We start from the raw sequence: 115,343 nt of genomic DNA on the forward strand, positions 1-115,343 counted from the left end.
GGATGCGGTGTTTGTGGCCAATGACCACATGGCCTTCGCGGTCATGGATGTGATCCGCCACGATCTGGGCCTGCGTGTGCCCGAGGACGTGTCTGTAGTAGGCTATGACGACGTTCCCCCCGCCGCTTGGCGGGGCTATGATTTAACCACCATGCGCCAGCGCGCAAATTCCATGGTGGAAGAAACCGTGGATGTGCTGATGGAGCACATTCAATCCCCAGAAACAGCTTGCCCCCGCCGTGTCGCCATCGATGGCCCTTTGGTGGTGCGCAGCTCAGCCCGAATTCCTGAGGGCTGGAACACGAATAAGAGTGTCACATGAAGGGTTTTGATCCGAAATTCAAAGACTTCCCGGATTACATCATCGGGATCACAAAGGAGATCTGGGAAGACCGTGGTCTCGCGACTCTGCATGAATATTATGCCAAAGACATCGTGGTGCGCATGCCGGGATCCGTTTCCACAGGCAACCAAGGGGTTATTGGTGCAACTGCACAGACGCTTTCCGAGTTTCCAGATCGTACGCTGTTTGGCGAGGATGTAATCTGGTCCGGAACGCCGGAAGCGGGCATGCTAAGTTCTCACCGAATTCTGTCTACGGCAACCCACCTTGGCGATGGGGCCTTTGGGAAGGCCACCGGCAAGCCCCTGCGCTATCGCATCTTGGCTGATTGCCATGCCATCGATAACGCCATCAATGATGAGTGGCTGATCCGTGACAACAGTGCGGTCGTACGCCAGATGGGTTGGGATCCGGTTGACTTTACCCGCGATCAAATCGCCCGCGAAGGTGGGCCTGATGCCTGCGTGATACCTTTGACGCCTGCCAATGACATTGAAGGGCCTTACAAGGGTAGGGGTAATGACAATGAGTGGGGTGAGCGCTACGCCGACATTCTGACCCGCATGATGTCAGCCGATTTCGCCGTTGTTCCGCAGGAATACGACCGGGCAGTGCAGGGTGAATATCCGGGTGGTGAGACAGGTCACAGTTGGGGCGCAGTAGACCGCTTCTGGATGGGGCTGCGTGCTTCCTTCCCGAACGCAATTTTCAAGATCGAGCATCAGATCGGCCGCGACGATCCAATGATGCCACCCCGTGCCGCGATCCGTTGGAGCCTGACCGGCAAACATGACGGCTGGGGTATCTTTGGCGCGCCGACAGGCAAAGACGTTTACGTACTGGGCATCAGTCACGCGGAGTTCGGTGCCTTGATTTCAGGTGAGCCCAAAATTCGCCGAGAATACACACTGTTTGACGAGGTAGCCATCTGGAAGCAAATCCTGCTGCAAACCGGAGACCTTTGATGGGCGTTGCCCTGACATATCAAACCCTGATCAAAGGGGTGCATGAAACCCACGCCACGCGGCGGTTCCATATGTTCCGCCAAAGCCTGCGCGCAAGACGGTTGAACCTGCGTCCCCCGGGATGAGCGTGGCCCTTGTTTAAGGAAACGCGCAACCATCTGAAATTCATTAGGAATACTGAAATGTCCAAATCATCCATCCAAAGCCGCATCGTTCGTTATGGCGAGCTGAAGCCTTGCAAAACCGCCTTCATCGACGCCCATACTCCGGGTAGCGATCAGAAAGAAAACTTCACCATTATTGGTGGTGGTGTCTCCGAAAGCCCGGATCAACACGTTCATATCACCGACAAGATCGGCTTTAATATCGGGGCCGCGGGGCAGCCACCAAAGTGCCGTAACTCATTGCACTCCCACACAACCGCTGAAGTCTTTTTTGTCGCCAAAGGACGCTGGCGCTTCTTTTGGGGGCGGTATGGAACCGCGGGTGAGTTTATCGCCGAAGAAGGTGATATCTTCAACATCCCGACCGGCATTTTCCGCGGCTTTGAAAACGTCGGTCAGGACTACGGGATGATCATGTCGATGCTGGGTGGTGACGATGCTGGCGGCGGCGTGACTTGGGCTCCGCAGGTCATCCAGGACGCGCAGGATCATGGCCTGATGCTGGGCGACAATGGCGTGCTTTATGACAGCAAAAAGGGTGAAGAACTGCCGCATAACGTGCGCCCGATGCCTTTGCTGACCGAAGAGCAAATGCGGGACTATCCAGAGGTGCCGGTCGAGGACGTCATCGGCAAATACGTTGCCCGCTATTGGGATCTGATGGCGCTTTCGTCCCAAAAACCAGCCATTGTGATTGGCGAAAGCGGTGTGATCAAAGACAAACCAGGTTTCGAGGTTGATTTCCTATCACGTGGCTCAAGCACGTCTGATGTGTCGAAGGCGAAAAAACCGGTGGTTCTGATGCCAGCCAGCGGCCACTGGAAAGTGCGCGTGGAAGACGTCGAAACCAGTATCTCGAATGGCGACACAGTTCTGGTTCTGGAAGGTGAATGCTACTCGGTTGAGCCATCCATGACCGGTAACGCGGGTCTCTATCGCATCACGGCAACCGACGATCCAGCCGGCGCGACCTGGACCGGAATCCAAAACTAATAAGGGAGAGCCCATATGGCCAAGATCCAAACATCCCATGTGGGCTCTTTGCCCCGCAGCCAAGACGTGGTCGACTTCATTTTTGCGCGCGAAAAGGAACAGCCCTACGATCAGGCTGCCTTTGATGCCTGCATGACATCCGCGGTTTCTGAAACAGTGCGCAAGCAAGTTGAGGCGGGCGTGGACATTGTCAGCGACGGTGAAACCTCCAAGATTTCCTACGCGACCTACGTCAAAGATCGTTACACAGGTTTCTCAGGCGATAGCCCGCGCAATGCACCGGCTGATCTGAAGATGTTCCCAAGTTTTCTGCAGCGCCTTTCGGACGACGGAGGCACACCGACCTACGCGCGTCCGATGTGTACAGGTGAAGTGACATCGAAAGGCACCAACGACCTCGCGAATGACATCGATAACCTCAAGGCCGCAATGGAGGCGCACGGTGCCACCGGAGGGTTCATGAATGCGGCCTCTCCGGGTGTGATTTCTTTGTTCCTGCAAAACAGCCACTACAAAAACCGCGAGGCTTATCTGGCGGCTTTGGCGGACGCCATGAAGGACGAATACGAGACCATCGTTGCCTCTGGTCTGGACCTGCAACTGGACTGCCCGGACCTCGCCCTGTCGCGCCATATGCTCTTTGCAGACATGAGCGATGAGGAGTTCCTGAAGATCGCGAATATGCACGTCGAAGCATTGAACCATGCGCTGCAGAATGTGCCGTCTGACAAAGTGCGCGTTCACATCTGCTGGGGTAACTACGAAGGACCGCATTGCTGTGACATTCCGATGGATAAGGTGTTTACCACGCTGATGTCCACCAAGGCGCAGTATCTTCTCTTTGAAACATCAAACCCGCGCCACGCGCACGAATGGACCGTATTCAAAGACCGCAAAGCCGAAATCCCTGAAGATAAAGTTCTCGTGCCGGGTGTCGTGGACACAACAACCAACTTCATCGAACACGAAGAGCTGGTCGCCCAACGGATCGAACGCTTTGTCGACATCGTTGGCGCGGAGCGTGTGATTGCAGGCTCTGACTGTGGTTTTGGTACCTTTGCGGGCTTTGGCGCCGTTGATCCTGACATCGCCTATGCGAAGCTGAAAGCCTTGTCTGATGGAGCAGCGCTGGCCTCGGGGCGCCTGTGACACCTATCGTCTTTCTGCCCGGAATGATGTGTGATGCGCGTCTTTTCGGGCCGCAAATCAACGCGTTCTCTGGGCAATACCCGGTTATGTGCCACCCTTTGGTGGGGCATGACACCGTCGAAGGTTTGGCAGCGCAAATTCTGGCGGCCTCGCCTGAGAGGTTCTCTCTAGCAGGACTTTCCATGGGCGGCATTGTCGCCATGGAAATCCTACGTCTCGCTCCTGAAAGGGTCGAGCGAGTGGCTCTGCTCGACACCAACCCTTTGGCAGAGAAAGATGACGTTAAATTGGGCCGCACGCTTCAGATTGAGGCCGCGAAGGCGGGTGAATTGCGACGCGTGATGCGCGATGAAATGAAACCGAACTATCTGACTGACGGTCCAAACTTGGGTGCGATCCTTGATCTATGTATGGCCATGGCGACTGACTTAGGGCCCAATGTGTTTGTCGATCAGTCCAACGCGCTTGCGTCTCGGCCGGACCAGACCGAGACACTAAAATCTTTCAACGGTCCAGCGCTTGTGTTGATGGGCGAAGATGATGTGCTTTGTCCTTTAGATCGCCATACTTTGATACATGACCTACTGCCAAACAGCCAAATTGAGATCATCAAAGAGGCTGGTCATCTGCCCACCCTTGAACAACCGGAACAGACCAATGCGGCCCTGCGCCATTGGCTGGAGAGCTAATATGACACAATCTCTATTAAAACTGCTGCAATCCGTAGATACGCCAACTGTCTGCAACGCCATTGAAGTGGCGCAAGGCAAACGCGGCTTTAACGATTTTACACGCGGCACCATGCTGTGTTCAGCACCGGAGGAAGGTGCCATAGTGGGTTACGCGCGTACGGCAAAGATCGCCGCCGTGAGCCCGCCGAGTGAAGCGCCAGAGGTGATCAAAGAACGCCGTATGGCGTATTATAAACATATGGCAACAGGACCACGTCCGGCGATCACAGTGATCGAAGATCTCGATTTTCCTCACTGCATCGGTGCTTTCTGGGGGGAGATCAATACCACAGTTCATAAGGGATTTGGTATTGCCGGGACGCTCACCAACGGCGTTATGCGTGACCTTGGCGATGTGCCTGAAGGGTATCCAGTGATTGCAGGATCAACCGGTCCAAGCCACGGTTTTGTCCACGTTAAGGAGATTGGCACGCCGGTTGAGATCTTCGGTATGCAGGTGAATGATGGTGATCTGGTGCATGCTGATCAACATGGGGCGGTGGTCGTTCCAGAGGACGTTGTGCCGAGTTTGGAAACCGCGATTAACAGACTGCTTTCAACAGAAAATATTATTCTTGATGCAGCGCGTGCAGATGATTTTGACTTTGAGAAGTTCTCGGAAGCTTGGTCAGATTTTGAAAGCGCACGTACTTAATGTTAATTTTAGACCGGCGACGCCCATCTTATTCGAGTTTGGTCGCAAAACGTTGAAATAGAAAACCTGTTCCGAGAGCTAACACTGAAGCGTGGTTTGCAGCTTGAGCAGGTTGAAAGTGAGATCGTAGCAGCGTTGAGAAATTTGATCCCTACGATGTAAGTAAGAGGTGAAGCACAACGCACTCAGACAGAAGTCGTATCAAATAACATCCCTTACGCAGTGTTTTGATTTTGTTGCAACCACTCGATCGGTGATGCGCTGCGGCAACTTTGGGTTCCGATGCCTACAGTGCGTATTTCGTCGGTCAGTTCCGCCGCTGGATTGGGGAGGGCAAACAGCTACAGGCTGCAAAATTAAATTGGAGAAAGTTATCTCCACCAAAGCTTGCAAACGAAGTGGCAATCAACCGTAATTTGACCATGTGCCAGAGATTGTTTGCATTTAATCAATTTCTTAAAGTTGACTACGCATCACTGAGATTTAACAAAAGACAATAAAATAATCATTTGTAAAAAACACCAAGAGTGCGTAATTTGTGTCTTAATAAAAGTTAGCAGCTGGAGAGCGACGTGAACGTCATAATGATCCTGGTGGATAGCCTAAACAAAGATTGCCTGACAACTTACAACCCGGACACTGTTTGCAAGGCCCCGAATGTACAAATGCTGGCGGATCGCGGGCATGTATTTGAAGATCATTTTGTTGGCAGCCTTCCTTGTATGCCGGCGCGCCGTGAGATTATGGCCGGGCGTAAAGAATTCCTGTGGCGCCCGTGGGGCGGAATGGAGGTCTTTGACCCAAGGATGCCGAAGGAAATTGCCAAAACCGGCATGAACACTGCCATGGTCACTGATCACTACCATTATTGGGAAGAAGAGGCGAACGGCTACATGCAGGGCTTTGGCAACCTTCAGTTGGTGCGAGGTCATGAAGTCGACAGCTGGAAGATGCATGACCCCAAGGAAGAAGATCCGCAATGGGTCAAGAATGTTGCGAAATACCGAGCTGCGGAACACATCAGGCAATATGCTGCCAATGTGAAGGATTTCAAAGGCGAAGAGGACTACTTTGCACCCAAAGTGTTCCAAGGTGCGATGGATTGGCTTGATGAGAACGCTGATAAAGGAGAATTCTTCCTGCAGGTCGAGTGCTTTGATGTGCATGAACCCTTTGAAGTGCCTGAGCCTTACGCCAGCATGTACACCGATGGCGACAAGAATGACTATAACATCTGGCCACCCTATCAGGTTTATGAGGACCTCGAGAGGTTCATGAATGAAACCACACCTGAAGAACTCGCTTTCCTGAAGGCGCAGTATATGGGCAAGGTCACGATGATGGACACTTGGCTTGGAAAATTCATGACCAAGATGGATGCGTTGAACTTGTGGGAGGACACCATGGTGGTCTTTACCACCGACCATGGGCACGATCTGGGTGAGCGGCGTGCATTCGGCAAGCAGTTCCCGCATTATGACAGCCATGCCAATATTCCGATGATTGTCTGGCATCCTAAGCATCCAGGTAAAGGCAAACGAGTGGTTGGGCTGACCCAAACCGTGGACCTTTTTGCAACGCTGATTGATGCGGCAGGTGGCGAAATCCCTGACGCCAATCGGCACGCTAAATCCTTCTTGCCTATGATTACAGAAGATGCAGACAGCCCGCATGAGGCTCTGATTTACGGCACCTTCGGGCAGGGGCTTTGTGTTACAGATGGTGAATACACCCTGTTTCGTGCGCCAATTGAAGGTAAGCCTTTGTTCACATACTCAACGGCGATCTTTAGACCTTTGATTGTCGATAACCCGGTGGATGGTCGCGTCGGCAAGCCGCCTGAAACTCCGGCGGAGCAAGGCATGTTTGACGATTCTGTTGATTTGCCGCTTTGGAAGACCCCGATTTCTATTGATCCGCGCACCTACGAGAGTTTCCTTTACAATCGTGCTGCTGATCCCGTCCAAGAAAACAACCTTTGGGACAGCGACCAGAACCAAAAACGCCGAATGTTGAAATTGGCGCGCAAATTGATGGATTTAGAAGGTTATCCGAACGAGCAGCTTGATCGATTGGGCATGACAAATGATGCCATCGCAGCAGCTTGAATTGGAAGAGGAGGGCGTCTAGCCCTCTTTCTTGTCAAAGGCCACGCGAAACCCGCAATTTGATGTGCCGTTGTCCGCCTGTCGACCGCTGCGCGCGGCGATGCGATAGCGCCAGCAAGATGATGAATGGCAAAGGAACGAGCCGCCTTTCAATATCCGCTCATTTTCTTGTTTGGCGAATTGGTTTCGCTTCTTGGCGATTGAGCTGACGGACCGGATTTTGAATTGGTCTTCGCACCACTCCCACACGTTGCCTGAGAGATTATATAGACCTGCTGAATTCGGGGGGAAGCTTTGCGCGGGGGCCGTACCATAGTAGCCATCCGCTTCGGTGTTTTTTTCAGGAAAAATGCCCTGCCAAATGTTGCAATGCTGCGTATTTGTGTCTGAGGGTTCGTCACTCCCCCAGGGGTAGCGCATCGGTTCTGGTCCGCCGCGCGCAGCGTGTTCCCACTCGGCTTCTGTCGGTAGCCGACCACCGAGCCATTTGGCATAGGCCTGTGCATCATTCCAAGAGACGTGTACAACCGGATGATCAGGTGTTGTTTGCCAATCGCTACTGTTGCCAAGGGGCGCACGCCATGTTGCGCCATTCATGGCATTCCACCACGGTAAACCAGGCGCTTGTAGCCCATTGTGCTCAGGTATTAGGCCTCGAAATACAAAGGACCAGCCATAGTGTTCGGCGTCGGTTCGATAATTTGTATCATCCACAAAAACGGCAAAATCTGCAAAGGTTACAGTAGTGGTGCCAATGCCAAATGGCTTTAGTGTGACCCGTCGCATCGGGCTTTCGCCATCCGCTTTGATTTCAGGTCGATCAGTGCCGGTATGGCTTTTGCCACCATCAAACCAACTTATGTTAAACGATGCATTTTTCATAAAAGCTCAGTGGCAGCCGCGCAGGGCGTTGTCAAATTAGCCTGCATGAAGGCCATGCTTGAAAGTAGCATGGCCTTCTGGGGAGGTGTGCAAATGGTTAAAGAGCTTCTGCTTTGACCAAAGAGTGCACGTCTTCCACACGGGCTGTATCAAAATCACTTTCTGTGATTCCAAATTTTTGGCCCATGAGGGATTCAATGCCTCGTACCATCGCTGTGGCATCCAAGCCGTAGTAACGCATCAAATAGGGGCGGGAACCGCCGTGTGCATAAGTGTCTTTTAGACCCAGGCGCACTAGACGTTTTCCTACTCCTGCATCTGCCATGGTTTCCGCCACCAGCGATCCTATACCGCCTTCAGTGACGTGGTTTTCCAGAGTGACCACACCGTGTTTTACCGAAGCGATATGATCCAGTAGTGCTTTGGAATCAAAGGGTTTGATTGTGTGCAGATGAAGGTGGCGAATAGAAAGGCCAGCCTTTTTCAATGCAGAGCGCGCACGCATTGCCTCTTCGGTACAGATGCCAGATGTAACAACTAGGATGTCATCCCCAGACGACAATTCCCGCATTTCACCAACCTTGATTGGGCTGTCAAACAAGCGTGGAACTGATCCACGTAGTACGCGGCACCAAACCGGGCCATCAATGCTGTCGGCTGCTTCGCAGATGCTTTCGACCTCGGTTGCGTCGCCAGTTTCCAGAATAGTCATATTAGGAATCGAGCGCATGACCGAGATATCTTCGATTGACTGATGAGTCATGCCGCCCGGCGTTGTGACGCCTGGTAGAAAGCCCATCAACCGGACTTTTCGGCGCGGGTAGGCAATCGAGGCCATCAGCTGATCGTAGGGACGGCGGTACATAAACACGCCAAAGGTGTGAATGAAGGGACGAAAGCCCGCCATGCCGAGGCCGCCAGCGAAACTCAGCATGTTTTGTTCCGCCATTCCCATCGACATAAACTGATCGGGGTGGCGATCACGGAAGCCATCTATTTCACACGAAGACGTCAAATCCGCACTTAGGCACAAGATGTCTTTGTTGCCAGCAGCAAACTTTTCAAAGGCCGAGGCATAGGGGCGGGATACCATTTCTACCATATCTCAGGCTCCTTAATGTGCGTAATCGATTGGATCGAGGCCAAGGTCTTTGGCGATGGAGGCATTCATGCGAGCTCTTTCGTCTTCTGACTTGAAGCGCACATAATGAAGTCGCGGAAAACGCTCTTCCAAGATTGACATGGCGTGGAATGGATTGGTGCGCGCTAGAATAATCAGCGGTTTTCCATCGTGCTTTTCTTTAACAGCGTCACGCATTGCATTGATGTCATGCCCGTCGATTTCAACGCAGGCAGCACCGAAATTCTGGAATTTGGCTTTAATATCACCAACTTCCATGACGCTATCCATCGCGCCATCACACTGCTGGTCATTCACATCCATTATTGCAAATAGATTGTCGATACCATGATGGGCAGCTGATTGAACCGCTTCCCATGTTTGACCTTCTTGTACTTCGCCGTCGGACATAAAGACCCAAGTGCGGCCCGTGTCGCCGCGCAACCTGCGCCCGTATGCCAAGCCTGCACCCGTTGATAGGCCAATGCCCAGTGTGCCGTTATGTACTTCCATTCCCGGGCTATGTTCCGCGCCAATCATTTCGACGCTAGACCCATCTTTGTTAAACATCTGCAGGCCTTCTGGTGCCATTCGATCGACTTCAATCAATGTCGCATAGGCCACCAGTGCATAGTGTGCAGGTGCGATAAACAGACGGTCAAATTCAGGCGAAGCCGGGCCATTGTATCCAGCGCCAGTGTGGTAGTCTGTGTTGGTTGCAGATGGAACGCCTGCAAAATCTTTGGGGATCATCGGTAGTGTAGGAGCGCCTAAGTTAAGCTCTTCGTTATAGAGCCACGCCAATTGTTCACCGGCGGAACAGGCTTGAGAAAGGTAGCCACCATTATTTCGCATGGAATGTTCAAATACACGACGGCGGATGCCGAGCGCCACCTCCTCAGTGGTCTTTTCGTTGCGCATTGCGCGACCTCCTATTCAAAAAAACGAGGAATTGGATATTGTCGAGATCGATAGCATATGCCATATTAATTTACAAATGTAAAAGTGAGTTGTCGACATGACGCTTAAGAACGGGACCTCTGTTTCCGGCAAAACAATCGCTCATTGGGGTGGGTATGAAATCCATCAAAATCGAGATGGGACAACGCTAATCCCAAATCCTAAAGACGGTTCACCTGCGGTGATCGGTCGAGGATGGCTATCTGCCGTGAGCGACGAAAAGGTCCGCATCCTAAAGCCTGCGATCCGCAAGGGGTGGTTGACCGGTGATAAGGGTAAAGCACGGTGTCGGGACGATTCCTTTGTTCAGGTCCCTTGGGGTGAAGCTTTGGATCTGGCAGCTTCAGAATTGAAGCGCGTACGTCTGCAGCATGGCAATAGCGCCATTTTTGGTGGCTCTTACGGCTGGGCCAGCGCCGGGCGATTCCACCATTGTCATTCGCAACTGCGTCGATTTTTGAACCTTGCAGGCGGTTATGTCGGGCAGAAGGATACGTATTCACACGCTGCCGCTGAAGTCCTGTTTCCGTTCATAACGGGGATGAGTAACAAGCAGATCGAAGAAAATGCGACCAGTTGGCCTTTGATTGCTGAAAACTGCACTCTCATGTTGGCATTCGGGGGCATTTCGGGGCGTACCGCACAGATAGCTTCAGGCGGTACTTGGGCACATGAAGTTGAGGACTGGGTCCGGCGCGCATCAGATAAAGGTATGCAGGCTATTAATATCTCGCCTTTGCAATCAGATTATCAAGCCGCCAATGGTGTTTCATGGTTGCCAATCAGGCCAGGAACTGATGTCGCTTTGATCTTGGCTCTCGCGTACGAATTGATCAGCAACAATTTACACGATCAAGCGTTTCTGGATCGCTACACCTCAGGCGCTGAAATCTTCAAATCCTATGTTCTGGGTAAGTTAGACGGCGTCGCTAAAAGTGCCGATTGGGCTGCTGAGATCTGTGATGTCGATCCAAAGGAAATCGTAAAACTGGCGTCGCGTATGGCGCGAGAACGGGTCATGATTTCTGTGGCCTGGGGCGTTCAGCGTTCGGACCATGGAGAGCAACCCATTTGGGCGGCTCTCGCTTTGGCTTGTTTGCTAGGGCAAATTGGGCAGCCTGGATTAGGGTTTGGCTTTGGGTATGGCTCGACCACGCCGCCTGGACGCCCTAAACGCTTCATCAGTTGGCCAGCTTTTCCGCAGGGAAAGAACCCGATATCGGACTATATTCCGGTGTCGCGGATCACTGACATGTTTTTAAAACCAGGAGAGATTTACTCCTACGATGGCGGGGTGCGCGAGTACCCTGAAATCAAATTGGTCTATTGGGGTGGCGGCAATCCCTTTCATCATCATCAAGATTTAAACCAACTGGAAACCGCGTGGAGTATTCCTGAAACTGTGATCATTCAGGATCACAGTTGGACGGCCACCGCACGGCGGGCGGACATTGTGTTACCAGCAACCTCGCCTTTGGAACGTGATGATCTTTTCTTAAATCGGCGTGATCCCAATCTAATCGCCATGCGCAAAGCGATTGATCCGGTGGGTGAAGCCAAGAACGACCATGAAATATTCTGCGCTTTGGCTGACAAGATGGGTTTTGCGGCGGCATTTTCAGAAGGCCGGTCAGAAGAAGAGTGGAAGAAATGGATGTGGACTGGCTGTGAGGTCGCCGCCAAAGAAGAAGGGTTTGAATTGCCCGACTACGAAGCCTTTCAAAAGACCGGCCATTTTACAATTCCAGAACAAGATGAAACCCGCATACTATTTGAGGATTTTATTCGTGACCCGATATCAAATGCTTTGAATACGCCAAGCGGTCGGATCGAGTTGTTTAGTCAGCGTATCGCGGATCAAAAACTTGCAGACTGTGTTGGGCATCCTGCGTGGTTTAGGCCACAAGAGTGGCTGGGAGAAGCGATACCTACGCAGTTGCATTTGATTTCAAATCAACCAATCGCCCGACTGCACAGTCAGCTCGACAATGGCGAGGAAAGTCGCGCGCGCAAAATTAAGGGACGTGAAGTGTGCTGGCTGCATCCAGATACTGCTAAAGACCTGGGTATTTCGGAAGAAGACGTTGTTAAGCTTTTCAATTCGCGTGGTGCATGTTTGGCAGCCACTCGTTTCAGCGATGCTATGCGGCGCGATGTAGTGGTTTTGCCAACAGGCGCATGGCTTGATCTGCAAGAAACAAAACAAGGTCGCATCGATGTGCACGGCAACCCCAATACGTTGACCATCGATAAAGGAACTTCAGGTTTGGCACAGGGTAATATCGCACATACGACCTTGGTCGAGATTGAGCTGTGGCGCGATAAACTACCTGACATACGCGTATTTGATCCCCCTAGTTTCTGCAAAAGAGAGACATCAGAAGAGGGAGCGACAGTATGAACCCGCTTTGGTTAGGGATCGATGTTGGAACAACAGCCGTAAAAGCGGCGGTTTATACGTCCGAAGGTGTGCAGGTTTCGTATGGTGAATCTTCAAGCGCTGTCATGACGCCTGCGCCAGGGCATAGTGAACAGGACATGCTTCAGGTTTGGCAGGGTGTGTGTGATGCAGTGCGCAATGCGCTAAAAACTGTAGATACAACGCAAATCGAAAGCATCGGGCTTGCAGCTCAAGGCGATGGATTTTGGGCAACGGATTTGAACGGTAAACCAGTTGGTCCGGCAATTTTGTGGAATGATACAAGAGCTGCCGGCATTCTTGCGGATCTCAGCAAGCAGGAGCTTACGAAAATCGCGCACGCCTGCCACACCTCGTTGTGGCCAGGCACAGTTGGCCCGATTTATGGATGGCTCAAGGACAACGAACCGGATCGCGTGCGGGACATTGCCCATATTATGCACTGCGCCGGGTGGGTTGGCCTTTGTCTAACAGGCGAGGTGGCGGTGGATTTCTCCGACGCGTCGATCCCGTTCCTCGATCTGAATGAAGGTGGTTATAGCGATGATGCGCTAGCGGCACTCAATGCACAGGATCTGAAAACCTGCTTGCTGAAGCCGCAATCTGCCGAAACGCCGTTGGGTCGCGTTTCAACCGAGGCGGCTCGAGCGACAGGTTTGCCTGCAGGATTGCCGGTATCAGTTGGAACACTAGATCTCTCTGCGATGATTGTTGGAATGGGAATGGAAAGTCCCGGTGATACCATGATGATCTTGGGCACAACTGCGGTTGTGAATATTCTAAGAAATGAGGTCACGCTGGATGAGAGGCCTGTCGGGGCAACCGCCTTTCATGCAAACGGCAAAACTCTGACTCGTATTCTTGCACCAACAACAGGAGCTGCGGCCTTTGATTGGTTTTGCGCTCTGCATCCTCAGACACTTGGTGGAGAAACACCCGCTGAGATAGCAGGTAAATTGAATGCTCTTGCGCGTGAGGTTCCGGCGGGAGCAAACGGCGTCACTTTCTTGCCGTACCTGAATGGAGAACGTGCGCCTTTTGTCGCCCCCGAAGCGACAGGAGGGTTCTTTGGCTTGCGCAGTACGAGCACAAAGGCAGACATGGGGCGCGCAGTAATGGAGGGCGCGGCCTTCAGCCTGCGAGATTGTTATGTTTCTGAATGCGGTCAGCTGCCTAATGGTATCATTCGTTTAACCGGCGGCGGCGCAAAAAACCCGCTGTGGTGTCAGATCATCGCAGACGTGATGCAAACGCCAATTCAAGTCAGTGATGCCTCGGACCATGGTCTATGGGGCGCGGCTTGTTTGGGCGCGGCTGCGAACGACAAGGGCGCAGCCTGTACCTTAGCTGCGCGCGACGAAAACAGCACTGTTTTTCATCCCAATTCAACGAATGGCCTAGCCTATGACAAGGCCTTTGCAATCTACAAATCCCTTTCTCAGACAGCACAGGCTTTCTGGGCGCAGACTTCGAAGGAAAAAAAATGACCAATATGATGAAAGCCGCCGTCTATCACGCGCTTGATGACATTCGCGTCGAAGAACGCCCGGTCCCTGAAATTGGCCGCGATGAGGTTCTGCTAAAAACGCTGGCCTGTGGTCTGTGTGGTGGCGAAACCATGGCTTGGTATAAAAAGGCTGATCCTAAGGTGCTGGGACATGAGCCCATTGGCGAAGTGGTGCAAGTCGGAGCGGATGTGACCGACTACGCAATGGGGGACCGGATGTTTATTAATCACCACGTTGGGCGGGTCGATAGCCACCTATCGCGGCGTGGCCATTTCACCCGCGATCCGTTTTATGCATCCATGAAGCTCGATCCCGGTGGTGTGTGCGAGTACTACCGCGTGACAGCGCAGCACCTGAGGATGGATGCGCACAAATTGCCTGAAAATGTGTCGACTGAAGCTGCGATTACAATTGAACCATGGTCGTGCGTGATGTCTGGCCTGAAGGTTTGTAATATCCAACCCGGAGACACAGTGGCCGTTGTCGGAGCTGGGTTTATGGGCCAAGGCTTTGTGCATCTGGCGCCGCTGTTTGGCGCAGGCAAAGTGATTGCGTTAGATTTTTCGGACTGGCGGTTGGAGAAAGCAAAGTTCTTTGGAGCGACCCACACGATCAACCCGAAGTCTGAAGATGCAGTTGAAGCGCTGCGCGCTGCCAACAACGGGCGTCTGGCCGATACTGTGATCGTGATCGCGCCGTTCCCTCAGGCCTGGGCGGATGCAGAAAAACTTGTTGAAGTGGGCGGAACAATGCACTTGGGCGCGCCGCTAGCACCCGGGACTGATTGGGTTCGTGAAGGCAGCCGGGCCTATTTTGATCAGATCACTATAACATCGCGGTACAGTTCGGATCACACCGACACCTACAGCTATATCCGTCTTCTGGAAGCAGGACGGATCAAAGCGGATGAAGCGATTTCTCACCGGTTTGAGATCGAAGATAGTGCCGAGGCCTTTGAAATGCTGCGCAAAGCAGAGAAATCATTGAAAATTGTCGTGTATCCACATGGCATTCCTGAGGGCCAAAAAAATGCTTGAAGCGCTTAAAGATGAAGTTTGTGAGCAAAACCATGAATTGCCTGCGAACGGGCTCGTGGTTGGATCAGGGGGCAACGTTTCGGGGCGAGATCCGGAAACAGGACTGATCGTCATCAAGCCTTCTGGTGTTAAATTCAAAAAGCTTACACCAGAAACAATGGTGGTCGTTGATATTGAAGGTAATTTGATTGAGGGTGAGAAAAAGCCTTCGGTAGATACCGGCGTGCACCTTTATATTTATAAACATCGTCCTGATGTCTTTGGCATCACTCATACCCATTCGCCTTACGCGACATCTTTTGCGGCACGCGGCGAGCGGATTCCGGCTGTTCTCACACCGATAACCCATATACTGGGCCGTGATGTGCCTTGCTCGCGCTATGCGACCCCCGGCGAAGTAGATACCGGTCAAGCGGTGATTGAAGCCGCCGATGGCGGATACGCAGCTTTGGTTAAGGCGCATGGCGTTTTCACCATGGGTAAATCTGCAACTGAAGCGACTTCTATCGCAATGTACCTAGAGGAGGCCGCAATGACCACACACCTCGCTATGTGCCGTGGCCCCGTCGAAGAAATGCCTCAAGAGGAAATTGACCGCTGTTTCCAGTGGTTTCGCAAGAACTATGGTCAAGAAGGTCAGAAAAAAGTAAACGAGTAGGATGGCCCCAAAAGATCACACACGTCACAACGATAAAGATGCCCAACTCGCAAACGTCGCCTTGCTTTATTATGGCGAGGGTTTGACCCAAAGTGAGATTGCTAAGCGGATTGGGGTTTCGCGGCCGACAGTCGTGAATATGCTGCGTGATTGTCGTGAGCGGGGCATCGTTGAAATCCGCGTGGGTGGAGAAGTTCTGTCAGGGTCTAAACTGTCCCGTCAGCTCTGTGAAAAATTTGATCTACAAGATGCTTATGTGGCGCAGGCCAATGGAGGCAAGTCGCGCCAGTCGACATTGCCACAGGTAGCCCGCGTTGGGGCGCTGGCCGTCAGTGATATTGTTAAGTCCGGTGATGTCGTTGGCGTCGCGTGGGGTGAGACGATTAAAGCGGTGTCACTCGCGATGAATCAAAGTAATCTTCAGAACGTTACGGTATGTCAGATGATCGGCTCTATGGTGTCTGACCGCGTGCCTACATCAGAAGACTGTTCCATTAGAATCGCCAAGTCCTTGAATGGGGATTGTTACACATTGCATGCGCCGGCAGTCCTATCATCGGCAAAGTTAGCGCTGCAATTACGCTCGGAGCCAACGATCGCCACCCAGTTAGATCGATTGCAAGACTTGGATGTGGCGGTGTTCTCCATCGGGAACACGAAGACAAACACACATTTGGTCGCCGCAGGAATTGCGAATGATAACGAGCTCGAGGTAGCAGTTGAGGCTGGCGCAAAAGCGATTGTTTGTGGGCGCTATATATCGGAGGAGGGGCTGCCGCTTGGTTTGCCTCCGGAAGACCGATTGATCGCAATCGAAATCGAGCAGCTGAAAAAAGCTCAGCGAAAACTAATGATTGCAACGGGCCCAAATCGCTTGGAAGCCGTAAGTGCAGCTTTGAGAGGTGGCTTGGTCACCCACCTTTGCGTTGATGAAGAACTCGCCAACAATCTACTGACACAATAACTCGAAATTTGTACCCCATCCGTTCAGAACAGGCCTATAGTCGCAAATTTGCGTCTGTAATTGGCATGGGTATACGTCAATAATCTATCTTTCTTATGACAAAACATTTGACAAATGTAAAAGGTTGCAACTAACTTCTTGGTAACTCTGGGAGGACAGAGGCAATTAGACTGAAAAATCCAATGGGAGGATATAATGTCGAATTCCAAAGTAAGTTACGTTTCGCGCCGTGGTGTACTCAAAGGGGGTATTGCTGCTGGTGCTGCGCTTGCCGCGCCGACGTTCTTTGTTGGCAAAGCGCATGCAGCCACTGAAAAACTGAAGATCGGTATTATCCCTGCATATTCCTTTGGCCTGTATTGGCTTGTCCAAGATCAAGGCTTTGCACCGGGTGTTGAAATGGATTTTAGCGTCTTCCCTTCTGGTCCGCCTGCAATTGAAGCGATGGTTGGCGGATCCGTCGATGCGATCACGGTTGGCTCGGTACCGCCGCTTGCTGCTATGGCACGAAAAGTAGCAGATTTCAGAGAGATTTCGATCTGTGGCGATGCATCTGGCCTGTTCACAATCGTTGGCAGACCTGGATTGTCGTCTCTGGCGGACTTGGAGGGCAAGAAAATTGCTGTCACCTCCGGTTCAAACTTCGACTTCTTCTTGGGTGTGGCGCTTGAACAAGCCGGTCTTGCCGATATGCCATTAACTCGTATCAACATGGAGCCAATTGACGCCCAAGCCGCACTGATCGCAGGCGCCGTTGATGCAACTGTCCCACTGGCAACCTCTCGTAAACTGATCTTTGATAAGCTCCCTGGCGCAAGTATGTTGGCGGATGGTTCTGCAATGCCCATCGACGCTCGTCCGTCCATCATGGATGTCTTCATGACAACGCAACAAACCATTGATGCCAAAGAAGAGGCGCTGACACAGGCTGTCGCAGCCTTCCACAATGAGGCGGTTGGTATGTTGCGCGAAGACAATGCGTCTGTGGTTCAGCGCATGATTGCTTGGCAGGAAAGCGTTGGCCGCGCAGGTGTAACAGCACCTGAGGTGGAGCCGTTGCTCAACGGCTATTTCTACTTCAACACCGAAGAGATCAAAGATGTCTACAGCCGAGGTGTCCTGAACAAGGCGCTAGATGTCCAATCTAGATTCCTAGTTGATAACAATCGCATTCCAAATATGCCAGATCTTGATACGTTGGTAAGCGATCAGATCGTAAGCAAAATCTAATATGAAAATCTTAGACATACTATCTTCAAGGCGCCTGCAATTGGGCGCCTTGTCTGTGGCCTTAGTGTTTGCGGCTTATGTTTGGATAACCAATCAGCCAGACAATAATCCGGCATTGCTGCCGCCGATTTCGGACATCATAAAGTCCTTTTTTGTGAACCTTGAATCCGGCAATCTTTCCAAAGCGCTGGGGGCAAGCCTGTACCGTATTTTCCTTGGTTTCTTCTTTGGAACGACTGGGGCGCTGATCGTTGGGTGTCTGGTCGGGTGGTACAAAACCATTGAATACCTAGTGGATCCCCTAATCGAAGCACTACGCCCAATCCCACCGTTGGCCTATATTCCGATCATCATCATTTGGTTTGGTATCGATGAATTCAGCCGAGTGTTAATCATTTCGATCGCCTGTTTCATGGTCTGCGTTGTGAACGTCATCGCGGGTATGAAAAATGTACCCCAGGTCTATGTAGATGCTGCGGCGACAATGGGGGCCAACCGTTTCCAAGTGTTTCGTACCGTTGCTATTCCGGCTGCAACACCGTTTATCATCACTGGTTATCGTATCGCTCTAGGTGCTGCTTGGACCACACTTGTGGCTTCAGAATTGCTGGCCGCGCAGAATGGCCTTGGTTTTTTGCTTCAGGAAGGCAGACGTTATTTCCTGACCGATCAAGTCATGATGATTATTGTGATAATTGGTACTTGCGCGTTCATCATGGATCGGATCTTCCGCCGCATCCAAGCTTATCTCATGCAATGGTCGGAGGCGCGTGAATAATGCCCGAAATCAAAACCAACAACCTGACTCACACTTTTGGTAAAGGCGGTGCAGATGCACTGACCGTGCTAGAGGACATCGATCTAACGTTTGAAACTGGTAGTTTTAATTCTATCATTGGAACTTCAGGATGCGGAAAGTCTACTCTTCTAAAAATGATGGCTGGGCTGTTTGACCCTTCCGATGGCGAACTCACTCTTGATGGCGAAGTGATCCATGGTACCGATCGTCGACGCGGCATGGTTTTCCAGCAAGATGCAGTATTCCCTTGGATGACCGTAGCCAAGAATATCTCCTATGGGCCGCGTCTCAGGGGGGCTTCAAAGGCACAACAAGCGGAGATCGAGGCCAAGTGGACAGATTTGGTTGGCCTGAAAGGCTTTGAAAACCGTTGGCCACGTGAATTGTCAGGTGGCATGCGTAAACGGGTCGATATCGGCAGAGTTTATGCAAATGATCCTGATGTTTTGCTAATGGATGAACCCTTTGGGGCGCTGGATGCGCAAACCAAAGAGCGGATGCAATCTGACCTTTTGGAAACCTGGAACCAAACCAAAAAGACTGTCGTTTTTGTGACGCATGATATTGAAGAAGCAATATTTTTGTCTGACAAAATAGTAGTGCTGTCGTCTCGTCCGGGGCGTGTTCATCACCTCGAAGAGGTCAATCTTCCCCGGCCAAGAACTGATGATATGCGTTTGACAGATGAGTTTCTGGAAATCAAAAGACGCCTGTGGGCGATGTTGGATCACTAAAGGTTTGTTGTAGGTCAGGTCACGCTTTTGTGCCACTCCAAGTGCTCGTTTAGACCACTTTCCTTTCGAAAGCGATGGGGCTTTTCCAACCCAGTGCTGAATGACGGCGTCGTGGGTTATAAAACCCATTGATGTATTCAAAGATCGCCTTCTCCTCCTTAAGGAACCGGACTTCACGTCTAAGCCGATCATTCTCTTTGGCGAGGTTCAAATGCTCTTTGGAAACCACATCAGTTTCTCGATGCGCCGTGACCCACTTGTTCAACGTCGACATGCCAACACCTAGATCATCAGCAATCTGTTTTCGTGTAAGCCCGCTTGTCAGCGCGATACACATCACACAAGCGCGGAATTCGTCCGTTTCAGTCCCATAGCCAATCTCTTTTGTTGCAGTAGATGTTATCAAAGGAGCGGCATCAAACCGTGACAGGTCCAATATCGGGTAACAACGGGTGATACCGGACAAAATATTTGGGAGTGTCAGGAGAGAGCGCCTGCGTCATACACCGCTCAAAAGGTGGAAAAGTAGGTCGCAAGACTGAAGAGATAGTGGATTTGGTGGCCACGCTGTCAAATGAAAACGGGGACCCGGTTGCACCCTCAACATAGACCCGCCATTGGCGGGCTTTTGTTTTGTAAAGGTTTCCGAAATTATACTGCTTCAGCTCTCCGAAAAACTCTGACGGCTGACAAAGCGTTCCGTATCAATACACTTCAGGTTTCAATGCTATCGGTTGGCAATACATTTTTTGCCTGCCTGAGTGTAACGGTTAAGAACAGGTTAGCTCATCCAGATCGGGTTTCGGAAAACGGATTAAGAAATCGTGGCAGGTGCTTCGGCAGTACTTTCCGGCCCAATTCGAGCCAAACATATGATCCGGTAGGGGCGGTACCTTTAAGACGATCCGGCGCCAGCTATGGACTATCAATATACGTAGCACGGCTGTCTGCAGCGGCGAGAAGTTTACATTGGCGTTAAGCACACCATTCAAACTTCTCAGTTTTTCTGCCAACAGCACCGCTTCTGAAATGGTATTTGGATCGCAAATCTTGTCAAACATCCAGCAAGGTAGACTTTCATCCGGTTGCAGCTCGATTGCAAAGAGGTCTGAATCACTTGGTTGCGTATTAGTTACAAAACTTTGCGCGCCTGTTGAAACCACGCCTTCAGGTTTTTGTTGGCCTGAATTGCAGATACAAAGCCAGGCCCTTTCAGACGGAGGTCTGGTAGCATAGATGATTGGGCGGGCCTTCAGGGTTTCTTCTAGACCATATGAAGTTAGAAAGTAGTCGCTTGTTCGACCGGATTTTTGACTGTTGATCCAACCATTCTTACGCAGCCGGTGCAAGGCCACTCGCATGGCCTCTGGCTTGATGGCGATTTCTGCACAAATTCTACTGAGCATAGAGCCTGATACATGGACATCTTTTCCCTGTGTTAGCTCACCGAAGACCGTCACGAGAAGAGACCAGACCCGAGGGGTCTGGTCATCATTAAAAGTTGCAACGAGTTTGCGAAATTCTTCGGTTTTCATGCAACTTTTCTAAGTGTGAAAACGAGATGCTTCAAGTTTGACGTTCATAAGCGTTCATCGTCAGAAGCTCGTATTCTGCAACCAGATCATTATCTTGGTTGGCCATTGTGACGTGCCAGCGGACCTCGCCGTATTCTTCATTGCGCGGCGTTTTGTGCTTAACGCTCAGTCGAACCTTGATACTGTCGCCCGCTTCAACTGGCTTCATGAAGCGCAGGTTATCCAAACCGGTGTTCGCCAGAACTGGCCCTTCGTTTGGCTCAACAAACAATCCAGCCGCAAAGCTGATTAGCAGGTAGCCGTGTGCAACGCGATCTGGGAAGAACGGATTGCGTTTAGCCGCTTCGGCATTCATGTGAGCATAGAAGGTATCACCCGTGAAATGTGCGAACGTTTCAATGTCTTCCAGACTGATTTCACGCTCTGCTGTATGAATGGTTTCACCGATCTGAAGTTCATTGAATGTGCGCGTGAATGGGTGTGCAGGTGCCTCAAGTTCGGTTGCACCTGGAACCCATTTGCGACCTACCGCCGACAGAATGTCCGGTGAGCCTTGAACCGCTGTCCTCTGCATGTAGTGCATAACACCGCGGATACCGCCCATTTCTTCGCCGCCACCTGCACGACCGGGGCCGCCGTGAACCATATGTGGCAAAGGCGAGCCGTGGCCTGTGCTTTCCTTCATGGAGTCACGGTTGTTGAAGTAGAGACGCCCATGATAAGCGCCAGAACCCAGCACGACGGAACGCGCAACTTCGGGATCACGTGTGATGACAGATGCGACGAGGCTACCTTCGCCGCGGTTCGCGAGCGTCATAGCATGGTCCAAGTCACGATAGCCCATGATGGTTGAAACAGGACCGAAGGCTTCATTCTCGTGTACGATTTTGGCCTGATCCGGGTTTGAACAATGAAACAACATTGGAGGCACAAAGGCACCCGTATTGGCATCGGCCCCTTGGACCTCGAAGTTGTCCGGGTCGCCATAGACGCGTTCCGCTTCGGTTCCGATCAGCGATGCGGTTTTCAAAACGTCGTTCTTTTGCGATTGTGAAACCAGTGCGCCCATCCGTACCCCTTCGATCTTTGGGTCACCAATTACGGTTTTCGCCAGGCGTGCGCTGAGTGCTTCGATCACGGCAGATGATTGGGCTTCTGGCACGATGATGCGGCGGATCGCAGTACATTTCTGTCCTGCTTTTGTGGTCATCTCACGCTGAACTTCTTTGATGAACAGGTCAAATTCAGGCGTACCCGGTTCTGCATCGGGGCCAAGAATAGATGCGTTCAAACTATCTTGTTCTGCGACAAAGCGAATGGAATTTTCCAGAATATGTGGCGCTGAACGCAGCTTCAGTGCTGTATGAGCCGATCCGGTAAAGCTGACGATATCCTGATGGGTGAGGCGATCCAACATGTCGCCGAGGCCACCGCTGACCAATTGCAGCGCGCCTTCCGGTAGCAAGCCGCTATCGAGCATAATTTTAACAGCCAACTCTGTGACATAGCATGTTGCGGTTGCGGGTTTCACAATCGCTGGAACGCCCGCAAGAAGGGTCGGGGCCAGTTTTTCCAACATGCCCCAAACAGGGAAGTTGAAAGCGTTGATATGCACGGCAACGCCCTGCATCGATGTCGCTATGTGCTGACCAAGGAAGGTTCCGTTGCGCGACAACTGCTCGACATCACCATCCAAATAAACATGCGCATCTGGCAATTCACGACGGCCTTTGGACGCGAAGACAAACATGGTGCCGATGCCACCATCGATATCAATCAAGTTATCGGATTGCGTGGCGCCGGTTGCAAAGCTGATGTCGTAAAGCGCTTGTTTGTGTTTGCCTATTTCGATGGCCAAGGCCTTTAGCATACGAGCACGGTCGTGGAAGGTCATTGCGCGTAGGGCCGGGCCGCCTTTGGTGCGTCCAAACTCCAGCATGGCTTCTACATCCAACGTTGAGTTTCCGGCGCGCGCCATGCCTTCACCGGTGACGGCATTGAAAATCTGACGGGCATCGGAGTCAGGCGTGACCCATTGGCCCACAGCAAAGCTTTTGACGTCAATCAATGACATGGTTGAAACTCCTGTTGAGTTTGGAGGCGGGTCAGTGACCTAGCGCACCCATTTGATTGGGGAGAAAGAGAACAAGTGTGGGGATTGCGACGATGAGGATCAGTCGCAGAATGTCAGCCATCCAGAATGGGGTGACACCTCGGAAAACAGTTGCTGTGGTAACGTCGCCAACAACCCCTTTTAGGATGAACACGTTCAAGCCCACGGGCGGGGTGATCAGCGAGATTTCAACCACGACCACCACCACGATGCCAAACCAGATTGGGTCAAAGCCCAAGGAGGTGACCAGCGGGAAGAAAATTGGCACTGTGAGAAGCAGCATGGACAGGCTTTCAAAGACACAGCCAAGCACCACATAGACCAGCAAGATCAACAGTATCACAGTGAATGGGGCAACGTCATTGGCGGAAACCAATGTGATCAGCGCTTCGGGTAGCCCAGCGAGGTTCACAAAGTTTGAGAAAACCTGCGCACCGATGAGGACTGCGAATAGGCTCGCTGATGTAAAAGACGTCTCGCGCAGGACATCAAAGATGTCGGCAATGCGCAGGCCCCCGCGTGAAAGGGCAATGATAAAGGCGCCCATCGCACCCATGCCAGCGGCCTCTGTCGGGGAGAATGTCAGGTTCAGCGGGTGGATATCGAAAATGCCGTAGAGGCCACCAATCACCAGGAAAAACAGCAGCAATACTGCCCACACAGACCGAAGGGCGACCAAGCGTTCCTTCCAATTAGCGCGGGGGCCAGCGGGGCCGGATTCTGGATCTCGAAACACCGTCCAGCGCACAGCAAGCAGGTAAAAGAAGATGCCAAGCAAGCCTGGGATAATCCCCGCCATAAAGAGCTTGCCGATCGACGTCTCTGTCAGAAGGCCATAGATGACCAGAATAACGGAGGGTGGGATCAGGATGCCAAGCGTACCGCCCGCGGCGATAGAAGCTGTCGATAGGCGATCTGAGTATTTAAAGCGACGCATTTCAGGCATGGCAACTTTGGACATGGTGGCCGCAGTCGCAAGGGATGATCCACAGATGGCAGAGAAGCCGCCGCAGGCCATGACGGTGGCCATCGCGAGGCCCCCACGGAAATGGCCGAGGAAGGCGTTAGACACTGCATAAAGTTCACGCGCCATGCCGCCTTTGTTCACAAAGAGACCCATCATGATGAAAAGCGGTATCACAGAGAGGCCATAGTCCTGGGCCGTGTCAGTGATCTGGCGGCCAACCATAGACAAGGCTGCTTTGAGGCCACGTTCATCAAACAGATCTCCTCCGCGTTCGTAGGCAAACCCAAAGGTTCCGACGATGCCCATGGCAAAAACGATGGGCATACGAAGAAGTACCAGCCCAAGTACAATGGCAAAGCCGATCAGTGCGCTTTCCATGTCAGCACCTTTTTCGCAAGTGTTGGAGAGAACAGGATGATCGCGCCGCAGCTGACCATTCCGATCGCTGTTAGCGTGACGGATGCAGAGATGAACCACATTGGTAAATATTGGGGGATGCCGATGTATTCCGTCACATCGCCGTAGCCACGTGTGCGCTCTGCAAGGGTCCAAAGGCGTTCGACCGGCCAAAACATCAGAATGCCGCAGATTAGAAAGTTGGCGCCATCGCGAAGTCTCGACAGATTGAAGCGTTCAAACAGGCTGTCCGTAAGGTCGACGGCGATCTGTTGGCGACTAAGGGTAATATGAGGCATCACCGAAAAGACAGCAACGGCAACCAGAATGCGGGTCAATTCAGTGGCGGCTTCAATCGGCGCATCAAAAGAAGAGCGCAAAATCACATCGAAGAAGGTCATTACCATCAATAGAAATAGAGCAACTGCAGCCAGCCAGATGGGGGCAATCGCGCATAGTCGGAGAACTTTCATGATGCTTCCTCGTGCGAGCGTTTTGATGGCTGCCCAAGCATGATGGGCAGCCAAATTGGTCAGTTATTGAAGGCCGAGTTCGGCGCGGAAGTCTGCAAGCGCGGCTTGGGCGTCGATCCCTTTTGCGGAGACTTCGTCGAGCACAGAAGTCTCAACTTGCGCGGCGATGGTGTCGAATTTCGCCAGATCTTCTGTGGAAGCTTCTACGCTTGTGTTGCCTTCGGTGGCGGCTGTCAGCGCGAGCGCTTCGACGTCGGCTGCATCCCAAGCTTTGCCTGACATGCTGCTCAATGGAGCACCGAATACTTTTTCATTCAGCGCGGCCTGAAGATCGTCAGGCAGATCAGCAAAGATGTCTTCATTCATGATGAAGGCAAAGGATCCACGGAAAAAGCCGCCCGGTACTGTGTAGTAGTGTGGAGCAACTTCGGTCAGACGGAAGCTTTTGCGGCTTTCGGTTACCATCATCACGCCGTCAGCCGCGTTGGAGGCCAGTGTTTCATAGACCTTTGGGGCAGGAACTTTGATGCCGGTTGCATTCAACAGCGCGCCAACATCAGATGCCACGCCACCCGGCATACGCAGTTTCAAACCAGACATCTGGTCTAGCGAGTCCACCGGCGATCCAGTGTGCAACTGGCCTGGGCCGTGAACCATCAAACCCACAACTTTTACGCCGCGGTGTTCGTTCAGCTTGGACAGGTGGTTTTCGTGCAGGTTCCAATAGGCCGCAGATACATCTTCAGAGCTTGCTTCAAGACGCGGTAGCTCGACCAATTTGTAGCCAGTGAAGCGACCTGGCTGATAGCCATGGAAGACATATGCAATGTCAGCCGCGCCATCGAGAACAAGGTCCATCTGTGCAGGTGGCGGAGCAATACCCATGCGGATTTCCGTGGTTACACGGCCGTCAGTTGCTTCCTCGATCAAAGTGTTCAGACCGGTCAGGATTTCGGTGTTGATCATATGGGTTGGTGGCACCCAGCTGGAGATCACCAAAGTGTGCTCTGCCTCAGCCTGCGCAATTGATGCGCTGCCGATCAGACCAGCGATAATACCAGTTAGTTTTCGTTTAATTGACATTGGATTTCCTCCCTAAAATGTCCTGTTCAGGTGAATAGGCGGGCGCGCCGCCAAGAGTTCGGGCTGCTCTCCTCCAGAGTCGCCAGAGCGCTTTGTATGAGGTCGTGGCCCAAAGCTTTTGCTGCCTGCATTGGCCCACCGCGCCAGCGCGGAAAGCCGTAGCCATGCACTTTGACCACATCGACATCGTCGGCCGATTGCGCGATGCCTTCTTCGACGATCAACGCGCCTTCGTTTGCCATTGCTGCCAGCAACTGCTGTTGGATTTCTTCAACTTGAAATGTCCGTCGGGTGATGCTCTCAGCAGCAGAATATTCTTGTATGATCGCTTCAACGAGTGGGTCTCGATGGGGTGTGTGATTGCCAGATTCATAGCGATGCCAACCCTTACCGACTCTTTTCCCAAATCTGCCGAGCGTGCAGAGTTGGTCTGAAATGGTAACATAACGCTCGTTTTCTGGGCGTGTGGAATCCTGACGGCGACGATTGGAGAGTGCGATTTGCAGACCGCTCATGTCTTGCACCTCAAATGGACCCATCGCCATGCCAAACTGGCGCATCGCAGCGTCTATTTCATGGGGCAGGGCACCGTCCGCGAGCAGGTATTCAGCCGCGCGCCGATAAGAAGCAAGAATACGGTTGCCGATAAATCCGTCACAAATCCCTGATAAGACCGGCGTTTTACGTAGATTTTTTGCAACCGCAAATGCTGTCGCAAGCGTCTCAGGTGCGCTTGATGGCAGCTTCACGACTTCAACCAGCTTCATGATATGTGCCGGTGAAAAGAAATGCAGACCGACGCAACGATCTGGCTTGGCCATCTTCGCAAAGATTTGCTGCGGGTCGAGGTAGGATGTATTGGTCGCAAGGATGGTTTCTGGCGCGACCACGTTTTCCAAAGCGGCCATGACCTGCTGCTTAACGTCCAGATCTTCAAAGACCGCTTCAATCACGAGATCAGCAGAGGCTGCGCTGTTATATCCAACATTGGACGTGAAGCGCGAAAGGCGCGCGTCAAACCCAATCTGATCGATTTTCCTACGCTTCAAAGCGCCTTCCAAAATCTTGGTTACGTTGTTGGTTGCGCGATCCGCAGCTTCTTCGCTTTGTTCAATGATTGTAACGGTATAGCCTGCGTTAAGACATGCAGCGGCAATACCCGTGCCCATCAATCCACCGCCAACGATCGCGATGGTTTCAACGGATTTCGCGCGATCAAATGCGATGCCCTTAGGCTTCACCGCTTTGCGCTCTGCAAAGAAGATATGACGCAAAGCTTTGCTTTCGTCCGATCGGCGCAGCTCCAAGTGAAGCGCACGCTCTTTCGGTTGCGCTAAAGCATAAGGTTCCGCTGCCCAGCTCAGGGCAGTCAGATTGTGAAACGGAGATTTTTGACCGCGGCTTTTGTTGGTTAGTGTTGCGCGCTTTTCAGCGAGCCATTCCTGATCGATCTGAGGGGCAGGGCGCTGTGATACAGGAAGAGGCCGGTCTGCAATAAATTCCGAAGCTGCGACAAGCGGGTCGTCAGCAATAAGATCAACTGCACCAACGGCCAAAAGCTTTTCTGCGGTGTAGATTTTTCCTGTGCAGGCCATGCTTTCAGCGATGTCCCATCCCAAAAGGCGGGGTGCACGTTGCGTGCCACCAGCACCGGGAATAAGGCCGACATTCACTTCTGGCAGACCAAATTTGGTATTGGGTGCTGCGATCCGCCACGCACAGGCCATAGCGACTTCGAGGCCACCTCCCAAAGCGCTTCCGTGGAGGGCCGCGAGGAATGGTGTTTCACTGTCTTCAATGGCTTGAACAACGTCTGGAAGGTGAGGTTCCTGAGGCGCGAGATCGAACTCGCTCATATCACCACCGGCGATGAATGTACGACCTGCACCGTAGAGGACAGCCATGCGATATCCGCGCACTTTGGCAACAGTATCCAGCAAACCCTGACGCACTTCAGTCGACGTCGCGTTGACCGGGGCATTGTCAATTTTCACCCAAGCAATGTCGCCTTTGATTTCGACCGTGACCGCGTTCATGTCCGCCAAACCTTCCAGAATTAGATTCGCCTCAATATATTGACCGACCGGTTGGTTTATGCAAGATTATTTTTGGAGAGACGCTGAGGGAGGCCGCATATGAGCGACACAATACTTGTCCAAATGCATGAAAATTGGGTGGAAATTACCCTGAACCGGCCTGACCGCCTGAATAGCTTCAATCCAGAGATGCACCTGGCGTTGCGCGAATCTCTTGAGAAAGCACAGCGTGAAAAGGCGCGCGCAGTTCTGTTAACCGGTGCCGGTCGCGGATTTTGTGCAGGTCAGGATCTTGGGGATCGTGATCCGTCAAAGATGGATACGCCTCCTGATCTTGGAGAGACAGTACGGACGTATTATGCGCCTCTGGTAAAACAAATCCGCGCTATGGCGTGTCCTGTTATTTGTGCCGTCAATGGGGTCGCTGCCGGGGCAGGGGCTAATATTGCTCTTGCTTGTGATATGGTTTTCGCTGCTGAAAGCGCCAAGTTCATTCAGTCTTTTGCTAAGGTCGGGCTGATCCCCGACACTGGAGGAAGCTGGCATCTACCGCATTTGTTGGGCGAAGCCCGTGCGAAAGGTCTTGCGCTCACTGCTGAACCTCTTTCTGCGCAAAAAGCAGAGGAATGGGGCCTCATCTGGAAGGCCCTGCCAGATTCTGAGTTGATGGACGAAACGCGTGCGATGGCAGAGAAGCTATCAAAGGGCCCCACACTTGGCTTGGGGTTGACGAAACAAGCAATCCAGGAAAGCTGGCAGAACACTTTGGATGATCATCTTGAGCTAGAAGCAGGTATGATGAAGACCTGTGGCGAAAGCGCTGACTACGCTGAAGGTGTATCCTCATTCCTTGAAAAGCGCGCGCCGGTGTTCAGAGGAGAGTGACATGACACCTCTTGAGCGGGCAAAAAAATCTACGGAGGCCATGTGGCGCGAAGATGGGGCATCCCAATGGTTGGGCATGGAACTTGTCAGCGTTGCAGAGGGTGAGGCCGTTCTGACGATTGTGATCCAGAAGCACCATTGCAATGGGCACGGAAATTGCCATGGGGGCATTAGTTATGCTCTTGCCGATAGTGCTTTTGCCTTCGCCTGCAATAGCCGCAATCAAGCGACCGTCGCGCAGCACAATATCATGAATTACATTGCACCGGCCAAAGAGGGCGATCGTCTTACCGCCACCGCGCAAGAGGTTTCGTTGCAAGGCCGCAGCGGCATCTACGATGTACGCGTCACCAATCAAAACAATCAGTTGATCGCAACCTTCCGGGGCATGTCCCGCGCGATCAAAGGCCAATTATTCGTGGAATGAGGAGATCCTCAATGAAAGATCTATCCCCCAAAAAATCCGATCTGGAAGCAATTGAAATTGCCTCGATTGATGAAATTCGCGCGCTTCAGTTGAAACGCATGAGATGGTCACTTCAGCATGCATATGACAATGTTCCGATGTATCGTCAGCGCTTTGATGAGGCGGGTGTGCACCCTGAAGACTTGAAGCAGCTAAGTGACCTCGCGAAGTTCCCGTTTACCTATAAAAACGATCTTCGCGACAATTATCCGTTCGGCTTATTCGCGGTTCCTCGCGAGGAGATTGTGCGCGTGCATGCCTCCTCAGGTACGACCGGCAAGGCGACTGTCGTCGGTTATACAAAGAACGACATCTCGATGTGGTCCGATGTATTGGCCCGAAGCCTGCGCGCGTCGGGCCTGCGAAAAGGGGACATGGTTCACAACGCCTATGGCTACGGATTGTTTACCGGTGGGCTTGGCGCACATTACGGGATTGAACGCCTCGGGGCGACTGTTGTTCCGATGGGTGGCGGGCAGACCGACAAGCAAGTCGGTTTGATTACAGATTTCCAACCCCAAGGCATCATGGTGACGCCTTCGTATATGCTCAATATTCTCGAAGGCTTCCGCAAAGCTGGCCTTGATCCACGCGAAAGCTCGTTGCAAGTCGGCGTTTTTGGTGCGGAAAGCTGGACAAATGCGATGCGGGCCGAGGTGGAAGACGCCTTTGATATGCATGCGGTCGACATCTACGGGCTATCAGAAATCATCGGGCCGGGCGTGGCGAACGAATGTGTGGAAACTAAAGATGGCCTGCACATCTGGGAAGACCATTTCTACCCCGAGATCATCGATCCACAAACCGGGGAAGTGGTTGAAGATGGTCAGGAAGGTGAGTTGGTTCTGACCACGATCACAAAAGAAGGTATGCCGATGATCCGATATCGCACGCGCGATCTGACACGGCTTTTGCCAGGCAGCGCGCGCTCAATGCGCCGGATGGAAAAAATCACCGGTCGTTCCGACGATATGATCATTCTGCGCGGCGTGAACGTGTTCCCGACCCAGATCGAAGAGCAGGTTCTGGTACAGGATCACCTATCCCCTCATTTCCAGATTGAATTGTTCAAATCCGGCCGAATGGATGCCATGCGCGTGTTTGTTGAGGCAACTCCGGATGCCGCAGACGAATATTTGCGCGATAAATCAGCAAAAATGTTGACCAAATGCATCAAAGACATAGTCGGTGTGTCGACACATGTTGTTGTTGGGGTGCCAGGGTCTATAGAACGATCTCAGGGCAAAGCCGTCCGAGTGGTTGATAATAGAGCGAAGGAATAAAACGTGGCGCGGACAAAAGCCAAGGATCATAACGAGAAACGCGACCATATTCTGAAAACAGCTGCGCAGGTCTTTGCAACCGAGGGCCTGGCGCGCGCCTCTATGTCTCAGGTGGCGAAAGCCTGTGGGATCAGCAAGGCCAACATATATCATTACTACGACAGCAAAGATGACTTGCTGTTTGACATATTAGACAGCTATCTCAAATCACTGAGAGATCAGATTGTGGCTGTCCCGGTAAACGCTGATGACCCAGTCGAAGAGCTGAAGTCGATGCTGGGAACGATCCTCATTGCTTATCAGGGGATGGATGCTGAGCATAAGATTCAAACTGAAGGCATTTCGCTGCTGCCTGAAGATCAACAAATCATTCTAAAAGGACATCAGCGCGAGATGGTCCAACGGCTTAATCGCATCTTGCTTTCAGTCGAGCCAGAGATTCTGGAAAAGGATCGCGGAATGCTGCATGCGACGACGATGTCGGTCTTTGGTATGATCAACTGGTATTACATGTGGAACAAGACCGCTGATAAGGAAGCGCGGCTTAAATATGCGAACCTCGTCGCCAAGCTAACAGTCAACGGCGTGCGCGGTTTGGATGATATGTGATTGCATTTATTGCAACGTAGACGTTGCTGATTTTTAGGTTTTGTTTTGGCGGCGCGTCTCGCGGACGCGATCACTTGGTTGGCTTTTTGAAGATCTGAAATCCAGGTCGCTGCAATTGGGTTAACCTATGGCAACGACCTAATTCATCAGTGCTGATCATAGTCTACAACAATCTTGTCTGTCAGTGGGTAAGCCTGACAGGACAGGACAAAGCCACGTTCAACTTCATAGTCTTCAAGAGCGTGGTTCGTGATCATCTCGACCTCACCCTCTATCACCCGGCATTTACACGTCGAGCAGACCCCAGCTTTACAGGCATATGGCGCATCCAGTGCGTTTTCCAAAGTCGCGTCCAAAATCGATGTTTGACGGTCCATTTCAAGCTCATGTGGGGTGCCATCAATCAGAACGCTTAGCTTCGATTTGTCTTCGCGGGCACCATCGGCAGCGGCACGTTTCGTTTGCTTCAGTTTGCCGGGTTGGGACGAGGCAAATAGCTCGAATTTAATCTGATCTTTTTCTAGCCCGTGATCTTCTAGCGCGCTGGCGATTGCAAGCATCATCGGCTCTGGGCCACAGATAAATGCGGTGTCGACAGATTTCACGTCGATCCAATGTTGAAACAAAGCGGTGCATTTTTCTGCGTCGATACGGCCTCGGAAAAGGTCGATGTCTTCCGCGCCGTTTTCCAAAACATGGATCACATTAAAGCGCCCCATGAATGTATTCTTGAGGTCCTCGATCTCTTCTTTGAACATGATCGTGTTTACGCCGCGGTTTGCATAGACCAGCGTAAAGATTGAAAATGGTTCTTCTTTTAGGACGGATTTCAAGATCGACAGAACTGGTGTGATCCCCGATCCACCTGCGAACCCGATATAGTTCTTTGTTGCTTCTGCTTGAAGTGGGGAATGAAAGGTGCCCATCGGTGGCATCGCTTCCAGCACCATGCCTTCTTTCAGATCCTCATTCGCCCAGGTCGAAAAGGCCCCGCCATCAACCTTCTTGATGCCGACTTGTAATTTACCTTCATCACGCGCAGCACAGATGGAGTAGGAGCGGCGCAGTTCAGTGCCGTCGAAGTCGCGGCGGAAGGTCAGATACTGACCGGGGATGAAGTCGAAATCTTCTGCGTCTTGCGGCTGCAAGCTCACAATAACCGCATCGCGGATGGTTTTACGAACTTCGGTAACTTCGAGTTTATGGAAGCGTGCCATTTGGGGACTCCTCATATGCATTTGAAATAGTCGAAAGGCTCGAGGCAGCTGTTGCAGCGCCATTGGGCCTTACACGGCGTGGAGCCAAACTGGCTCACACGAGATACGTCAGAGCCGCCACAATGCGGGCATTCGGATGGTCCGCCGGCGGGGGTAGGAGGGGCAATGCCATAGTCTTTCAGCTTGTCGCGCGCAGAAGCCGTCATCCAATCGGTTGTCCAAGCCGGAGCGATCTGCGTTTCGATCTTTAGATTTTCAATGCCCCGATCCCGCAAGGCGGTTTCGATATCGATTGAAATCATAGAGGTCGCCGGGCAACCCGAATAGGTGGGGGTGACCGTTACCTTCAGCAGATCATCTTGCCAGATGACATCGCGCACGATGCCCAGTTCAACCACTGAGATCACAGGGATCTCAGGGTCGGGCACTGCGTCGAGCCATTGCCATATGTCTGCTGCCGACGGGGTCACCTTACCACTGCGCCCCAGGATATGCGCGTTGTAGCCACTGCATTTGGTTCAACAGATGGCCCAGATGTTCGGAGTGGCGGAAGCCGGTTTTACCACCGGCATGGGCAAAGCCACTTTCTGGTATCGAAAGCGTCGCTTGGGCCAGAGCCGCGGTAACATTTTGATCAAATGCGTCACGCAGAGAGTCAGGTTTCGGCGCGATGCCAGCCTCTGCGATTTGCGCATCGATGTCATCACTTTGGAACAGCTCACCCACATAAGGCCATGCCCAATCCAAAGCAGATTGCATGCGGGCGCGGCTTTCTTCGGTGCCATCCCCGAGCGCGATGACAATTTCTGTCGAACGCTCGACGTGGTAGGCGACTTCTTTAACGGCTTTTGCCGCAATGTCTGCAACGCGCTGGTCTGAGCTGTTCGTGAGAGACTGCAATTGCAGCAGGTAGAAGTTATCGAAAAGGAACTGGCGCATCATCGTGCGGCCAAAGTCGCCATTTGGCTGTTCCACCAACAACGCATTGCGGAAATCCCAGGCATCGCGCAGCATCGCAAGGTCATCTGCACTGCGCCCTTTGCCTTCGACTTCGCCAGCTAGCGCCAGCCACATCTGGGTTTGCCCAATCAGGTCAAGCGCGACATTTGCAAGCGCAATGTCTTCTTCCAGCGCAGGACCACGCCCGCACCATTCGCTGACGCGATGCCCCAGTACAAGGGTATTGTCCCCCATGCGGCACAACCATTCAAAAAGAGCGGTTTGCTGTGACATTACATGGCTCCCACTTCTTCTGGGATGTCAAAGAAGGTCGGGTGACGGTAGACCTTGCTTTGAGAGGGATCATAAAGCGGCCCCTTCTGGGACGGGGAGGAAGCCGTGATTTCCGCTGCCGGTACCACCCAGATGCTGACGCCTTCATTGCGACGGGTGTAAACATCCCGAGCATTCAGCATCGCCTTTTCTGCATCGGGGGCGTGTAGGCTGCCTACATGACGATGAGACAGGCCGTGCTGACCGCGGATGAAAATCTCCCAGAGGGGCCATTCGTTGTTCAGAGTGCTCATTGTGCCGCTACCTTTGCCATTTGTGTCTTGCGGGCGTGGGCCATCATGCCGTCGCGCACCCAAGCGTTGTCGTTCCAAGCGTCGTTACGTGCTTGCAACCGGTCCGTATTACAGGGGCCGTTGCCCTGGATTACGTCGAAGAATTCGCTCCAGTCCGGCTCTGAAAAATCGTATTGGCCGGTCTCATCATTCCAGCGAATGTTTTCATCGGGAACTGTCAGACCCAGATATTCAGCTTGCGGAACGGTTTGATCGACGAACTTTTGACGCAACTCGTCATTGGTGTTCATTTTGATCTTCCACGCCATGGATTGCGCAGAGTGCACACTGTCTTTGTCGGAAGGACCAAACATCATAAGCGCCGGGTACCAGAAACGATTCAATGCATCTTGCGCCATGCGTTTTTGCTCAGCTGAGCCTTTCGCCATGCGCATCATGATGTCGTAGCCCTGACGCTGGTGAAAGCTTTCTTCCTTACAGATGCGGATCATCGCGCGGGAGTAGGGGCCAAAAGAGGTCCGCTGCAGAGGCACTTGGTTCATGATTGCAGCGCCATCCACAAGCCAGCCAACAGCGCCCATGTCTGCCCATGTAAGCGTTGGGTAGTTGAAAATGGAGCTATACTTCATGCGCCCATCGTTCAGCATTTCTGTCAGCTCATCGCGCGTCACGCCCAGTGTTTCTGCTGCGCAATAGAGATATAGCCCGTGGCCCGCTTCATCTTGAACTTTAGCCAATAGAATGGCTTTACGTTCCAGTGTCGGTGCCCGCGTAATCCAATTGCCCTCTGGCAGTTGTCCCACGATTTCAGAGTGTGCGTGCTGGCCGATCTGACGGATCAGGGTCTTACGATAGCCTTCTGGCATCCAGTCTTTGGGCTCGATCTTTTCGTCCGCATCAATGCGTGCCTGAAAAGCTGCAAGTTGTTCCGGGTTATCATTTGTGGCCTCGGATTTGATCATTTGTGCGTACATATCTTCAGATCCTTTCCACAAGAATTGCTGTACCTTGGCCAACACCCACACACATTGTGCAAAGGGCATAGCGGCCTCCGGTGCGGTGAAGCTGATTGACTGCTGTCAGAACAAGACGGGTACCTGACATACCCAGCGGGTGACCGATTGCGATGGCACCGCCATTTGGGTTTACCCGTGGGTCATCATCGGCGATGCCAAGCTCCCGCAACGTCGCAAGACCCTGCGCGGCAAAGGCTTCGTTCAGCTCAATGACATCCATCTGATCAATGGTAAGACCTGCCTTATTCAACACCTTACGGGTTGCTGGAACAGGACCGATCCCCATGACGCGCGGTGCAACACCTGCGCTGGCCATGCCAATGATGCGCGCCTTTGGGGTAAGCCCGTGTTGCTTAACGCCATCAGCGCTTGCGATCAGCATGGCGGCCGCGCCGTCGTTGACGCCGCTGGCATTACCGGCGGTCACAGACAGGTCAGAGCCGTTCACGCCACGGAGTTTTCCGAGGCTCTCAGTTGTAACTCCCGCACGTGGGTGTTCGTCTGTGTCAACGCGGATGGGGTCACCCTTGCGCTGTAGCACATCCACTGGCGTGATTTCTTCATTAAAGACACCCGCGGCATGTGCTGCCTGCCAACGCTCTTGAGAGCGCACGGCAAAGGCATCCTGATCTGCGCGGCTGATATTGTAGTCTTCAGCAACGTTGTCGGCTGTTTGAGGCATGCTATCGACGCCATATTCGGCCTTCATCTTGGGATTAACGAAACGCCAGCCAATCGTTGTGTCATAAATCGCATTCGCACGACCAAAGGCCTTGTCAGATTTTGGCATGACAAAAGGCGCGCGGCTCATGCTTTCAACACCGCCGGCAATCGTCAGGTCGTAGTCGCCTGCCTTAATCCCACGGGCCGCAAATCCTACCGCGTCCATACCAGAGGCACAAAGCCGGTTGATTGTGGTGCCCGGTACGTCCTGAGGTAGTCCAGCAAGCAATGCCGCCATGCGCGCGACGTTGCGATTGTCTTCACCTGCTTGGTTTGCAGACCCGTAGATGACCTCGTCAACCTGGCTCCATTCGACGCTTGTGTTGCGCTGCATCAAAGCTGCGATTGGAGCTGCCGCCAAATCATCGGCACGCACTGTGGATAGGGCGCCGCCATAGCGGCCAATCGGCGTCCGAGTCCCATCGCAAATAAAGGCGTCCAACATTTTCATTCCCTTGGTTATTAACCGACCGATGGGTCGAATAAGCATGTTTTGCATGAGTCGGTCAATAATAAGTTACATACCTAACGTCTTGTGAAAATATGTAACATATTAAAGCCAGCGGAGACAGTATGATGGTCAACCCAAAGGGAGGGTCGCACGAGTTGACTGGATGACGCTGTGATCACCAGAGATCCATTGCCTGACTTCTTCGACGTCTAAGCAAAGTGCCATTGCTAATACTTGAAAATTGATGAGGTAGACCCTGTCAGCAAACAACCTGGGAATCCGGTTTTTCAGGAAATACTAAGCCAACCAAATTAATAGGTCCGGCCAAAACACGGCATAGGCGATTACGGTTACCCAATGTCCCAACGGGTCGATTTACGTCAAAAGTGGAAGAAAAATTGCAAGCCCAAGAACCGCTATCAATCAGATTTGTGTCAGTCCCTTCAATCGGTGGACCTTGCTGTAAATATTCATCAATCGTGGTATTGGTGTGTATCTCACTTTGCCAGTTGTGCTTTGGTTTGGTCAAAGATCGGACTACGATCAGGAATTTCACGCTATGCCACTTCGGTCTTTGTGGTGGCTGTCCCTTTGGATTAGCTCGCTGCGCTCGCTTTGAACATGTCAGCAGCTTTTTCTGCAATCATGACAACGGAGCGTTGGTGTTGCCTGTAGTTCGGCGTTGCTTGATGGAAGCGTCTACAACGCGCAGACCCTCCAACCCGCGAATGCTTCGTTCAAGGTCAACAACGGCCAGTTCATCGTGGCCCATTTTACATGTACCAACCTGTTGGTCATAAGACGCCAGAGCGGAACGTGTGTAATCGGCCTATTCCTTGTCAGTTTCCTTATCTTTGTCTGGATAGATCTCTCGCGCGGTGATTTCTGCCAGAGCCTCCGTTGCGATACAGCCTTAGCTCTCCGAAAAGCAGTGTCGACTGAAAATTTCGATATGAAGGATGAAACACGCGTTTTTCACTTTATGGGTGAACCCACAGAAACCCGCTACCCGATGACGAAATCGGGCGATGCTGTTTTGCCTCCTGGCTGGTCCGTTCACAGTGGGGCGGGTACAGGATTCTATCGATTTACCGGGAGCATGGCAGGGAGCAATCAGGATTTCACCGATATGGGTTTTGTTGAAATGAAAGAACTTAGATAAGTGGGCTGCCGCGGTATCAGTCGTTTTTTGGTATGAGAACTAGAGTGATCTGGCGGAATTGCGGTCTCACAAAAGGTGTCAGTTATTAGGCTGAGAGCAGAGGTTTGCAGCGCTTGATCTTATGGGTTGTCCACTGGTGACGCGCGAAAAATTCAGCCTCTTTACACCGACAGTTTACGCCTTTTCGCAGCACGTTCTTCCCGGCGCGCTTGCTCTTGTCCTTTGCGAAAGCTTTTTTCCACGAAATCCATATGCGCGCGCGCCGCTGTGTCTGCGGCCTCGCCATCGCCCGAAAGAATTGCCTCCACCATATCCTTATGTTGCTGAAGCAGTGCTTCACCAGTGCCATCCATGGTGCGTAGATATCGGCGGTTATAGAAAACCCCCTGCCGCGTCAGGTCATAGACCGACGCCATCATATGCATCAGGGTGGTATTCTGGCTCGCGTCTACGATGGCCGTGTGTAGACGGATGTCAGCCTCTTGCGAAGCATCTGAATCGTCGTTTTCCCTGGCCTTTTCCATTTCAACAATAATGTCAGCCAGGCGCTCTTTATCAGAATTGGTTGCGCGTTCAGCTGCCAATCGTGCGGCAAAGGCCTCTTGTTCTCGACGGTACTCAAGGTAGTCGTAGAAGGCTTCTCCGTGGCGGGCGTAAAGGGAAAGGAGCGCAGGTGACATCGCACGGCCCGTCAGTGTCGAAACAAACGTACCCTCCCCATGCCGGACGGTCACGAGGCCGTTACTCTCTAGCTCCTGCAGCGCTTCCCGGATCTTCGGACGCGATACGCCCATGGCTTCTGCAAGCTCTCTTTCTGATGGCAGCTTACGACCCTCTTTTAGGATGCCATCAACGATCATCGCCTCGATTTGATCAACCACAGCGTCCGAAATTGATTCGTGGCCGACTGGTTCAAATGGGCTTTTATCCGACATTTTCTGTTTGTCCTGAGCGTTTAGGTCAATTTTCAGTTGTTAATTTAGTTTACCATCAAGTGCTATATATTCAAGGCGCAAATACCCAAAAATACTGACAAGTGCTTTGCGTATAACGTATTGAAATTCATGTATAACAGAAGATCATCACAAAATTATACACAAATATTGCGTTTCTTGCTCTCATCCAAAACCAAATGATTACCGCACTAAGTGGTAAATTAAATTGTTGACTGAATCTTGAGGTAAATATTATTTACCAATTTGAGCCGCTAGCTCGGAAATTTCGATCGTTGGAGGAGATACGATGAAAAAGACCCTTACTTCCCTAGCCGTTGCCGCAACACTGGTTGCTGCGCAGGGTGCCGCCGCCGCCGACAAGATCCTTTTGAAAACTCCAATTGCGTTTTCGACCTCTCTGCCAGGTCTGGGTTCGCCAATCCCACGCGTTGCTGAGCAACTGGACCTCATGTCTGGCGGCACGCTGAAAATGAAAGTTTACGAGCCAGGCAAACTTGTTCCGCCATTTGAAATTCTGGATGCCGTGTCTTCCGGGAAGATCAACTCCGGCTACACAACTGCGGGCTACTGGGCTGGTAAAATCCCGGCAGCACCTTTGTTCTCTGCCGTCCCATTTGGTCCAGAAGCCGGTGAATACATGGCGTGGCTCTACTACGGCAACGGCATGAACCTCTATCAGGAAATGTACGACCAAGCAGGGTTCAATGTGAAAGTGCTGCCATGCGCGGTCATCGCACCTGAAACGTCAGGTTGGTTTGCAAATGAAATCAACAGCCCGGAAGACCTTGATGGCCTGAAAATGCGCTTCTTCGGTCTGGGTGGTAAAGTCATGCAGAAACTGGGTGTTGCGACATCCCTTTTGCCGGGCGGTGAAATCTTCCCTGCGTTGGAAAAAGGCGCGATTGACGCGACTGAATTCTCCATGCCTGCGATCGATGCGCGTCTTGGTTTCCACAAGCTGGTGAAATTCAACTACTTCCCAGGTTGGCACCAGCAAGCGACCGTATTTGAGCTTCTGGTCAACAAAGATGTTTGGAACGAAGCCTCTGATCAACACAAAGCTATCATCGAAAACGCATGTAAGGCCTCCATGGCTGATAGCTTTGCCGAAGGCGAAGCGATCCAGCACGCGGCTCTGATCGACAACATCGAAAACAACGGCGTGTCCATGAAGACATGGAACGATGAAATGCTGTCAACATTCCGCACCACTTGGGAAGAAGTGGCCGCAGAGGAAGCCGGCAACGATGAGTTCTTCGCCAAAGTGCTTGCGGATCTAACTGAATTCCGTGACGGCTACGCCGTTTGGAAAGAAAACGCATTCCTCCCTCGCAAGTAACTTTACTTGCATCCACGGTGGGGCGACTTCCCTTAGTCGCCCCATTTTTTAACTGAATTCTAGCTAAATCAATGGGCCCATGGCCCTTGGAGGAGGAAGCTATGGCCACTCTGAACGCGCCCGAAACCGACCCAATTGAGGTCTATGAGCACATTCTAGAACAAGAAGAGCGTGACGCGCAGGCCGTTGCCGTCGGCATCGACACCCTGGTTAAGGGTGTCGGCAATGTGGTGATGTGGGCCAACGTACTGCTGATTGCCGCCATTTTTACGCAGGTGACGCTTCGCTATCTGTTTGATCTAAACTTCCCCAAGCTAGACGAAATCCAGTGGCATTTTTATGGGCTCGTCACCATGGTCGGCATCTCTTATGCGCTCGTGACTGATAGCCATGTCCGTGTGGACCTGCTGCACATGCAGCTTAGCACCCGCGCGCGCCGCGTGATTGAGATCATCGGCATTTTGGCGCTTTTGGTGCCCTTTATCTACTTGATGGTAGATCAAGGTTACGACTATTTCTACGAAAGCTGGCGCGTGAATGAACGCTCTGACAGCCCAACTGGTTTACCTGCACGCTGGGCGTTGAAGGCTGTAATCCCGGTAAGCTTTGTATTGCTTGGTCTTGCAGCACTCGCGCGCCTGATCCACGACGCTCACGCTCTTTACGTAAACTATGAGGACGAACGTCAGGGCAAAGGGTTGCGCTTGATCGTGTGGGCCGTGATCGGTTTTGCTTTGGTTGCGACTGCGCTGACATTCTTGGTTGAGACCACCGAAGAAAAACTTGTTATTGCGATGTTCCTGACATTCATCGCACTTCTTTTCACGGGGTTTCCGGTCGCTTGGACATTGGCCGGGGTAGGGGTTGCCTATTGCGGTATCGCCTTCCTCTTTGACAATGGCATGATGAATTGGACGGGGCTGGAAGAAACCCTGACAGGGCTAGACTACCTGACCCTTGGTGCAGTGGTGAACCGCGTTTACGCGACCATGTCGAATGCGGTGCTTGTTGCCCTGCCGATGTTCATCTTCATGGGCCTCATGCTGGATGAAAGCGGTGTTGCAGAACGCTTGATGACATCTATGCAGCGACTGTTTGGCACCGTGCGCGGTGGCCTTGCGATCACTGTGACCATGATCGGCATTATCCTTGCTGCGTCTACCGGCATCATCGGTGCCTCAGTGGTTTTGCTCGGCGTGTTGTCTCTGCCTTCCATGATGGAACAGAAATACAGTCCGTCTTTGGCTGCTGGTGTTGTCTCTGCCTCAGGTACTCTGGGCATCTTGATCCCGCCTTCGATCATGCTCGTGATCATGGCCGATCAAATGGCGCTTTCCGTTGGGGACCTGTTCATGGCTGCCGTCTTTCCAGGCATCATCATTGGCGGCCTCTATCTGACATATATCTTCATCATCGCACTCGTGAAACGTGATGTGGCCCCGGTCCCAGAAGGTGCGACGCGCCCGGATTGGGCGGCGGTCAAAGACGTTTTGTTCGCGGTAATGCCAACGCTAGGTTTGATTTTGGCCGTACTGGGTTCAATTTTTGCCGGTCTGACAACTCCAACCGAAGCCTCTGGAATTGGGGCCTTTGGTGCAACATTACTGGCGCTTGGTTACCGTAAGCTGACCTTGCGCAAACTGGTGAACGTGCTGAAATCTACCTTCAACACAACCGCCTACATCTTTGCGATCTTCCTTGGTGCAACGGTATTTTCTTATGTGCTACGTGAACTTGGTGGGGATGAGCTGATCGAAGCTATGATTCACGGCACAGGTCTTGGCCCAAACGGTACAGTCATCGCAATCCTCTTCATCGTTTTCCTGCTGGGCTTTGTGCTGGACTGGATCGAGATCACCCTGATCGTATTGCCGCTGATGCGTCCAATCGTGAATGGTTTGGGCCTTGATATCCCAGGCTTTGACGCGATCGATGAACCATCACTGGTGTGGTTTGTTATCCTTGTCGCTGTCACTTTACAGACGAGTTTCCTAACGCCACCCGTGGGATTTGCGCTCTTCTACTTAAAAGGGGTTTGCCCGCCGGAGATCAAGCTGATGGACATCTACAAAGGCATCATTCCTTTTGTGCTGTTGCAGCTGACTGGATTGGCTCTTGTATTCCTCTGGCCGGCCTTGGCAACCTGGCTGCCTTCCGTGGCCTACTAAATCATCAAAGTTCATGGGCCCGCCTGATTTGGCGGGCCTACTGACTGAATTTCGTGGTGACGAGATCAAAAAGTGCAAACCGCCTTGGTTTCTGATCGAGTGGTGTGCTTTCTTGAACGCGCTTAACGCCAATACAAATTCGTTCAGGCAATCCTTAGCTCGTTAAGCTTTAGACAGGATACATGCTCGCAAATTTGTTGCCTTCGTTATGCTAGCACCCATCGCGCAAAAAACTATCTCAGCGGTCACCTATCGTTCTTTAGTAGTGGAAATACGTAAAACTGGACGCGTGTTTTATTGCAAAACCCGAGCAGTTCACACGGTTGTTCAGAACATTTATGTGACGGCTGACCGTTTTTTAGACAAATTCTTTGCAGAAAACATGATCCTTTTTTCAATACTGTTAGGAAAGGGGCCGCAATATTTCGATCGACAATGGAGATCCCCTTCACGGTTTACCTGAATTGCAATAGGCTTGGTAGCTTCGGTTGCATCGCATTCAAATGGCTAAACTCTGAAGAACTAACAGATTACTAGCTAGAGTAGTCGTCAATCAAACGGCTTGGTTTTGCAAATTCTTCTAACGCCACAGGATCTATGATCCGAACCTGGCTGCCAGTGATTTCTAACCCATGTTTTCGCAGCTCTTTAAATGCGCGGCTTAGGTTTTCGGGGGTCATTCCCAGAAATGAGGCCAGTTTTTTCTTTTCCATGTGCAGATCGAACTCGTCCGTTGCTTTGGCACGGGCCCGTTGACGCAGCAAGTAATTGGCCAATCGTTCTAATGACGTGCGAAGCTTGAGGTCTTTCTGGGATTTCACAACAGTACGGTAGCATTGAGCGAGCTCGTTGACGACGGAGCGTGCAAACCCATTGTCATCAGCGAAGACATTTCGAACATCGATCGATGGGATCAAAAGAACTTTGGAGCGTTCCACAGTGCGGCCGGACATGAGGTATTCTGCGTCTTTAATGGTCGCTGCTAGAATGAAACTCGAAATTGGGTGTACCGTGGCCATTGTGGTTTCACGCCCCTCCCAATTTGCGAAAAGCTCGACCTTCCCCTGCACAAGGATGTGCAGAAAGTCACTTGGATGTCCCTCGGTGATCAATTCGATATGTGACGGGAAGCTTTGGAAGTAGGCCCCTCGGATCAGGCGCTCAAAATTTTCCTCATCAATTTGCGAGAATACGGGCAGGGCCCTGATTCCCGGAATATCCTCTGGTCGCATAAGGCTGCCTCTAATTTTCCCGACTTGATTTTTATCAAGCCAACGAGGTGGGAATGTCAACCAAGCAAATATGACCGATCAAGTCATGAGCTGATATTTACAAAAATTTCGCCTGATAAATGTCTGAAGTGCCTTATTTTTATGGATAATTTGGGAATCCTTGACTTGGATCAACACAGATGTGCGCTGCCCTAGTGAATAAGTTGACCAACTGAAACGACGGCTTTCTGTCGTCCGTTAGGCACCTAAGTGCCCTAAGAATGGGGGTCAACTGAATGGAACTGCAGGGTAAGGCAACAAGCCTTTGGCGTAACTTCTTCAATGTGAAAATGGTTCAAATTCGAACCTTCCACATGACTTGGTTCGCCTTCTTCTCATGTTTCTTTGCATGGTTCGGCATCGCACCGCTGATGAGCGTCGTGCGGGACGAGCTGCAACTTACAAAAGATCAAATCGGCTGGGCAATCATCGGGTCTGTTTCGATGACTATTTTTGCCCGGCTTTTTATAGGCTGGCTGTGTGATCGGATCGGCCCAAGGAAGTCTTATACTTGGCTGCTGCTTTTGGGGTCTTTTCCCGTGATGGGGATCGGACTGGCGCAGAGCTTTGAGACCTTCCTTCTCTTCCGCGTCCTAATCGGTTGTATCGGTGCGGCCTTCGTGATCACCCAGTACCACACAACAGTCATGTTCGCGCCTAACGTGGTGGGGCAAGCAAATGCGACATCCGCCGGCTGGGGCAACCTTGGTGGTGGTGTCACTCAGTTTGTGATGCCGCTTTTGTTCTCTGTGATGGTGATCGGCTTTGGGTTCTCTGAAGCGGTTGGCTGGCGCCTGTCTATGGTTGTGGTTGGTGTGATCATCTTCCTGATCGGTATTGCCTACTACTTCGTCACTCAAGACGCGCCGGAAGGCAACTTTGATGATCTGCGCGCGCAAGGCCGTATGCCTGAAAAGAAAAAGGTGACTGGCAACTATATCCAGGCGCTGAAAGATCCGCGCGTGTGGGTTCTGTTTGTGATCTACGGCTGCTGCTTTGGCATCGAGCTAACAGTGAACAACGTCGCAGCGCTTTACTTCATCGATTATTACGACCTGACACTTGTCACTGCTGGTTTTGTGGCTGCCTCTTTTGGTCTGATGAACATGTTCGCCCGGACATTGGGTGGCATATTCGGGGATAACTTTGGTGCGCTTTGGGGACTGAAAGGCCGTAGCTTCTGGTTGTTCATCTGCCTGCTGTTCGAAGGCTGCGCGCTGATGGTCTTCAGTCAGATGCAAGTCTTGTTCCTGGCGCTACCAGCATTGATCGTTTTTTCGCTTTTCACTCAGATGGCAGAGGGCGCGACTTACTCAGTTGTACCTTTCATCAATAAGAAGGCACTTGGCGCGGTCGCTGGCGTAGTTGGCGCAGGCGGTAACGCAGGCGCGGTCCTCGCAGGCTTTCTGTTCAAGAACATGATCGATTGGTCCGAAGCCTTTTTCATCCTTGGCGTTGTTGTGGCCTGTGCCTCCGTCCTGGCTTTCTTTGTGCGTTTCTCCACCCGCCAAGAAGACGAAGAACGCGCCAACTTTGCTGCGGCCAATATCGAGACACTACGTCGCCGGGCAGATGCGGCCAATGCCGCTCTGAACGAGGGCCTTGTGGCAATCGAAACCCGTGAACGCGCGCAACCCGCTGAATAATTCGAACTCCGGCGGGCCAGAGGTGGCCCGCCCCAACAACCTCAACGACGAGGAGAGACCCATTGGGACAAGATCTTAGAAACTACGCGCCGGATGATGAGGCCTTTTGGTCCTCGACCGGGCGCGCCATCGCCAACAGGAACCTCTGGATATCCATTCCATCGCTGCTCTGTGGCTTTGCCGTCTGGCTTTACTGGGGGATCATCACCGTTCAGATGATCAACCTGGGCTTTGCCTTTGAAAACTCTGAACTTTTCACACTGGCAGCGATTGCCGGTCTGACCGGCGCAACGTTGCGTATCCCGTCAACCTTCTTCATCCGCATCGCGGGTGGGCGGAACACCATCTTCTTCACAACTGCACTGCTGATGATCCCTGCGATCGGTGCAGGTCTTGCGTTGCAGAACCCGGACACACCGCTTTGGCAGTTTCAAATCCTAGCCTTCCTGAGTGGTATCGGTGGCGGTAACTTTTCATCTTCGATGTCCAATATCTCGTTCTTCTTCCCAAAGAAGATCCAGGGTTATGCGCTCGGTATGAACGCCGGTCTGGGCAACTTCGGTGTGACCACCATGCAGATCGTCATTCCTCTGGTGATGACATTTGGTCTCTTTGGTGGCGATCCAATGATCCTGGAAAACACTTCCGGTACACTGATCGGTAAAATCCCGGCTGGCACTCCAACTTACATCCACAACGCCGGCTTCGTTTGGTTGCTGCTTCTCATCCCACTGGCCATCGCTGGCTGGCTCGGCATGAACAACATCCGCGACGAGCACGTGAGCCCTGACATTCCAAGCCCAGTTGGTGCCTTTGGCATCATCACCTTCATGTTGATCATTGGTTTCGTCTGCGCGGGCTTTGGCCTGTGGCTGATGCTACCTGAAAACGTGGGTGGCTCTGGCTTCGGTGTCTCCAAATGGATCGTGCTGCCCATCGTAATCGCGTTGACTGTTTTGGGTCTGAAAATGATCCCCGGCCAAGTGGGTCAGAACCTGACACGTCAGTACAAGATCTTCGGCAACAAGCACACTTGGGCGATGACCGTGATCTACACCATGACCTTTGGTAGCTTCATCGGGTATTCCGCAGCACTTGCGCTGACCATCAAAGTTGTCTTCGGCTTCAGCCACCTCGAAGTGGGTGGTGTGATGACCCACGACACTGTGAACCCGAACGGCCCATCTGCCCTGATGTTTGCCTGGATGGGGCCATTCATTGGTGCGTTGATCCGTCCGATTGGCGGCTCTCTTGCTGACAAACTCGGCGGTGCTCGCGTGACCCAGTGGATCTCTATCGTGATGGTGGCTTCTGCTCTGGGTGTGGCTTACTTCATCCAAGCGGCCTACAACTCGGCCACTCCGGAACAATACTTCTACCCATTCCTGGGTCTGTTTCTGATCCTCTTCGCGGCAACTGGCATTGGCAACGGGTCCACTTTCCGGACCATCGCTGTGGCCTTCAACAAAGAACAGGCTGGTCCGGTTCTGGGTTGGACAGCCGCTGTCGCCGCCTACGGTGCCTTCATCATCCCGAAAGTCTTCGGCGAGCAGATGAAAGCCGGAACCCCTGAGATCGCGCTTTACGGATTTGCCATCTTCTACGGCGTCTGCATCGTCATCAACTGGTGGTTCTACCTGCGCCCAGGCGCCTACATCAAGAACCCTTAAGCGTCCCTTCGCCTGTCCGGAGCAACGCTTCGGGCAGGCACCCTAACCCCTACGGGAGCCGAAATTATGAGCCACTTGCTCGACCGACTGAACTTTCTACAATCCAAGGAAATCGACACGTTTTCCGATGGACACGGTCAGACGACCCGTGAAAATCGCGACTGGGAAGACACCTATCGCAATCGCTGGCGTCACGACAAAGTGGTGCGCTCGACCCACGGGGTGAACTGTACCGGATCCTGTTCATGGAAAATCTATGTGAAATCCGGGATCGTGACTTGGGAAACCCAGCAAACGGATTACCCGCGCACGCGACCTGATCTGCCAAACCACGAACCTCGTGGCTGTGCCCGTGGCGCGAGCTACAGCTGGTACCTCTATTCTGCCAACCGTGTGAAACACCCACTGGTCCGCGGCCGCTTGCTAAAAGCATGGCGCAAGATGCGCGAGACCATGGATGCGACAACCGCTTGGACAAAAATCCAGAGCGACCCGATTTTGCGCAATCACTATGTGAAACTGCGCGGCAAAGGTGGCTTTGTGCGCGCAACTTGGGACGAAGCCCAAGAGCTGATCGCCGCCGCCAACGCTTACACTGCCAAAACCTACGGCCCAGACCGTGTGATCGGATTCTCGCCCATTCCTGCGATGTCCATGGTGTCTTACGCGGCCGGTTCGCGCTACCTCAGCCTGCTAGGCGGTGTTTGTGGGTCTTTCTACGACTGGTACTGTGACTTGCCGCCAGCCAGCCCAATGACTTGGGGTGAACAGACTGACGTTCCGGAAAGTGCCGATTGGTACAATGCTGGTTACCTGCTACTGTGGGGCTCTAACGTGCCGCAAACTCGGACACCGGATGCGCACTTCTATACAGAGGCCCGGTATAAAGGCACAAAATCCGCCGTGATCTGCCCGGATTATTCCGAAGCTGCAAAATTTGGTGACGTCTGGCTCAACGCAAAACAGGGCACCGATGCGGCATTGGCGCAGGCCTTTGGCCACGTCATCCTGCGTGAATTCCACCTCGATCAGCAGGTCCCATACTTTACGGATTACACCCGCAAGTATTCCGACTTCCCAATGCTGGTGAAGCTCGAGAAGAAAGGCGATCAACTGGTCGCGGGCCGCTTCCTGCGGGCTGACGATCTGGACGGCAAACTGGGTGAAGAGAACAACCCGGAATGGAAAACCGTTGCCTGGGACCGCGAAAGCGGTGGGCTGGTCGCGCCAAATGGCTCCATCGGTTATCGCTGGGGTGAGGACGGCGAGTGGAACCTCGAAACTAAAGCGCAATGTGAACAAACCGACCTCGCGATGTCCTTCGTGCTGGAAGAGGACCACGACGACGTTAGTGGCGTCGACTTCCCATACTTCGGCGGTCAAGCCACTGAAAACTGGGTGCAATGTGGCCACCCTGACGTGATGACCCGCAATGTGCCGGTCAAGAAAGTTAAAACCGCTGACGGCGAAGTGCTGGTCGCAACCGTCTTTGACCTTTTCTGCGCCAACTACGGCCTCGACCGTGGTTTGGGTGGTGAATGGGTCACCAGCGATTACTCCGTCGATATGCCGGGCACGCCTGCATGGGCTGAGAAAATCACCGGCGTTCCGCAAGACAAGATCATCCAAGTGGCGCGTGAATTCGCGCAGAACGCGGCTGATACCAATGGTAAATCCATGGTCATCATCGGCGCGGCGATGAACCATTGGTACCACATGGATATGAACTACCGCGGTGTCATCAACATGCTGGTGATGTGTGGCTGTGTTGGCCAATCCGGCGGTGGCTGGAGCCACTATGTGGGCCAAGAAAAACTACGCCCTCAAACTGGCTGGTTGCCATTGGCCTTCGCATTGGATTGGAACCGTCCACCGCGTCAGGCGAACTCTACATCGATGTGGTACGCACATACCGACCAGTGGCGTTATGAGCAGCTGGAAGCGGATGAAATCCTAAGCCCCACCGCGCCGGAAGGCGACTGGGACATCAGCATGATCGACTACAACATCCGTGCGGAACGGATGGGCTGGTTGCCATCAGCACCGCAGTTGAAAACAAACCCGCTGGAAGTATCGAAATCCGCGAAAGCAGCCGGTTTGGATGTGAAGGATTACGTCGCCAAGCACTTAAAATCCGGTGATCTTCAGATGTCCTGCGAAGACCCGGATGCACCGGAAAACTGGCCACGCAACCTCTTTATCTGGCGTTCCAATCTTCTCGGGTCTTCCGGCAAGGGTCACGAGTATTTCCTCAAGCACCTTCTGGGCACGGACCACGGTGTGATGGGCAAAGACCTAGGCGAGGAAGGCAAGCAGAAGCCGAAAGAGGCGGTTTGGCATGACGAGGCACCGCGAGGTAAGCTCGACCTGCTGGTCACCATCGACTTCCGCATGTCCACAACAGCGGTCTACTCAGACATCGTTCTGCCCACCGCCAGCTGGTATGAGAAAGACGACCTTAATACCTCAGATATGCACCCCTTCATCCACCCGCTTCAGGCGGCAGTTGATCCGGCCTACGAAAGCCGCACCGACTGGGAGATTTTCAAAGGCATCGCCAAGAAATTCTCTGAAGTGGCGCCTGAAATCCTTGGTGTTGAGACCGACATCGTTCAAGTGCCAATCCTGCACGACACACCGGGCGAACTGGCCCAGCCAGTGGTGCAAGACTGGAAGAAAGGCGAATGCGATCTGATCCCCGGTAAAACTGCACCAAACTATGTAGCGGTAGAACGGGATTATTCTAACCTTTACAAGAAGTTCACTTCAATTGGGCCACTGCTCGAGAAACTCGGAAACGGTGGTAAAGGTATCAACGTGGATGCCGCCCACGAGGTGGAATTGCTGCGCGATCTGAACGGCGTTGTTCGTGAAGAAGGTGTTAGCAAAGGCCAGCCAAAAATCGAAACTGCGATTGATGCGGCAGAGATGCTGCTGATGCTGGCACCAGAAACCAACGGCGAAGTGGCGGTAAAAGCTTGGGACACGCTGTCCAAAGCAACAGGCCGCGATCACACCCATCTGGCGAAGCCAAAGGAAGAAGAGAAAATCCGCTTCCGTGATATCGCAGCGCAACCTCGCAAGATTATCTCGTCGCCAACATGGTCGGGTATCGAAAGCGAGCATGTCTGCTACAATGCCGGTTACACCAACGTGCATGAGTTGATCCCTTGGCGAACACTCACAGGGCGTCAACAGCTCTATCAGGATCATGAATGGATGTTGGCCTTTGGCGAGGGCTTCATGTCCTACCGGCCTCCGGTGGATCTGAAGACCATCAACAAGGACGTGCTGGATGACGGGGACAACCTGTTCCTCAACTTCATTACACCGCACCAGAAATGGGGTATCCACTCCACCTATTCCGACAACCTGTTGATGCTGACGCTTAACCGTGGTGGTCCAGTGGTTTGGCTGTCTGAGAATGACGCCAAATCCGTCGGCATCGACGATAACGATTGGATCGAGCTTTATAACTCCAACGGGGCTTTGACAGCCCGCGCGGTGGTCTCTCAGCGCATGAAAGACGGCACGACCTTCATGTATCACGCACAAGAGAAGATCGTGAACACACCGGGTTCTGAGAAGACCGGGAATAGGGGCGGTATTCACAATTCGGTCACCCGAGCGACCCTGAAACCAACCCATATGATCGGTGGCTATGCGCAGCAGAGCTACGGCTTCAACTACTACGGCACCGTCGGCGCAAACCGCGACGAATTCGTGGTGGTTCGCAAAATGAAGAAGATCGACTGGCTCGACGAAGAAGCAACACCAACCCCGGAGGCAGCAGAATGAAAGTCCGCGCACAAATTGGCATGGTGCTGAATCTCGATAAATGTATCGGGTGCCACACATGTTCTGTTACTTGTAAGAACGTTTGGACGAACCGTGAGGGCGTGGAATACGCTTGGTTCAACAACGTGGAAACCAAACCGGGCACCGGCTATCCAACTGACTGGGAAGACCAGGCGCGTTGGAACGGTGGCTGGGAGCGGACCAAATCCGGCAAGCTGCAACCGAAACAGGGTGCAAAATGGCGGATCCTGTCCAATATCTTTGGCAACCCGGACCTGCCCGAGATCGACGACTACTACGAGCCGTTTGATTTCGACTATGACCACCTGAAGTCCGCGCCTGAGATGAAGGCCTTTCCAACCGCGCGCCCAAGATCAAAGATCACCGGCGAGCGGATGGAGAAGATCGAGAAAGGGCCAAACTGGGAAGAAATCCTAGGTGGTGAATTCGAGAAACGCTCCCAGGATTACAACTTCGAAGGCATTCAGAAGGAAATCTACGGCGAGTACGAAAACACCTTTATGATGTACCTGCCGCGGCTGTGTGAGCACTGTCTCAACCCGGCGTGTGCAGCGTCCTGCCCATCCGGCGCGATCTACAAACGCGAAGAAGACGGTATTGTCCTGATCGACCAGGAAAAATGCCGCGGCTGGCGGATGTGTGTCTCGGGCTGCCCATACAAAAAGGTCTATTACAACTGGGAAAGCGGTAAGTCTGAGAAATGTACGCTTTGCTATCCTCGGATCGAAAGCGGTAATCCTACTGTCTGTTCCGAAACCTGTGTGGGTCGCATCCGATATCTGGGCGTGATGCTTTATGATGCGGATAAGATCGCCGAAGCGGCTGGCACGGATTCAGAGATGGATCTTTATGACGCGCAGCTGGGTGTCTTCCTTGATCCAACCGACCCAGAAGTCATCAAAGCCGCTCAGGCCGAAGGTGTGCCTCAGGACTGGATCAAAGCCGCGCAGGAAAGCCCCGTCTGGAAGATGGCGATGGAATGGAAGGTGGCCTTCCCGCTGCACCCGGAATATCGCACTCTGCCGATGGTCTGGTACATCCCGCCACTCTCACCCATCCAGAATGCCGCCGAAGCAGGCGCGATCAGCGCGGAAGATGGCATGCCGGATGTGAAAAACCTCCGTATCCCAGTGCGTTACCTTTCTAATATGTTGACAGCGGGTGATGAGGCCCCAGTGGCCAGTGCGCTGGAACGTATGCTCGCAATGCGCAGCTACATGCGAACCAAAACCATCGAAGGTGTGATCGACGAAGGCATCGCCAACCGCGTTGGCCTGACGCCGGATCAGATCGACGACATGTACCACATCATGGCGATCGCCAATTATGAGGACCGCTTTGTCATCCCGACAACCCACCGGGAACACGTTGAAGAAGCCTACGACCTGCGGGGCGGCTGCGGCTTTACCGACACCAATGGCTGCTCTGGTGGCACATCTGGAAAGTCGCTCTTTGGTGGCAAAAAGAAACCCCTGAAAATGCCTGAGGAGGCGATGTGATGGACCGAACATTTAAATCTCTTTCTGTCATCTTGAGTTATCCTACAAAGGAACTACAGGGCGCGATTTCCGAGATTTCGGCGGTGCTGATGTCAGACCCACGTCTGACCGCAGCCAATCGCCGGGCGCTCGTGCCGCTGCTGACAGAGCTCGAGCAGGATGACATCTACGACCTGCAAGAGCGCTATGTGGGCCTTTTTGATCGTTCACGCACACTCAGCCTCAACCTCTTTGAGCATGTGCACGGCGAAAGCCGGGATCGCGGCAGCGCCATGGTGAGCCTGGTGGAAACCTATCGTGACGCGGGCTTTGACCCGGTCACGGTGGAATTGCCGGATCATCTGCCGGTTCTGCTGGAGTTCCTGTCAACGCGCCCTCTCGCGGAAGCGCAGGACACTCTGGCGGACGCAGGTCACATCCTGGAGGCGATTGAACAACGCCTTCAGGGTCGTGACAGCACTTATGCACCTGTCTTTGCATCCCTGCTGCAGCTTTCAGGTGCAAAGGTCGATCAGGAGGCGGTGGCCGAGCTTATGAAAGAGCCGGAAACCGACCCTGAAGACCTCGAAGCGCTGGATCGTGTCTGGGAGGAAAGCGAAGTGCGCTTTGGCCCAGATCCAAACGCCGGATGTCCACAGGTGCGCGATATGCTCGCGAAAATAGATCAACCCGTAACCCCCGCGACAGCCGCGGAATAGGGAGGTAGTCATGCATCAGTTTCTCTTTGGAACCTATCCGTATATTGCCCTCGCGGTGATGATCATCGGCTCAGTCGCGCGTTATGAGCGCGATCCTTTCACGTGGAAATCGTCGTCTTCGCAAATGCTGCGCACCAAGCAGCTGCGTATTGGGTCAGGGCTTTTCCATGTGGGTGTTCTGGTGATCTTCTTTGGTCACCTCATCGGTCTTCTGACACCCATCTGGATTTTTGACGCCATCGGCATCAGCCACGGTGCGAAACAGACCCTTGCGGTTGTGGCTGGCGGTATAGCGGGCGTCATGGCGCTGGTGGGCGGCTTGATGCTGTTCCATCGTCGCTGGACCGATCCACGCATCCGCCGTACCTCAAGCTTCGCAGACATCGCGATCCTGCTTCTGTTGCTTGCGCAATTGGTGCTGGGTCTGGCAACCATTTTTGCGTCTTTGGGCCATCTGGACGGTCACGAGATGGTCAAGTTCATGTCATGGGCGCAGGGAATTTTTACCTTTGATGCGGCCGCGGCGGATTACGTGAAAGACGTGGCCCCTGTGTTCAAAGCACATCTTGTGCTGGGTCTGACCATCTTCCTGGTCTTCCCGTTCACTCGCCTTGTGCACATGCTGTCAGCCCCAGTGCGCTATCTCTGGCGTCCTGGCTACCAAGTTGTGCGTTCTCGCAAACATGGGGCGGCGAAATAGGTCATGAACCAGGCATTATTTCCGTCCGTCATCGTGGATGGGGCCGAAATTTCGGCCTCCTTCATTGCAGCCGAAGCGCAAAACCACACAGCTCCTAAGGGCAAGCCTGGTCTGGCTTGGCGCAAAGCGGCTCGTGCGTTGATCGTTCGGCACCTTTTACTGCGAGAAGCCGAAGCCAAGGGTATCTCGGCAACACCAACGGACTTTGGCAATGGTCGTCGCGAAACCCAAGAGGATGCACAAGTTGCTGCCTTGTTGGAACAGGTGCTGACGCCAGAGGAAGTTTCAGAGGATGATACGAAAACCGAATGGCAGCGCGATCCATCGAGGTTCAAAACCCCACCTCTGTGGGAAGCGTCTCACATCCTCTGTGAAACACGAGAAATGGCTCAAACATTGATCGCTCAGATCAATCGCGGTGCTCAATTTGCTCATGTTGCCAAAGATAACAGCCAGTGTGGTTCCGCCACTGACGGTGGCTTTCTTGGCCAGCTCTCACCGAGGGATACGGTGCCGGAGTTTGAAGCAGCCATGCGCAGGCTTGAGGAAGGTGCAATCACACAAGAGCCGGTGCAAACCCGTTTTGGTTTTCACATCATCCGCCTCGACGCCAAAGAAGACGGTCGCCAACTCCCATTCCAAGCCGCGCAAACTCGTGTCCGTGAGGCATTGGAAAGGGCAGCCTGGGCTCGGGCTGCGCGCACTTACACGTCAGAGCTCATGGATAAGGCCAATATCGAAGGCATCATCTTACCGGATGAAACGCCGAAGAAAGGGAAGACCCTATGAAACTTGGATATGTCATGATGGATGACCCAAAGGTTTTGGATATCACCTTGGCGCATGTGGCGCATAAATTACGGGATCATGGACTACGCGTGTCCGGCGTTGTGCAGATCAACACGGAACGTGAGAAGGACCATAAGTGTGATATGGACGTAAAAGTTCTACCGACAGGGCCAACCATTTGTATCTCGCAATCTTTGGGTTCTGGATCGACGGGGTGTAGGTTAAACCCTGATGCCCTTGAAGCCGCGGTTGAATTGGTCGCGAAAGATCTTGAGGGAGGGTCGGATATTCTTCTGATCAACAAGTTTGGCAAACACGAGGCTGAAGGCCGCGGCTTTCGAGAGCTTATAGGCACCGCCTTGGCGCAAGACGTGCCTGTATTGGTTGGTTTGAACGGGCTGAATAAAACGGCGTTTCAAGAATTCGCCGGAAATCTGCAGACCGAAGTCGATGCGGACAACGTTCTCAATTGGATGTCCAATTGAGCACAAGTTAGCAGATTTTGGCGGTGATCTCTAAAAGGATTACGGCAGCACTTTTTGAGACAACTCAACCAGTTCGATCACCGAACCGATTTCCAGTTTTTCAAGAATGCGAGCGCGATGGTGGTCCACTGTGCGTGGCGAAATATCCAATGCGCGTCCGATTTCTTTACTTGCGGTGTTAGAGGGGTGCTCCATCATAAAAACCGCGACTTCTCTTTCGCGCGATGTGAGGCGTTCGAACCGTTTCTTTGCATCGTTTTGTTCGGAGGCTGCCTGACGCATCTGTTGGTCGCGTTCAAAGGCCGTTTGAATGCAGGCGACAAGGTCGTTTTGGCGAAACGGTTTTTCAAGAAAATCAATCGCACCGCTTTTGATGGCCTGAACCGTTTCCGGGATACCCCCGTGGCCTGAAATGAATATGATCGGTAGCGTCAATTCCCGCTCATTCATATAAGATTGCAGTTCTAGTCCATTGATTTCCGGCAAGCCGTAATCCAGCACCAAACAGCCGCGTTGTTCAGGATTGTATTGGTCAAGAAATTGCCGAGCAGACTCAAAGGCAACCACCGAAAACCCACGTTTTGTGAGGGCGCGGGACAATGTTGCTCGGACGTCTTCCTCGTCATCCACAAGAAATACAACTGATTGTTCCATAGGTGTTTCCAAGCCCGTTAGCATAGATTTGATTTAAGGTGCTTCGCTTGGAATGGTAAAGCAGAAGCTGGTGTTGCCGGATTCGTTTTGATCAAGCCACAACCGACCACCGTTTGATTCAATGATGGTGCGGCTTATCGATAGACCTAATCCCATGCCGCCTTCTTTGCTTGTCTGGAATTGCTTAAAAAGCTTCACGGTTTTGGGCACGCCGGGGCCAGTATCTGTGACGTGAACTTTCAAAAAAGGGCCTTCTGCTTCTGCATGAACAACAACGACGCGGGTTTTTGACTCTGCAACAGCGATGGCTTCGATCGCATTGCGGGTTAGATTCAAAAGCACCTGTGCGATCTGAACACGATTTCCGTAAACCAAAGGGTTGTCCGCGCGCTTATAAACCAGAGTGACCTGTTGATCCTCGGCTTCATGTCGCATCAGTCGTTTGGCCTGATCTAAGAGTTCGTTGAAGTTAAACTGAGAGACCTTGCCGCGATCTTTGCGCACAAATCCCCGCAACGCCCGCACCACTGCTCCGCCTTGGTGGGCCTGTTCATCTAGTTCAGTCAGAATAGCCAGCAAATCCTCGTTAGGCGTATCGCTTTGTTTGGCAGTGGAAATCGCTGCATCCACGTTTTGAGTGATCGCCGTCAGCGGTTGGCTTAGTTCATGTGCAAGGCCACTTGCCATTTGCCCCATGACACTCACGCGTGAGAAATGGGCTAAGTCGCGACTTAGCTCCTGCACTTTGGTTTCAGACTCCCTGCGCTGGGCAATTTCATTGATCAGCGTTTTATTGGCTTTGCTGAGTTCACGGAAGGTCTTGGGCAAGGGGGCTTTCGCAGAGACTTCTCCTTGCGACACCAGAGCTGTGCGAACCGCAAATGCGCGCACAGGTCTTAGGATCAATTCTGCAATTGTGAGGCCCACAAGTGCTGTCAAAATGGAAATCGCAGCCGCAATCCAGATATTGCGGGCGCGGTTCTTTTTGATTTCGCCAATAAAGTCGTTTTCGGGTGCATAGACAGCAACTGTCCATGGCAGATCAACGCCCTCTAGTGGTTCAAAAAGCCCAAGGTAATTGTTGCGCCGAAAAGAAACATCGGATGGCAGGTCGAAATTCGCCACCGATCCAAGTTCAAAGTTTGCAAATGCAGCGCGTGACACCGGGTCATCGATGTCTTTGATATTGGCAAAACTCAGTGTGCCGTCGTCATTTAGGACCTTAATTTGATCAGGATCCGGGTGCGCAAGCACACTTCCATCGTCGTGCAGAATAACTGCTGCACCGCTTTCACTGACTTGCAACTCACTTAAGAAAACAGAGATATCTGAAATCTCGATATCAACCCCAACAACCCCTTGCAGGCCTTTATCTTCAAACACAACAGGGGCCGCCACTGTGATGCCTGGTTGTTGGGATGTGAAGAAAATATAGGGGTTGGTCCAAATGCGCGTGTCAAGATCGCTGGCCTTTATGTACCAGGGGCGGGTGCGCGCATCATAGGGGTCAAGAGGGTCATTGTCGCGTGCAACTACTTCGTAGTCCTCAGTGCGCCAGATGAAGTCTGTTTTGCGAGTACCATCCTCAATCGTAATGAATTTCGTGCGGAAAGGGCCTGGACCATCGCTTTTCATCACATAGACGAAATTGCCCTGTTCATCCCCATAGTTGATGCCTGCGACGTTGGATTCCGTCTGCAGTAACTCAAAGAAGTAGCGCTCCATCGTGTCGCGATCTGTGGTGCCTACAAGGCCCGAATTCAGAACACGCTGGGCCTGTTCCGCCATTTCGCCAGCCGGTTCCAAAAACCGCTTGGTGTGATCGACTGCATTTCCTCCAGCGCGCTGCATAAGGCCGCGCGCGTGATCTAAGATTGCGCGTTCAGACGAAAGGTAAGAAGTTGTGACCACAAACAAGATCGCAATGAATTGCAATCCCGCTAGGGAGATCGCCAGGACGAAGCCCAGCGAAAATCTTACACCATCTTGCCTAATTCGATATGCCAAATGTTCTGATCACATCCCTAAGTCTCTAGTGACTGCACTGACGGCGGTCGAAAGCTTGCCCACCACCTCTTCAAGGTGGTGCGTTTCAGAGATGAAAGGCGGCGCAAGCAGCACATGATCCCCATGCTTGCCATCGATGGTACCGCCCATCGGGTAGCAAATCAAACCGGCGTCAAAGGCAGCAGCTTTGATACGTGCGTTGAATTTGAGGCTCGGTTCGATCACCGCTTTGCTTTCTCGGTCAGAAACAAATTCCATGCCCACAAAAAGTCCGCGTCCGCGAATGTCTCCAACATTCGGATGTTGGCCAAATTCCTTCTGCAGCAGATTTTGTAACTGCTGCCCTTTAGCAGCGACATGATCAACGATACCGCCCTGGGTCAGTTTCTGAACCACCGCTAAGCCAGCTGCGCAGGCGGTGGGGTGACCGATGTAGGTGTGGCCATGCTGGAAAAACCCGCTACCGGTTTTGATTGCATCAAAGATCTGCGCAGAACAGAGCGTCGCACCAATCGGCTGGTACCCGGCACCTAGTCCTTTGGCTATTGTGCAGATATCGGGGCTGATCCCTTCTTGTTCAGCGGCAAAAAGCGTGCCGGTGCGTCCCATGCCGCACATGACCTCGTCCAAAATCAACAGAACGCCATAGGTGTTGCAAATTTCTCGGATGCGTTTGAAATAACCATCGACGGATGGCACGGCACCCATTGTCGCGCCCACAACCGGTTCGGCGACGAAAGCCATGACCTGGTCAGCCCCTAAACGCAAAATTTCGTCTTCGAGTTCATTGGCCACCCGTTGGCCAAATTCAAAACTGGTCTCATCTTCGCGCCGGTCACGATACTCATAGCAGGGACCAATGTGACTTACGTCAATCAACAAAGGTGCAAACTGGGCGCGCCGCCATTCGTTGCCGCCGACGGCCAATGCGCCAAGCGTATTGCCATGATAGCTTTGTCGGCGCGCGATGATTTTGGACCGCTGGGGCTGGCCGATTTCGACATAATACTGCCGTGCTAGTTTGAGCGCGGTTTCGACAGCTTCAGAGCCGCCAGAGACAAAATAGACATGCTCCAACCCTTCGGGTGCATGTGCCACCAGCAGGTCCGCAAGGTCTTCGGCAGGTTGCGATCCAAGAAACCCGGTATGGGCAAAGGCCATAGAATCAAGCTGTTTTTTGACGGCATTGATAATGTCCTGATCGCCGTGCCCAAGGCAGGAAACAGCGGCGCCGCCCGATCCGTCGAAATAGGCTTTGCCATCGGCATCATAGAGGTAAACGCCCTCTCCCTTCATGCCGATTGGGGGTAACTTGTTGGAATTTCTCGGGAAAACGTGGCTCATGGGTTCGATTCCATATTTTTCCGACACATGCAATCACTTTGGATAGGTAAATTCTATAGGTAGTGACGCGCATAGACAGAAAGGCCCGTCTCGAAGACCATTTTAGAGCGCCTCGTGCCAAAACTCCTGCATTTGAACGTCAAATGCCGCAAATTTCCTTTCGGAGGGTTGCGTCAAAGGGGTGGCAAACGGTGCGCATTCGACAATCGGGAGAGACTTAAATGTCATATTCAAAATTTAACACAGCGGCCGCTGCTGCCCTTGCGCTTGCTGTATCCGCACCTGCCGCAATCGCTGAAGAGTTCATCACAATCGGTACCGGCGGTGTAACCGGCGTTTACTATCCAACAGGTGGCGCGATCTGCCGTCTGGTCAACAAAGGCCGCAAAGAACACGGCATTCGTTGCTCGGTGGAATCCACCGGTGGCTCTGTTTACAACATCAACACCATCCGCGAAGCTGAACTCGAGTTCGGTGTTGCGCAGTCTGACTGGCAGTACCACGCGTATAACGGCACATCCAAATTTGAAGATGCCGGTGCTTTTGAAGGCCTGCGTGCGGTCTTCTCTGTGCACCCAGAGCCGTTCACGGTTGTGGCCCGTGCAGATGCAGGCATTTCTTCCTTTGCTGACCTGAAAGGCAAACGCGTCAACATCGGTAACCCAGGTTCTGGTCAGCGCGGCACAATGGAAGTTCTGCTAGGTGCACTTGGCTGGACAACCGGTGATTTCGCACTGGCGACCGAGCTGAAAGCGGCAGAACAATCTGCAGCACTGTGTGACAACCAGATCGATGCGATGGTTTACACAGTTGGTCACCCATCAGGTTCCATCCAAGAAGCAACCACAGCCTGCGATTCTGTTCTGGTGAACGTATCAGGCGACGCTGTTGACGGTCTGATCGCCGACAACTCTTTCTATCGTTCTGCAACCATCCCAGGTGGCATGTACCGTGGAAATGACGGCGACACATCCACATTCGGCGTTGGCGCGACTTTCGTGACTTCTGACGCTGTTTCTGAGGACGCGGTTTACACCGTGGTCTCTGCAGTCTTCGAAAACTTCGATGACTTCAAAAAATTACACCCAGCATTTGCAAACTTGAAGCCAGAAGAAATGGCCACTGCGGGTCTGTCCGCTCCGCTGCACCCAGGTGCCGCGAAGTACTACCGCGAGCAAGGCTGGATTGAATAACCCAGTGTAATCAAACCAAGAGAAGAGGCGTCATTGGCGCCTCTTCTTACAAATAAACCAAAAGAATTTGGGATATTCAGGGGGAATTCAAATGACGGATCAAAAGACAGAAGGCCGCGCACTCAGCGAAGAGGAGCTGCAGGATCTGGTTTCGTCTTCTGACGCAGGGGCCCGCAATCCGGTTGGCCATGTCGGTACATTTCTAGCGATTGTCGCCATTGTCTGGTCGGTGTTTCAGGTCGTTTTGGCCTCGCCATTGGCCAACTATGTGCTCCCTGGATCAGTCATTAACAACTCTCGCCAAATCCATTTGGCCTTTGCTATTTTCCTCGCCTTCATGGCTTATCCCGCGCTGAAATCGAGCCCTCGTGATTATATTCCTGTCCAAGACTGGATTATGGCGATTGCTGGCTCTTTCATCGCGCTTTACGGATATTTCTTCTATCAAAAGATCGTCGACTCTGGCGGATTGGCCGACAACACCGACAAGTGGTTCGCTCTTGTGGGTCTCATCCTGCTTTTTGAAGCCGCGCGCCGCGCACTCGGCCCTGCGATGGCGATCATTGCGACGATCTTCCTGCTGTATGTTTTCTTCGGCTCTTCCACTGTGGTCCCTGATGTGATCCGCTGGGGTGGCGCTTCGCTTAAGAAAGCCATGAGCCACATGTGGATCACCTCAGAGGGCGTCTTTGGCATCGCGCTGGGTGTATCCACCAAGTTTGTCTTCCTTTTTGTGCTCTTCGGGGCGCTCCTAGATAAGGCTGGCGCAGGTAACTACTTCATTAAAATGGCGTTCGGTGCCCTAGGGCATCTGAAAGGCGGCCCTGCGAAAGCTGCTGTGGTTGGTTCTGCCGCCACCGGCCTGATTTCAGGGTCTTCCATCGCCAACGTTGTGACCACCGGGACATTCACGATCCCGCTGATGAAGCGCGTGGGCTTTACGTCTGAACAGGGTGGCGCGGTCGAAGTGGCCTCCTCTGTGAATGGTCAGATCATGCCCCCAGTTATGGGTGCCGCGGCATTCCTGATGGTGGAATACGTTGGTATCTCTTACGTCGAAGTGATCACCCACGCCTTCCTGCCTGCGTCCATTTCCTACATCGCACTGGTCTACATTGTGCATTTGGAAGCAGTGAAACGGAACATGCCAGTACTGGGTGACCGCGTTGTTTCGATGGGCAAAACCATCGGCGGTATGGCGGCTTTCTTTGTTGGTTTCGCAGCGCTTTGTTATGGGGTGCAATACCCGGTCAAAGCCATCACCTCTGTGCTCCCAGCATCGGGCCTGATCCTATCAGCTCTCGTGTTCCTCACTTATTTGGCGCTGCTTTATCTAGCCGCGCAGGTGCCCGATCTGGAACCAGATGATCCGCACGCCAAAGAAGTGAAACTGCCAGTCGTCGGCGAGATCTACAAATCCGGTCTCTACTACCTGCTTCCGATCATCGTTCTGGTTTACTTCCTGATGATCGAACAGAAATCCCCGGGTCTATCGGCCTTCTGGGCCACCTCTCTACTGTTCGTGATCCTACTGACACAACGCCCATTGAAAGCCATTTTCCGCGGTGAAAGCGAGACTGTGGAACGTTTCAAAGATGGCATTGTCGATCTGCTTCAAGGATTGGTCGACGGCGCGCGCAACATGATCGGTATTGGTTTGGCGACAGCTACGGCTGGAGTCATTGTTGGCACAGTCACGCTCACTGGCGTTGGTCAGGTCATGGCCGATCTTGTGGAATTCCTATCCGGTGGCAACCTGATCCTGATGCTGGTGATGGTTGGTCTTCTCTCGCTCGTGCTTGGGATGGGCCTGCCGACAACCGCGAACTACATCGTTGTGTCCTCTTTGATGGCTGGGGTTGTCGTCGAACTCGGCGCGCAGTCTGGCTTGATTGTGCCGCTGATCGCCGTGCACCTCTTTGTGTTCTACTTCGGTATTATGGCTGATGTGACACCACCCGTGGGCCTCGCGAGCTTTGCGGCGGCTGCGGTCTCAGGCGGCGACGCAATCAAAACCGGTTTTATCGCCTTTTTCTATAGCCTGCGGACGGTTGCACTGCCGTTTGTCTTTATCTTCAACACCGATCTTCTGTTGATCGATGTGACGCTGACGCAGGGCATATTGGTCTTTGTGATGTCGAGTATCGCCATCCTTGTCTTTACGGCAGGGACCATGGGTTATTTCATCACCAAGAGCCGCATCTATGAGAGCATCGCGCTAATCCTCATCGCCTTCTCACTCTTCCGACCGGATTTCTTCCTGGATCGTATCCAGCCACCGTTCAAAGACATTCAGCCGACCGCACTAACTGAGGCGGTGGATGCGGCGGCGGCGGGCACCGAACTTCGGATCGTGCTCAACGGGCCAGACTTTGACACAGGTGAGTTGAAAGACACCACGCTTGTTCTGGCCATAGACGACACTCCAGCGGGCGAACGTATGGATGCCTTGGGTCTGCTGACGTTCGAGGACGAAGGCAAACTGGCCATCGAAGAACCACTCTTTGGCACGCCTTTTGCGACGACCCTACAGGGCTATGATTTCTACGCAGATGACTATGTCACTGTGAAAGAAGTCAAAGCGCCGGCTGATCAGATGCCAAAAGAGCTTCTGTTCATCCCAGGTCTGTTGCTTCTGGGTCTGATCTTCATGGTCCAAAAAGCCCGCGCAGCAAAACAAGGAGTTCCAGCATGAGCCGTTCTGTCCTATGCGCCGTCGACATCTCTAACCAAGGCAAAGATGACTCCGTTTTGAAAGAAGCAAAACGCCTTGCTGATCTTGATAGTGCGCAGCTTGATGTTGTCACTGTGATCCCTGATTTTGGCAAAAGCCTGGTGGCTGGGTTCTTTGACAAAAGTCACCATGATAAGGCGGTTGCCGAGGCTAAAAAGGCCCTAAAGGAACAAATCATCGCAAGCCTTGGCGCTGACGCCGACGCTAAGGTGCGCCACGTGGTTGCCACCGGCAGCGCTTACGAGGAAATCCTGCGTGTTGCTAAAGAAACAAACGCTGGTTTGATCGTAATTGGTGCCCATAAGCCTGACTTTGCGGATTATCTACTTGGTCCCAATGCGGCGCGCGTTGTCAGGCATTCTACCTGTTCGGTTCACGTCGTGCGCTGAGCAGGCGAATTGGAAAGATGAAAGAAGATTTTGCACCAATTAGCGATCAGATCTGGCCGCTTGAAATTGCCGATATGTTGTCCGGCTTTGCTGGGGGGCTGAACGTTTACCGCACAATGGCGCATCATCCCGCATTGCTGAAAGCTTGGTCGGACTTGCGCGATCACGTGGTCAATCAAACCACTCTGGGCGCGGAACGAAGCGAAGTTGTGATCCTGCGAACGGGTATGCGGCTTGGCTCATCTTACGAATGGCATCAACACATTGTTCGTGGCCGTAAATCGGGGTTAAGCGACGCGCGGATTGCGCGTCTTTCCGGCCCTGTGAACGAGATCGATGGGGATGATGCGCATTTGGCTAAAGCGGTCGATGAACTTTTTGAGAAAAGCCGTTTATCTGAAGCGACTTATGCGTCTTTGAAGCCGATGATTGGCAAGCTCGGAATCCTCGACCTCATCGCGACGGCTGGCTTTTATTCAACGTTGGGATTTATCCTGAACACGTTTGAGACCCCTCTTGATCAAGACATCGCCGATGCACTGAAAGAAAACCCTTTAAGGGATGCATAGGAAGGCCCGCCAGGGGTGGGCCTTCGCAATTCTTTTCTGTTTAAGCGCCTTGTTCCAAGCTTTGAGATGGTGCCGGTTCCCGGTTGGATATGATCACCGTCATTCTGCTGCGGCAGTTCACCAAAATTCCCTCTTAGTTTGGTGCGCTTCACCATTGAAGGCGGTAAAGCAATGAGGAGAGGCAATGCGGGATGATTGCTACGGATCTCGCAATTCGGCGTCGTGCGCTTGAGCTTTGACCAACGCCTGCAACCGTCGGCGCCTATTGGTTTGAAGGTGTGATCTCTTTTTCCTTCATCAGCTGCCATGGTAGTATGGCATTATTGTCATAGCCCGGATTTGACGCTACCCTTTGATCCACGCTAAGCCTCTAGAAACCCAACAAAATCGTGGTGGCCAATCCCGAGATGGCGCCAATAGCAAACGGGGAATGACATGGATGATGGGCGGCCATTGGCGAACCAAGTGTTTGATCAGCTTTTTGATGAGATAAACACGCTCAAACTTGCCCCAGGGACAAAACTCTCCGAAGTCGAAGTCGCGCGTCGTTTTGGCGTATCACCTCAGCCAGTGCGAGACGCATTTCATCGGTTGCGAAATATCGACCTTTTGCTTGTGCAGCCTCAACGTGCGACGCGGGTGCGTGGATTTTCGATGACTCGCATTAACGATGCACGGTTTATTCGATTGTCTGTTGAGCTCGAAGTGCTGTATCGCGCCTGCAAAGTTTGGGATGACGCAAAGGATGCCCTGTTGCAGGCGAACCTTTCGGCGCAAAAAGAAGCCGTTAAAGCAGATGATCCTGACAGTATGCAATCGCTGGATTATGCGTTTCATGAATTGATTTGTGATCAAGCTGGGTGTCCAAGGGCATTTCAGTTCATCAAACAGCAGAAACAGAAATTGGATCGTCTTTGCGTGTTGGAGTTTGACCGCCGCGTCCGGGTGCTAGCAACGGTTTATGAAGATCATGTCCAGATCGCACAGGCCTTAAAATCGCGCTCAACTGCAAAGGCTCAATCTGCGATACGCAAGCATTTGAGCGGCTTGGATGAAACGATTGAGTACATTTATGCAAAGCATCAAGACTGCTTTGAAGCTGAATGATTCGAGTGAATTTGGTCCCTAATTTTGTTCTGAGTTTCGTATCGAAAGCCTTCGCGTTTGCGTTTAAGACATAGGCATCAGAGCCCTGCTGAATGCGTAAAAGTGAAATAGGTGGCTCATAAGGAATGCACAAACGGATGCTTTCTTTCGTTTGTTCGTAATGGCTTATCGCCACGAATATCAGATTGCATTGAAAAAATACCCGCATTCACCGGGGCAGGAATTTTCCAAAAATGTTTTAAAAAGAAAAAAAACATTTGACCGAAGATTGATATTGTTTTTTATACATTAAAGACAAAACTGCAGATACGGCATCATTACGTTGATGAGGGGAAGCATGAATACATCTGGTCAGCGGAAAGCGATCTTAAGGGCAGAGGGCCTTAGCAAGCACTACGGAGGCGTAGTGGCATTGGACTCTGTTGATCTAGAGCTTCTCGAAGGTGAAGTGCTGGCGGTCGTTGGGGACAACGGTGCCGGTAAATCAACATTGATCAAAGCGCTTACCGGAGCAATTTCTAAAACCTCTGGGCGGGTCGAAATGGACGGTGAAGTGATCGAAATCAACTCGCCCACTGATGCAAAGGTGGCAGGGATCGAGACAGTTTATCAGGACTTGGCGCTTGTAAATGAACTCTCCATCACCAAAAATATGTTCCTTGGTCGCGAAATCGTACGCGCTGATTTATTCGGCAAGCTGTTTGGCAGCTTGGATTTTGCTAAGATGGACAGCGAAATTCGCGCGCTGTTCCAAAAGTTGGATATCCGTATTGCTGATATCTACCGGGAGGCCGAAGCCTTTTCGGGAGGTCAACGTCAGGCGGTTGCGCTGGCCAAAACAGTAATGTTTGGCAAGCGCATCGCAATCCTTGATGAGCCAACGGCCGCACTTGGCGTGCGCGAAAGTAAAATGGCCATGGATTTGGTGCGTTCTTTAAAAGATCACGGTCTCTCTGTGATCATGATCACCCACAATATGCAGCATGTGATGAACTACTGCGATCGCGTGATGGTTTTGCGCCTAGGGCGGCTGGCGGCTGTGCGGGACGTGAAGGATGTAGATGGCGATGCACTGGTCGGATTGATCACCGGTGCCACAGAAGACAAGGCCGCGTGAGATGTCTGATATGACTCAAAACTCTTCGAACCAGATTTCTATGCCTCCCGCGACAGCGTCAAATTTGGATCTGCTAAAGCATCAATTCCAACAAATTTGGCAAGTGCTTGCCGCTTTGGTCCTGATCTACCTGGTCTTCTTCGTGTTGTCAGAACCGTTCCGGAGTTTGGATACGCTTTTATCAATCTTTGGGCAGGCATCTATCCTGGCCATATTGGCCTGCGGAACCACAGTCGTCTTGATCTCAGGCGGTTTGGACCTTTCGGTTGGATCTATTTTTGCGGTGGTCGGGGTGATCGTGGGGATTGCCCTTGCCGAATATCAGCTACCGGTGTCCGTGTCTGTTTTGATTGGTCTGTTGGCTGGCGCCTTGCTCGGAGCACTCAATGGGGCCATTCAGGTGATCACCAAGGTCCCTGCGTTCATCGTCACACTCGGAGGTCTAACAGCCTATAAAGGGATCGCCGAGATCTTAGCAAGCGGGCGGGATCTGTCGCGGTTTCCTGAAAGTTTTCAGATGCTTGGGTCTGGCTACATGGTGCCAATGATCATCATGTTTGGCGTTGCGCTTTTGACGGGGCTTTTCCTAACAAAGACCCGATTGGGCAACCATGCGTTTGCCATTGGCGGCAATGAAGAAGTGGCGCGACTGTCTGGCGTGAATGTCCGCAAGAGCCGTATCTACTATTACATGATCGGCGGAGCCTTGGCAGCGACTGCCGCTATCCTTGAAGTGTCTAAGTTGAACTTCGCCATGCCCGCGCGTGGGCAAAGCTATGAGCTTTTTGCCATCGCAGCCGTGGTCATTGGGGGCACCAGCCTCTTTGGAGGGCGCGGAGGTGTTGGAAAGACGTTGATTGGCATGCTGATCATGCAAACCATCATCGTTGGCCTGTCGTATCTGGGTGTTGGGACATCGGTCCAAAGGATCGCGATCGGTATCATCATCATCCTTGCGGTCTATTGGGACGTCTGGCGACGGCCATCGCGATAACTCAATGAAATTAAAATCATTCTTTGGGCAGGGAGGAACGCCCACAGGACAAGTCCGCCTGAAATTCAGGCACAGAAAACCTTAGGGAGGAAACAATGAAACTGAAAGCTCTGAAAAACATAGCGACGACTGTTGCCGTTACGACTGCGCTCTCTGGCGCGGCCTTCGCGGCTGATCTTCGGATTGCTTATACAGGCTACTCAACCGACAACACATTCTGGATTGGGGTGGCGAATTCTGCTGCAGCGAGGGCAGAAGAAATGGGAGTTGAGCTACTGGATTTGACGGCATCGTCACCCGATGCTGCAGCTCAGAAAGATGCAGTAGATCGTGCAATAAACATGGGTGTTGATGGCATCATCATTGGTTCTGTCGACAACCGGGCATTTGATGCCTCTTTGGACAACGCAAAACGCAAGGGCATTCCTGTTGTAGCGGTTGATACCGGCATTGAACATGATCACGTCGCAAGTCTGGTGCAAACCGATAACCTCGCCGCTGCAGGTATTGCTGGCGCATATATTGTGGATCAATTGGACGCTGGATCGGTCTTGATCTTGGGCGGTTCCGCTGGCCACCAAACCGGGAACGCGCGTCGCGATGGTGTGAAGACAGCAGCTGAGGCTGCAGGTCATGAGGTGATCTTCCAAATTTGCGACTGGCAAGACGCGTGTGCCTATGAGACCACTGTGAACTTCTTGCAATCCAACGACGATATCAAAGCGATCTTTTCAGCATGGGATCCGGGCGCGTTGGCGGCGGTTTCCGCAGCAACGGAGCTTGGAAAAATCGACGATCTGGTGATTGTCGGCTTTGACGGCAACCCTGCGAACTTGGTGTCTATCGAAGCGGGTGAACAGGCTGCAACGATCAAGCAAGACAATACCCGGATGGGCGCAGAAGCCGTGACCAATTTGATCGGTCTGATCAAAGGCGAAGAGGTCCCGTCCTTCACCCCAATCGATGGGATTTTGATCACGTCAGACAACGTGGCTGAATTCAAATAATTACGCTCTCCCAGTCGCCCGCGCAATGCGGGCGGCGACTTAACTTTGACTGAACGAAAGAGCTATTTTTCTATGCAAGCTTTGGTAATCAAATCCATCGGAAACACAGCGTTTGAGACGGTGGCGACCCTTGACCCCGCTCAGGGTGAAGTCTTGCTGGACGTTGGATTTGTCGGCCTTTGCGGCAGTGATCTAAACACATTTCGAGGAATGAACCCGCTGGCGACTTTGCCACTTATTCCAGGGCATGAGATAGGTGGCACGATCCGAGATTGCGGATCAGACGTACCAGAAGAATTTGCGACCGGCGCGCAAGGAATCGTGATCCCTTATACTGCATGCGGCAAGTGCCCCTCTTGTCGAAATGGTCGCGCAAATGCCTGTAAATACAACGAAACCTTGGGTGTCCAAAGACATGGCGGCATGTCTGGGCAGATCGTAGTGCCCTACGATAAGCTCATATTGAACGATCAACTTTCCATGCCTGAGCTGGCACTTGTTGAACCGCTTTCCGTCGGTTTTCATGCCGTTCGTCGAGGCTCGGTGAAGGCCGGAGAGACTGTTCTTGTGCTTGGCGCTGGGATGATTGGGATCGGCGCGATCTTAGGTGCGCTGGCTTGTGGTGCACGGGTGATTGTGGCTGAAGTGAGCGACGTGAAACATGAGGTTTTGCAGAAGCTTGGTGTGGAACATGTCGTGAATCCTGACCAAGATGACATTACGGCGACAATCGCAGCCCTGACAGAAGGCGAAGGCGCAGATGTTGTGATTGAGGCGGTGGGTATCCCAGATACCTTTCGCAGCGCTGTGGATTTGGCCTGTTTCAGCGGGCGTGTGGTCTATGTGGGCTATGCGAAGGCTGAAGTCAGCTACAACACCTCGCTCTTTAATCTGAAAGAGCTGGACATTATGGGATCGCGCAATGCTACGCGCGGAGATTTCGAAGCAGTAATTGATTATCTTGAGGCCAACAGAGGTTTGGCAGACTTGTTGATTTCGCGTGTGTTTCCCTGGTCATGTGCAGAACAAGCCTTTCCGTATTGGGAAGCAAATCGACAGAACACCTTCAAAGTAATGATTGATTTAAAGGGCCGTGCCAATGACTGACGCGAGTGTTCTGGCCAAACAATATGGCCTTAACGGCAAGAAAGCTCTGGTCACCGGTGGGGGCACCGGCATTGGCAAAGCGATCGCAACGAGCCTTGTTCAAAGTGGAGCTGACGTCGTTATTGCAGGGCGCCGCGAAGACGTATTGATAGCCGCCTGCGCTGAAATTGGATTTGGCACCAAATATCAGGTAATTGACCTCACTGAGATGTCGGAAATTGCCGACTTGGCAGCGAAGATGTTCGACGAACACGGCGCCTTTGATATTTTGGTTAATAACGCCGGCAATACTGTGAAGAAACCTTTTATGGAATCGGATCTGGCTGATTTTGACAGCGTTTTTAATGTTCATGTCAGGGGCGCGCTTGAGCTGAGCCGCTCAGTGATGGCGCAGATGTTGGAACATAATAAGTCGGGATCAATTCTCTTTATTTCGTCGATGACGGCTTACATCGGGCAGCCCAATGTCTCGGGCTATACGATCTCTAAAACGGCGATCAATGGTGTTATTCGGGCGCTTTCGGCGGAGTTTGCTGAAAGTGGCATCCGGATCAATGGGGTGGCGCCGGGATGGATCGATACAGATGTGTTCCGCACCGCAACGAAGGGTGATCCAGAGCGCAAAGCAAAAATCATGAGCCGAATTCCAATGGGTTCATTGGGCGATCCTGAAGACATTGGCTGGGCCTGTGCGTTTTTGGCGTCTGCGGCGGCGAAGTATATCACCGGGCAAGTTTTGCTTGTCGATGGTGGTGGGGCAACGGGGTTTTGAGGGCGCAACTATGAATGATTCTGACATGTTTGAAATCATGAAAGAAAAGCTCTTCACCGCGGTTGTGGGAGACGTTTTAGACGTGCTTGGGTATCGTCATCAATTTCTGCCCCAGCCGATCAAACCTCTGGTTCCGGGTACTAAAATTGCTGGGCGGGCAATGACGGTGCTTGAAGCAGATTACTTAGAGGGAGAGGGTCACGGCCCCTTGGCGGATCAGCCTTTTGGATTGATGTTTGCCGCACTCGATGACTTGAAACCCGATGAAATCTACATCGCAACTGGGGCGTCGCTGGATTACGCTTTGTGGGGTGGTTTGATGTCCACACGTGCCATTCATCTAAGCGCAGCAGGGGCCATTCTAAACGGTTTCATTCGAGACACAGGTGAAATTCGCAAATTGGGGTTTGCGGCTTTCTCCCGTGGTGCCTTTGCGCAAGATCAAGGGGTCAGAGGCAAGGTCTTGGATTATCGCGTGCCGATTTCGATTGAAGGCGTTCAGATCGAAAATGGGGATCTGATTTTTGCCGATGATGAAGGTGTTTTGGTCATTCCAAAACAGGTTGAACAGCAGGCGATCTCTGACGCGCTTGAAAAAGTTAGTACTGAAAACGAAGTCGCTCAGGCCATCCGTGCGGGTATGTCCACGCAAGAGGCCTTTGCAACCTTTGGCGTGATGTAAGACAGTTAATGCAGAAACGAACGAACCCAAGGCGAACACATGTCGCGTGACAATTCGAAATACAAAGACAGTCTCAATCGCAGTCTCGATTTCGTCGCGGCCCTGGGTATAGCTGATACGCTTCCTTCTGAAGTTGAATTGACGCAAAAGCTGGGTATCAGTCGCACCACCGTGCGGGCTGTTCTATCTCATTTGAATGAAATCGGCATTATTCAGTGGGCCGGGCGCACCAAGACCGTCCTGCGAAAGCCGAAGACGTCAGATTATTTTGCCAAAGAAGAAACCCTGTCCACAAGCGAGCGCGTTGAAACTCAGTTTATGGAACATATTCTTGGCGGTGACCTTAAGCCGGGCACCATCCTGCACGAAAGTGAAATGGTCCGCGCATTTGGTGCCAGCACTTCGGTATTGCGGGAGTGTTTGATCAAATTCTCTCGGTTTGGGCTGATTGAAAAAGAGCCCAATCGCCACTGGGTCCTGCGGGGTTTCACACAGGATTTCGCCATCGAATTGTTTGATGTGCGCGAGATGTTTGAGCTGCGGGCATTCCGGAATTTGATCGAGCAGGGGGCAACGGGCCGCGCTTGGCAGTCTCTGATCGCTTTGGAAAACGCGCACCACAAAATCATTGGCGATATTGACGCGGAATACCTTAACTTCCCGCGACTTGATGAACAGTTCCACCGGATACTTATGGTGGATTTGAACAACCGCTTTATAGATGATTTTTTCGAGTTGGTTTCGGTCATTTTCCACTATCATTACCGATGGAATAAACACGATGAACGCGCACGTAACCTCGTGGCGGCGCATCAACACCTCGATGTCATCCATGCTTTGCAGGTCGGCGACACAGAAAAAGCCAGCGCGAAATTCCAAGAACACTTAAATGCTGCGCGCATCACTTTGCTCAATTCTGTATCTTGGGATACAGACGCATGATTGCACAGGATGCCACAGACATTCGGGTATTGGTGTTGGCCGAGGGCGACAATATCGGTGTTTTGACTGGCACAGTCATGGCTGGTGAAGAGATTGAAGTGGCCGGTCAGACAGTCGTCATGAGCGCGACTTTGGGCATGGGGCACAAGCTCGCCATAACGGCCATTCCATCCGGGGCCGACATTTTGAAATATGGTTTTCCAATTGGGTATGCCGTTGCTGAGATTTCAATCGGTGCGCATGTCCACGTGCATAATTTGACCAGCCGCTACACCACTGTAGAGATCATGGAGTAGCATATGACCCAGATGATGGCTTGGAAACGTAAAGATGGACGAAAGGGCATTCGCAATGTTGTGCTCGTCGCATATTTGGTCGAATGCGCGCATCATGTATGCAAGCAGATCGCCCGCCCATTCGATGAAAGTGACGTGCAAGTCATTGGCTTTTCAGGGTGTTTTCCATCTGATTATGGCCAGGAAATGATGGAGGCCCTCTGCACGCACCCCAATGTCGGGGCGGTTCAGCTGGTTTCCTTAGGGTGTGAAAACTTCAAGAAAACCCAGTTGGCAGAGGCGATACGTGCTTCTGGGCGTGATGTTAATGTTCTGACCATTCAGGAGACCGGAGGAACGGCCTCAACGGTGAAAGCAGGACGCGATTGGATTACCTCTGTGCAAACGCAGCTTCAGGCCCTTCCAAAGGAACCAATGGATGTTTCGGAACTCGTCATCGGAACCATTTGTGGTGGTTCAGATGCAACGTCTGGCATTACAGGTAATCCGGCGGCAGGCGTGGCCTTTGACAAGCTCGTCGCCAAAGGCGCGACCTGTATTTTCGAAGAAACAGGAGAGCTGATTGGTTGTGAACACGTCATGGCGGCGCGGGCGATAAGCAATGACCTGCGCCCAGAGATCGTTGAAACTGTGGAAAAAGCGGCGCGGTACTATGCTGCGATGGGATATGGTTCTTTTTCAAATGGCAATGCTCAGGGTGGGCTTTCTACGATCGAAGAAAAGTCGCTTGGGGCTTACGCAAAGTCCGGGCAAAGCGACATCAGTGGCATTCTTAGACCAGCACAACAGGCGGCAGCAGGTGGGCTATATTTGCTTGATGTTGTGCCTGATGGTCCCCCGAAATACGGCTACCCTAATATTAACGACAATGCTGAAATCATTGAGCTGATTTCGTGCGGGGCTCATGCGGTGATCTTCGTCACTGGCCGCGGATCTGTTGTCGGATCTGCCATTTCTCCAGTTCTAAAGGTCTGCGCTAACCCAGAAACTTACGAACGCATGTCTGAAGATATGGATGTGAATGCAGGCCGCGTTCTGCGCGGCAACGCAACGCTGAATGACGTTGGAACAGAAATTTTCGACAAGCTCGTAGCACTCGGAAATGGGGCGAGAACCTCATCAGAAGAGCTTGGACATGTGGAATTCGTTTTAACCTATAAAACAGCAACACCGGCTCAGCCGGGCTGTCACCCAAGTTGAGAAAAAGCAGATGTTAAAAGAAATACATCGTCTCTCTTTAGGGACCTCTGCGCTTGCGGGTCTCTACCGCCCGATCACTCGCAAAGCCGTGGATGAGGTGCTGAATACCGCCTGGGATCATGGGATCCGCTATTTCGACACAGCACCACATTATGGGAATGGGGCCGCTGAGGGATTGCTCGGAGACTTTTTGCGGGGCAAGCAGGACTGGGTTATCTCAACCAAAGTGGGCCGAGTTTTGAGCCCTGATCGTAACCCTCCTGCGGTGGTGAATGGGTTTCACAATGCATGGCCGTTCAAGCAGAAGTTTGATTTCACCTATGACGGCATTATGCGCTCGTTTGAACACAGCCTGCAGCGTCTTGGACTTAGTCGTATCGATATTTTGTTTGTGCACGACATCGGTGATCCAGATGCTGGCACAGATACGATTGAGCATCGCGCTCAGCTGTTGGGCAGTGGCGTGAAGGCGCTTGAGGAGCTAAAATCTAACGGGGATATCAAGTCCTTAGGCTTGGGCGTCAACACCGTTGAAATCTGTGAAGACATGATCGGCAAGTTTGATATGGATTTAATCCTACTTGCGGGGCGGTACACCTTATTAGATCAATCCGCGAAGGTCCGTTTGTTTCCCAAGCTCAATGAACACAACATTCGGTTGGTGATCGGAGGCGTGTTTAATTCCGGCATCCTTGCAACCGGATCTGTGCCCGGAGCACATTACAACTACGCTCCCGCGTCAGAAAACATCCTGACAAGAGTGCGTCGTATTGAAGAAATTTGCGGTGCTCATGGTGTCGATTTGCCAGCTGCAGCGTTGCAATACCCAGATCAAAGCCCGCTTGTTGCATCAATTTTGATTGGCACGACAAAAGCCAGCTCTCTCAAACGTAACCTCGAGCAATTTGGGTCGCAGTTGCCCTTAGAACTGTGGGCAGATTTGCGCGATCAAGGGGTAATTGGTGATCCTTCATGATCGTTGATGCGCATCAACATTTTTGGACCTTGGCGCGCGGGGATTATCCTTGGCCCAATGAAACAGTTGCCCCGATCTTTCGTGATTTCGGCCCCGAGGATTTGGCTCCACTGTTAGTCCAGTCAGATGTTGATAGAACGGTTTTGGTTCAGGCCACCGATACAATCGAGGAAACGGAATTCCTGCTGCAGATTGCTGCAAAAACAGACTGGGTGGCCGGTGTTGTAGGGTGGGTCGATTTGAGTGCGGATGATGCAATTTCTATTATAGATACACTGCTCAAAAACCGCGATCTCAAGGGGTTGCGCCCAATGTTGCAAAACATTGAAAACACGGATTGGATATTGGATGATCGGGTTGCTCCGGCGCTGACCCATATGGCCCGAGTTGGTCTTTGCTTTGATGCGCTTGTTCAACCCCGCCATCTTCTGGTTCTGACTGAGCTCGCAAAACGCCACCCATCGCTAAAAATCGTGATCGATCATGCGGCAAAGCCTCAAATGGGTGCGGGGAAAATACCGTCCAAGGACTGGTCCAATGGCATGAGGCAACTGTCGCGATGCTCAAATGTACTTTGCAAGTTGTCAGGAATGGTCACTGAAATTGGACCGGATTGGCGGCTTTCAGATATCGAACCCTTCGCCAAACAGATTTTAGAAAATTTCGGTGCTGCACGGACTATGTTTGGCAGTGATTGGCCTGTCGTTAATCTGGCGTCTGACTACGCGCAATGGCGAGGGGCTGTGGACCAGTTGCTCAAAGGGCTGACAGATGCGGATCGATCCCGGGTTCTGGGGCTGAACGCAATGGAATTTTATAAACTTTAAACCGGGTCCCAAACCAAGAGGAGGACTGCATGGCCCAACGGATGGGAATGATGATTGGCATCACTGCTGAGCATATTGCTGAATACAAACGGCTCCACGCTGAGGTCTGGCCAGATGTATTGAAGCGATTAAAACAGTCCAATATTTCTAATTATTCGATCTTTCTGCGCGAGCCGGAAAACCTCATGTTTAGCTATTGGGAATACTTAGGGGATGACTTTGCGGCCGACATGAAAGCGATTTCTGAAGACGAGGTTACGCAGAAATGGTGGACCGTCTGCGGACCTATGCAGCAACCGCTTGATAGTAGATCTCCGGACGAGTGGTGGGCCACAATGGAAGAGGTTTTTCACCTTGAATAGAGCACAGGTAGTGAGCCGTTAGGCCGCCTACATTTTCCAACAACTGAGGAGGCGTTAGCGGCGTAAGGGTGATCGCACAAGATCGCGATAGTGGAGAGACGGAATTTGCCCCCGTTTGTTCATTGCAGCCACAAGTTTTTTGTATTCAGTCTATCTGAATGTGAATGGGCTGCAGTGATATATTCCCTTATGAAGGGCATCGCAACTTTTGGTTAACGACGATTTTGCAGCAATAAATCCGCCACGCCCTTTGCAGAGCGTCGGGCCGATTTGGCGTCTAGTGGCTTGCTAGATTGTGCGGCCTCCAACCAAACGCCGTCCATGTAACTTTGCAGAGCATGACGCGCCAATTCGGCCTCAGCAGGTGGGAACAGTTGCCCCAACTCGGCGCGGAAATGAGATCTGACACGGCCTCGATTGATACGGTGAAGGCGGGATAATTCTGGCGAATAGGGGGCCGAGGCCCAGAATTGCATCCATATGCTGCACTGCTCAACCGTGAACAATGAGTCGTCAAAGTTTGCGTTCAAGATCGCATACAGGCGTTCTTCTGGGGAGTTCGCGGTACGAAAACTTTTGAGAAGCAAAGCTTGAAGTTTGCGCAATAAGTGCAGCATCGTTGCTTCCATCAGGCCATTCTTTGACCCGAAGTAGTAGCTGATTGACGCGGCTGATGCTCCAGCAACGCGAGCAATTTCTGTCATGGTAACAGAGTGATAGCCATAGCGATGTGCTGCAACGATAGTTGCCTCAATCAGCTCTTCGTTTCGAATATCTCTGATACGTTTTCGACCCATATGCTCAATGTGCGATAGGTTGGGTCGAGATTCAATATCTGAAACAACCAATCAAAAACTTGAGTGTTCATTCAATATTTGGTTAGTTCCCATTACCGGTGAACGCGCCAATCATAAATCTGATCGTGAAAACCGGGAGACCGACAAAAGAAAATTGGGGATCTCGCAAAGCGTAGATGCCCTACACTGGGAGGTGTAAAATGACCTTACTAATCTCCGCAGGCATTCTACTGGCGTTCGCGCTGGTGGCGTTCTGCGTCATCAAATGGTGGAATGTCACCGTTGTTGGCGTGACGCCGGTGCCACTGCTGACTTTCATTGCGATCCTGTTTACGTCTGGTCTGGACGTTGGGTTGATCATGTTTCCATTGGCGTGGGATTTCCCGCTTTATGCGGATACCGCAGCGGAACCAGCCTATGCATTCACCAACCCATTGGCGATGGAGTTTGGGTTCTGGGGCTTCCTGATTTGGGGCTTTTACTTCCTAACGACGTTCTATTTTTGCGTTATCGAACCAAAGGTTAAGTTCTTTGAAATCGGTATCGTGAAGCTGATCAACAACATCGTCATCATCGGCACCTGTGCCTTCACCGGCGCGTTGTTCCTGATCTACCTGCCGTATTACGCGACCTTTGTGGGCGATGGTGAATCCGTGATCACTCCATTCTATGTGGTTGTGTTCTTTGTGATCCTGTTTGCGGCGTTTTCCTCCACTGACATCAAATACGTTCGTATTCTGTCGCTTGGATCAACCGCATTGTTTGCGGCCTTGATCCTTGGCATGTGGGCCTTCGCAGGCATTGGTATCGGCGAGTTCTTCGGCACCGCTTCCAACATCGGTGGCTATTTTGCCAACATCCATAAGTTCGTTCTGCCATTGACCGACTACCATGAATTCTACCTGTTCTGGTGGTTCGCTTGGTCCATCATGATCGGCCAGTTTACCTCTCGCTTTGTGGGTGGACTTAAGACATGGCAAGTGCTCGCAGCTCTGCTGATCTTCCCATCCATCCCGTTGGGGATATGGTTCTCAGTTCTGTACTACTACCACCTGAACAGCATCGAGCTGACACTGATGATCAACATCTCGATGGCGGTTGTTGGCGTGATCTTTGTGGTCAACTCGTTTGACTCCCTGATCCGCCTGTACACCGACAACTTGGGACTGACTGTTCAGAAACTGGGCAAACTGCCCCACATTCTGGGCAACGCGATTGTGCTCTTTGCTTTGACGCTGGCTTTCCAAAGCCAGTGGCTGCAGATCCAGTGGATCGGCGCGGTTGTGATTGGTCTCTACGTTGCTTGCTTGGCCTACATCATCTTCTTCAAAGGCAAAGAAGTGATGGCGATCGATGCCAGCCCAGAAGAAAACGAACTCGATTTCACAAAGATCGACTCCGTTCACTAACTTCTAAATTTCTGCCCTCCGGATGCGTTCGGGGGGCAGCCTTCAGAGGCAGAACACTGCTTCATCCTATTAAAACTATAGCTGAAACAGGGAGGTCATGATGACTGCTCCAAATATTTTGATCCTGATGGTCGATCAGTTGAATGGCACGCTGTTTCCTGATGGGCCTGCTGACTGGCTCCATGCGCCAAACCTAAAACGATTGGCGGAACGATCGACACGGTTTGCCAATACCTACACTGGCTCACCGCTCTGTGCGCCAGGCCGCGCGAGCTTTATGTCAGGCCAATTGCCATCGCGCACTGGCGTTTATGACAACGCAGCTGAATTCCGCAGCGACATTCCCACCTACGCGCACCACCTGCGGCGCGCGGGTTATTATACGTGCCTTAGTGGCAAGATGCATTTTGTCGGGCCGGACCAGCTCCATGGGTTCGAGGACCGTTTGACCACCGATATTTATCCAGCAGATTTTGGCTGGACCCCAGATTACCGCAAACCCGGTGAACGCATCGATTGGTGGTATCACAACATGGGCAGCGTCACCGGCGCTGGCGTGGCGGAAACCTCCAATCAAATGGAATACGACGACGAGGTGGCCTATAATGCGACAGCGAAACTCTATGAGCTGTCTCGTGGGTTAGACGCCCGCCCATGGTGCCTGACCGTCAGCTTTACGCACCCGCATGATCCCTATGTGGCGCGCCGCAAATATTGGGATCTCTATGAGGATTGCGAGCATCTGCTGCCGGAAGTTTCGGCAATGGACTACGAAGATCACGATGCCCATTCTAAACGCATTTTTGACGCCAATGACTGGCGCAACTTCGACATCAAAGAAGAAGATATCAAGCGCTCCCGTCGCGCCTATTTCGCCAATATCTCATACCTTGATGACAAGGTTGGCGAAATCCTTGATGTGCTTGAAGCCACTCGCCAAGAAGCCATCATCATGTTTGTATCCGATCATGGGGACATGTTGGGGGAACGCGGTCTTTGGTTCAAGATGAGCTTCTACGAAGGCTCTGCACGTGTCCCTTTGATGATCTCGGCGCCAAATATGCCTGCAGGTTTGATCGAAACGCCAGTGTCCACCATTGACGTCACACCCACCGTTGGTGATCTCGCTGGCGTCGATATGGCTGAAATCGCCCCATGGACAGATGGCCAAAGCCTTGTCTCTTTGGCCAATGGGACCGAACGCACAGAGCCTGTTGCGATCGAATACGCTGCCGAGGCCTCCTATGCGCCGCTTGTGTCCCTGCGCTATGGCAATTGGAAATTCAATCGCTGTGCGCTCGACCCAGATCAGCTGTTTGATCTGGAGGCCGATCCGCATGAGCTTAAAAACCTTGCAGATGATCCTGCCCATGCAGGCACAGTGGCAACCCTACGCGCCAAGTCTGAGGCCCGTTGGGACCTTGAGCAATACGACGCTGATATTCGTGCCAGCCAGGCGCGTCGCTGGGTTGTCTACGAAGCCCTGCGTGAAGGCGGCTATTACCCTTGGGATTATCAGCCTCTGCAAAAAGCATCCGAGCGCTACATGCGCAATCACATGAACCTCGACACTCTGGAAGAAAACAAGCGGTTCCCGCGCGGAGAGTGACCTCTCACCTTTCTTCTGGTCCAAATACCCTCGCCGAAGGCCTTAAAAAATGACACATCCCGCTCAACCCAAAGCCAGCCATTTCATCAATGGCGCCTATGTCGAAGACATAGCAGGCACACCGATCCCTGTGATCTATGCCGCGACAGGCGAACAGATCGCCAAGGTACATGCCGCAACACCTGCCATCGTTGAACAGGCGCTGGCGACTGCCAAAGCTGCCCAAAAAGAATGGGCCAGTACAACAGGCACCGAACGCGGCCGCATTCTACGGCGTGCAGCGGATATGATCCGCGAACGCAATCACGAACTCTCTGTTTTGGAAACCTACGACACGGGTAAACCGCTGCAAGAAACTCTGGTAGCTGATGCCACTTCCGGGGCAGATGCGCTCGAGTATTTCGGTGGCTTGGCTGGGTCTTTGACCGGCGAGCATATCCCGATGGGTGAAGATTGGGTCTACACCGTCCGCGAAGCGCTGGGTCTGTGTGTGGGCATCGGGGCCTGGAACTACCCAACCCAGATCGCCTGCTGGAAAGGCGCGCCGGCGCTGGCCTGTGGCAATTCTATGGTGTTCAAACCCTCTGAAACCACGCCGCTCTGCGCGTTGAAAGTTGCGGAAATCCTGCACGAGGCAGGCCTGCCTGCAGGGCTGTACAACGTCATTCAGGGCATGGGCGAAGTTGGCGGCGCATTGGTTACTGATCCGCGCGTCGATAAGGTCTCGCTGACAGGCTCCGTGCCAACTGGCAAAAAGGTCTACGCCGCCGCTGCCGCCAATATGAAACACGTCACGATGGAGCTTGGGGGAAAATCCCCACTGATCATCTTTGATGACGCAGATATCGAAAACGCCGTGGGCGGAGCCATCAACGGCAACTTCTATTCTTCTGGTCAGGTGTGCTCAAACGGCACTCGGGTTTTTGTGCAGAAAGGCATCAAGGAGAAGTTCCTGAAACGCCTTGCTGAACGCACTCAGAATGCGATCCTTGGCGATCCAATGGACGAAGCAACAAGCTTTGGCCCCATGGTCTCTGAAAACCAGATGAACATCGTGCTGGGTTATATCGAAAAAGGCAAAGAGGAAGGCGCGCGTTTGATCAGCGGCGGTGAACGCGCATACATGGACGGTTACTTCATTCAGCCAACCATCTTTGCGGATGTGACCGACGACATGACCATCGCGCGCGAGGAAATTTTTGGCCCGGTGATGGCCGTGCTTGATTTCGACACTGAAGAGGAAGTCATCGAACGAGCCAATGACACGGAATTCGGCCTCTCCGCTGGTGTGTTCACCAAAGATCTCAGCCGGGGTCACCGCGTGATTGGCAAGCTTGAGGCAGGCAGCTGCTTTATCAACTCCTACAATGACGCACCGGTTGAGGCACCTTTTGGTGGCGTGAAAGCCTCTGGTGTGGGGCGTGAGAACTCTAAAGAAGCGATCAACTACTACAGCCAGGTAAAATCCGTCTATGTGCGCATGGGCGATGTTGAGGCTGCTTTCTGATGCAGGCTGAATACATCATCGTCGGCGCAGGCAGTGCAGGCTGCGCCATCGCCTATCGCCTTGCTGAGGCGGGCAAACGTGTGTTGGTGATTGAACATGGCGGCTCTGATTGGGGGCCATTCATCAATATGCCGGGGGCTCTGAGTTACCCGATGAATATGAAGCGCTATGATTGGGGAATGAAATCTGAACCCGAACCGCATCTGGATGGCCGCCAGTTGGCGACTCCGCGCGGTAAGGTCATTGGCGGGTCGTCCTCAATCAACGGCATGATCTACGTGCGCGGGCATGCGAGGGATTTTGATACCTGGGCCGATATGGGCGCGAGTGGCTGGTCTTATGCAGACGTATTGCCCTATTTCAAACGCCAAGAGGATTGGCATGACGGCGGTCATGGTGGAAACGCGGAATGGCGCGGGCAGGGTGGGCCTTTGCATGTCACGCGCGGCAAGCGCGACAATCCACTGACGCAGGCCTTTGTTCAGGCGGGCAAACAAGCTGGCTATGACGTCACTGGCGACTATAACGGCGAGCAGCAAGAGGGCTTTGGCCCGTTTGACATGACCGTCTGGAAGGGTGAACGCTGGTCCGCAGCCAAGGCTTACCTAAAGCCTGCTCTGAAACGCGAAAACTGTGAATTGATCCGTGCATTTGCACGTCGTGTGGTCATCGAAAACGGCCGTGCTGTCGGCGTCGAGATCGAACGCGGTGGCAAAGTTGATGTGATCCGTGCGGAAAGCGAAGTGATTATTTCGGCGTCCTCATTGAACTCGCCAAAACTCTTGATGCTGTCCGGCATTGGCCCTGCAGCACATCTGCAGGAACATGGGATCGAGGTCGTCGCAGATCGCCCCGGCGTTGGTCAAAACCTTCAGGACCACTTGGAGCTTTATATTCAGGCCGCGGCCTCTCAGCCCGTTAGCCTGTACAAATACTGGAACCTTATGGGCAAAGCTTACGTCGGTGCACGTTGGCTACTGAACAAATCCGGACCCGGTGCGACAAACCAGTTTGAAAGTGCCGCCTTTATCCGCTCGGCTGCGGGGGTTGATTATCCTGATATCCAGTATCACTTCTTGCCGATCGCCGTGCGCTATGATGGGCAAGCATCGTCCGAAGGGCATGGTTTCCAAGCCCATGTCGGCCCTATGCGCAGCCCATCACGCGGGTCTGTGACTTTGCGATCTGCTGACCCAAAGGATGATCCGAAAATCCTGTTCAATTACATGAGCCACGAAAAGGATTGGGCTGATTTTAGAACCTGCATCCGCCTGACGCGTGAGATCTTTGGCCAAGAGGCTTTTGCCCCTTATTACAAACACGAAATTCAACCGGGTGCCGATGCAACCTCGGATGAAGATCTGAATGCATTCATCAAAGAGCACGTGGAAAGCGCCTATCATCCCTGTGGGACTGTGAAGATGGGCGCCAAAGACGATCCGATGGCGGTTGTGGACCCAGAAACCAAGGTGATTGGTGTGGACGGCTTGCGTGTGGCTGACAGCTCGATATTCCCGCAGATCACCAACGGCAACCTCAACGCGCCGTCCATAATGGTTGGCGAAAAAGCGTCAGACCACATCCTTGGTCGCACACCTCTGCCCGCATCAAATCTGCAACCGCACATGTCTGAGAATTGGCAAACGTCGCAGCGCTAATGCATCTGAGGCGAGATATTACCGCATAAGTGACGCAAATCTTCCGGTTTGCGTCACCCATCTATCCTATCGTCACATTCTGATTTCCGGGAATAGATGGGCAAGCCATGTCTCGCTTTAGTGCGCTCTCACTGCTGAAACACACGTTGGGTGGTCATAAAAATTGGACCGAACAGTGGCCCGATAGCCAACCCAAAGACGAATATGATGTTATCATCGTCGGTGCCGGTGGGCACGGGCTGGGTGCGGCGCATTATTTGGCCAAAGAACATGGCATCACCAATATTGCGGTGATCGACAAAGGCTGGCTGGGTGGTGGTAACACTGGTCGGAACACGACGATCATTCGCTCGAATTACCTATATGACGAAAGCGCGCGTCTCTACGATCACGCTGTCGATCTCTGGGAGGATCTCAGCCAAGATCTGAACTACAACGTGATGTACTCGCGACGCGGCGTCTTGATGCTGGCTCATAACGTGCATGATGTTCAAAGTTTTAGACGCCACGTGCATGCGAACCGTCTGAATGGTGTCGATAACCGCTGGCTCACTCCGGAAGAGTGCAAAGAATATTGCCCGCCCCTGAGCATTAGTAAGAACGCGCGCTACCCAGTGATGGGCGGTGCCTTGCAGGAACGCGCAGGTACAGCGCGGCATGATGCGGTGGCTTGGGGCTATGCGCGCTCTGCTGCGATGCGCGGCGTGGATATAATCCAGAACTGTCCAGTGACGGCCATTCGCCGCAATCCAGATGGATCTGTCGCAGGGGTGGAAACCGCAAAGGGCTTTATCAAAGCCAAGAAAGTTGGAGTTTCTGCGGCGGGGCATACCTCTGTTGTGATGCAGACTGCGGATGTTCAACTACCGCTGGAAAGCTATCCGCTGCAGGCTTTGGTTAGCGAGCCGGTCAAGCCGATCTTCCCCTGTGTGGTCATGTCCAACGCCGTTCATGCCTATATCAGCCAGTCCGACAAGGGCGAGCTGGTCATTGGCTCGGGGACGGACCAATACACCAGCTATAGCCAGCGTGGTGGCCTGCCATTGATCGAGCACACCGTTGCCGCGATCTCAGAAATCTTCCCGATTTTTAACCGCATGCGCATGCTGCGCAAATGGGGTGGAATCGTGGATGTGACGCCGGACCGATCGGCCATCATCTCAAAAACGCCTGTCCAAGGCCTTTACGTGAACTGTGGCTGGGGCACCGGCGGTTTTAAAGCCACACCGGGTTCCGCGCATACGTTTGCCTGGACCATCGCCAAAGACGAACCTCACCCGATAAACGCGCCTTTCACCATGGAACGTTTCCGTTCCGGGCGCCTGATTGACGAAGCGGCCGCCGCCGCTGTGGCCCACTAGGGAGATCACAATGCTATTGATCCATTGCCCTTATTGCGACGAACTGCTGCCAGAGGCGGAATTCGCCTATGCTGGCGAGGCCCATATCGTACGCCCCGAAAACCCGTCTGACGTCAGCGATGAAGAATGGGAAAAGTTCCTGTTTATTCGCGCCAACGTAAAGGGGCTGCATTTTGAACGTTGGCGCCACGTCCATGGTTGCGGGCGGTTCTTTAATGCAGTCCGCGATACCGTGTCTGACAAAATTCTGATCACCTATAAGGCGGGCGAGCCAAAGCCTGATCTTGAAAAACTACTGGCGGAGTTGGATCGATGAGCACATATCGTGTTGCCGGCAAAGGCCGTGTGAACTCTGCAAAACCGGTTCAGTTCACCTTTGATGGCAAATCTTTCCGTGGCTTCGAAGGTGATACCGTCGCTTCAGCTTTGCTGGCCAATGGCGTGCATCTGATGGGCCGCTCGTTCAAATATCACCGTCCGCGTGGGCCGGTGGCCGCTGGCTCTGAAGAGCCAAACGCTCTGATTGGTACGCGCCGGGGACCAGGCCAGTTTGAACCAAACACCCGCGCTACTATGCAAGAAATTTGGGAGGGCTTAGAGACCACCTCGCAGAACAAATACCCAAGCCTGAAATTTGATGTCGGAGCGGTCAACGACGCGGCTTATATGCTGTTTTCAGCAGGTTTTTATTACAAAACCTTCATGTGGCCGAAGAACTTCTGGCACAAGGTTTATGAGCCTTTCATTCGTGCGGCTGCGGGTCTGGGCGTGTCACCGACCGAAGAAGATCCAGATCACTATGCATCGCGCTATTTGCATTGCGATGTTCTGATTGTTGGAGCTGGTCCAACAGGTCTGGCTGCTGCCAAAGCGGCAGCGACGGACGGGTTGAAGGTTGTCATCGTTGATGAAAACTCTGAACTGGGTGGCAGCTTGCTATCTGAGCCTCAGGCGCAAATCGATGGCGCTACGGCTTGGGATTGGATCGATACCGAAACGACTGCCTTGCAGGCGCTGGGCGTCAAGATCATGACGCGCACCACGGCTATTGGCTATTATCATCAGAACATGATCGGTCTGTGCGAAAAGCTGACCGATCACCTGGTTGCGCCTTCCGCCGAAACACCGCGTGAACGCATGTGGCGTGTACGAGCGAAGCAGGTTGTTCTTGCGCAGGGCGCGCTTGAGAAGCCTTTGGTTTTCCACGGGAATGACCGTCCGGGTGTCATGCTGGCGGGCTCGGCTCAAACCTATCTGAACCGCTATGGGGTGCTTGTTGGCAAAACGCCGGTCATTGTGACCAGCCATGACAGCGCTTGGTATGCCGCTTTTGATTTGCAGGATGCCGGTGCTCGTGTGCAGGCAATTATCGACACGCGTGAAGCCGTCGATGACGTCCTCCTGCAAGCTGCGCAAAAACGCGGTATCGCTGTGAAGCTGTCTCATACGGTCACCGAAACCAAGGGCCGACTGCGTGTAAAAACCGTGCGCGTGAACCCGGTTGTGAACGGTGTCGCTGGCGCAGGTGAAGTGCTCTATTGCGACGCGCTTCTGATGTCTGGCGGCTGGACGCCGTCGTTGCATCTGTTCTCCCACACCAAAGGCTCTTTGGCGTGGGATGACGACATGACAACCTTCTTGCCAAACGAAACGCCCGAAGACTGCGTGATTGCAGGCGCAAGCCGCGGGCTTTGGGGGCTGAAGGCAGCTTTGAATGATGGGGCTGAAAAGGGTGCTGAGGTTGCTGCCGCCCTTGGTAAGGCTGCTGCTGAGAGGACCTTTGTTGTCGAACAGGATCGGGCGGGGTTTGGTGTCACCCATCGAGAATTGCCGACAGACAAAGACGCCGGCAAAGCCAAAGCTTTTGTAGATTATCAGAATGATGTGACGGCGAAAGATCTGCGTCTCGCGGTGCGTGAGGGCATGCGCTCGATTGAACACGTCAAGCGTTACACCACCAATGGTATGGCGACCGATCAAGGCAAGATGTCCAACATCAACGGTCTGAACATCGCGGCAGACGCGCTGGGCAAAAAACAGCCGGAGGTTGGCCTGACCACCTTCCGCCCGCCATACACACCGACGTCTTTCGGCGCCTTTGCAGGCTACCATCGTGGCGATCATTTCGAGATCACGCGCAAGACGCAGATTGATGGATGGGCTGAAGAACAGGGTGCAGCTTTTGAACCTGTCGGGCAATGGCGTCGCGCGTGGTTCTTCCCGAAACCGGGCGAGGACATGGACACGGCTGTGACGCGTGAATGCGCGGCGACGCGGGCGTCGGTTGGTATCTTTGACGCGTCCACATTGGGCAAGATTGAAGTTGTAGGCCCTGACGCCGTCGAATTCTTGAACCGCATGTACACCAATCCTTTCACGAAGCTGGCCGTCGGTCGCTGCCGATATGCCTTGCTGTTGGGCGATGATGGTTTTGTGCGTGATGATGGTGTGATTGGCCGCATTGGCGAAGATCGCTTTCACGTCACCACAACAACTGGTGGCGCGGCGCGTGTGCTAAACACGATGGAAGACTACTTGCAGACCGAATGGCCTGACCTCAATGTCTGGCTGACCTCAACATCCGAGCAATGGGCAGCCGTTGCTTTGAACGGCCCAAATGCTGCCAAACTTCTCGCACCACTGGTCGAGGGCATCGAACTGACGGAAGAGGCATTCCCGCACATGTCCTGTGTGGAATGCACCGTTGCCGGCCTGCCTGCGCGCCTGTTCCGCATCAGCTTTACTGGCGAAGTTGGCTTTGAAATCAACGTACCAGCTGACAAAGCGCGCCAGCTTTGGGAAGCGCTATGGGAAGCAGGACAAACATACGACATCACTGCCTATGGTACTGAAACCATGCACGTTTTACGCGCCGAGAAGGGCTACATCATTGTTGGCCAAGACACGGATGGAACTGTCACGCCACATGATATGGACATGGGATGGACGATTGGTAAGAAAAAGCCTGACTTCGTGGGTAAACGCGGTCTCGAACGCCCGGATCTAAAGGCCGCTGGCCGTCGGCATCTGGTGGGGCTTTTGACCGAGGATAAATCGAAACTGGAAGAGGGCGCACAGATTGTGTTTGACCCGAACCAGCCAATTCCGATGACCATGCGTGGGCATGTGACCTCGTCTTATGATCAGGGCACAACCGGGCGCCCAATTGCGATGGCGCTGATTGAGGGTGGGCAGGAAAAGATGGGCGAGACCGTTTATATTCCAATGCCCGACCGCACCATTGCAGCGAAAATAACCAGCCCCGTGTTCCTGGACCCGGACAACACTCGCCTGAAAATCGCGTCTGATGCGCGTAAGGAGGTTTGATATGAGCAAAGCATTCTCACATCCGCTGCCGAACGTGATCGCGATGAGCAAATCCCTAAGCGTGAAAACTGCCGCGCGTAACACACGCTTTTCTCTACGAGCGCGTGGCGATCTTGCCGCGATAGAAGCTGCGCTGGGATTGGCATTGCCGGTTAAGATTGGAACCTGCGCACGCACAGATGGCTTGGAGGTTCTCTGCCTCGGTCCGGACGAATGGTTGGTTTTGACATCTGACGCCGTTGGCGCGGAAGTTTCAGCCAAATTGGCGGGTGTCTATGGCAAAGTTCCGCACAGCCTGACGGAAATCACCGCGCGAGAAATCACCTTTACGATCAAAGGCCAGCAAGCGGCCGAATTGATGACGATTGGTTGCCCGCGCGACATCGACGCCATTCCAGTTGGCGAAGCACGCCGTACGGTCTTTGACGGCGCGACCGTGGTGCTTTGGAAAGATGCAGAAGATACCTTCCGCATCGATGTCTGGAACAGTTTCGCACCCTTTTTGGCGCAGACTCTGCAAACTGGTGCAACAGAATTGGCCTTGGAAGCTGTTTAAGAAATCTGGCTTTGCCGCATGAATTTGGGTGTTTCGCCGAATTGACGGCGGAACATGCGGCTTAGGTGTGATGAATCACAGAAACCGCAGTCCATGGCGATCTGACCTACGGGTTTGCTAGTGGTTTCGACCAAATACCGTGCGATGTCTAAGCGCATTTCTAGATAGGCTGCTTGTGGTGAGAGATTCAACGCATCGCGAAAGTGCCTCTCGATCTGGCGCTTACTATTTCCAAGCCTTTTTGACAGTTCGGTGATCGAAATCGGCACGTCTATATTCTGCTGCATCAACAATAGCGCTCGCTGCACGATGGGATCTTTGGTTTTCATACGGATCGGCGTTCCAGGTTGGGGTTTTTCCCCCTGAAGTGCTTCGTCAATGATCATCACATGAAGGCTTTTGCTAGCCTGCGCGCGGCCGACGTGGCGATCTACCAGGAAGGCCGCAAGATGCGCGGAACTAGCGCCACCAGAACATGTCAGACGATCTCGGTCCACAACAAAAATCTGATCTGAAACCGGATTAAGTCCTTCAAATTGCTCTAGGAAATCTAAGTGATGGAACCAGCTTACACAGCATTTGTAACCCTGCAGTAGTCCCGCTTGGTGCAGGAAAAAGACCCCGGTGCAGACGCCAATCAGTGGCACGTCTTGATCTGCGGCTTTGTTCAAAAACGCGTGGTAGGCCGGGGGCAACGTGGGCATTTCATCCATCAACCCACCGACCACAACGATGTAGTCAAACCGACTGGGGTCTCCTAGACGCTCGTTGGGTTGAACTGAGATACCGCTGCTCGACATAACCGGATTCATCGTGTCTGACAGCACAGTCCATTTGCACAAAACTGGCCGACTACGATCGCCTTCGTCGGCGGATAATCGCAGAACGTCAACAAAGTTTGCAAAGGCGCACAATGTGAATTTATGGGCCATGATAAAACCTACGGACAAACGCGGCCCAGTGTTGGCACCGGTAGCGCGGGACTTGGATTTCAGAGCAGGGCTTAGGTTCGGCATAACGGAATCGCGCATTGAATGGGTGTAGTTACTGTCGTAGCGATAATCCGATTTTGGCGCAAACATTCTATTTTTTACCGCAGAGTTACGGCAGCATACCGCACCTAATGATCGTCTAGGCGTTCATTAGGGTTCAATGTATTCGTGACAAGGAATGTAAGAATGGCCGGTTTTCCGAAAGAGGCACATGTGGTGATCGTTGGCCTAGGCGGGATCGTCGGGGCGTCGGTGGCGCATCACCTGATTGAAAACGGCTGGGATGATATTGTTGGCATCGATAAATCGGGCATCCCGACAGATATCGGTTCAACCGCGCATGCGTCTGATTTCTGCTTTTCGACCGGTCACGACTATCTGACATCTTGGACCACGCAGTACTCGATGGATTTCTACGAGAAGCTGGGGAACTACTCTCGGATTGGCGGACTAGAAGTGGTTCGCAAAGGCGATGATGAGCGCCTTGAGGAAGAAAAACGTCGCATTGATACTGGTAAGATTTTTGGCACCGATCTGTCGATGATCACACCTGCTGAAGCAAAAGCGAAATTTCCGCTGCTGGAAGAAGATCAAATTCAAGCAGCCCTTTGGGATCCAAATGCCGGCCTTGTCGTGCCTCGCTCCCAAACTGTTGCGGGCAAGCTAATTGATGCTGCCGAGAAATCCGGCAAATTACAGTCCTTTGCCAATACGCCTGCACTAGATTTGATCACCGAAGGTAATCGAATTGTAGGTGTGAAAACTACACGCGGTACGATCTATGCAAAACATGTGATCGTCTGTGCCGGTCTTTGGGGACGTTTGATTGCCGAAATGGCAGGAGAAGACCTGCCGGTCATGCCGGTGGATCACCCGCTGACTTTCTTCAGTGGTTACGATGAGTTCAAAGACACCGGTCTGGAGATTGGCTACCCGCTGATGCGAGATCAGGGCAACTCGGCCTATCTGCGTGACACCGGCGACCCGAACACCACTGAAGGTGGGCAGATCGAGTGGGGTTATTACTACGAAGACGATCCGCATTTGGTGCATCCAAATGAGATTCTGGAAAAAGAAGAGGCACGCCTGTCGCCCTCTCAGCGCGATCTTGAGCTCGAAGAAGTCATGGAGCCGCTGGAGCGTGCCATGGAGCTGACGCCAATTTTGGGCGAGCTGGGCTATCGCGAGAACCATTCGTTCAATGGTCTTCTGCAAACCACGACTGATGGTGGTCCATCGATTGGCGAAAGCCACAAACTGCGCGGGCTTTGGTATGCGGTGGCCATTTGGGTCAAGGATGCACCGGGCATGGCAAAGCTTTTGGCGGATTGGATGACCACGGGCCGAACACATATCGATCATAACGGGATCGATTTCGCGCGGTTCAACGACTACCAGCTCGACAAACAATACATCTTTGATCGCTGCACCGAGACCGCTAAGAAAATCTATAACCCGCCGGTTCACACCCGTGAGCCGTTCTCTTTGGGGCGTGGTATCCGTCGTTCGCCGTTTTATGAACGTGAGGTCGAGTTGGGCGGCTACTTTATGGAGCTTGGCGGCTGGGAGCGCGCGCATGGCTATGCCGCCAACGAACACCTGCTCGAGAAATACGCGGATCAAGTGCCGATGCGTGAAAACGAATGGGACAGTCGTCACTTCTGGCGGGTTTCCAACGCTGAGCAACTGGAGATGAGCGCTGATTGCGCGATCATCAACTTATCGCATTTCCACATGACTGACATTTCCGGTCCCGATCACGTGGCCCTGATGGAGTGGCTCTGCGCCGCCAAAATTGGTGGAGAACGCAATATCGGCAAGGGCATTTACACCCATATGCTGGATGACGAAGGCATGGTGCGCGCGGACTTTACCATTTTCCGTACTGAAGATCGCTGCCGGCTGGTGAATGGCGCTGATGCAGGGCCTCGCGACTATCACTACATGCGCCGCATTGCTGAGGACAAAGGCTTTGACGTGACCATCACTGACGTCACCGAAGGTTTCACCACCATCGGTATTTGGGGCCCTAATGCGCGTGAGAACCTGAAAAAGGTTGTCGCGGATCCGGCTGCTTTGGACATTGAAAACTTCCCATTTGCAGCGATTAAAAACATCGAAATTTCTGGTAAAACCGTCTCAGCTTTCCGCATTTCTTACGTCGGAGAACAGGGTTGGGAGCTGCACATGCGCTATGAAGACGGTCTGGCTGTCTGGGATGCACTACGTGCCGAAGGCATCATGGCAATGGGTGTTGAAACCTATGCCAACTCGCGTCGGATGGAGAAATCCTTGCGCCTTCAAAACGCCGATCTGCAGACTGAATACAACCTTTATGAAGCGGATTTGGCGCGCCCCAAAGTCAAAGAAGCTGACTTCCGCGGCAAAGAAAAACATCTGAAATACCGTGCGAGGGACAACCAGCCCGCGATGCTGTGTACCCTTGTCATGATAGAGAACACTGACGCATCCGGTGTGGCGCGTTATCCGGTCGGACAGATGCCAGTGCTGCATCCAGAAACCAGAGAAATTTTGGTCGATGCCATTGGTCGGCGGTCCTACACGACCTCTGTCGCCTTTGGGCCGACGATCGGAAAGAATATCGCGCAGGCCTATTTGCCTTGGGATCATTGCAAGGTCGGTCAAAAGCTCGCGGTGTCCTATTTTGATGAAATTTACGAAGTAGAGGTCGCAGGTGTCGGATATGCGCCGCTCTATGACCCGCAAAACCTTAAACCGCGCAGCTAAGATAGAATAGCGCAGTTTGAATCGTGAATATGAAACCTTGCGCGGCTGTAGAAAGTCAAAGCCGTTTGAATGTTTGGTAAGGATTAAAGATGGCAACTGAAGACGGAGCGAAGGCATCTGGACGCAGAGCGCGTCGCGGCGGTGGACGTGAAGGTCGGCGCGTTCAGCGCGGCGCAATAGGAAGTGCGGCGCCAGCCTATGTGACGCGCAAGCTGAACCCATTCGAGATTGTCTCTGAAGAGGGCCTCGCGCAAATCGAATACAACGCAGATTCTTTGCTCGAACAGGTTGGTGTTGAAGTGCGCGATACACCACGCGCGATTGAGCGGTTCAAAGCGGCAGGTGCGATGGTTGATGGGACACGCGTGCGGTTTCCGCGCGGCATGTGCCGTGAAATCATTCAGGCCTCAGCCCCTAGCGTCTATACTCAGCACGCCCGCAACGCTGCACGCAATGTGCAGATCGGTGGTGATGCGACGGTCTTTGCACCAAACTACGGCTCGCCCTTTGTGCATGACATCGACAATGGTCGCCGTTACGCGACGCTGAACGACTTTGAGAATTTCGTAAAACTGGCCTATACGGCGCCGCATATGCACCACAGTGGCGGCACGATTTGTGAACCAGTCGATATTCCTGTATCTGTGCGTCACTTGGATATGGTTTATGCGCACCTTCGCTACAGCGATAAGCCGTTTATGGGGTCTGTAACCGCTGGCTCGCGGGCGCAGGATTCCATCGATATGGCGCGCATTGGCTTTGGCGGTGATCTTGCGGATCGCACCGTCATGACCAGCTTGATCAACGCATCGTCGCCGATGGTCTGGGATGACACGATGCTGGATGCGGCCGAAGTTTATGCGGCCAATAACCAAGCCTGCATCATCACGCCCTTCATTCTGGCTGGTGCCATGGCACCAGTGACGGCTGCGGGCGTTGCAGCGCAATCATTGGCTGAAGTACTGGTTGGGATCGCTTTCACGCAGTTGGTGCGTCCGGGCGCGCCTGCAATCTTTGGTTCTTTTGCAAGCTCAATGTCGATGCAATCAGGCGCGCCAACCTTTGGCACGCCTGAACCGGCAATCGTTCTCTATACCATTGCAGCGCTTGCACGTCGTTTGGGTGTCCCATTTCGCTCTGGTGGCTCCCTTACGGCATCAAAAATCCCAGATGCGCAGGCGGCGTATGAATCTTCAGCCACGTTGCATCCTACATTGATGGCAGGCGTCAACTTTGTGTTGCACTCAGCAGGCTGGCTCGAAGGCGGCCTCGCGCTTGGCTATGAAAAGTTCATTCTAGATTGTGACCAGTTGGGATCTATGGCCGCCTTTGCGCAGGGACTTGATATGAGTCCAAATGGTCAGGCCATCGATACCCTGTTGCAACACCCTCCGGGCGAGCATCACCTTGGTACGCAACACACGCTGCAGAATTTTGAAACCGCGTTCTACACGTCTACGACAGCTGACAATAATAGCTTCGAACAATGGGCTGAAGAAGGCGAGCTTAATTCAGCCAAACGCGCCAATGCGATCTGGAAAAAGCAGCTGGAAGACTACCAAGAGCCAGCGTTGGATCCTGCCATTAACCAAGAGCTGCGCGAATTTGTTGAGCGCCGCAAAGGAGAAATCGGGCTACACGATAGCTAGATCTAAATGCAGAATAGGGCCGCAGCTTAGACGCTGCGGCCCTATTTCATTTCAGCTCGCGAGGTTGCCTAAGCGTTTTGTCCTGCTTGAGGACTTTGGTCCTCAGCTTAGTGCCTGATGTCCATAAAAATCCGCTCTTTGTGGGGGGATGTTGGCTGAAACGTATTGAACTCAAATGAGTATGAGATTTAGACGCCAATGTGCTTTGTGATTGCCTGTACTCGATAAACACACACGCTTCTAAAGCGTAGTAAGTGGCGTTGTTTCAAATCATCGAAATTTTTGGAGGCGAGTACCGGAATCGAACCGGTGTACACGGATTTGCAATCCGCTGCATAACCACTCTACCAACTCGCCGCCGTTGTGGTAGCGGGGCAATAACGCATCTGAAAACCACTCGCAAGAGAGAACCTGACGAAATCCGCACAACCAGCGTTGCCGCAGGCAAATTATTGTGGCAAGAGGGTTTTAAGCGAAAAGTGAACGAATGAGTTTAGTTATGCCCGACTACACCACACGTCGTATTGCCATGGTGGATACACAAGTCCGCCCATCCGATGTCACCAAATTCCCTATCATTCAGGCCATGCTGTCTGTACCGCGCGAACAGCTTGTTGCGCATGATCTGAAAGACGTGGCCTATCTGGGGAACAATCTGGATGTCGATGATGGCCGGGTGGTGTTAGAGCCGAGAACGTTTGCGAAAATGCTTGATGCACTGGATATTCGCAAAAACGAGTTGGTTTTGGATATTGGCACAGCATATGGCTATTCTTCCGCTGTGATCGCGCAGATGGCTGAAGCCGTCATTGCAGTTGAGGATGATGATGCGCGGGCACGAGACGCCCAGTCTGCATTGATCGATTTGAACTATGACAATGTTGTTGTTCATCAGGGCCCGTTGGCGGAAGGCGCTGCGGAACATGGGCCCTTTGACGTCATCGTTGTGCAGGGCGGCGTCGCTGAGATTTCAAAAAATCTAGAAGCACAGTTGAAAATCGGCGGTCGCATCGCATGTTTGTTTATGGATGGTCAACTTGGAGAGGTGCGTCTGGGTATGAAAACTGAGGCTGGCATCAGCTGGCGACAGATTTTCAACGCGAGCGCACCGGTTTTGGCCGGTTTTGAAAAGAAACAGGAATTTAGCCTGTAACGCCTGCAGTTTCTGCTGCAAATTTTGAAGGGTTTAGACCATGAGCATCAAACACGCCGTATTGTCATTGGCTGTTGTTTTTACGTCAATGGGAACAGTCACGGCGTCAAAGGCCGACACTTTGGCAGATGCGATGGCTGGGGCCTATGTGCACAGTGGGCTGATCGAGCAAAACCGCGCTTTGTTGCGTGTTGCGGATGAAAACGTTGCGCAAGCAGCGTCCAGCTTGCGGCCGATTATTTCTTGGTCAGCGGATTTAAATCGCCGAATTTCACAACAGACAGGTGTCAGCACAAGTGTCACGGATACAGCCACGGCAGCGCTGAGCCTAAGCTGGACTGTATATGATGGTGGTGCGCGCGCTTTTGGTAAAGAGCGTTTGAAGCAGACCGTGCTTGCGACACGTCAAACGCTTGTTTCTGTTGAGCAAAACGTGCTGCTTGCAGCTGTTCGCGCCTACATGGATGTGCGCCGCGAGAGTGAAATCGTTTCTCTGCGCCAGAACAATCTACGTGTGATTACGCGCGAGTTGCGCGCGGCAGAAGATCGCTTTGACGTAGGTGAAGTCACAAGAACAGATGTAGCTTTGGCGCAGGCGCGCCTTGCGGGTGCGCGCGCGGAGCTTGCGGTTGCCCAGGGCAATCTCTTAGCCGCGCAGGCCTCTTATTCGGCAGCAGTTGGTGAAAAACCTCATAATCTTGTCGCGCCGTCGCGTTTGCCAAGACTTTCCAAATCGGCAGATACCGCTATGGCATATGCTGTACGCAATCACCCAGATATGCTGAAGGTGCAATTTGATGTTGCTGCAGCAGATTGGGGCGTGCGTGAAGCTGATGCATCGATCTCTCCAAGCATCAGTCTGAGTGGCTCAATCAATCAGAGCAACACTTTAGGCACAGGGTCTGATACGTTGACCTCCACCATTGGTATCGGGGCAGGTGGCCCCATTTATTCAGGTGGCCGGATCGCTTCTGTGTCTCGACAGGCGATTGCGCGTCGCGACGCCGTGCGCGCCGGTCTACACGCGACACGTCATTCTGTGCGTCAAAACGTAAGTGTCGCTTGGTCTCAGTTGTTGTCCGCGCGTGCACAACGCGAAGCAAGTCGTCGCCAGATCTCTGCGTCTCGCACTGCCTTTGAAGGTGTGCGCGAGGAAGCAAAGTTGGGTGCCCGCACTACACTGGATGTGTTGAACGCTGAGCAAGAACTTTTGGATGCACAGGCCAATCAGATTTCAGCGCAATCCGCGGAGTTTATTGCGGCCTACAGTCTACAAGCCGCAATGGGTTTGTTGACGGTTGATCATCTGAATTTGGTGGTCGAAAAATACGATCCTGAAGCCTATTATAATCAGGTGAATACAGCGCCTGCCAAACTCAGCAAACGTGGCCGTCAGTTGGACAAAATCTTGCGTCGGATTGAAAACCAATAACAATTTGTTCTATTGGTTGTGCGCTGCGGACTTCGTCGCTAAACTTAACGGCGAGGTAGAGTGGTGATTGCTAATGTCTGATCCCGTGAAAAACAGTGAAATCGAAGATGTCTTGTCTTCGATCCGTCGCTTGGTGTCGGAGAATCACACAGAACCTGCGCGATCTGAAAAGGTGACAGCGGCTGCGGCTTCAGCGTCGCCAGCTTATGAGCCACCTGTTCAACATGAAGAAGCGCAAAGCGAAAAAACCTCTGATCGCGCGGCCTCAGAACGTTTGGTTCTGACGCCCTCGTTGCGCATTCCGGAAAAGGCCACGGAAGCTTCCGAACCGCATGCGACGTCTCCAGTGGCCGACACGCCTTTTGTGAACAGCCTGAAAGAAGATCTACAGCCGTTGCGTGAACGTCTGCCAAGTTTCTTGCAAGAGCGTCGCGAGGAAGATGCTGACGCTGAGAGCAGCGAACTGCGTGATGAGATCGCTGAAGTAGAGCAAACCATCGTTGATGAAGCGCCATATATGGATGTTCAGATCGACGAGAGTTCCGATGCCGAAGAGCCAGCTGAAAACACTGTCCTCTTTCCGGTGCCAGAAGAGCTGACATTTGAATCCGCTCGGGCGACTGAAAGTTCAGAAGAACAAGTTGATCCAAGCGATATGCGACCTTGGGAGATCGCAGGCGAACGGCTTTCAGAATGGCATAGCGTGCGTTCTGATCAATCACCCGCGACGGCAGCCGGGTTTGAACCTGATGGTCCCGAAGATGGTGACAATGCCGGCATGCCTGTGTCTGCGTTGACCTGGGAAGATCACGACAGTGCAGCTGATGAAGATACCGCCGATGTCTCTGCTGAAAATGCGGAAGTAAGCATTGAAGATGCTGAAGTTGTTGCGGAACCCATTGTCGAAGCAGTTGTTGAAACCGTCATCGAGCAAGCAACGCCTGATGATACCGCGTCGATGGAAACCCTATCCGCAGAACAGATCGAAGCTGAATCTTACGAGACGGTTCTAGACGAAGAAATGCTGCGCGAATTGGTCGGTGAAATTGTGCGTCAGGAACTCCAAGGCCCTCTTGGTGAACGCATCACACGCAACGTACGCAAGTTGGTGCGCCGTGAAATCAACAGAGCGTTGACAGCTCGCAGCTTTAACGACGGTTAAGGGGCGGGCAGGGTGAACACGCCTGCACATCTCTTGCTGGGTTGGGCTGTTTTTGGTCGTCGAAAATCCAAGACTATTGTTGCAGCCGCGCTGATTGGCGCTTTGCTACCTGATCTTTCGCTTTACCTCCTAGCTGGAACATCGTTGTTCGTTCTCGGGATAACGCCAGAGGTTGTCTTCGGTGAGCTTTATTTCTCGGAGCTTTGGCAAACGATCTTTGCGATCGATAATTCTTTCATTATTTGGAGCGGATTGCTGGCGTTGGCGATGTGGTCGCAACGCAGCTGGGCAATTGCGCTCTGCGGAGCAGCCCTATTGCATTTGGCCTTGGATTTTCCGCTGCATCATGACGATGGTCGAGCCCATTTTTGGCCCATCAGCGATTGGATATTTGCAAGCCCTGTCAGCTATTGGGACAACCGCCACTTTGGTTCAATTGTTGGACCGATCGAGCTTGGGTTGGCCGTCGGATGTTCCGTTGCGATCTTGTCAGGGCGCGTTTGGCAGTGGCTCACTCTGCCTGTGGCAATCCTTCTGATGCTCGAAGCGTTTGTCGTGTTGCAGTGGTTCTTTTGGGATTTGGCATAAAAAAACGCGCGCCGCAGTGGCACGCGTTTTTTTGCTAAATGGCAGCTGTATTGGCTTACGCCGCTTCGCTTTCTTGTGCAGCGTTGCGACGTTCACTTTCCTCACGGGAAAGCGCAACAGATGTACGAACACCTTTACCGACGAAGTCCATCAGACCGGAAACAACCCGTTCGTTTGGGTCGATACCCGCGCAAGACAGCACTTCGCGCCCATCGCGAGAGCGTGCCCAACGGGCGATTTGATCTGGGCCGTTGCCGTACTTTTTATCGTCAGCAATTGCATCATCCAACGCGGCTAGGACGACCGCCGCAAATAGTTTGCGAGCGCGGTTGCCCTGTTCGTTATTAAAAGCCGTGCCATCAACGAAATCTTTCATCTCGTCGTCCTTGTATTATTGGTCTTGTGTTTCTGGCGTGAGGGGGCTTATGACCTATTTTATTCGATTCGGGTACCCTGAATTTGCATAGCATTTATGCAATCAGCGCATATCTTCCACGCATCGACCTACGACATAGGCTGCCTTGTCTCCTATCAACATGCGATATATAGGTCTGATCCAAATCCGATCAACCTTATTGTCATGGTTTAGTCACAATGCCAAAAATCAATGGTAACGAAATTCGCCCCGGCAACGTGCTGGAACACAACGGCGGCCTGTGGGCTGCTGTTAAGGTCGACCACGTAAAGCCTGGTAAAGGCGGCGCTTTTGCTCAAGTTGAAATGAAGAACCTGCGCAACGGTTCCAAATTGAACGAACGCTTCCGTAGCGCAGACAAAGTTGAACGCGTGCGTCTGGAGCAAAAGGACATGCAGTTCCTCTATGAGGACGACGGCATGTTGATCTTCATGGACACTGAAACCTACGATCAGGTGCAAGTTGCTTCTGATCTTCTGGGCGACCGCCGCCCATTCCTGCAGGATGGTATGACGATTGTGGTGGAGTTCTACGACGCTGAAGCTTTGAACGCGTCAGTCCCTCAGAAGGTGACATGCAAAATTGTCGAAACTGAGCCTGTTGTAAAAGGCCAAACCGCAGCGAACTCTTTCAAGCCTGCGATTTTGGACAATGGCGTGAAAGTCATGGTGCCTCCGTTTGTGGGCCAAGATGAGATGATCATCGTGGACACGATCGCGATGGAATATTCAGAACGCGCCTAATCATCATCTTATGATGCATTCTTAAAAAGCCGCCCCAGCAAGGGCGGCTTTCTTTTTGCCCGTGCTGGGCGCGTGCTTCAATCTTTACAGAGCGCTGGCACCTCGCCACACTGAGCGCATAAACATGGAGGAGGGGACGCATGTTTCGTTTGATGGCTTTGACAGTTTCACATGTCGCGGCATTGGTGATTGGGATCGGCTTGGGGATTTACCTGCTGCCAATTTTGACGGCACCTGACAATCCTGATGCGTCTGAAATTCAGAAACAGGCAGAATCTGCAATGTTTAGCGGAGAGTTTACGCGGGATCTGAAAGGCAGTGACTTTTTACACTGGGGTGAAGGTACGATCAGCCTGTCTCCTTCGATGATCGTACATGAAGGGGCTCTGGCCCCGGGGCCGGACTATAAGCTCTACCTTACCAAAGGTTTCGTTGAAAACGAGGAAGGGTTTGAGGCAGTGAAGTCAGAGGCCGTCTTGGTTGGCGACGTAAAGACCTTCGGAGGGTTGATTTTAGATATTCCTGCAGGTGTGGATATTCACGCCTATGACACGGTTGTGGTCTGGTGCGAAAGTTTCGGTGAATTTATCACCTCGGCGCAGTATCAGTAATTCTGCCGATCCTGTTGCTTATGCCTCATCCAAGATGACTTCGGCCTCACCTGCCATGAGCTTACCTTTAGCGCGGTTAAACCGCAGATAGGCGAGGGCCTTGCCATCGGCTACGCTGTGCAATATGCCAGCGGGCTTACCGTCGGCAGTGATCTGGGTACCCGGTTCCGCGGTGCCCTTAATAGACACTCGCACTAAGCCTTTGCGCAATTCAGTTTTGTGTTTCATGCGGGCCGTGACTTCTTGGCCGACGTAACATCCTTTCCGGAAATCGACGCCGCTGAGACGTTCAAACCCCATTTCAAGGATATAGCTGTCGGGTCCCAGCTCGACGCCGCTTTGAGGGACGCTTGCAGCTACCTGTAGGGCGGCCCAGTCCACAGTGTCATCTGCCTGAACTTCAGGTCGATAAGCACGCCAGCCGAGGGTGTCGGCGCGTGGATCTTGGAACGCATCCTCTGGCGCATCACCAAGGCCACGATGCACATGAAGCATGCAGTCCTCGATGGTGACATCAGCGCGCAGTTTATACATGCTCAGGCGGGTCTTTAGCATCACCGCAAGGCTTTCATGCACATCCAGAAGGATGCCATCACCATGACGGCTGAGGAAAAAGTCAGCCAAATACTTGCCTTGAGGCGTCAGGATTGCGGCATACACTAGCCCTTGATCGATCTTGTCGACATCATTGGTCACCAACCCTTGTAGAAAGCTTTGGGCGTCGGATCCTGTGATGGTCAAAAGGCTGCGATTGTCGCTCATGGGGTCCCTCAGGCATAATCCTGTATCTTGCAGTGATCTTAATATAGACAGGCGCTGGCCTTGCAACAGGGGGATGGGATGCGCGCGCCAGTTTCTGTGGTGATACCAACACTAAATGCGGAAGGCGACTTGCCTGATACTCTGTTGGCTTTGATGGAGGGATTGGCCAGCGGAGTCATTCGCGAAGTCATCATCAGTGACGGTGGTTCAAGTGACGCCACGCAAAGGATTTGTGAAGATGCAGGCGCGGTTTGGGTACATGGTGCTCCCTCGCGCGGCGGGCAGCTTAAGCGAGGGGCTGAGGCTGCACAGGGCGAATGGCTGCTGTTCCTGCATGCAGATACCATTTTGTCGGATGGGTGGACAAAGGCGGTTGAATCGCATCTGGAAACCGGCCAGGCAGGCTACGGATTGCTGCGCTTTTCTGACGGAGGTTTGGCCGGACGTATCGTTGCAGGCTGGGCGAACCTGCGTTCTCGTGTTTTTGGGTTACCTTATGGCGATCAAAGCCTTTTGCTGCCGCGTGCGCTGTATCTACAGGTGGGCGGCTTTCAAGACATTCCCTTAATGGAAGATGTTGCAATGGCACATGCGCTGAAGGGCCGGATGCAACCGCTTGCCTATGTGGCAGCCACTTCGGCAGTTCGATACCAAAAACAGGGCTGGCTGCGGCGCGGGCGTAAAAACCTATGGCTGATCATGAGATACTTTGCCGGTGCAAGCCCTGAGACACTGGCTAAAGAATACCGTCGCTAAATAGGGCTTTTAGATACGCGGTAAGCGGCCAAGCATTTTGGCCCAAAAACCCTTCTTCGCGGTTGTTGATTTCACCGCAGGCAAAGTCGATTTGCGTGCGGATTCCTCGGCACTTGGGCCATCGGAGGAGAACTGTAAATTGTAAAGCTCTGCATAGGGGCCATTCAGCGCCAACAGCTCTGTATGAGTGCCTTGTTCAACGACGCGGCCCTTGTCCATCACCACAATCTTATCGGCATCCCGCACCGTCGATAGACGGTGGGCAATGACCAAAGTTGTGTGGTTCTTAGACAGCCGATCCAATGCGTCCTGAACTAAGACTTCTGATTGCGCGTCAAGCGCAGAGGTCGCTTCGTCCAGCAACAACACAGGTGTGTTGCGCAACAAAGCCCGCGCAATGACCACACGTTGGCGTTGTCCACCGGACAATCCGCTGCCGCGCGGGCCGACGCGCGTATCAAGCCCATCCGGCATTTTCATCACGAAGTCGCTGACATGGGCGGCGTCCAGCGCTGCCATCAGTTCTTTTTCAGTGACTTGATCACGCCCCAAAAGAACGTTTTCACGCAGGGTCTCGTCAAAGAGCATGGCGTCTTGAGACACGACAGAGAAGAGATCCCGCAGGTTTTCAAGTGATAGATCGCGGATTGCCACCCCGCCGACCGTTACCGTTCCGTTTTGCGGATCGACCAAACGGGTCAGCAGATTAAAGATCGTGGACTTACCAGCCCCGGACGCTCCAACAATGGCGGTGGTTTGCCCAGCTTTTGCTGTGAAGCTTGTGCCGTTCAGAACCTGAGTGTCGCCGTAGGACAATTTCACATCCTGTAAAACGATGTCGCCGGTTTCTCGCGGGACAGGTTTGGGATTTGGCGGAGAGACAAGCGTGGGCTCGTGCTCAAGCAGCTCTTTAAGGCGCTCAATGCTGGCGGCTGCCACTTGCCATTGCCCACTCACAGCTCCGAGGCGTCGGAGAGGCTCGAATGCAATGCCAAGTGCTGTGAAAAACGTCATGAATTCACCGACGGTTTTTTCGCCTGCGATGATCTCGCCGCCGCCATAAATGAGCACACCCAAAAATCCAACGCCTGCCATGATGTCGATCAGGCCGGGAATAGCGGCTGCACCGGCTGCTGAGCGGACTTCGGTACGTACAAGCGTATCGGTCAGATTGCGATATTGGCGCGATTGATAGTTTTCCAAGCGATTGAGTTTTACCGCAACGATACCATGGAAAATTTCATCCAGACGTGTCGCCAGTTTAGCGCCTAAGTCTCGTGCTTCGCGTGCGCGACGTCGAACAAATTTCTGTACGAGGATCGAAGGTAGGACCAACACAGGGGTGCCAATGCAGGCCACCAATGTCCACTTCCAATCTACACTGATTGCAACCCCCATCAGCGCAATCAGTGCAATCGCATCACGGCCAGCACCGGTCACGATGATATTCCAAACATTGTTGATCGTTAGGACGTCAGCTTGAAGCCGTTGGATCAGATATCCTGGCGGATGTGTTTGGTGAAAACTATTGTCCTGACGCATTAAACGATCCAGCAATTGTGTGCGCAGATCCGCAGCTGTTTTCTGCGAAATATGCGTCAGCAAAACACGCTGCGCCATGCCAGCAAGGGCGCGGCTCACAAATATACCAAAAATGACGGCCCCAACCCATTTGAGCGCGGATGTGTCTCCAGACAGAAAAACACCGTCAAACATCGGCTGCATCATCCAACTCAGCGCGGCCAGCATAGAGCCTTCCACGCTCATAAAGAGCAATGCAAGTAAAAGAAGTCCGATGTGCTTTGATAGAAATTTCTTCCAAAGCCAAACGATCAGTCGTTGGTTTTCATCGGCAGACGGCTTGTCGATGGTGAGGGCATCTTGTGACACGGTGGAGAATGAATCCTTTGGGCGGTCTAGCGTTTAGACAATCCTGACCCTATGCGTTCAAAGTGGGGACTTCAAATGCGTTTTGAGCATTCTCAATCTACCGCATCGGTTTCACTGAAGTGTTTTTAGAACCTTCGCAAAGGTATCGGCGAAAATATCAAGCTCTTCACGTGGGCCGCAGCTTACCCGGATGCACCGGTTTTGAGGTGATATGAACGGCATGCGAATGAACACGCTCTCGATCGCGAGGGCCTCAAGAACGGACTTGGCAAAATCGCCATCTCTGCCGGTATCAATTGCAACGAAATTGGTGGCTGATGGTATCGTCGTCATCGCATGCGTGATTGCAATCTCATTGATATATTCGCGTGCATCGTGGACACGTGATCTGGTTTGTAAAAGCCAGTCTTGGTCTTGTAATGCGGCCAATGCGGCTGCTTGGCTGGCGCGGTTCATACCAAAATGGTTGCGGATTTTGTCAAAATTTTTGACCAGTGCGCGTGCTCCCATCGCGTAGCCAACACGCGCCCCTGCCAAGCCATATCCTTTTGAAAAGGTACGCATGCGAATGACCTTTGGGTGCTCAACCGAGTACTCCGCTTCGGTGCCGTTAGGGGCTAAATCAACGTAGGCCTCGTCTAAGATCAAAAGGCAGCCGTCGGGAATGTCATCCAGCAGTGCAGTGATCGTACTGCCAGCGTGCCAGGAACCCATTGGGTTGTCCGGGTTGGCGAAGTAAATCAGTTTCGCATCCACCTCTTTGGCCTTGGCGATCAGTGTGGGCAGATCTTCGTGATCGTTCAAATAAGGAATTGTTTCGATCACTCCGCCAAACCCAGCCACATGATAGTTGAACGTTGGATATGCGCCCAGCGACGTAACCACGCGATCTCCCGGCGCGATTAGCATGCGGCTGAGATAACCCAAGAGGCCATCGATACCTTCACCCACAACGATGTTTTCCGGCTTCACCTGGTGGAAATCTGCCAGCGCGTGGCGCAAATCATGATTTTCTGGATCACCGTATTTCCAGATATCGCCAGCCGCGTTTCGGAAGGCTTCGATTGCCGCAGGACTTGGTCCAAACCCATTTTCATTTGCACCGAGCCGCGCTCGAAAGATTTGGCCACTGGTACGCTCCTGTGTTTCTGGTCCCACAAAAGGAACGGTCGAGGGCAGGGCGGCAACGGTTGAGGTGTAACGTGGGTCAGTCATACTGTCTTATCGCGCGAATGCCGGTGGTATCGCAAGAGCAACGCATGATGACCGTTAAATGCAAAACGCCCGCCTGATCGGCGGGCGTTTGTTTGTCTATAGACGAAGTTTAAGCGATTTCTGCAACCCGCTCGAGGGCTGCTTTCAGTTTCGCTTCTTCTTCCTCGCGAGCCGCCAAATTGGCTTTTGCTTCAACAACAACTTCTTCTGGCGCTGAAGCCACGAATTTTGGATTGTTCAGACGTCCACGCAGGCCACCGAGTTCTTTCGCAAGCTTGCCGAGATTCTTTTCAAGGCGCGCCTTTTCTGCGGCCACGTCGATAACACCGGCCAGCGGCAGGCCAAAGGTCGCGCCATCCACGGCCACAGTTGCACAGCCTTTCGGGAAGTCGTCGACTTTCTCAAGGCTTTCCAAACGCGCGAGTTTAAAGATCAACGCTTGGTTCGCGGTGAAGGCCGCGTCGTTCACGTCAGTAATCTGCGTCGCAACCATTGGGATTTTTGATCCTGCTGGCACGTTCATCTGCGCGCGGGTAGACCGAACTGCTTCGATGGTCTGGATCACCCAGTTCATCTCGCGATCAGCATCCGCATTGACCAATTCTTTGCCATAGGTCGGCCAAGCTTCGTGAACCAGCATCCCGTCGCGCTCTGCAGTTTGGCCCCAAAGCTCTTCGGTGATGAACGGCATGATTGGGTGCAGCATGATCATGCATTGATCCAGCACCCACCCCATAGTCGCGCGCGTTTCGGCTTTGACTGCTTCATCTTCGGAAGACAGCAAAGGTTTCGCGAATTCGACGTACCAGTCGCAGACCTTGCCCCAAGTGAAGGCATAAAGCGCATTGGCGGCATCGTTGAAACGGAAGCTATCTAGTGCTGCATCCACTGTTTCACGGGTTTGCGCGACTTCGCCGATGATCCATTGGTTCACGGTTGCGGTCGCGTTCGGCACCTCGCGAGATGGCGCGCCATTTGCGTAGACTTCGTTCATCTCAGCAAAGCGCACGGCGTTCCAGATTTTGGTGCCGAAGTTGCGGTATCCTTCGATGCGTTTCATGTCGAGTTTCAGCACGCCGCCCAAAGCCGCCATGGCAGCAGAAGAGAAGCGCAGGGCGTCGGCACCGTATTCGTCGATGATGTCCAGCGGGTCCATGACGTTGCCAGTGGATTTGCTCATCTTCTTGCCCTTGGCGTCGCGTACAAGGCCATGCAGGTAGACGGTGTCAAACGGGATCTGATCCACGACCGCCAGCTGCATCATCATCATACGGGCCACCCAGAAGAAGAGGATGTCCTGACCGGTGATCAGCGTGGAGGTTGGGAAATACTTCTGCATTTCCGGCGTGTCTTCAGGCCAGCCGAGCGTGCCGATGGGCCAAAGGCCGGAGGAGAACCAAGTGTCGAGGACGTCGGCTTCTCGGGTGAGAGCGATATCAACGTTGTTGCCGATTTCTGGACCGTTTTGAGACGCAGCAAGAACTGGAACGCCGTGAGTTTGAGTATTTCCTCGTACATCAACCATTACCGTGCCAGAGAAAACTCCTGAATAATGCGCCTTAGCGTTTTCAATTGCTTCAGCTTCTGATGCTGCGCAAAATACTTCAACGCCATCAATGTTGCTGCCTTGAGGATCGATTTTAGGGCCATACCAAACCGGAATCTGGTGACCCCACCAAAGCTGACGAGAGATACACCATGGCTCGATGTTCTCTAGCCAGTGGTAGTAGGTTTTCTCGCCGCTTTCCGGCAGGATTTTCACGTCACCATTGCGCACTGCATCCAGTGCCGGTCCAACGATCTTGTCAGTTTCAACGAACCATTGGTCCGTCAGCATAGGTTCGATTACCACTTTGGAGCGGTCGCCAAACGGCTGCATGATCGGCTTATTTTCTACGAATGGTACGGTTTCAGTCACTTCAGACTCGTTGCCGTCTTCATCTTTAACCGTTTTGGTCTCAGAGATCATCACTGCGAGGCCTTCGGATGTGATCTGATCGACCACAACTTTACGCGCTTCAAAACGATCCATGCCACGAATGTCATCAGGGATCAGGTTGATCGCATCGACTTCGTTTTCGGTAAACGCGGCACCGTTTGCATGTGCTTGCGCTTTCACCGCCTCTTCGGCGTATGGGGCTCCGTCGGCACGCATCGCGCCTTTGGTGTCCATCAGGCGGTACATCGGGATGCCACCGCGCTTGGCGACTTGGTAGTCATTAAAGTCATGCGCGCCGGTGATCTTTACCGCACCAGAGCCAAAGTCCTTGTCAGGATATTCATCGGTGATGATTGGGATCAGGCGGCGGTGCTCTTTTGGGCCAACCGGGATTTCGCAGAGCTTGCCAACGATGGGCGCGTAACGCTCATCTGACGGGTGAACCGCAACAGCGCCATCACCCAGCATGGTTTCTGGACGCGTGGTGGCGATAGAAATGTAGTCGCGCTCTTCTTCAAGCGTGATGTTCCCGTCTTCATCTTTTTCGACGTAGGTATATGTCACACCTTCGGCGAGCGGGTATTTGAAGTGCCACATGTGGCCGGCAACTTCGATGTTTTCCACTTCGAGGTCAGAGATCGCGGTTTCAAAATGCGGGTCCCAGTTCACGAGGCGCTTACCGCGATAGATTAGGCCCTTGTTATACATCTCAACAAAGACTTTGATGACCGCATCATGGAAGTTGCCGCCCGCTTCGTCCTCGGGTGCGCCCGGGGCGCCGGACATTGTGAAGGCGGTGCGAGAGAAATCAGCGGATGCGCCGAGGCGGCGCAGCTGGTTAATGATGGTGCCGCCGGATTGGCCTTTCCATTCCCAGACTTTTTCTAGGAACGCTTCGCGTCCAAGTTCAGCGCGGGAGGGCTGTTGGTTTTTGGCCAGCTCACGTTCCACAACCATCTGCGTCGCGATGCCCGCGTGATCGGTGCCGGGTTGCCACAGCGTGTCAAAACCCTGCATCCGCTTCCAGCGCATCAGGATGTCTTGCAGCGTGTTGTTGAAGGCGTGACCAATGTGCAGAACGCCCGTGACGTTCGGCGGCGGGATCATGATGCAATAGGTGGAGGCTTCGGGCTTTGCATTGGCCCCGGCCTTGAAACAACCCGCCTGTTCCCAGGCGTCAAAGAGGCGGCTTTCGGCCTCGGCTGCGTTAAATGTCTTTTCCATCGCCATCTGCGTCATCCTGCGTGCGGTAAACTCGAGTTCCAGCGAGGTTTAACCAATGGGAGCAGGGAGGGAAAGGTGGTGATTGTGCCATATGGCAACCACCAATGCCTCTGGCGGGGGTATTTTGCCAAAAAGAAAACGTTGGTCGTTAGACTAGGGGAACAAATGGAACGCCGCAGCCTGCAAGAGTTGAGAGGACAATGAGGGCGAAAAATTTGCGTTTCATAAAAAATCCTTGCGTTTGATAGGGCGTATCAAGCGGATTTCTTTATTGAGATGCAAGGGGGAAGAATTCGTGAAAAGTGGCGGGCCCGCAAACGCAGCCGTGGGGTAATCTCAATCCCGGGGACCTGTATGTACAGGTGGGCGCCAGGTAAGTGGACCAGGATCCAAACAGAGCCAGCTCCCGTGGAATTGCTTAAGGCCACTGGATTGCTACCGGATCACGAGAAGGGCAGAACCCGCCGAGCCCACACATATGTATTGTTTCGCGTGTGGGCAAGGGGGCGTAGACAGTGCTTAGTCTGCGTGGATATCTGCGCGCATCCGGGCCATGTGGTCTTCCCAGCCTTTGTCCAGTGCCAATGCCAGACCAAAGGTTTCTTCACTGGCAGGCAGGTCTGAATGGGTCAGATTGAGACGTGTTCCGCCCGGAACCTCTTGCAATGTCCAAACAACATGGCTGCTGGCCCCATTCATTGGGGCGATTGAGAATGTCATTTCAAGGCGTTCAAAGGGATTCGCGACCGTTGTTTCACCCCACATAAGCTTTTGGCCACTTTCCGTGCCATACATTTCATAGCTTTGGCCTGCAGCTAGCGACTTAGTTGGTTTGTGAAACCAGATTGCCAGCTTGTCTGGATCTGTAAGGTATGACCAGACCTGTTCTTTGGTGGCACGAAGTATGATGGATTTTGTCAGGGTTGTTGTCTGTGTCATGATTTGTCCTGTGGTTCAGATGAGTGGGCAATATCGGCTTCGATGGCATCGGCCAGATTGGTGAGTTTGTCGTCCCAGAAGAGATCGAAATACGCCAGCCAATCAGTAATGGGTGCAAAACCACTTGGTAGGATTTGATTGAGCTTTTCGCGTCCTTGGGCGGTGACCTGTATGAAGCCCCCTTCGGTCAAAATAATGAGGTGCTTTTTGACCGCAGCACGGGTCATGTCGAAATTTTCTGCGACCTCAGCGATGGTCATAGAGCGCTGTTTTAACAAGATTAAAATCTCGCGGCGCGTCGGGTCGGCGAGCGCACGAAAAGCGGCCTGCGGGCCGTCAAGCTGTGCAACCGTCATTGGGCGACCACATTAAAGTCAAATGCCCCGTCTTGATAGAGATAGGCCACACAGGGTATGTCAGAAATGCAGGCGCTTTGGTGCGGGATTTCCGCAGGGATTTGATAAAATCCTCCGGGCCCAATTGGCATAACATCCGCTGGTTTCTGATCTTGGCGCCAATGGCGCATTTCGCCAGAGATCATCACACCAAACATATTGGCCGTTTTGATATGAGGCGGACTAACCAAACCTGCAGGAAGTTTGACCATAGCCTGATATGGGCCGCTGAATCGGTCTCCGTTTAAATCGGCAAACGCCACGCCTTCAGGTGTCTCAACCCAAGGCAAGTCACTTGGCGAAAAGGTTTTAATGTCATGGCTCAGGGCCGCAAAAGCAGATGTGCTTAGGGTCATGGCGCAGAAAAACAATAGGTGGCGCATTGGGGCTCCCTTAATGATACCAAATGGTACCCTTTATTTGTGATACCATTTGGTGTCATGTCAACAAGTAATTTGCGCTTGCATTTTGTTCATGAATTGTTCACGTTTTGATGATGGATCATGAATTGCAACCAGGGCAACTATTGGCGCGCGGTGTCTCTCGGCATCTTCGCAGCCATGGTTATGTTTCTATTGAAGAATTTGTGCCCGAGCGTGGCAAGCGCGTGGATGTGATCGCACTGGGGCCAAAGGGCGAAATCTGGGTGATCGAATGCAAATCAAGCCGCGCTGATTTTCAGTCTGATCACAAGTGGGAAGGGTACCTAGAGTGGTGTGATCGTTATTTCTGGGCGGTCGATACGGAGTTTCCAACCGAGCTTCTGCCTGATGGAACCGGCTTGATCATTGCTGATTCCTACGACGCCGAAATCATTCGCATGGGGCCAGAAGACAAGCTACCGGCCGCGCGTCGCAAGAAGATTATTCAGAAGTTTGCAATGGATGCGGCGCGCCGCTTGCACCGGTTCCGTGATCCAAAAATGTCAGCCCTTCCAGAAGAAGACTGATTATTTAGACATATTTCTGGCTGTCGCTGCTGCGGCGCGGATCTCTTCCGCTATTTCTTCTGCCTCTTCGGGGGAGAAATCCATTGGAATCTCGAGATCACCCGCATCAATGAAAATACGTACAAAGCCTTTGTCGGTTGGACCGATTTGTAGATTGGCTTCGATATCGCGTTCAGTGTTGATACCCATGATGTTCTCCGATTTGTGCTGAATTGGCATATCGCTGTTATGGGGCAGGGGGCAAGTGTATATTGCTTGACTTAGTCAAGTAAATGCGATTGCTTAGCCATATGGATCACATTGCACATATTCGCGCGTTCAATCGCGACTACACCGTTCGGCTTGGCTTGTTGGAAAGCTCATATCTTGGGTCAGGTCAGACGCTGACGCAGATTCGGGTCCTTCAAGAGATTTATCTGGCAGGCCAAGACGGTATCGCTGCCCGCGAGATTGCGCAGCAAATCAATGCTGACGAAGGATATCTGAGTCGGATCCTCAAGACCTTTGAGCAGAAAGGGTGGCTTGCACGAAAAGCAGATGCACAGGATGCGCGTCGCAAATTGTTGTCGCTGACCGCAAAGGGACGTGCGATTTATGAACCCTTAAGCTCAGCCTCAGCTGCGTTGATCGGTGATATGACAGGTCATCTGTCACAAGACGGGCGGCATCAGCTTTGCCATGCCTTGGCTGCGGTTCAACGCCTGCTTGATCACACCCCAAGAGAGGTTCGACTTCGCGGACTTGAAGCGGGTGATCTGGGGTGGATTACAGAAGCGCACGGTCGAATCTATGCCGCTGAAGAAGGTTATGATCTGCAGTTTGAAGGATTGGTGGCGCGCATTTTGGCGGACTACGTTAACGATCCTCACCCAAGCAATGCGGCCTTTATTGCCGTTGATGGCTTTGGGCAACGATTGGGATCGACCTTTGTCGTTCACGAGGACGATCAAACGATGCGTTTGCGCCTGGTTTTGCTTGAACCAGAGGCGCGGGGCACGGGGCTGGGCGCCCGAATGCTAGACCAGGCGCTTGATCATGCAAAAGCCAATGGATACCGGAAAATGATCTTATGGACCCACAAAAGCCTTAAGGCTGCTGGAGGTCTCTATCAGAAGGCAGGCTTTGAAATGATTGAGGAAAAGGCGGGATATTCCTTTGGTCTGGATGTTGTGGAACAAGTTTGGGAAAAAACCTTGGCTTGAACGCTATTTTCTCGCAAACCGCCCTTGCATTCGCTAAACTGGAAATGTAAATCGCGCTGCAGTGCCGCCTTAGCTCAGTAGGTTAGAGCGCCTGATTGTGGATCAGGAGGTCCCCCGTTCGAGCCGGGGAGGTGGTACCACCCTTCTTCTTTCTAAAAATCAATCCAACGGAAAACGAACGTTGTTCGGCTTCTTAGCCAATCGCGATGCGCCTTGGTTTGTTGGGGCTTTTGATCAAATACCTCTTCATTGTCATAGTACCAAAATTCCATAAATTAGCATAAATATTTTCATTATTGACCTTAAATGATTCTTTGGTCATACCATACCTGTCAGCGGGAGGCGGGCAGAAAAGGTGTTTGGGGAGGTCCATAAGTTGGCTTCACACGTAACGGCATGATTTGCCTCACCGTGGTGGACAATTTATTTGAGCCATACACTTAGGTTGCCAATAGTTCTTCTGTGCTGATTTTGTCATAGGAGGAAGATATGAAACTATCGACATTTACGAGCTGCGCTGCTGTTTCTTTGGGTTTCTTTGCAATGGCACAGTCCGTGAACGCAGCTGAACTGAAGTTCGCGCACGTTTACGAAGTGAGCCATCCCCTGCATCATGCTGCGGAAAAAGCTGCTGAGCTGTTTGCTGAACGCACCGATGGGCGCCACAGTATTGCTGTGTTTCCTGCGTCATCGTTGGGCAAAGAAACAGACCTAAACGAAGGGCTTTCTTTGGGAACTGTGGACATCATCTATACTGGTGCAGGATTTGCAGGATCCTTTTATGGCCCGGCATCGATGACAGACTTCCCATTTACATTACGTAACCTAAAGCACTGGGAAGCCTATTACGATAGTGATGTCTTCAAAGGCGTTGCAGAAGGCTATGCCGATGCCACTGGTGGGAATGAAATCTATTCGGTGAGCTACTATGGCTCGCGTCACGTGACAGCGAACAAACCGATTTTGAGCCCCTCGGATATGCAAGATCTTAAAATCCGCGTTCCAAATGCGCCAGCTTACGTATTGTTCCCAAAAACCATTGGGGCAAATCCGACGCCTATGGCCTTTGCTGAAGTCTATCTTGCGTTGCAGCAAGGGGTTGTAGACGCTCAGGAAAATCCTTTGACAACCATTCAGGCAAAGAAATTCCACGAAGTTCAGACGAATATCAATTTGACGGGTCACATTGCTAACTCGATCTTTACTGTAGTTTCTAGCGTCAGGTTGTCTTCTTTGAGCAGCGAAGACCAAGCCATTCTGAATGATGTTCTGGATGAAACAGCTGCATGGTCAACAGAGCAAATCGTGAGTGCTGAGGGTGAATTGGCGGATTGGTTCCGCGCTCAGGGCGTCACTGTAAACGAGGTTGATCGCGCGCCGTTTATCGAAGCGGTTGCACCGGCTCTAAAGAGTGATGATTTGCCGTTTCCGGCTGAGCTCTTTGAAGCCCTTCAGGCGATGCCTGACGCAAATTAACCTTAGAATATTCCTCGGCCGAACGTAAAAGCTTGGCCGGGGTCTTTATTGCTTTGGAAGGGTGTAGAAATGGCATCTCAAGAATCTGATATTGTTGACCAATTGGTTGGTGAAGTTGAAGAAATTACCGATGACATTTCTGATGTTAGTGTCCTAGATATTCCGGTCTTGGTGATTTTTACGACCTTATTCGTGATTGTCGCTCTGCAATTTTTTACTCGATATGTTTTGAACGATAGCCTTGGTTGGACTGAGGAAATCGCTCGATATCTTTTAATCATGTTAGCCTTCATCGGCGGCATCAGTTGTGTGCGCAACGGCAAGCACATCTTTCTAGAGTTTGCCTATCATTATCTGCCAGTTAAAACGATCAAACCTATTGTTTTGTGTGTCGAGCTGATTGTGACTGCGTTTTGGACCTATGCAGGATTTTTAGGCATTGAACTCGCAGAACGCACGAAATCCAATTTCGTGTCGATCCAGCTTCCTAAGGCCTATCTTTATTATGTGGTGGTCGCTGGTTGTTTCTTGATGGCCGTATTTGCCGCAAAAACAATGATCCGTGAATTCTCAAAGCCTGCAGATATTTTGGTTCAGGAAAAACTTCAGCAAGCGATTGAGGGACAGTAAAGCTATGGCGTTGACAGTACTTTTTATCCTCCTGGTTCTCTTTTTGATAATGGGCGTGCCAGTGGCGGTTTCGCTAGGCTTGTCGTCGTTGGCGTATATTATGATAAAAGGTCTGCCTGACGTCCTTTTGATCCACCGGATGATCGGTGGCGTTGACAGCTTCCCATTGCTGGCGATCCCGTTTTTTATACTTGCCGGTCATCTGATGAACACAGGTGGGATCACCACAAAGATTTTTACTTTTGCACGGTCTCTAGTCGGGTGGCTTCCAGGTGGGCTGGGGCACGTAAATGTTGGTGCAAGCGTGATTTTTGCAGGTATGTCTGGTGCTGCAGTCGCGGATGCTGGCGGACTTGGTAACGTTGAGATTAAGGCCATGCGTGAAGCAGGTTATGACACAGATTTCTCAGTTGGAGTAACGGCGGCGTCTTCGACGATTGGTCCAATTATTCCACCGTCCCTGCCATTGGTGATTTACGGTGTCATGGCGTCTGTCTCGATTGGTGAGCTTTTTGCTGCCGGTTTGATTCCCGGATTGTTGATGGCGGTGAGCTTGATGGTGATGGTCGCCTGGTATGCTTGGAAACGCGATTATCCGCGCGATAGCCGTGCAAGCATCGGGGCGATTTCCACATCTTTCAAACACGCTTTACTTCCGCTTATGACGCCGGTGATCATTGTCGGAGGCATTGCGACTGGGGTTTTCACTCCGACCGAGGCTGCGGTCGCTGCTGTATGCTATGCGCTTCTTTTGGGGTTATTGGTCTATCGTTCTTTGACATGGCGACATCTTGTGCGCGTTTCGATGGATACCATTCAGACGTCTGCATCCATCCTGTTGATCATCGCCTCAGCCGCCGTTTTTGCTTGGATTTTGACATCTGAACAAGTGGCAACAAAATTGGGGGCTGTGCTTTTAGGCGTAACGGACAACAAGCAGGTCTTACTCGTGATTATGATGGTGATTGTACTGTTGATCGGCCTCTTCATGGAAACCATCGCGGCCATCACCATATTGGTTCCGGTATTGATGCCAATTGCTGTAACAGCGGGCATTGATCCTGTTCACCTGGGTATTTTGCTGATTTTGAATCTAATGTTGGGGTTGTTAACCCCCCCGGTTGGTATGGTTCTGTTTGTGTTATCGGAAGTTTCGGGGGTGCAATTTGAACGCTGTGTCAGGGCGACTATGCCCTTCTTGGTGCCGTTGATCATCGTATTGTTGCTGGTGACATTCATTCCACAAATTGCACTGTGGCTACCGGAAAAGGTCTATCGCTAAGCATACGATTGGCCTTTCGGTCTAAACGTATCGAGGGTCATAGAGCTGCTTATTCGATGAGGATTGTTTGTTTCAGTTGACCGGTTAGGGCATCAAAGATCAGGATCTGATTGTCAGCTGTTACAACAGCATACCATCCATCGCCGCGGGTAAAGGCGGTGGCCTCTGACCCATCGGGCAAAGAGATGCTGGTCGGCATTTCGGGGCCCGCTCCATAGAAACGGGTGACAAGCAGCGCCACGACCACTACAAGCCCGCCAATCATCACTGCTGTGAGTACCGTGATCAATCGGCGGAGAAACTGCAGATTCGCCGGGAGTTCCGGTTCAAGAGTGTCTTGCTCAGGAGTTTTTGGCATGGCCACGTCCCGTATTACCTTTCAGATTGCGGATAATCCGCCTTCGCGTCTTGATAAGGCACTGGCTCGGGATGTGCCAGAAGAAGCGTCCTTGTCGCGCACACGCTTGGCTAAATTGCTTGCAGGCGGCCATGTGACCTTGAATGGGGCCGTTGTGACAGACCCTAAGGCGAAAGTTGCTGAGGATACGGAAGTAACAATTGATGTTCCCGTCGCTGACGAAAGCCACATCGGTCCCGAAGACATTCCTTTGGAAGTGGTATTTGAAGATGACGATCTGATTGTGATCAATAAGCCTGCTGGTATGGTTGTGCATCCTGCGCCGGGCAGTCCAAATGGGACTTTGGTCAATGCCTTGTTGCATCATTGCGGAGACAGCCTGTCCGGGGTGGGCGGGTCAAAACGTCCGGGTATTGTGCATCGCATCGATAAAGAAACCTCTGGCCTTCTGGTGGTGGCCAAAAGCGACCGCGCGCATCACGGGTTGGCGGCACAATTCGAAAAGCACTCGGTCGAACGTTATTATAATGCGGTGGTCTACGGAGTGCCTGACGCCAATGATCCCCGTTTGCGCGGTGTGCGCGGGGTGAACTTCGAATCCAGCAATATTATGAAGATCACCACGCATTTGGCGCGGCATAAGACAGATCGCCAACGGCAGGCGGTGTTGTTTGAGGGCGGTCGGCATGCGGTGACCCGTGTGCGGATTGTTGAGCGCTTTGGCACGCCTGAGGTGGCATCTCTGGTCGAATGTTGGTTAGAAACCGGGCGAACTCACCAAATTCGCGTTCATCTGACTCATGCTGGCCATAGCCTTATCGGTGACCCGACCTATGGTGGGCGGCGCAAACTGTCCGAAAAGGCGCTTTCAATCACCGGGATCAACGCAGCTCAAAAATTTGCACGCCAAGCACTGCACGCAGCGGTATTGGGGTTCGATCACCCTGTGAGTGGCGAAAGTCTGAGATTTGAAGCGCCGCTTCCTGATGATATGGCGCAGCTCATTCACGCGTTGGACATCAAGCCAGGTAAGTGATTGCCTTGCGTTCTGGTTGATAAATCAGAGCACAGTGAGTGCGAGACTTTAAAATCTAAGGTCGTTTTTAATACGGTTGACCGCAAAATTCAGCGAGTTTTCTCGCTTCCGTTTGTAACAATAGAGTGGCCTCGTCCGCTTTTATGAGCGCGAACTTACAAGCCATGATTCACGACTTCTGTGAATTTTTGCGTAAGTGTTATGCATCTATGCATGTTTCTTTCGCTATGCATGCATTCGCGAATGTGACACATTCTGCACAAGCCAGTGAGCACACAGCCACGTGACTGGAATGTCACTTCGCCAGAGTTCACTTTAAATCTAGAAATTTGGACTAGCCCGCTTGAAAGCCCGTTAGCGCCAACCTATCTGGATGTTAAGCCTTTAAACATTCCCCTTATTGAGAGGGGATCACAGGATAAGAAAGGGACAGGACATGGGAAATTATGCGAATTTACCGGCCCCAACGCCGGAAGGCGGCCTGAACCGCTACATGCAGGAAATCAGAAAGTTTCCTCTGCTTGAGCCAGAAGAAGAGTACATGCTGGCCAAGGCTTGGGTCGAAAAAGAAGACACAGCAGCTGCTCATAAGATGGTGACATCTCACCTGCGTTTGGCAGCGAAAATCGCGATGGGGTATCGCGGCTATGGATTGCCGCAAGCCGAAGTGATTTCGGAAGCAAACGTTGGCCTGATGCAGGCTGTGAAACGGTTTGACCCGGAAAAAGGTTTCCGTTTGGCGACTTACGCGATGTGGTGGATCCGTGCATCTATTCAGGAATACGTTCTGCGCAGCTGGTCTATGGTCAAGCTGGGAACCACGTCTGCACAGAAGAAATTGTTCTTCAATCTGCGTAAAGCAAAGGCGCGCATCGGTGCGCTGGAAGAAGGCGA

104 protein-coding genes, 2 tRNA genes and 1 pseudogene (2 of these 107 cut by a window edge) are annotated in these 115,343 nt (G+C 52.5%); 72 read left to right on the forward strand and 35 right to left on the reverse strand.

The genetic code is table 11. The features are described 5' to 3' along the window. The 7 genes from JXQ85_RS04080 to JXQ85_RS04110 form a co-directional block, all read left to right on the forward strand. Positions 1-322: the final stretch of a LacI family DNA-binding transcriptional regulator gene (locus JXQ85_RS04080; RefSeq protein WP_421747590.1), read on the forward strand. 722 nt of this gene lie to the left of the window's left edge; the window shows 322 of its 1,044 coding nt (coding positions 723-1,044); its start codon lies beyond the left edge, outside the window; it ends in the stop codon at positions 320-322. Then, a complete protein-coding gene (locus tag JXQ85_RS04085) occupies positions 319-1,308 on the forward strand; it encodes an ester cyclase (protein WP_421747591.1) in 990 nt (329 codons plus the stop codon). Before JXQ85_RS04080 ends, JXQ85_RS04085 begins: the two co-directional genes overlap by 4 nt. Before the next feature lie 182 nt (positions 1,309-1,490). Further along, positions 1,491-2,465, forward strand: a complete 975-nt coding sequence (locus tag JXQ85_RS04090; protein WP_421747592.1) for a cupin — start codon at positions 1,491-1,493, stop codon at positions 2,463-2,465. A gap of 15 nt (positions 2,466-2,480) precedes the next feature. Next, complete coding sequence (locus tag JXQ85_RS04095) at positions 2,481-3,614, forward strand: cobalamin-independent methionine synthase II family protein (RefSeq protein WP_421747594.1); 1,134 nt, start codon at positions 2,481-2,483, stop codon at positions 3,612-3,614. Then, complete coding sequence (locus tag JXQ85_RS04100; RefSeq protein WP_421747596.1) at positions 3,611-4,303, forward strand: alpha/beta fold hydrolase; 693 nt, start codon at positions 3,611-3,613, stop codon at positions 4,301-4,303. Before JXQ85_RS04095 ends, JXQ85_RS04100 begins: the two co-directional genes overlap by 4 nt. 1 nt (position 4,304) lies before the next feature. Beyond that, on the forward strand, positions 4,305-5,000 hold the full coding sequence (locus tag JXQ85_RS04105) for an RraA family protein (protein WP_421747598.1): 696 nt from the start codon (positions 4,305-4,307) through the stop codon (positions 4,998-5,000). A 572-nt stretch (positions 5,001-5,572) separates the two neighbouring features. Continuing rightward, positions 5,573-7,108, forward strand: a complete 1,536-nt coding sequence (locus JXQ85_RS04110; protein WP_421747600.1) for a sulfatase — start codon at positions 5,573-5,575, stop codon at positions 7,106-7,108. A gap of 18 nt (positions 7,109-7,126) precedes the next feature. On the opposite strand, the gene JXQ85_RS04115 is transcribed toward JXQ85_RS04110, so the two are convergent. The 3 genes from JXQ85_RS04115 to JXQ85_RS04125 form a co-directional block, all read right to left on the reverse strand. Further along, the gene (locus JXQ85_RS04115; protein ID WP_421747602.1) at positions 7,127-7,990 is read right to left on the reverse strand and encodes a formylglycine-generating enzyme family protein; all 864 of its coding nucleotides are present in this window, start codon (positions 7,988-7,990) and stop codon (positions 7,127-7,129) included. A 97-nt stretch (positions 7,991-8,087) separates the two neighbouring features. Next, positions 8,088-9,092 (reverse strand): transketolase family protein, encoded by a 1,005-nt coding sequence (locus JXQ85_RS04120; protein ID WP_421747604.1) that lies wholly within the window; start codon positions 9,090-9,092, stop codon positions 8,088-8,090. Between the two features lie 12 nt (positions 9,093-9,104). Then, positions 9,105-10,031: a transketolase gene (locus tag JXQ85_RS04125; RefSeq protein ID WP_421747605.1), complete on the reverse strand. Its 927-nt coding sequence runs from the start codon at positions 10,029-10,031 to the stop codon at positions 9,105-9,107. 97 nt (positions 10,032-10,128) lie between these two features. On the opposite strand from JXQ85_RS04125, the gene JXQ85_RS04130 reads away from it, so the two are divergent. The 8 genes from JXQ85_RS04130 to JXQ85_RS04165 all read left to right on the forward strand — a co-directional run bounded on the left by JXQ85_RS04130 (position 10,129) and on the right by JXQ85_RS04165 (position 19,419). Next, a complete protein-coding gene (locus JXQ85_RS04130; RefSeq protein WP_421747607.1) occupies positions 10,129-12,471 on the forward strand; it encodes a molybdopterin-dependent oxidoreductase in 2,343 nt (780 codons plus the stop codon). Then, positions 12,468-13,976, forward strand: a complete 1,509-nt coding sequence (locus tag JXQ85_RS04135) for an FGGY-family carbohydrate kinase (protein WP_421747609.1) — start codon at positions 12,468-12,470, stop codon at positions 13,974-13,976. Before JXQ85_RS04130 ends, JXQ85_RS04135 begins: the two co-directional genes overlap by 4 nt. Then, on the forward strand, positions 13,973-15,034 hold the full coding sequence (locus JXQ85_RS04140; protein WP_421747611.1) for a zinc-binding dehydrogenase: 1,062 nt from the start codon (positions 13,973-13,975) through the stop codon (positions 15,032-15,034). The genes JXQ85_RS04135 and JXQ85_RS04140 overlap by 4 nt, the downstream gene beginning before the upstream one ends. After that, positions 15,027-15,692, forward strand: a complete 666-nt coding sequence (locus JXQ85_RS04145; RefSeq protein WP_421747613.1) for a class II aldolase/adducin family protein — start codon at positions 15,027-15,029, stop codon at positions 15,690-15,692. Before JXQ85_RS04140 ends, JXQ85_RS04145 begins: the two co-directional genes overlap by 8 nt. Before the next feature lies 1 nt (position 15,693). Then, the gene (locus JXQ85_RS04150) at positions 15,694-16,656 is read left to right on the forward strand and encodes a sugar-binding transcriptional regulator (protein ID WP_421747614.1); all 963 of its coding nucleotides are present in this window, start codon (positions 15,694-15,696) and stop codon (positions 16,654-16,656) included. A gap of 195 nt (positions 16,657-16,851) precedes the next feature. Further along, positions 16,852-17,886 (forward strand): ABC transporter substrate-binding protein, encoded by a 1,035-nt coding sequence (locus JXQ85_RS04155; protein WP_421747615.1) that lies wholly within the window; start codon positions 16,852-16,854, stop codon positions 17,884-17,886. Positions 17,887-17,926: 40 nt separating this feature from the next. Then, a complete protein-coding gene (locus tag JXQ85_RS04160) occupies positions 17,927-18,664 on the forward strand; it encodes an ABC transporter permease (RefSeq protein WP_421747617.1) in 738 nt (245 codons plus the stop codon). After that, on the forward strand, positions 18,664-19,419 hold the full coding sequence (locus JXQ85_RS04165) for an ABC transporter ATP-binding protein (protein ID WP_421747618.1): 756 nt from the start codon (positions 18,664-18,666) through the stop codon (positions 19,417-19,419). Before JXQ85_RS04160 ends, JXQ85_RS04165 begins: the two co-directional genes overlap by 1 nt. A 136-nt stretch (positions 19,420-19,555) precedes the next feature. On the opposite strand, the pseudogene JXQ85_RS04170 reads toward JXQ85_RS04165, so the two are convergent. The 7 genes and pseudogenes from JXQ85_RS04170 to JXQ85_RS04200 all read right to left on the reverse strand — a co-directional run. Beyond that, positions 19,556-19,798: pseudogene (locus tag JXQ85_RS04170) on the reverse strand (transposase); the annotation flags it as partial. Between the two features lie 391 nt (positions 19,799-20,189). Then, entirely contained in the window at positions 20,190-20,954 is a 765-nt protein-coding gene (locus JXQ85_RS04175; RefSeq protein ID WP_421747620.1) for a PaaX family transcriptional regulator C-terminal domain-containing protein, read from the reverse strand. Between the two features lie 31 nt (positions 20,955-20,985). Beyond that, entirely contained in the window at positions 20,986-23,028 is a 2,043-nt protein-coding gene (gene paaZ, locus JXQ85_RS04180; protein ID WP_421747622.1) for a phenylacetic acid degradation bifunctional protein PaaZ, read from the reverse strand. A 31-nt stretch (positions 23,029-23,059) separates the two neighbouring features. Then, positions 23,060-24,412: a TRAP transporter large permease gene (locus JXQ85_RS04185; RefSeq protein WP_421747623.1), complete on the reverse strand. Its 1,353-nt coding sequence runs from the start codon at positions 24,410-24,412 to the stop codon at positions 23,060-23,062. Further along, positions 24,397-24,903, reverse strand: coding sequence for a TRAP transporter small permease (locus tag JXQ85_RS04190; RefSeq protein ID WP_421747625.1), 507 nt, complete (start codon positions 24,901-24,903; stop codon positions 24,397-24,399). Before JXQ85_RS04190 ends, JXQ85_RS04185 begins: the two co-directional genes overlap by 16 nt. Positions 24,904-24,966: 63 nt before the next feature. Next, on the reverse strand, positions 24,967-25,986 hold the full coding sequence (locus tag JXQ85_RS04195) for a TRAP transporter substrate-binding protein (RefSeq protein ID WP_421747627.1): 1,020 nt from the start codon (positions 25,984-25,986) through the stop codon (positions 24,967-24,969). Positions 25,987-26,012: 26 nt separating this feature from the next. Beyond that, positions 26,013-28,022, reverse strand: coding sequence for an FAD-dependent oxidoreductase (locus JXQ85_RS04200; RefSeq protein ID WP_421747629.1), 2,010 nt, complete (start codon positions 28,020-28,022; stop codon positions 26,013-26,015). 99 nt (positions 28,023-28,121) lie between these two features. On the opposite strand from JXQ85_RS04200, the gene paaG reads away from it, so the two are divergent. From paaG to JXQ85_RS04220, 4 genes are read left to right on the forward strand one after another with little or no spacing between them, the layout of a single operon-like run. Continuing rightward, on the forward strand, positions 28,122-28,907 hold the full coding sequence (paaG, locus tag JXQ85_RS04205) for a 2-(1,2-epoxy-1,2-dihydrophenyl)acetyl-CoA isomerase PaaG (protein WP_421747631.1): 786 nt from the start codon (positions 28,122-28,124) through the stop codon (positions 28,905-28,907). Position 28,908: 1 nt separating this feature from the next. Next, complete coding sequence (paaI, locus tag JXQ85_RS04210; protein WP_421747633.1) at positions 28,909-29,334, forward strand: hydroxyphenylacetyl-CoA thioesterase PaaI; 426 nt, start codon at positions 28,909-28,911, stop codon at positions 29,332-29,334. A gap of 11 nt (positions 29,335-29,345) precedes the next feature. Beyond that, positions 29,346-30,656: a phenylacetate--CoA ligase PaaK gene (gene paaK / locus JXQ85_RS04215; RefSeq protein ID WP_421747634.1), complete on the forward strand. Its 1,311-nt coding sequence runs from the start codon at positions 29,346-29,348 to the stop codon at positions 30,654-30,656. Between the two features lie 3 nt (positions 30,657-30,659). Next, positions 30,660-31,265 (forward strand): TetR/AcrR family transcriptional regulator, encoded by a 606-nt coding sequence (locus JXQ85_RS04220; RefSeq protein WP_421747635.1) that lies wholly within the window; start codon positions 30,660-30,662, stop codon positions 31,263-31,265. A 146-nt stretch (positions 31,266-31,411) separates the two neighbouring features. Here JXQ85_RS04220 and JXQ85_RS04225 read toward each other — a convergent pair whose 3' ends face one another. The 7 genes from JXQ85_RS04225 to JXQ85_RS04255 form a co-directional block, all read right to left on the reverse strand. Further along, the gene (locus tag JXQ85_RS04225) at positions 31,412-32,482 is read right to left on the reverse strand and encodes a 2Fe-2S iron-sulfur cluster-binding protein (protein ID WP_421747636.1); all 1,071 of its coding nucleotides are present in this window, start codon (positions 32,480-32,482) and stop codon (positions 31,412-31,414) included. 11 nt (positions 32,483-32,493) lie between these two features. Further along, a complete protein-coding gene (gene paaD / locus JXQ85_RS04230) occupies positions 32,494-32,952 on the reverse strand; it encodes a 1,2-phenylacetyl-CoA epoxidase subunit PaaD (RefSeq protein WP_421747637.1) in 459 nt (152 codons plus the stop codon). Position 32,953: 1 nt separating this feature from the next. Further along, the gene (gene paaC / locus JXQ85_RS04235; protein ID WP_421747638.1) at positions 32,954-33,715 is read right to left on the reverse strand and encodes a 1,2-phenylacetyl-CoA epoxidase subunit PaaC; all 762 of its coding nucleotides are present in this window, start codon (positions 33,713-33,715) and stop codon (positions 32,954-32,956) included. Beyond that, positions 33,715-33,999 carry a 1,2-phenylacetyl-CoA epoxidase subunit PaaB gene (paaB, locus tag JXQ85_RS04240; RefSeq protein ID WP_421747733.1) on the reverse strand — a complete coding sequence of 95 codons (285 nt, stop codon included), beginning with the start codon at positions 33,997-33,999 and terminating at the stop codon, positions 33,715-33,717. The genes paaC and paaB overlap by 1 nt, the downstream gene beginning before the upstream one ends. A 5-nt stretch (positions 34,000-34,004) precedes the next feature. Beyond that, entirely contained in the window at positions 34,005-34,982 is a 978-nt protein-coding gene (gene paaA, locus JXQ85_RS04245; RefSeq protein WP_421747639.1) for a 1,2-phenylacetyl-CoA epoxidase subunit PaaA, read from the reverse strand. A 4-nt stretch (positions 34,983-34,986) separates the two neighbouring features. After that, entirely contained in the window at positions 34,987-36,189 is a 1,203-nt protein-coding gene (gene pcaF / locus JXQ85_RS04250) for a 3-oxoadipyl-CoA thiolase (RefSeq protein ID WP_421747734.1), read from the reverse strand. Positions 36,190-36,841: 652 nt separating this feature from the next. Next, positions 36,842-36,970 (reverse strand): GMC oxidoreductase, encoded by a 129-nt coding sequence (locus JXQ85_RS04255; RefSeq protein WP_421747640.1) that lies wholly within the window; start codon positions 36,968-36,970, stop codon positions 36,842-36,844. A gap of 180 nt (positions 36,971-37,150) precedes the next feature. On the opposite strand from JXQ85_RS04255, the gene JXQ85_RS04260 reads away from it, so the two are divergent. Next, positions 37,151-37,360: a hypothetical protein gene (locus JXQ85_RS04260; RefSeq protein ID WP_421747641.1), complete on the forward strand. Its 210-nt coding sequence runs from the start codon at positions 37,151-37,153 to the stop codon at positions 37,358-37,360. Positions 37,361-37,521: 161 nt separating this feature from the next. Here JXQ85_RS04260 and JXQ85_RS04265 read toward each other — a convergent pair whose 3' ends face one another. Next, on the reverse strand, positions 37,522-38,295 hold the full coding sequence (locus tag JXQ85_RS04265; protein WP_421747642.1) for a FadR/GntR family transcriptional regulator: 774 nt from the start codon (positions 38,293-38,295) through the stop codon (positions 37,522-37,524). 307 nt (positions 38,296-38,602) lie between these two features. Between JXQ85_RS04265 and JXQ85_RS04270 the strand changes: the two genes are divergently transcribed. Together JXQ85_RS04270 and JXQ85_RS04275 are read left to right on the forward strand one after the other, a co-directional pair. Continuing rightward, positions 38,603-39,655: a TRAP transporter substrate-binding protein gene (locus JXQ85_RS04270; protein WP_421747643.1), complete on the forward strand. Its 1,053-nt coding sequence runs from the start codon at positions 38,603-38,605 to the stop codon at positions 39,653-39,655. Positions 39,656-39,756: 101 nt separating this feature from the next. Next, positions 39,757-41,823, forward strand: coding sequence for a TRAP transporter large permease subunit (locus tag JXQ85_RS04275; RefSeq protein WP_421747644.1), 2,067 nt, complete (start codon positions 39,757-39,759; stop codon positions 41,821-41,823). Between the two features lie 533 nt (positions 41,824-42,356). Here JXQ85_RS04275 and JXQ85_RS04280 read toward each other — a convergent pair. Further along, complete coding sequence (locus tag JXQ85_RS04280) at positions 42,357-43,055, reverse strand: helix-turn-helix domain-containing protein (RefSeq protein ID WP_421747645.1); 699 nt, start codon at positions 43,053-43,055, stop codon at positions 42,357-42,359. A 275-nt stretch (positions 43,056-43,330) separates the two neighbouring features. Here JXQ85_RS04280 and JXQ85_RS04285 point away from each other — a divergent pair, with 275 nt between their 5' ends. The 8 genes from JXQ85_RS04285 to JXQ85_RS04320 all read left to right on the forward strand — a co-directional run bounded on the left by JXQ85_RS04285 (position 43,331) and on the right by JXQ85_RS04320 (position 54,400). Further along, the gene (locus tag JXQ85_RS04285) at positions 43,331-44,740 is read left to right on the forward strand and encodes an MFS transporter (protein ID WP_421747646.1); all 1,410 of its coding nucleotides are present in this window, start codon (positions 43,331-43,333) and stop codon (positions 44,738-44,740) included. Between the two features lie 62 nt (positions 44,741-44,802). After that, the gene (locus JXQ85_RS04290; RefSeq protein WP_421747647.1) at positions 44,803-46,410 is read left to right on the forward strand and encodes an antiporter; all 1,608 of its coding nucleotides are present in this window, start codon (positions 44,803-44,805) and stop codon (positions 46,408-46,410) included. 66 nt (positions 46,411-46,476) lie between these two features. Further along, a complete protein-coding gene (locus tag JXQ85_RS04295) occupies positions 46,477-50,208 on the forward strand; it encodes a nitrate reductase subunit alpha (protein WP_421747648.1) in 3,732 nt (1,243 codons plus the stop codon). Further along, positions 50,205-51,728, forward strand: a complete 1,524-nt coding sequence (gene narH, locus JXQ85_RS04300) for a nitrate reductase subunit beta (RefSeq protein WP_421747649.1) — start codon at positions 50,205-50,207, stop codon at positions 51,726-51,728. The genes JXQ85_RS04295 and narH overlap by 4 nt, the downstream gene beginning before the upstream one ends. Then, the gene (gene narJ, locus JXQ85_RS04305; RefSeq protein ID WP_421747650.1) at positions 51,728-52,426 is read left to right on the forward strand and encodes a nitrate reductase molybdenum cofactor assembly chaperone; all 699 of its coding nucleotides are present in this window, start codon (positions 51,728-51,730) and stop codon (positions 52,424-52,426) included. Before narH ends, narJ begins: the two co-directional genes overlap by 1 nt. A 10-nt stretch (positions 52,427-52,436) precedes the next feature. Then, a complete protein-coding gene (narI, locus tag JXQ85_RS04310; protein WP_421747651.1) occupies positions 52,437-53,126 on the forward strand; it encodes a respiratory nitrate reductase subunit gamma in 690 nt (229 codons plus the stop codon). Between the two features lie 3 nt (positions 53,127-53,129). Next, the gene (locus JXQ85_RS04315; protein WP_421747652.1) at positions 53,130-53,915 is read left to right on the forward strand and encodes a peptidylprolyl isomerase; all 786 of its coding nucleotides are present in this window, start codon (positions 53,130-53,132) and stop codon (positions 53,913-53,915) included. Then, on the forward strand, positions 53,912-54,400 hold the full coding sequence (locus tag JXQ85_RS04320; RefSeq protein WP_421747653.1) for a DUF2478 domain-containing protein: 489 nt from the start codon (positions 53,912-53,914) through the stop codon (positions 54,398-54,400). The genes JXQ85_RS04315 and JXQ85_RS04320 overlap by 4 nt, the downstream gene beginning before the upstream one ends. Positions 54,401-54,439: 39 nt before the next feature. On the opposite strand, the gene JXQ85_RS04325 is transcribed toward JXQ85_RS04320, so the two are convergent. From JXQ85_RS04325 to JXQ85_RS04335, 3 genes are read right to left on the reverse strand one after another with little or no spacing between them, the layout of a single operon-like run. Then, a complete protein-coding gene (locus JXQ85_RS04325) occupies positions 54,440-55,054 on the reverse strand; it encodes a response regulator transcription factor (protein ID WP_421747654.1) in 615 nt (204 codons plus the stop codon). Between the two features lie 33 nt (positions 55,055-55,087). Beyond that, positions 55,088-57,061 carry an ATP-binding protein gene (locus tag JXQ85_RS04330; protein ID WP_421747655.1) on the reverse strand — a complete coding sequence of 658 codons (1,974 nt, stop codon included), beginning with the start codon at positions 57,059-57,061 and terminating at the stop codon, positions 55,088-55,090. 9 nt (positions 57,062-57,070) lie between these two features. Next, positions 57,071-58,405 carry an aspartate aminotransferase family protein gene (locus JXQ85_RS04335; protein ID WP_421747656.1) on the reverse strand — a complete coding sequence of 445 codons (1,335 nt, stop codon included), beginning with the start codon at positions 58,403-58,405 and terminating at the stop codon, positions 57,071-57,073. Positions 58,406-58,626: 221 nt separating this feature from the next. Between JXQ85_RS04335 and JXQ85_RS04340 the strand changes: the two genes are divergently transcribed. From JXQ85_RS04340 to JXQ85_RS04420, 17 genes are all read left to right on the forward strand, one after another. Beyond that, complete coding sequence (locus tag JXQ85_RS04340) at positions 58,627-59,598, forward strand: TAXI family TRAP transporter solute-binding subunit (protein ID WP_421747657.1); 972 nt, start codon at positions 58,627-58,629, stop codon at positions 59,596-59,598. Positions 59,599-59,689: 91 nt separating this feature from the next. Continuing rightward, entirely contained in the window at positions 59,690-62,293 is a 2,604-nt protein-coding gene (locus JXQ85_RS04345) for a TRAP transporter permease (protein ID WP_421747658.1), read from the forward strand. Continuing rightward, on the forward strand, positions 62,290-62,721 hold the full coding sequence (locus tag JXQ85_RS04350) for a universal stress protein (protein ID WP_421747659.1): 432 nt from the start codon (positions 62,290-62,292) through the stop codon (positions 62,719-62,721). Before JXQ85_RS04345 ends, JXQ85_RS04350 begins: the two co-directional genes overlap by 4 nt. A 17-nt stretch (positions 62,722-62,738) precedes the next feature. Beyond that, on the forward strand, positions 62,739-63,290 hold the full coding sequence (locus JXQ85_RS04355; RefSeq protein ID WP_421747660.1) for a carboxymuconolactone decarboxylase family protein: 552 nt from the start codon (positions 62,739-62,741) through the stop codon (positions 63,288-63,290). Between the two features lie 435 nt (positions 63,291-63,725). Beyond that, positions 63,726-64,397, forward strand: a complete 672-nt coding sequence (locus JXQ85_RS04360) for a GntR family transcriptional regulator (protein ID WP_421747661.1) — start codon at positions 63,726-63,728, stop codon at positions 64,395-64,397. 337 nt (positions 64,398-64,734) lie between these two features. Further along, positions 64,735-65,514 (forward strand): ATP-binding cassette domain-containing protein, encoded by a 780-nt coding sequence (locus JXQ85_RS04365; RefSeq protein WP_421747662.1) that lies wholly within the window; start codon positions 64,735-64,737, stop codon positions 65,512-65,514. Between the two features lies 1 nt (position 65,515). Then, a complete protein-coding gene (locus JXQ85_RS04370) occupies positions 65,516-66,508 on the forward strand; it encodes an ABC transporter permease (RefSeq protein ID WP_421747663.1) in 993 nt (330 codons plus the stop codon). Between the two features lie 95 nt (positions 66,509-66,603). Further along, positions 66,604-67,515: a sugar ABC transporter substrate-binding protein gene (locus JXQ85_RS04375; RefSeq protein ID WP_421747664.1), complete on the forward strand. Its 912-nt coding sequence runs from the start codon at positions 66,604-66,606 to the stop codon at positions 67,513-67,515. Between the two features lie 72 nt (positions 67,516-67,587). Beyond that, positions 67,588-68,622 carry a zinc-binding alcohol dehydrogenase family protein gene (locus JXQ85_RS04380; RefSeq protein WP_421747665.1) on the forward strand — a complete coding sequence of 345 codons (1,035 nt, stop codon included), beginning with the start codon at positions 67,588-67,590 and terminating at the stop codon, positions 68,620-68,622. After that, entirely contained in the window at positions 68,615-69,394 is a 780-nt protein-coding gene (locus tag JXQ85_RS04385) for an SDR family NAD(P)-dependent oxidoreductase (protein WP_421747666.1), read from the forward strand. Before JXQ85_RS04380 ends, JXQ85_RS04385 begins: the two co-directional genes overlap by 8 nt. A 10-nt stretch (positions 69,395-69,404) precedes the next feature. Then, positions 69,405-70,076: an RraA family protein gene (locus JXQ85_RS04390; RefSeq protein ID WP_421747667.1), complete on the forward strand. Its 672-nt coding sequence runs from the start codon at positions 69,405-69,407 to the stop codon at positions 70,074-70,076. Positions 70,077-70,115: 39 nt separating this feature from the next. Then, positions 70,116-71,018: a GntR family transcriptional regulator gene (locus tag JXQ85_RS04395; RefSeq protein ID WP_421747668.1), complete on the forward strand. Its 903-nt coding sequence runs from the start codon at positions 70,116-70,118 to the stop codon at positions 71,016-71,018. Beyond that, on the forward strand, positions 71,015-71,314 hold the full coding sequence (locus JXQ85_RS04400; protein ID WP_421747669.1) for a UxaA family hydrolase: 300 nt from the start codon (positions 71,015-71,017) through the stop codon (positions 71,312-71,314). Before JXQ85_RS04395 ends, JXQ85_RS04400 begins: the two co-directional genes overlap by 4 nt. Before the next feature lie 3 nt (positions 71,315-71,317). Continuing rightward, complete coding sequence (locus tag JXQ85_RS04405) at positions 71,318-72,514, forward strand: UxaA family hydrolase (RefSeq protein ID WP_421747670.1); 1,197 nt, start codon at positions 71,318-71,320, stop codon at positions 72,512-72,514. 10 nt (positions 72,515-72,524) lie between these two features. After that, positions 72,525-73,490, forward strand: a complete 966-nt coding sequence (locus JXQ85_RS04410; RefSeq protein WP_421747671.1) for an aldo/keto reductase — start codon at positions 72,525-72,527, stop codon at positions 73,488-73,490. Continuing rightward, complete coding sequence (locus tag JXQ85_RS04415; RefSeq protein WP_421747672.1) at positions 73,487-74,317, forward strand: amidohydrolase family protein; 831 nt, start codon at positions 73,487-73,489, stop codon at positions 74,315-74,317. Before JXQ85_RS04410 ends, JXQ85_RS04415 begins: the two co-directional genes overlap by 4 nt. A gap of 29 nt (positions 74,318-74,346) precedes the next feature. Beyond that, positions 74,347-74,679, forward strand: coding sequence for an L-rhamnose mutarotase (locus JXQ85_RS04420; protein WP_421747673.1), 333 nt, complete (start codon positions 74,347-74,349; stop codon positions 74,677-74,679). Positions 74,680-74,891: 212 nt separating this feature from the next. On the opposite strand, the gene betI is transcribed toward JXQ85_RS04420, so the two are convergent. Next, complete coding sequence (betI, locus tag JXQ85_RS04425; protein WP_421747674.1) at positions 74,892-75,476, reverse strand: choline-responsive transcriptional repressor BetI; 585 nt, start codon at positions 75,474-75,476, stop codon at positions 74,892-74,894. A 200-nt stretch (positions 75,477-75,676) separates the two neighbouring features. Here betI and JXQ85_RS04430 point away from each other — a divergent pair, with 200 nt between their 5' ends. The 8 genes from JXQ85_RS04430 to JXQ85_RS04465 all read left to right on the forward strand — a co-directional run bounded on the left by JXQ85_RS04430 (position 75,677) and on the right by JXQ85_RS04465 (position 86,903). Then, on the forward strand, positions 75,677-76,885 hold the full coding sequence (locus tag JXQ85_RS04430) for a BCCT family transporter (protein WP_421747675.1): 1,209 nt from the start codon (positions 75,677-75,679) through the stop codon (positions 76,883-76,885). A 100-nt stretch (positions 76,886-76,985) separates the two neighbouring features. Next, positions 76,986-78,494 carry a choline-sulfatase gene (betC, locus tag JXQ85_RS04435; protein WP_421747676.1) on the forward strand — a complete coding sequence of 503 codons (1,509 nt, stop codon included), beginning with the start codon at positions 76,986-76,988 and terminating at the stop codon, positions 78,492-78,494. Positions 78,495-78,543: 49 nt separating this feature from the next. Beyond that, positions 78,544-80,001, forward strand: a complete 1,458-nt coding sequence (gene betB / locus JXQ85_RS04440; RefSeq protein WP_421747677.1) for a betaine-aldehyde dehydrogenase — start codon at positions 78,544-78,546, stop codon at positions 79,999-80,001. Continuing rightward, on the forward strand, positions 80,001-81,659 hold the full coding sequence (gene betA / locus JXQ85_RS04445) for a choline dehydrogenase (protein ID WP_421747678.1): 1,659 nt from the start codon (positions 80,001-80,003) through the stop codon (positions 81,657-81,659). The genes betB and betA overlap by 1 nt, the downstream gene beginning before the upstream one ends. 107 nt (positions 81,660-81,766) lie before the next feature. Next, a complete protein-coding gene (locus JXQ85_RS04450) occupies positions 81,767-83,020 on the forward strand; it encodes a sarcosine oxidase subunit beta family protein (RefSeq protein WP_421747679.1) in 1,254 nt (417 codons plus the stop codon). A 10-nt stretch (positions 83,021-83,030) separates the two neighbouring features. Further along, positions 83,031-83,336 carry a sarcosine oxidase subunit delta gene (locus JXQ85_RS04455; protein ID WP_421747680.1) on the forward strand — a complete coding sequence of 102 codons (306 nt, stop codon included), beginning with the start codon at positions 83,031-83,033 and terminating at the stop codon, positions 83,334-83,336. After that, positions 83,333-86,347, forward strand: coding sequence for a sarcosine oxidase subunit alpha (locus JXQ85_RS04460; RefSeq protein ID WP_421747681.1), 3,015 nt, complete (start codon positions 83,333-83,335; stop codon positions 86,345-86,347). The genes JXQ85_RS04455 and JXQ85_RS04460 overlap by 4 nt, the downstream gene beginning before the upstream one ends. Position 86,348: 1 nt before the next feature. Beyond that, positions 86,349-86,903, forward strand: a complete 555-nt coding sequence (locus JXQ85_RS04465; RefSeq protein ID WP_421747682.1) for a sarcosine oxidase subunit gamma — start codon at positions 86,349-86,351, stop codon at positions 86,901-86,903. Here JXQ85_RS04465 and JXQ85_RS04470 read toward each other — a convergent pair. After that, positions 86,900-87,835 (reverse strand): GlxA family transcriptional regulator, encoded by a 936-nt coding sequence (locus tag JXQ85_RS04470; RefSeq protein WP_421747735.1) that lies wholly within the window; start codon positions 87,833-87,835, stop codon positions 86,900-86,902. The two genes, JXQ85_RS04465 and JXQ85_RS04470, sit on opposite strands and share 4 nt — an antisense overlap. Positions 87,836-88,081: 246 nt before the next feature. Between JXQ85_RS04470 and JXQ85_RS04475 the strand changes: the two genes are divergently transcribed. Together JXQ85_RS04475 and JXQ85_RS04480 are read left to right on the forward strand one after the other, a co-directional pair. Then, a complete protein-coding gene (locus tag JXQ85_RS04475; RefSeq protein ID WP_421747683.1) occupies positions 88,082-90,643 on the forward strand; it encodes a GcvT family protein in 2,562 nt (853 codons plus the stop codon). Positions 90,644-90,732: 89 nt separating this feature from the next. Next, positions 90,733-92,292 carry a trimethylamine methyltransferase family protein gene (locus JXQ85_RS04480; RefSeq protein ID WP_421747684.1) on the forward strand — a complete coding sequence of 520 codons (1,560 nt, stop codon included), beginning with the start codon at positions 90,733-90,735 and terminating at the stop codon, positions 92,290-92,292. Between the two features lie 283 nt (positions 92,293-92,575). On the opposite strand, the gene JXQ85_RS04485 is transcribed toward JXQ85_RS04480, so the two are convergent. Continuing rightward, positions 92,576-92,649, reverse strand: a tRNA-Cys gene (locus tag JXQ85_RS04485). Positions 92,650-92,791: 142 nt separating this feature from the next. Here JXQ85_RS04485 and JXQ85_RS04490 point away from each other — a divergent pair. The 4 genes from JXQ85_RS04490 to JXQ85_RS04505 all read left to right on the forward strand — a co-directional run bounded on the left by JXQ85_RS04490 (position 92,792) and on the right by JXQ85_RS04505 (position 96,627). Continuing rightward, positions 92,792-93,445 carry a protein-L-isoaspartate O-methyltransferase family protein gene (locus tag JXQ85_RS04490; RefSeq protein WP_421747685.1) on the forward strand — a complete coding sequence of 218 codons (654 nt, stop codon included), beginning with the start codon at positions 92,792-92,794 and terminating at the stop codon, positions 93,443-93,445. A 40-nt stretch (positions 93,446-93,485) separates the two neighbouring features. Beyond that, positions 93,486-94,877: a TolC family outer membrane protein gene (locus JXQ85_RS04495; RefSeq protein WP_421747686.1), complete on the forward strand. Its 1,392-nt coding sequence runs from the start codon at positions 93,486-93,488 to the stop codon at positions 94,875-94,877. 73 nt (positions 94,878-94,950) lie between these two features. Next, positions 94,951-96,039 carry a hypothetical protein gene (locus JXQ85_RS04500; protein WP_421747687.1) on the forward strand — a complete coding sequence of 363 codons (1,089 nt, stop codon included), beginning with the start codon at positions 94,951-94,953 and terminating at the stop codon, positions 96,037-96,039. 12 nt (positions 96,040-96,051) lie between these two features. Then, the gene (locus JXQ85_RS04505; RefSeq protein WP_421747688.1) at positions 96,052-96,627 is read left to right on the forward strand and encodes a cobalamin biosynthesis protein CobQ; all 576 of its coding nucleotides are present in this window, start codon (positions 96,052-96,054) and stop codon (positions 96,625-96,627) included. A 55-nt stretch (positions 96,628-96,682) separates the two neighbouring features. On the opposite strand, the gene JXQ85_RS04510 is transcribed toward JXQ85_RS04505, so the two are convergent. Continuing rightward, positions 96,683-97,003, reverse strand: a complete 321-nt coding sequence (locus JXQ85_RS04510; RefSeq protein WP_058313286.1) for a DUF6280 family protein — start codon at positions 97,001-97,003, stop codon at positions 96,683-96,685. Positions 97,004-97,221: 218 nt separating this feature from the next. Between JXQ85_RS04510 and efp the strand changes: the two genes are divergently transcribed. Both efp and JXQ85_RS04520 read left to right on the forward strand, forming a co-directional pair. After that, positions 97,222-97,785, forward strand: a complete 564-nt coding sequence (gene efp, locus JXQ85_RS04515) for an elongation factor P (RefSeq protein ID WP_421747689.1) — start codon at positions 97,222-97,224, stop codon at positions 97,783-97,785. A gap of 140 nt (positions 97,786-97,925) precedes the next feature. Further along, complete coding sequence (locus tag JXQ85_RS04520) at positions 97,926-98,396, forward strand: DM13 domain-containing protein (RefSeq protein ID WP_421747690.1); 471 nt, start codon at positions 97,926-97,928, stop codon at positions 98,394-98,396. An 18-nt stretch (positions 98,397-98,414) separates the two neighbouring features. Here JXQ85_RS04520 and JXQ85_RS04525 read toward each other — a convergent pair whose 3' ends face one another. Then, positions 98,415-99,158, reverse strand: a complete 744-nt coding sequence (locus tag JXQ85_RS04525; RefSeq protein WP_421747691.1) for a YgfZ/GcvT domain-containing protein — start codon at positions 99,156-99,158, stop codon at positions 98,415-98,417. Positions 99,159-99,236: 78 nt separating this feature from the next. On the opposite strand from JXQ85_RS04525, the gene JXQ85_RS04530 reads away from it, so the two are divergent. After that, complete coding sequence (locus tag JXQ85_RS04530) at positions 99,237-99,914, forward strand: TIGR04283 family arsenosugar biosynthesis glycosyltransferase (protein WP_421747692.1); 678 nt, start codon at positions 99,237-99,239, stop codon at positions 99,912-99,914. A 9-nt stretch (positions 99,915-99,923) separates the two neighbouring features. Here JXQ85_RS04530 and JXQ85_RS04535 read toward each other — a convergent pair whose 3' ends face one another. The 6 genes from JXQ85_RS04535 to JXQ85_RS04560 all read right to left on the reverse strand — a co-directional run bounded on the left by JXQ85_RS04535 (position 99,924) and on the right by JXQ85_RS04560 (position 107,899). Beyond that, the gene (locus JXQ85_RS04535) at positions 99,924-101,804 is read right to left on the reverse strand and encodes an ABC transporter ATP-binding protein (RefSeq protein WP_421747693.1); all 1,881 of its coding nucleotides are present in this window, start codon (positions 101,802-101,804) and stop codon (positions 99,924-99,926) included. 111 nt (positions 101,805-101,915) lie between these two features. Next, a complete protein-coding gene (locus JXQ85_RS04540) occupies positions 101,916-103,019 on the reverse strand; it encodes a pyridoxal phosphate-dependent aminotransferase (RefSeq protein ID WP_421747694.1) in 1,104 nt (367 codons plus the stop codon). Between the two features lie 109 nt (positions 103,020-103,128). Continuing rightward, positions 103,129-106,188, reverse strand: coding sequence for a valine--tRNA ligase (locus JXQ85_RS04545; protein ID WP_421747695.1), 3,060 nt, complete (start codon positions 106,186-106,188; stop codon positions 103,129-103,131). A 513-nt stretch (positions 106,189-106,701) separates the two neighbouring features. Next, the gene (locus JXQ85_RS04550) at positions 106,702-107,121 is read right to left on the reverse strand and encodes an SRPBCC family protein (RefSeq protein ID WP_421747696.1); all 420 of its coding nucleotides are present in this window, start codon (positions 107,119-107,121) and stop codon (positions 106,702-106,704) included. Continuing rightward, positions 107,118-107,477: an ArsR/SmtB family transcription factor gene (locus JXQ85_RS04555; RefSeq protein WP_421747697.1), complete on the reverse strand. Its 360-nt coding sequence runs from the start codon at positions 107,475-107,477 to the stop codon at positions 107,118-107,120. The genes JXQ85_RS04550 and JXQ85_RS04555 overlap by 4 nt, the downstream gene beginning before the upstream one ends. Continuing rightward, complete coding sequence (locus tag JXQ85_RS04560) at positions 107,474-107,899, reverse strand: cupin domain-containing protein (RefSeq protein ID WP_421747698.1); 426 nt, start codon at positions 107,897-107,899, stop codon at positions 107,474-107,476. Before JXQ85_RS04560 ends, JXQ85_RS04555 begins: the two co-directional genes overlap by 4 nt. Before the next feature lie 113 nt (positions 107,900-108,012). Here JXQ85_RS04560 and JXQ85_RS04565 point away from each other — a divergent pair, with 113 nt between their 5' ends. Continuing rightward, on the forward strand, positions 108,013-108,465 hold the full coding sequence (locus JXQ85_RS04565) for an MmcB family DNA repair protein (RefSeq protein ID WP_421747736.1): 453 nt from the start codon (positions 108,013-108,015) through the stop codon (positions 108,463-108,465). Here the strand turns inward: JXQ85_RS04565 and JXQ85_RS04570 are convergent, their stop codons facing one another. Further along, the gene (locus JXQ85_RS04570) at positions 108,466-108,654 is read right to left on the reverse strand and encodes a DUF6324 family protein (protein WP_421747699.1); all 189 of its coding nucleotides are present in this window, start codon (positions 108,652-108,654) and stop codon (positions 108,466-108,468) included. Positions 108,655-108,737: 83 nt separating this feature from the next. On the opposite strand from JXQ85_RS04570, the gene JXQ85_RS04575 reads away from it, so the two are divergent. The 5 genes from JXQ85_RS04575 (at position 108,738) to JXQ85_RS04595 (ending at position 113,055) form a co-directional block, all read left to right on the forward strand. Continuing rightward, entirely contained in the window at positions 108,738-109,667 is a 930-nt protein-coding gene (locus JXQ85_RS04575; RefSeq protein WP_421747700.1) for a bifunctional helix-turn-helix transcriptional regulator/GNAT family N-acetyltransferase, read from the forward strand. Positions 109,668-109,730: 63 nt separating this feature from the next. Continuing rightward, positions 109,731-109,807 (forward strand) — tRNA-His (locus tag JXQ85_RS04580). A 349-nt stretch (positions 109,808-110,156) separates the two neighbouring features. Beyond that, positions 110,157-111,143: a sialic acid TRAP transporter substrate-binding protein SiaP gene (locus JXQ85_RS04585; RefSeq protein WP_421747701.1), complete on the forward strand. Its 987-nt coding sequence runs from the start codon at positions 110,157-110,159 to the stop codon at positions 111,141-111,143. A gap of 69 nt (positions 111,144-111,212) precedes the next feature. Beyond that, on the forward strand, positions 111,213-111,773 hold the full coding sequence (locus tag JXQ85_RS04590) for a TRAP transporter small permease (protein WP_421747702.1): 561 nt from the start codon (positions 111,213-111,215) through the stop codon (positions 111,771-111,773). A 4-nt stretch (positions 111,774-111,777) separates the two neighbouring features. Beyond that, positions 111,778-113,055 carry a TRAP transporter large permease gene (locus JXQ85_RS04595; RefSeq protein ID WP_421747703.1) on the forward strand — a complete coding sequence of 426 codons (1,278 nt, stop codon included), beginning with the start codon at positions 111,778-111,780 and terminating at the stop codon, positions 113,053-113,055. 49 nt (positions 113,056-113,104) lie between these two features. Here JXQ85_RS04595 and JXQ85_RS04600 read toward each other — a convergent pair whose 3' ends face one another. After that, on the reverse strand, positions 113,105-113,413 hold the full coding sequence (locus JXQ85_RS04600) for a DUF6476 family protein (protein ID WP_421747704.1): 309 nt from the start codon (positions 113,411-113,413) through the stop codon (positions 113,105-113,107). Between JXQ85_RS04600 and JXQ85_RS04605 the strand changes: the two genes are divergently transcribed. Beyond that, on the forward strand, positions 113,412-114,449 hold the full coding sequence (locus JXQ85_RS04605; protein ID WP_421747705.1) for an RluA family pseudouridine synthase: 1,038 nt from the start codon (positions 113,412-113,414) through the stop codon (positions 114,447-114,449). The two genes, JXQ85_RS04600 and JXQ85_RS04605, sit on opposite strands and share 2 nt — an antisense overlap. A 436-nt stretch (positions 114,450-114,885) precedes the next feature. After that, on the forward strand, positions 114,886-115,343 hold the 5' portion of the coding sequence (gene rpoH, locus JXQ85_RS04610) for an RNA polymerase sigma factor RpoH (protein ID WP_421747706.1). The gene runs 439 nt beyond the window's last position; the window shows 458 of its 897 coding nt (coding positions 1-458); the start codon lies at positions 114,886-114,888; the stop codon falls past the right edge of the window.

Source organism: Cognatishimia sp. (genome assembly GCF_049116455.1).
Taxonomy (GTDB): Bacteria; Pseudomonadota; Alphaproteobacteria; order Rhodobacterales; family Rhodobacteraceae; genus Cognatishimia.

Excerpts from the sequence above, each read along its gene's own strand:
- JXQ85_RS04570 (WP_421747699.1), bottom strand. The coding sequence starts at position 108,654 with ATGGGTATCAACACTGAACGCGATATCGAAGCCAATCTACAAATCGGT.
- JXQ85_RS04370 (WP_421747663.1), top strand. The coding sequence starts at position 65,516 with ATGTCTGATATGACTCAAAACTCTTCGAACCAGATTTCTATGCCTCCC.
- JXQ85_RS04455 (WP_421747680.1), top strand. The coding sequence starts at position 83,031 with ATGCTATTGATCCATTGCCCTTATTGCGACGAACTGCTGCCAGAGGCG.
- narJ (WP_421747650.1), top strand. The coding sequence starts at position 51,728 with ATGGACCGAACATTTAAATCTCTTTCTGTCATCTTGAGTTATCCTACA.
- JXQ85_RS04465 (WP_421747682.1), top strand. The coding sequence starts at position 86,349 with ATGAGCAAAGCATTCTCACATCCGCTGCCGAACGTGATCGCGATGAGC.
- JXQ85_RS04130 (WP_421747607.1), top strand. The coding sequence starts at position 10,129 with ATGACGCTTAAGAACGGGACCTCTGTTTCCGGCAAAACAATCGCTCAT.
- JXQ85_RS04525 (WP_421747691.1), bottom strand. The coding sequence starts at position 99,158 with ATGAGCGACAATCGCAGCCTTTTGACCATCACAGGATCCGACGCCCAA.
- JXQ85_RS04380 (WP_421747665.1), top strand. The coding sequence starts at position 67,588 with ATGCAAGCTTTGGTAATCAAATCCATCGGAAACACAGCGTTTGAGACG.
- JXQ85_RS04595 (WP_421747703.1), top strand. The coding sequence starts at position 111,778 with ATGGCGTTGACAGTACTTTTTATCCTCCTGGTTCTCTTTTTGATAATG.
- paaZ (WP_421747622.1), bottom strand. The coding sequence starts at position 23,028 with ATGTCATTGATTGACGTCAAAAGCTTTGCTGTGGGCCAATGGGTCACG.
- JXQ85_RS04120 (WP_421747604.1), bottom strand. The coding sequence starts at position 9,092 with ATGGTAGAAATGGTATCCCGCCCCTATGCCTCGGCCTTTGAAAAGTTT.
- JXQ85_RS04085 (WP_421747591.1), top strand. The coding sequence starts at position 319 with ATGAAGGGTTTTGATCCGAAATTCAAAGACTTCCCGGATTACATCATC.
- JXQ85_RS04175 (WP_421747620.1), bottom strand. The coding sequence starts at position 20,954 with ATGAAAACCGAAGAATTTCGCAAACTCGTTGCAACTTTTAATGATGAC.
- JXQ85_RS04500 (WP_421747687.1), top strand. The coding sequence starts at position 94,951 with ATGTCTGATCCCGTGAAAAACAGTGAAATCGAAGATGTCTTGTCTTCG.
- JXQ85_RS04385 (WP_421747666.1), top strand. The coding sequence starts at position 68,615 with ATGACTGACGCGAGTGTTCTGGCCAAACAATATGGCCTTAACGGCAAG.
- JXQ85_RS04340 (WP_421747657.1), top strand. The coding sequence starts at position 58,627 with ATGTCATATTCAAAATTTAACACAGCGGCCGCTGCTGCCCTTGCGCTT.
- JXQ85_RS04275 (WP_421747644.1), top strand. The coding sequence starts at position 39,757 with ATGGCCACTCTGAACGCGCCCGAAACCGACCCAATTGAGGTCTATGAG.
- JXQ85_RS04480 (WP_421747684.1), top strand. The coding sequence starts at position 90,733 with ATGGCAACTGAAGACGGAGCGAAGGCATCTGGACGCAGAGCGCGTCGC.
- JXQ85_RS04590 (WP_421747702.1), top strand. The coding sequence starts at position 111,213 with ATGGCATCTCAAGAATCTGATATTGTTGACCAATTGGTTGGTGAAGTT.
- JXQ85_RS04400 (WP_421747669.1), top strand. The coding sequence starts at position 71,015 with ATGATTGCACAGGATGCCACAGACATTCGGGTATTGGTGTTGGCCGAG.
- JXQ85_RS04315 (WP_421747652.1), top strand. The coding sequence starts at position 53,130 with ATGAACCAGGCATTATTTCCGTCCGTCATCGTGGATGGGGCCGAAATT.
- paaK (WP_421747634.1), top strand. The coding sequence starts at position 29,346 with ATGAAAGATCTATCCCCCAAAAAATCCGATCTGGAAGCAATTGAAATT.
- JXQ85_RS04530 (WP_421747692.1), top strand. The coding sequence starts at position 99,237 with ATGCGCGCGCCAGTTTCTGTGGTGATACCAACACTAAATGCGGAAGGC.
- JXQ85_RS04090 (WP_421747592.1), top strand. The coding sequence starts at position 1,491 with ATGTCCAAATCATCCATCCAAAGCCGCATCGTTCGTTATGGCGAGCTG.
- betB (WP_421747677.1), top strand. The coding sequence starts at position 78,544 with ATGACACATCCCGCTCAACCCAAAGCCAGCCATTTCATCAATGGCGCC.
- JXQ85_RS04605 (WP_421747705.1), top strand. The coding sequence starts at position 113,412 with ATGGCCACGTCCCGTATTACCTTTCAGATTGCGGATAATCCGCCTTCG.
- JXQ85_RS04185 (WP_421747623.1), bottom strand. The coding sequence starts at position 24,412 with ATGGAAAGCGCACTGATCGGCTTTGCCATTGTACTTGGGCTGGTACTT.
- JXQ85_RS04350 (WP_421747659.1), top strand. The coding sequence starts at position 62,290 with ATGAGCCGTTCTGTCCTATGCGCCGTCGACATCTCTAACCAAGGCAAA.
- JXQ85_RS04195 (WP_421747627.1), bottom strand. The coding sequence starts at position 25,986 with ATGTCAATTAAACGAAAACTAACTGGTATTATCGCTGGTCTGATCGGC.
- JXQ85_RS04200 (WP_421747629.1), bottom strand. The coding sequence starts at position 28,022 with ATGAACGCGGTCACGGTCGAAATCAAAGGCGACATTGCTTGGGTGAAA.
- paaC (WP_421747638.1), bottom strand. The coding sequence starts at position 33,715 with ATGTCACAGCAAACCGCTCTTTTTGAATGGTTGTGCCGCATGGGGGAC.
- JXQ85_RS04395 (WP_421747668.1), top strand. The coding sequence starts at position 70,116 with ATGTCGCGTGACAATTCGAAATACAAAGACAGTCTCAATCGCAGTCTC.
- JXQ85_RS04375 (WP_421747664.1), top strand. The coding sequence starts at position 66,604 with ATGAAACTGAAAGCTCTGAAAAACATAGCGACGACTGTTGCCGTTACG.
- JXQ85_RS04545 (WP_421747695.1), bottom strand. The coding sequence starts at position 106,188 with ATGGCGATGGAAAAGACATTTAACGCAGCCGAGGCCGAAAGCCGCCTC.
- JXQ85_RS04280 (WP_421747645.1), bottom strand. The coding sequence starts at position 43,055 with ATGCGACCAGAGGATATTCCGGGAATCAGGGCCCTGCCCGTATTCTCG.
- JXQ85_RS04095 (WP_421747594.1), top strand. The coding sequence starts at position 2,481 with ATGGCCAAGATCCAAACATCCCATGTGGGCTCTTTGCCCCGCAGCCAA.
- JXQ85_RS04540 (WP_421747694.1), bottom strand. The coding sequence starts at position 103,019 with ATGACTGACCCACGTTACACCTCAACCGTTGCCGCCCTGCCCTCGACC.
- JXQ85_RS04155 (WP_421747615.1), top strand. The coding sequence starts at position 16,852 with ATGTCGAATTCCAAAGTAAGTTACGTTTCGCGCCGTGGTGTACTCAAA.
- betC (WP_421747676.1), top strand. The coding sequence starts at position 76,986 with ATGACTGCTCCAAATATTTTGATCCTGATGGTCGATCAGTTGAATGGC.
- JXQ85_RS04475 (WP_421747683.1), top strand. The coding sequence starts at position 88,082 with ATGGCCGGTTTTCCGAAAGAGGCACATGTGGTGATCGTTGGCCTAGGC.
- JXQ85_RS04325 (WP_421747654.1), bottom strand. The coding sequence starts at position 55,054 with ATGGAACAATCAGTTGTATTTCTTGTGGATGACGAGGAAGACGTCCGA.
- JXQ85_RS04260 (WP_421747641.1), top strand. The coding sequence starts at position 37,151 with ATGAAGGATGAAACACGCGTTTTTCACTTTATGGGTGAACCCACAGAA.
- JXQ85_RS04255 (WP_421747640.1), bottom strand. The coding sequence starts at position 36,970 with ATGGGCCACGATGAACTGGCCGTTGTTGACCTTGAACGAAGCATTCGC.
- efp (WP_421747689.1), top strand. The coding sequence starts at position 97,222 with ATGCCAAAAATCAATGGTAACGAAATTCGCCCCGGCAACGTGCTGGAA.
- paaA (WP_421747639.1), bottom strand. The coding sequence starts at position 34,982 with ATGTACGCACAAATGATCAAATCCGAGGCCACAAATGATAACCCGGAA.
- JXQ85_RS04575 (WP_421747700.1), top strand. The coding sequence starts at position 108,738 with ATGCGATTGCTTAGCCATATGGATCACATTGCACATATTCGCGCGTTC.
- JXQ85_RS04495 (WP_421747686.1), top strand. The coding sequence starts at position 93,486 with ATGAGCATCAAACACGCCGTATTGTCATTGGCTGTTGTTTTTACGTCA.
- JXQ85_RS04470 (WP_421747735.1), bottom strand. The coding sequence starts at position 87,835 with ATGGCCCATAAATTCACATTGTGCGCCTTTGCAAACTTTGTTGACGTT.
- JXQ85_RS04405 (WP_421747670.1), top strand. The coding sequence starts at position 71,318 with ATGACCCAGATGATGGCTTGGAAACGTAAAGATGGACGAAAGGGCATT.
- JXQ85_RS04360 (WP_421747661.1), top strand. The coding sequence starts at position 63,726 with ATGGATGATGGGCGGCCATTGGCGAACCAAGTGTTTGATCAGCTTTTT.
- JXQ85_RS04510 (WP_058313286.1), bottom strand. The coding sequence starts at position 97,003 with ATGAAAGATTTCGTTGATGGCACGGCTTTTAATAACGAACAGGGCAAC.
- JXQ85_RS04560 (WP_421747698.1), bottom strand. The coding sequence starts at position 107,899 with ATGCGCCACCTATTGTTTTTCTGCGCCATGACCCTAAGCACATCTGCT.
- JXQ85_RS04225 (WP_421747636.1), bottom strand. The coding sequence starts at position 32,482 with ATGGCACGCTTCCATAAACTCGAAGTTACCGAAGTTCGTAAAACCATC.
- JXQ85_RS04565 (WP_421747736.1), top strand. The coding sequence starts at position 108,013 with ATGGATCATGAATTGCAACCAGGGCAACTATTGGCGCGCGGTGTCTCT.
- JXQ85_RS04270 (WP_421747643.1), top strand. The coding sequence starts at position 38,603 with ATGAAAAAGACCCTTACTTCCCTAGCCGTTGCCGCAACACTGGTTGCT.
- JXQ85_RS04265 (WP_421747642.1), bottom strand. The coding sequence starts at position 38,295 with ATGTCGGATAAAAGCCCATTTGAACCAGTCGGCCACGAATCAATTTCG.
- JXQ85_RS04415 (WP_421747672.1), top strand. The coding sequence starts at position 73,487 with ATGATCGTTGATGCGCATCAACATTTTTGGACCTTGGCGCGCGGGGAT.
- JXQ85_RS04430 (WP_421747675.1), top strand. The coding sequence starts at position 75,677 with ATGACCTTACTAATCTCCGCAGGCATTCTACTGGCGTTCGCGCTGGTG.
- JXQ85_RS04335 (WP_421747656.1), bottom strand. The coding sequence starts at position 58,405 with ATGAGCCACGTTTTCCCGAGAAATTCCAACAAGTTACCCCCAATCGGC.
- JXQ85_RS04420 (WP_421747673.1), top strand. The coding sequence starts at position 74,347 with ATGGCCCAACGGATGGGAATGATGATTGGCATCACTGCTGAGCATATT.
- betA (WP_421747678.1), top strand. The coding sequence starts at position 80,001 with ATGCAGGCTGAATACATCATCGTCGGCGCAGGCAGTGCAGGCTGCGCC.
- JXQ85_RS04585 (WP_421747701.1), top strand. The coding sequence starts at position 110,157 with ATGAAACTATCGACATTTACGAGCTGCGCTGCTGTTTCTTTGGGTTTC.
- JXQ85_RS04295 (WP_421747648.1), top strand. The coding sequence starts at position 46,477 with ATGAGCCACTTGCTCGACCGACTGAACTTTCTACAATCCAAGGAAATC.
- paaG (WP_421747631.1), top strand. The coding sequence starts at position 28,122 with ATGAGCGACACAATACTTGTCCAAATGCATGAAAATTGGGTGGAAATT.
- JXQ85_RS04105 (WP_421747598.1), top strand. The coding sequence starts at position 4,305 with ATGACACAATCTCTATTAAAACTGCTGCAATCCGTAGATACGCCAACT.
- narH (WP_421747649.1), top strand. The coding sequence starts at position 50,205 with ATGAAAGTCCGCGCACAAATTGGCATGGTGCTGAATCTCGATAAATGT.
- JXQ85_RS04190 (WP_421747625.1), bottom strand. The coding sequence starts at position 24,903 with ATGAAAGTTCTCCGACTATGCGCGATTGCCCCCATCTGGCTGGCTGCA.
- JXQ85_RS04285 (WP_421747646.1), top strand. The coding sequence starts at position 43,331 with ATGGAACTGCAGGGTAAGGCAACAAGCCTTTGGCGTAACTTCTTCAAT.
- narI (WP_421747651.1), top strand. The coding sequence starts at position 52,437 with ATGCATCAGTTTCTCTTTGGAACCTATCCGTATATTGCCCTCGCGGTG.
- JXQ85_RS04550 (WP_421747696.1), bottom strand. The coding sequence starts at position 107,121 with ATGACACAGACAACAACCCTGACAAAATCCATCATACTTCGTGCCACC.
- JXQ85_RS04140 (WP_421747611.1), top strand. The coding sequence starts at position 13,973 with ATGACCAATATGATGAAAGCCGCCGTCTATCACGCGCTTGATGACATT.
- JXQ85_RS04345 (WP_421747658.1), top strand. The coding sequence starts at position 59,690 with ATGACGGATCAAAAGACAGAAGGCCGCGCACTCAGCGAAGAGGAGCTG.
- JXQ85_RS04600 (WP_421747704.1), bottom strand. The coding sequence starts at position 113,413 with ATGCCAAAAACTCCTGAGCAAGACACTCTTGAACCGGAACTCCCGGCG.
- JXQ85_RS04115 (WP_421747602.1), bottom strand. The coding sequence starts at position 7,990 with ATGAAAAATGCATCGTTTAACATAAGTTGGTTTGATGGTGGCAAAAGC.
- JXQ85_RS04125 (WP_421747605.1), bottom strand. The coding sequence starts at position 10,031 with ATGCGCAACGAAAAGACCACTGAGGAGGTGGCGCTCGGCATCCGCCGT.
- JXQ85_RS04150 (WP_421747614.1), top strand. The coding sequence starts at position 15,694 with ATGGCCCCAAAAGATCACACACGTCACAACGATAAAGATGCCCAACTC.
- JXQ85_RS04410 (WP_421747671.1), top strand. The coding sequence starts at position 72,525 with ATGTTAAAAGAAATACATCGTCTCTCTTTAGGGACCTCTGCGCTTGCG.
- JXQ85_RS04365 (WP_421747662.1), top strand. The coding sequence starts at position 64,735 with ATGAATACATCTGGTCAGCGGAAAGCGATCTTAAGGGCAGAGGGCCTT.
- JXQ85_RS04520 (WP_421747690.1), top strand. The coding sequence starts at position 97,926 with ATGTTTCGTTTGATGGCTTTGACAGTTTCACATGTCGCGGCATTGGTG.
- JXQ85_RS04555 (WP_421747697.1), bottom strand. The coding sequence starts at position 107,477 with ATGACGGTTGCACAGCTTGACGGCCCGCAGGCCGCTTTTCGTGCGCTC.
- JXQ85_RS04145 (WP_421747613.1), top strand. The coding sequence starts at position 15,027 with ATGCTTGAAGCGCTTAAAGATGAAGTTTGTGAGCAAAACCATGAATTG.
- JXQ85_RS04135 (WP_421747609.1), top strand. The coding sequence starts at position 12,468 with ATGAACCCGCTTTGGTTAGGGATCGATGTTGGAACAACAGCCGTAAAA.
- JXQ85_RS04390 (WP_421747667.1), top strand. The coding sequence starts at position 69,405 with ATGAATGATTCTGACATGTTTGAAATCATGAAAGAAAAGCTCTTCACC.
- JXQ85_RS04460 (WP_421747681.1), top strand. The coding sequence starts at position 83,333 with ATGAGCACATATCGTGTTGCCGGCAAAGGCCGTGTGAACTCTGCAAAA.
- JXQ85_RS04490 (WP_421747685.1), top strand. The coding sequence starts at position 92,792 with ATGCCCGACTACACCACACGTCGTATTGCCATGGTGGATACACAAGTC.
- JXQ85_RS04355 (WP_421747660.1), top strand. The coding sequence starts at position 62,739 with ATGAAAGAAGATTTTGCACCAATTAGCGATCAGATCTGGCCGCTTGAA.
- paaI (WP_421747633.1), top strand. The coding sequence starts at position 28,909 with ATGACACCTCTTGAGCGGGCAAAAAAATCTACGGAGGCCATGTGGCGC.
- JXQ85_RS04320 (WP_421747653.1), top strand. The coding sequence starts at position 53,912 with ATGAAACTTGGATATGTCATGATGGATGACCCAAAGGTTTTGGATATC.
- JXQ85_RS04165 (WP_421747618.1), top strand. The coding sequence starts at position 18,664 with ATGCCCGAAATCAAAACCAACAACCTGACTCACACTTTTGGTAAAGGC.
- JXQ85_RS04450 (WP_421747679.1), top strand. The coding sequence starts at position 81,767 with ATGTCTCGCTTTAGTGCGCTCTCACTGCTGAAACACACGTTGGGTGGT.
- betI (WP_421747674.1), bottom strand. The coding sequence starts at position 75,476 with ATGGGTCGAAAACGTATCAGAGATATTCGAAACGAAGAGCTGATTGAG.